This window comes from Streptomyces sp. D2-8 (assembly GCF_023184515.1).
Classification (GTDB): domain Bacteria; phylum Actinomycetota; class Actinomycetes; order Streptomycetales; family Streptomycetaceae; genus Streptomyces.
Genome location: NZ_JAAHBP010000032.1, coordinates 1 through 93642 on the forward strand (window position 1 = coordinate 1; position 93642 = coordinate 93642).

General features: G+C 69.5%; 79 protein-coding genes and 19 pseudogenes. 53 read left to right on the forward strand and 45 right to left on the reverse strand.

Translation table 11 applies throughout. From position 1 onward, the window contains the following. Positions 1–268: 268 nt before the first annotated feature. The gene (locus G3I77_RS37590) at positions 269–1306 is read left to right on the forward strand and encodes an IPT/TIG domain-containing protein (RefSeq protein ID WP_248511284.1); all 1038 of its coding nucleotides are present in this window, start codon (positions 269–271) and stop codon (positions 1304–1306) included. Positions 1307–1405: 99 nt separating this feature from the next. After that, on the forward strand, positions 1406–2605 hold the full coding sequence (locus G3I77_RS37595) for a peptidoglycan-binding protein LysM (RefSeq protein WP_248511286.1): 1200 nt from the start codon (positions 1406–1408) through the stop codon (positions 2603–2605). Between the two features lie 631 nt (positions 2606–3236). Here G3I77_RS37595 and G3I77_RS37600 read toward each other — a convergent pair. From G3I77_RS37600 to G3I77_RS37625, 6 genes and pseudogenes are all read right to left on the reverse strand, one after another. Beyond that, positions 3237–4115 carry an ABC transporter permease gene (locus tag G3I77_RS37600; protein ID WP_248511288.1) on the reverse strand — a complete coding sequence of 293 codons (879 nt, stop codon included), beginning with the start codon at positions 4113–4115 and terminating at the stop codon, positions 3237–3239. Beyond that, positions 4112–4717, reverse strand: a complete 606-nt coding sequence (locus G3I77_RS37605; protein ID WP_248511290.1) for an ABC transporter ATP-binding protein — start codon at positions 4715–4717, stop codon at positions 4112–4114. Before G3I77_RS37605 ends, G3I77_RS37600 begins: the two co-directional genes overlap by 4 nt. A 370-nt stretch (positions 4718–5087) precedes the next feature. Continuing rightward, the gene (locus tag G3I77_RS37610) at positions 5088–5615 is read right to left on the reverse strand and encodes a nitroreductase/quinone reductase family protein (protein WP_248511292.1); all 528 of its coding nucleotides are present in this window, start codon (positions 5613–5615) and stop codon (positions 5088–5090) included. 17 nt (positions 5616–5632) lie between these two features. After that, the gene (locus G3I77_RS37615) at positions 5633–6697 is read right to left on the reverse strand and encodes an SDR family NAD(P)-dependent oxidoreductase (RefSeq protein ID WP_308311445.1); all 1065 of its coding nucleotides are present in this window, start codon (positions 6695–6697) and stop codon (positions 5633–5635) included. Positions 6698–6832: 135 nt separating this feature from the next. After that, positions 6833–7099 carry a hypothetical protein gene (locus tag G3I77_RS37620; protein WP_248511294.1) on the reverse strand — a complete coding sequence of 89 codons (267 nt, stop codon included), beginning with the start codon at positions 7097–7099 and terminating at the stop codon, positions 6833–6835. A gap of 46 nt (positions 7100–7145) precedes the next feature. After that, positions 7146–7384: pseudogene (locus tag G3I77_RS37625) on the reverse strand (IS5/IS1182 family transposase); the annotation flags it as partial. 3 nt (positions 7385–7387) lie between these two features. Between G3I77_RS37625 and G3I77_RS37630 the strand changes: the two are divergent. Further along, positions 7388–7965 (forward strand): annotated as a pseudogene (locus G3I77_RS37630) (transposase family protein); the annotation flags it as partial. 605 nt (positions 7966–8570) lie between these two features. After that, a pseudogene (locus G3I77_RS37635) lies at positions 8571–8727 on the forward strand (IS5/IS1182 family transposase); the annotation flags it as partial. A gap of 199 nt (positions 8728–8926) precedes the next feature. On the opposite strand, the pseudogene G3I77_RS37645 reads toward G3I77_RS37635, so the two are convergent. Next, a pseudogene (locus tag G3I77_RS37645) lies at positions 8927–9899 on the reverse strand (aldo/keto reductase). Between the two features lie 603 nt (positions 9900–10502). Here G3I77_RS37645 and G3I77_RS40995 point away from each other — a divergent pair. Continuing rightward, positions 10503–11300, forward strand: a complete 798-nt coding sequence (locus tag G3I77_RS40995; RefSeq protein ID WP_308311446.1) for a DUF427 domain-containing protein — start codon at positions 10503–10505, stop codon at positions 11298–11300. 663 nt (positions 11301–11963) lie between these two features. Here the strand turns inward: G3I77_RS40995 and G3I77_RS37660 are convergent. The 4 genes from G3I77_RS37660 to G3I77_RS37675 all read right to left on the reverse strand — a co-directional run bounded on the left by G3I77_RS37660 (position 11964) and on the right by G3I77_RS37675 (position 15709). Continuing rightward, positions 11964–12458: a hypothetical protein gene (locus G3I77_RS37660; protein ID WP_248511296.1), complete on the reverse strand. Its 495-nt coding sequence runs from the start codon at positions 12456–12458 to the stop codon at positions 11964–11966. A gap of 239 nt (positions 12459–12697) precedes the next feature. Next, positions 12698–12982: a hypothetical protein gene (locus G3I77_RS37665; protein WP_248511298.1), complete on the reverse strand. Its 285-nt coding sequence runs from the start codon at positions 12980–12982 to the stop codon at positions 12698–12700. Between the two features lie 545 nt (positions 12983–13527). Next, the gene (locus G3I77_RS37670) at positions 13528–14646 is read right to left on the reverse strand and encodes an acyl-CoA desaturase (protein WP_248511300.1); all 1119 of its coding nucleotides are present in this window, start codon (positions 14644–14646) and stop codon (positions 13528–13530) included. Positions 14647–14653: 7 nt separating this feature from the next. Then, positions 14654–15709, reverse strand: coding sequence for a ferredoxin reductase (locus G3I77_RS37675; protein ID WP_248511302.1), 1056 nt, complete (start codon positions 15707–15709; stop codon positions 14654–14656). A gap of 87 nt (positions 15710–15796) precedes the next feature. On the opposite strand from G3I77_RS37675, the gene G3I77_RS37680 reads away from it, so the two are divergent. Together G3I77_RS37680 and G3I77_RS37685 are read left to right on the forward strand one after the other, a co-directional pair. Beyond that, a complete protein-coding gene (locus G3I77_RS37680; RefSeq protein WP_248511304.1) occupies positions 15797–16936 on the forward strand; it encodes a CdaR family transcriptional regulator in 1140 nt (379 codons plus the stop codon). Positions 16937–17116: 180 nt separating this feature from the next. Continuing rightward, a complete protein-coding gene (locus G3I77_RS37685; protein ID WP_248511306.1) occupies positions 17117–17455 on the forward strand; it encodes a co-chaperone YbbN in 339 nt (112 codons plus the stop codon). A 270-nt stretch (positions 17456–17725) separates the two neighbouring features. Here G3I77_RS37685 and G3I77_RS37690 read toward each other — a convergent pair whose 3' ends face one another. After that, the gene (locus tag G3I77_RS37690) at positions 17726–17938 is read right to left on the reverse strand and encodes a hypothetical protein (RefSeq protein WP_248511443.1); all 213 of its coding nucleotides are present in this window, start codon (positions 17936–17938) and stop codon (positions 17726–17728) included. Between the two features lie 79 nt (positions 17939–18017). Here G3I77_RS37690 and G3I77_RS40765 point away from each other — a divergent pair, with 79 nt between their 5' ends. From G3I77_RS40765 to G3I77_RS37705, 3 genes are all read left to right on the forward strand, one after another. Continuing rightward, complete coding sequence (locus G3I77_RS40765) at positions 18018–18224, forward strand: hypothetical protein (RefSeq protein ID WP_282574420.1); 207 nt, start codon at positions 18018–18020, stop codon at positions 18222–18224. A gap of 113 nt (positions 18225–18337) precedes the next feature. Continuing rightward, the gene (locus G3I77_RS37700; protein ID WP_248511308.1) at positions 18338–19027 is read left to right on the forward strand and encodes a response regulator transcription factor; all 690 of its coding nucleotides are present in this window, start codon (positions 18338–18340) and stop codon (positions 19025–19027) included. Then, positions 19024–20352 (forward strand): HAMP domain-containing sensor histidine kinase, encoded by a 1329-nt coding sequence (locus tag G3I77_RS37705; RefSeq protein WP_248511310.1) that lies wholly within the window; start codon positions 19024–19026, stop codon positions 20350–20352. Before G3I77_RS37700 ends, G3I77_RS37705 begins: the two co-directional genes overlap by 4 nt. Before the next feature lie 6 nt (positions 20353–20358). Here G3I77_RS37705 and G3I77_RS41340 read toward each other — a convergent pair whose 3' ends face one another. Next, positions 20359–20724 carry a CAP domain-containing protein gene (locus G3I77_RS41340; RefSeq protein ID WP_374388349.1) on the reverse strand — a complete coding sequence of 122 codons (366 nt, stop codon included), beginning with the start codon at positions 20722–20724 and terminating at the stop codon, positions 20359–20361. A gap of 55 nt (positions 20725–20779) precedes the next feature. Between G3I77_RS41340 and G3I77_RS41345 the strand changes: the two genes are divergently transcribed. Both G3I77_RS41345 and G3I77_RS37715 read left to right on the forward strand, forming a co-directional pair. Beyond that, on the forward strand, positions 20780–21175 hold the full coding sequence (locus tag G3I77_RS41345) for a hypothetical protein (protein WP_374388352.1): 396 nt from the start codon (positions 20780–20782) through the stop codon (positions 21173–21175). A gap of 244 nt (positions 21176–21419) precedes the next feature. Continuing rightward, positions 21420–21662 carry a DUF6233 domain-containing protein gene (locus tag G3I77_RS37715; RefSeq protein ID WP_248511314.1) on the forward strand — a complete coding sequence of 81 codons (243 nt, stop codon included), beginning with the start codon at positions 21420–21422 and terminating at the stop codon, positions 21660–21662. A 174-nt stretch (positions 21663–21836) separates the two neighbouring features. On the opposite strand, the gene G3I77_RS37720 is transcribed toward G3I77_RS37715, so the two are convergent. From G3I77_RS37720 to G3I77_RS37735, 4 genes are all read right to left on the reverse strand, one after another. After that, positions 21837–22838: a terpene cyclase gene (locus G3I77_RS37720; protein WP_248511315.1), complete on the reverse strand. Its 1002-nt coding sequence runs from the start codon at positions 22836–22838 to the stop codon at positions 21837–21839. A gap of 470 nt (positions 22839–23308) precedes the next feature. Next, positions 23309–23704, reverse strand: a complete 396-nt coding sequence (locus G3I77_RS37725) for a hypothetical protein (RefSeq protein ID WP_248511316.1) — start codon at positions 23702–23704, stop codon at positions 23309–23311. A gap of 429 nt (positions 23705–24133) precedes the next feature. Next, positions 24134–24796, reverse strand: a complete 663-nt coding sequence (locus tag G3I77_RS37730) for a response regulator transcription factor (protein WP_248511317.1) — start codon at positions 24794–24796, stop codon at positions 24134–24136. Further along, complete coding sequence (locus G3I77_RS37735) at positions 24793–25920, reverse strand: sensor histidine kinase (protein WP_248511321.1); 1128 nt, start codon at positions 25918–25920, stop codon at positions 24793–24795. The genes G3I77_RS37730 and G3I77_RS37735 overlap by 4 nt, the downstream gene beginning before the upstream one ends. 228 nt (positions 25921–26148) lie before the next feature. Between G3I77_RS37735 and G3I77_RS37740 the strand changes: the two genes are divergently transcribed. Next, positions 26149–26523: a DUF6223 family protein gene (locus G3I77_RS37740; RefSeq protein ID WP_248511329.1), complete on the forward strand. Its 375-nt coding sequence runs from the start codon at positions 26149–26151 to the stop codon at positions 26521–26523. 293 nt (positions 26524–26816) lie between these two features. Here the strand turns inward: G3I77_RS37740 and G3I77_RS37745 are convergent, their stop codons facing one another. From G3I77_RS37745 to G3I77_RS37755, 3 genes and pseudogenes are all read right to left on the reverse strand, one after another. Continuing rightward, entirely contained in the window at positions 26817–27503 is a 687-nt protein-coding gene (locus tag G3I77_RS37745; RefSeq protein ID WP_248511331.1) for a hypothetical protein, read from the reverse strand. Positions 27504–27907: 404 nt separating this feature from the next. Further along, positions 27908–28302, reverse strand: a pseudogene (locus G3I77_RS37750) (NAD(+) kinase); the annotation flags it as partial. Between the two features lie 13 nt (positions 28303–28315). Beyond that, complete coding sequence (locus G3I77_RS37755; RefSeq protein WP_248511333.1) at positions 28316–29296, reverse strand: GNAT family N-acetyltransferase; 981 nt, start codon at positions 29294–29296, stop codon at positions 28316–28318. A 526-nt stretch (positions 29297–29822) separates the two neighbouring features. On the opposite strand from G3I77_RS37755, the gene G3I77_RS37760 reads away from it, so the two are divergent. The 3 genes and pseudogenes from G3I77_RS37760 to G3I77_RS37770 all read left to right on the forward strand — a co-directional run. Further along, the gene (locus G3I77_RS37760; RefSeq protein WP_248511335.1) at positions 29823–30077 is read left to right on the forward strand and encodes a hypothetical protein; all 255 of its coding nucleotides are present in this window, start codon (positions 29823–29825) and stop codon (positions 30075–30077) included. A gap of 21 nt (positions 30078–30098) precedes the next feature. Further along, a pseudogene (locus G3I77_RS37765) lies at positions 30099–30515 on the forward strand (YbhB/YbcL family Raf kinase inhibitor-like protein); the annotation flags it as partial. An 8-nt stretch (positions 30516–30523) separates the two neighbouring features. Next, positions 30524–31128 (forward strand): annotated as a pseudogene (locus G3I77_RS37770) (metal-dependent transcriptional regulator); the annotation flags it as partial. Between the two features lie 12 nt (positions 31129–31140). On the opposite strand, the gene G3I77_RS37775 reads toward G3I77_RS37770, so the two are convergent. Continuing rightward, on the reverse strand, positions 31141–31632 hold the full coding sequence (locus G3I77_RS37775) for a MarR family transcriptional regulator (RefSeq protein ID WP_248511341.1): 492 nt from the start codon (positions 31630–31632) through the stop codon (positions 31141–31143). Here G3I77_RS37775 and G3I77_RS41000 point away from each other — a divergent pair. The 5 genes and pseudogenes from G3I77_RS41000 to G3I77_RS37800 form a co-directional block, all read left to right on the forward strand. Then, the gene (locus G3I77_RS41000; protein WP_248511444.1) at positions 31627–31944 is read left to right on the forward strand and encodes a nuclear transport factor 2 family protein; all 318 of its coding nucleotides are present in this window, start codon (positions 31627–31629) and stop codon (positions 31942–31944) included. The genes G3I77_RS37775 and G3I77_RS41000 overlap by 6 nt on opposite strands. A gap of 87 nt (positions 31945–32031) precedes the next feature. Then, a complete protein-coding gene (locus G3I77_RS37785; RefSeq protein ID WP_248511342.1) occupies positions 32032–34203 on the forward strand; it encodes a hypothetical protein in 2172 nt (723 codons plus the stop codon). 444 nt (positions 34204–34647) lie between these two features. Beyond that, positions 34648–35316: a hypothetical protein gene (locus G3I77_RS37790; RefSeq protein ID WP_248511343.1), complete on the forward strand. Its 669-nt coding sequence runs from the start codon at positions 34648–34650 to the stop codon at positions 35314–35316. 453 nt (positions 35317–35769) lie between these two features. After that, positions 35770–36945 (forward strand): hypothetical protein, encoded by a 1176-nt coding sequence (locus G3I77_RS37795; RefSeq protein ID WP_248511344.1) that lies wholly within the window; start codon positions 35770–35772, stop codon positions 36943–36945. Positions 36946–37255: 310 nt separating this feature from the next. Beyond that, positions 37256–37476: pseudogene (locus tag G3I77_RS37800) on the forward strand (family 1 glycosylhydrolase); the annotation flags it as partial. Positions 37477–37529: 53 nt separating this feature from the next. Here G3I77_RS37800 and G3I77_RS37805 read toward each other — a convergent pair. The 3 genes from G3I77_RS37805 to G3I77_RS37815 form a co-directional block, all read right to left on the reverse strand. After that, positions 37530–38507, reverse strand: coding sequence for a CoA ester lyase (locus tag G3I77_RS37805; RefSeq protein WP_248511346.1), 978 nt, complete (start codon positions 38505–38507; stop codon positions 37530–37532). Then, positions 38497–39714, reverse strand: coding sequence for a CoA transferase (locus G3I77_RS37810; protein WP_248511348.1), 1218 nt, complete (start codon positions 39712–39714; stop codon positions 38497–38499). Before G3I77_RS37810 ends, G3I77_RS37805 begins: the two co-directional genes overlap by 11 nt. Before the next feature lie 175 nt (positions 39715–39889). Then, positions 39890–40816: a LysR family transcriptional regulator gene (locus G3I77_RS37815; protein ID WP_248511350.1), complete on the reverse strand. Its 927-nt coding sequence runs from the start codon at positions 40814–40816 to the stop codon at positions 39890–39892. 179 nt (positions 40817–40995) lie between these two features. On the opposite strand from G3I77_RS37815, the pseudogene G3I77_RS37820 reads away from it, so the two are divergent. The 4 genes and pseudogenes from G3I77_RS37820 to G3I77_RS40775 form a co-directional block, all read left to right on the forward strand. Continuing rightward, positions 40996–42457: pseudogene (locus G3I77_RS37820) on the forward strand (CitMHS family transporter). An 82-nt stretch (positions 42458–42539) separates the two neighbouring features. Next, complete coding sequence (locus tag G3I77_RS37825; RefSeq protein ID WP_248511352.1) at positions 42540–43934, forward strand: prolyl oligopeptidase family serine peptidase; 1395 nt, start codon at positions 42540–42542, stop codon at positions 43932–43934. Positions 43935–44068: 134 nt separating this feature from the next. After that, on the forward strand, positions 44069–45343 hold the full coding sequence (locus tag G3I77_RS41005) for a discoidin domain-containing protein (RefSeq protein WP_308311447.1): 1275 nt from the start codon (positions 44069–44071) through the stop codon (positions 45341–45343). After that, positions 45285–45719 (forward strand): annotated as a pseudogene (locus tag G3I77_RS40775) (ATP-binding cassette domain-containing protein); the annotation flags it as partial. The gene G3I77_RS41005 and the pseudogene G3I77_RS40775, both read left to right, overlap by 59 nt. A gap of 213 nt (positions 45720–45932) precedes the next feature. On the opposite strand, the gene G3I77_RS37840 reads toward G3I77_RS40775, so the two are convergent. The 3 genes and pseudogenes from G3I77_RS37840 to G3I77_RS37850 form a co-directional block, all read right to left on the reverse strand. Further along, positions 45933–46928 (reverse strand): oxidoreductase, encoded by a 996-nt coding sequence (locus tag G3I77_RS37840; RefSeq protein WP_248511354.1) that lies wholly within the window; start codon positions 46926–46928, stop codon positions 45933–45935. Positions 46929–47083: 155 nt separating this feature from the next. Next, positions 47084–47260: a hypothetical protein gene (locus G3I77_RS37845; RefSeq protein ID WP_248511356.1), complete on the reverse strand. Its 177-nt coding sequence runs from the start codon at positions 47258–47260 to the stop codon at positions 47084–47086. 277 nt (positions 47261–47537) lie between these two features. After that, positions 47538–47854: pseudogene (locus G3I77_RS37850) on the reverse strand (NAD(P)-dependent oxidoreductase); the annotation flags it as partial. A gap of 250 nt (positions 47855–48104) precedes the next feature. Between G3I77_RS37850 and G3I77_RS37855 the strand changes: the two are divergent. The 4 genes and pseudogenes from G3I77_RS37855 (at position 48105) to G3I77_RS37870 (ending at position 50250) form a co-directional block, all read left to right on the forward strand. Beyond that, positions 48105–48485, forward strand: coding sequence for a VOC family protein (locus tag G3I77_RS37855; protein ID WP_248511357.1), 381 nt, complete (start codon positions 48105–48107; stop codon positions 48483–48485). A 55-nt stretch (positions 48486–48540) separates the two neighbouring features. Then, positions 48541–49321, forward strand: a pseudogene (locus G3I77_RS37860) (MBL fold metallo-hydrolase). A 37-nt stretch (positions 49322–49358) separates the two neighbouring features. Next, the gene (locus tag G3I77_RS37865; RefSeq protein WP_248511359.1) at positions 49359–49751 is read left to right on the forward strand and encodes a nuclear transport factor 2 family protein; all 393 of its coding nucleotides are present in this window, start codon (positions 49359–49361) and stop codon (positions 49749–49751) included. A 73-nt stretch (positions 49752–49824) separates the two neighbouring features. Then, the gene (locus G3I77_RS37870) at positions 49825–50250 is read left to right on the forward strand and encodes a PPOX class F420-dependent oxidoreductase (RefSeq protein ID WP_248511361.1); all 426 of its coding nucleotides are present in this window, start codon (positions 49825–49827) and stop codon (positions 50248–50250) included. An 87-nt stretch (positions 50251–50337) separates the two neighbouring features. Here the strand turns inward: G3I77_RS37870 and G3I77_RS37875 are convergent, their stop codons facing one another. Beyond that, positions 50338–50847, reverse strand: coding sequence for a MarR family winged helix-turn-helix transcriptional regulator (locus G3I77_RS37875; RefSeq protein ID WP_248511369.1), 510 nt, complete (start codon positions 50845–50847; stop codon positions 50338–50340). Between the two features lie 997 nt (positions 50848–51844). On the opposite strand from G3I77_RS37875, the gene G3I77_RS37880 reads away from it, so the two are divergent. Together G3I77_RS37880 and G3I77_RS37885 are read left to right on the forward strand one after the other, a co-directional pair. Next, positions 51845–52483: a hypothetical protein gene (locus tag G3I77_RS37880; protein ID WP_248511370.1), complete on the forward strand. Its 639-nt coding sequence runs from the start codon at positions 51845–51847 to the stop codon at positions 52481–52483. A gap of 688 nt (positions 52484–53171) precedes the next feature. Beyond that, positions 53172–53909, forward strand: coding sequence for a VOC family protein (locus tag G3I77_RS37885; RefSeq protein ID WP_248511371.1), 738 nt, complete (start codon positions 53172–53174; stop codon positions 53907–53909). Positions 53910–54007: 98 nt separating this feature from the next. Here G3I77_RS37885 and G3I77_RS37890 read toward each other — a convergent pair whose 3' ends face one another. Both G3I77_RS37890 and G3I77_RS41350 read right to left on the reverse strand, forming a co-directional pair. After that, a complete protein-coding gene (locus G3I77_RS37890) occupies positions 54008–55021 on the reverse strand; it encodes an RNA polymerase subunit sigma-70 (RefSeq protein ID WP_248511372.1) in 1014 nt (337 codons plus the stop codon). 763 nt (positions 55022–55784) lie between these two features. Next, positions 55785–56176: pseudogene (locus tag G3I77_RS41350) on the reverse strand (ABC transporter ATP-binding protein); the annotation flags it as partial. Between the two features lie 466 nt (positions 56177–56642). Between G3I77_RS41350 and G3I77_RS37895 the strand changes: the two are divergent. Continuing rightward, positions 56643–58007 (forward strand): C40 family peptidase, encoded by a 1365-nt coding sequence (locus tag G3I77_RS37895; protein WP_248511373.1) that lies wholly within the window; start codon positions 56643–56645, stop codon positions 58005–58007. Between the two features lie 507 nt (positions 58008–58514). On the opposite strand, the gene G3I77_RS37900 is transcribed toward G3I77_RS37895, so the two are convergent. From G3I77_RS37900 to G3I77_RS37920, 3 genes are all read right to left on the reverse strand, one after another. After that, positions 58515–58934 carry a hypothetical protein gene (locus G3I77_RS37900; RefSeq protein WP_248511374.1) on the reverse strand — a complete coding sequence of 140 codons (420 nt, stop codon included), beginning with the start codon at positions 58932–58934 and terminating at the stop codon, positions 58515–58517. Between the two features lie 300 nt (positions 58935–59234). Continuing rightward, positions 59235–60434 carry a S8 family peptidase gene (locus G3I77_RS37905; protein ID WP_248511375.1) on the reverse strand — a complete coding sequence of 400 codons (1200 nt, stop codon included), beginning with the start codon at positions 60432–60434 and terminating at the stop codon, positions 59235–59237. A gap of 2248 nt (positions 60435–62682) precedes the next feature. Continuing rightward, complete coding sequence (locus tag G3I77_RS37920; RefSeq protein WP_248511445.1) at positions 62683–63627, reverse strand: MerR family transcriptional regulator; 945 nt, start codon at positions 63625–63627, stop codon at positions 62683–62685. Positions 63628–63748: 121 nt separating this feature from the next. On the opposite strand from G3I77_RS37920, the gene G3I77_RS37925 reads away from it, so the two are divergent. Then, entirely contained in the window at positions 63749–65272 is a 1524-nt protein-coding gene (locus G3I77_RS37925) for an alpha/beta hydrolase (RefSeq protein WP_248511377.1), read from the forward strand. A 405-nt stretch (positions 65273–65677) separates the two neighbouring features. Next, on the forward strand, positions 65678–66736 hold the full coding sequence (locus G3I77_RS37930; RefSeq protein ID WP_248511378.1) for an acyl-CoA desaturase: 1059 nt from the start codon (positions 65678–65680) through the stop codon (positions 66734–66736). A 305-nt stretch (positions 66737–67041) separates the two neighbouring features. Here the strand turns inward: G3I77_RS37930 and G3I77_RS37935 are convergent, their stop codons facing one another. The 5 genes and pseudogenes from G3I77_RS37935 to G3I77_RS37955 form a co-directional block, all read right to left on the reverse strand. After that, a complete protein-coding gene (locus tag G3I77_RS37935) occupies positions 67042–67368 on the reverse strand; it encodes a DUF1048 domain-containing protein (RefSeq protein WP_248511379.1) in 327 nt (108 codons plus the stop codon). A gap of 1 nt (position 67369) precedes the next feature. Continuing rightward, the gene (locus G3I77_RS37940) at positions 67370–67726 is read right to left on the reverse strand and encodes a DUF1048 domain-containing protein (protein WP_248511385.1); all 357 of its coding nucleotides are present in this window, start codon (positions 67724–67726) and stop codon (positions 67370–67372) included. Further along, positions 67723–68049 carry a PadR family transcriptional regulator gene (locus G3I77_RS37945; RefSeq protein ID WP_248511387.1) on the reverse strand — a complete coding sequence of 109 codons (327 nt, stop codon included), beginning with the start codon at positions 68047–68049 and terminating at the stop codon, positions 67723–67725. The genes G3I77_RS37940 and G3I77_RS37945 overlap by 4 nt, the downstream gene beginning before the upstream one ends. Positions 68050–68483: 434 nt before the next feature. Continuing rightward, positions 68484–69315, reverse strand: a pseudogene (locus G3I77_RS37950) (IS5 family transposase). 67 nt (positions 69316–69382) lie between these two features. After that, positions 69383–69715, reverse strand: a complete 333-nt coding sequence (locus G3I77_RS37955) for a hypothetical protein (RefSeq protein ID WP_248511388.1) — start codon at positions 69713–69715, stop codon at positions 69383–69385. Positions 69716–70000: 285 nt separating this feature from the next. Between G3I77_RS37955 and G3I77_RS40780 the strand changes: the two are divergent. Then, positions 70001–70102: pseudogene (locus tag G3I77_RS40780) on the forward strand (IS5/IS1182 family transposase); the annotation flags it as partial. Between the two features lie 15 nt (positions 70103–70117). Here the strand turns inward: G3I77_RS40780 and G3I77_RS37960 are convergent. From G3I77_RS37960 to G3I77_RS37975, 4 genes are all read right to left on the reverse strand, one after another. Further along, positions 70118–70639 (reverse strand): hypothetical protein, encoded by a 522-nt coding sequence (locus G3I77_RS37960; RefSeq protein WP_248511389.1) that lies wholly within the window; start codon positions 70637–70639, stop codon positions 70118–70120. Positions 70640–70954: 315 nt separating this feature from the next. Continuing rightward, a complete protein-coding gene (locus G3I77_RS37965; protein ID WP_248511390.1) occupies positions 70955–71254 on the reverse strand; it encodes a hypothetical protein in 300 nt (99 codons plus the stop codon). Between the two features lie 2 nt (positions 71255–71256). Beyond that, positions 71257–71460, reverse strand: a complete 204-nt coding sequence (locus G3I77_RS37970; RefSeq protein ID WP_248511391.1) for a hypothetical protein — start codon at positions 71458–71460, stop codon at positions 71257–71259. 189 nt (positions 71461–71649) lie between these two features. Next, positions 71650–72207, reverse strand: coding sequence for a TetR/AcrR family transcriptional regulator (locus G3I77_RS37975; protein WP_248511394.1), 558 nt, complete (start codon positions 72205–72207; stop codon positions 71650–71652). Between the two features lie 70 nt (positions 72208–72277). Here G3I77_RS37975 and G3I77_RS37980 point away from each other — a divergent pair, with 70 nt between their 5' ends. The 4 genes and pseudogenes from G3I77_RS37980 to G3I77_RS37995 all read left to right on the forward strand — a co-directional run bounded on the left by G3I77_RS37980 (position 72278) and on the right by G3I77_RS37995 (position 77826). Next, a complete protein-coding gene (locus G3I77_RS37980; protein ID WP_248511402.1) occupies positions 72278–73435 on the forward strand; it encodes an FAD-dependent monooxygenase in 1158 nt (385 codons plus the stop codon). Positions 73436–73456: 21 nt separating this feature from the next. Continuing rightward, a pseudogene (locus tag G3I77_RS41010) lies at positions 73457–73879 on the forward strand (amidohydrolase family protein); the annotation flags it as partial. Between the two features lie 688 nt (positions 73880–74567). Beyond that, the gene (locus tag G3I77_RS37990; protein ID WP_248511404.1) at positions 74568–76010 is read left to right on the forward strand and encodes a hypothetical protein; all 1443 of its coding nucleotides are present in this window, start codon (positions 74568–74570) and stop codon (positions 76008–76010) included. A gap of 547 nt (positions 76011–76557) precedes the next feature. Further along, on the forward strand, positions 76558–77826 hold the full coding sequence (locus tag G3I77_RS37995; RefSeq protein WP_248511406.1) for an MFS transporter: 1269 nt from the start codon (positions 76558–76560) through the stop codon (positions 77824–77826). Between the two features lie 45 nt (positions 77827–77871). Here G3I77_RS37995 and G3I77_RS38000 read toward each other — a convergent pair whose 3' ends face one another. After that, positions 77872–78819, reverse strand: a complete 948-nt coding sequence (locus tag G3I77_RS38000; RefSeq protein WP_248511407.1) for a LysR family transcriptional regulator — start codon at positions 78817–78819, stop codon at positions 77872–77874. A gap of 121 nt (positions 78820–78940) precedes the next feature. Between G3I77_RS38000 and G3I77_RS38005 the strand changes: the two genes are divergently transcribed. From G3I77_RS38005 to G3I77_RS38030, 6 genes are all read left to right on the forward strand, one after another. After that, entirely contained in the window at positions 78941–79921 is a 981-nt protein-coding gene (locus G3I77_RS38005; protein ID WP_248511409.1) for a fumarylacetoacetate hydrolase family protein, read from the forward strand. Beyond that, positions 79918–80889 (forward strand): cyclase family protein, encoded by a 972-nt coding sequence (locus tag G3I77_RS38010; protein WP_248511411.1) that lies wholly within the window; start codon positions 79918–79920, stop codon positions 80887–80889. The genes G3I77_RS38005 and G3I77_RS38010 overlap by 4 nt, the downstream gene beginning before the upstream one ends. 147 nt (positions 80890–81036) lie before the next feature. Then, positions 81037–82200: an FAD-dependent oxidoreductase gene (locus G3I77_RS38015; protein WP_248511413.1), complete on the forward strand. Its 1164-nt coding sequence runs from the start codon at positions 81037–81039 to the stop codon at positions 82198–82200. Beyond that, entirely contained in the window at positions 82197–83222 is a 1026-nt protein-coding gene (locus G3I77_RS38020; RefSeq protein ID WP_248511415.1) for an amidohydrolase family protein, read from the forward strand. Before G3I77_RS38015 ends, G3I77_RS38020 begins: the two co-directional genes overlap by 4 nt. A gap of 13 nt (positions 83223–83235) precedes the next feature. Beyond that, positions 83236–84174, forward strand: coding sequence for a VOC family protein (locus G3I77_RS38025; protein ID WP_248511417.1), 939 nt, complete (start codon positions 83236–83238; stop codon positions 84172–84174). 116 nt (positions 84175–84290) lie between these two features. After that, on the forward strand, positions 84291–85262 hold the full coding sequence (locus tag G3I77_RS38030) for a fumarylacetoacetate hydrolase family protein (protein ID WP_248511419.1): 972 nt from the start codon (positions 84291–84293) through the stop codon (positions 85260–85262). A gap of 396 nt (positions 85263–85658) precedes the next feature. Here the strand turns inward: G3I77_RS38030 and G3I77_RS38035 are convergent, their stop codons facing one another. Beyond that, complete coding sequence (locus G3I77_RS38035; RefSeq protein WP_248511420.1) at positions 85659–85901, reverse strand: DUF5302 domain-containing protein; 243 nt, start codon at positions 85899–85901, stop codon at positions 85659–85661. 143 nt (positions 85902–86044) lie between these two features. Between G3I77_RS38035 and G3I77_RS38040 the strand changes: the two are divergent. From G3I77_RS38040 to G3I77_RS41355, 7 genes and pseudogenes are all read left to right on the forward strand, one after another. Beyond that, a pseudogene (locus G3I77_RS38040) lies at positions 86045–86152 on the forward strand (thioredoxin-disulfide reductase); the annotation flags it as partial. Between the two features lie 271 nt (positions 86153–86423). Beyond that, the gene (locus tag G3I77_RS38045; RefSeq protein WP_248511422.1) at positions 86424–86744 is read left to right on the forward strand and encodes a helix-turn-helix transcriptional regulator; all 321 of its coding nucleotides are present in this window, start codon (positions 86424–86426) and stop codon (positions 86742–86744) included. Positions 86745–87466: 722 nt separating this feature from the next. Beyond that, on the forward strand, positions 87467–87886 hold the full coding sequence (locus G3I77_RS38050; RefSeq protein WP_248511426.1) for a hypothetical protein: 420 nt from the start codon (positions 87467–87469) through the stop codon (positions 87884–87886). Positions 87887–88396: 510 nt separating this feature from the next. Then, positions 88397–88916: pseudogene (locus G3I77_RS38055) on the forward strand (DUF1203 domain-containing protein). A gap of 75 nt (positions 88917–88991) precedes the next feature. Further along, positions 88992–89578: pseudogene (locus G3I77_RS38060) on the forward strand (transposase). Between the two features lie 57 nt (positions 89579–89635). Beyond that, positions 89636–90837, forward strand: a protein-coding gene (locus G3I77_RS38065; protein WP_374388387.1) for an IS3 family transposase whose coding sequence is annotated in 2 segments (ribosomal slippage) — positions 89636–89927 and positions 89927–90837 — 1203 coding nt in all. Because the reading frame shifts where the segments join, the coding sequence is not laid out codon by codon here. Then, a protein-coding gene (locus G3I77_RS41355; RefSeq protein ID WP_374388392.1) for an IS5 family transposase occupies positions 90834–91678 on the forward strand; the annotation gives its coding sequence in 2 pieces (ribosomal slippage) (positions 90834–91197 and positions 91197–91678; 846 coding nt in all). The genes G3I77_RS38065 and G3I77_RS41355 overlap by 4 nt, the downstream gene beginning before the upstream one ends. A 21-nt stretch (positions 91679–91699) precedes the next feature. Here G3I77_RS41355 and G3I77_RS38080 read toward each other — a convergent pair. Further along, positions 91700–92665 (reverse strand): NAD(P)-dependent alcohol dehydrogenase, encoded by a 966-nt coding sequence (locus G3I77_RS38080; protein ID WP_248511432.1) that lies wholly within the window; start codon positions 92663–92665, stop codon positions 91700–91702. A gap of 108 nt (positions 92666–92773) precedes the next feature. Between G3I77_RS38080 and G3I77_RS38085 the strand changes: the two genes are divergently transcribed. After that, positions 92774–93454 (forward strand): TetR/AcrR family transcriptional regulator, encoded by a 681-nt coding sequence (locus tag G3I77_RS38085; protein WP_248511434.1) that lies wholly within the window; start codon positions 92774–92776, stop codon positions 93452–93454. Positions 93455–93642: the final 188 nt, after the last annotated feature.

The window sequence follows — 93642 nt, forward strand, 5'->3', positions numbered from 1 at the left end:
TGTCGGCGGTCACCCCGCCCGGCACCGCCGGAGCGGTCGACGTGGTCGTGACCAACCCCGCCGGATCCGACACCGCCGTCGGCGCCTTCACCTACGTCGCCGGCCCCGGCATCTGACCCACCCACCAGCCTTCCCCGCAGGGAGGCGATGAGCTCCCGTCCGGGCGAACGTCCCCCCTCGCCCGGACGGGTCTCACCTCCGGCCGCGCGACGACCCTGCCCGCACGTGTGATCAATCCGCGAGTTGCCTTGTCTGAAGGAGTACAGCCATGGCTGCCCCTGTGGTCTCTTCGGTCAGTCCCAACCAGGGGCCCGTCTCCGGCGGCACGACCGTCACCGTGACCGGTACCGGATTCACCGGCGCAACAGCCGTCCGTTTCGGAACCAAGACCGCGACATCGTTCACCGTCAACAGCAGCACACAGATCACCGCAGTCAGCCCCTCCGGCATCGGCACCGGCACGGTGAACGTGACCGTCACCACGAGCCAGGGCACCAGCACACAGCAAGTCTCCTTCACCTACGCAACGACGTCCGCTCCGTCCTTGTCCGGCCTCTCCCCCGGTCAAGGGCCGGTGGCTGGCGGCACCACCGTGACGCTGACGGGCACGAACCTCACCGGCGCAACAGCGGTGCGGTTCAACGGGACAGCGGCCTCGTCGTTCACCGTCAACAGCAGCACCCAGATCACCGCAGTGACCCCCGCCCACGCGGCCGGCGCCGCCGCAGTCACCGTGACCACCCCAGGCGGCACCAGCAACCCCGACAATCCCAGCGCGTACTTCTACTACGCCGCGGTGCCCTCGCTGACCACCATCGCCCCTGTCTCCGGAACGACAGCGGGCGGCACCACGGTCACTCTGACCGGCAACGACCTGCTCGGCGCGACAGCGGTGCGCTTCGACGGACTCGCGGCGGCGTCGTTCACCATCGACTCCGCCACGCGGATCACCGCGGTGACCCCCGCCCACGCGGCCGGCGCCGCCGCAGTCACCGTGACCACCCCAGGCGGCACCAGCAACCCCCTCAGCTACATCTACCTCTCAGCGCCCACGCTGACCTCCCTGGCTCCTGCCCAGGGGCCGACGCACGCCGGGACCACCATCACGCTGACCGGCAGCAACCTCACGACGACCACCGGCGTGCATTTCGGTTCCGCCCCCGCGTCGTTCACGGTGGCCTCCCCCACCCAGATCACCGCCGTGGCCCCCGCAGGCCCCGCCGGACCGGTCACCGTCACCGCCACCACCTCCGCCGGCACCAGCAACGGCCTGCCCTACACGCGGACCGACGCCCCGGCCATCTGACCCCGGCAAGCGCGGTGCACCTGCAATGGGCTCCTGCCGTCCGCGCCTGGGCCCTGCCGCCAGAGGCCACGACGACCAGCCATCACGCCAGGAGATCCGATGCCCCTGTTTCACGCCGCTGTCATCCACCCCGACCGGCCCGTCACCTACCACGGCACCGTCGACGAGTACCACCTGAAGGACGTCCGCGCGGTTGCCGCGCTGCCCTCCACCCCGCGCCACGTCATCGAGCATCCGCGTCACCCGGGCTCGGTGTTCGTCCTGCGCGAGGACGGAGACCTGGACTGGTACCAGCCCGTCCGCACAGCCCCAGCCCCGTCCGGAGCCCAGCACCGCGGAAAGCCTGCAGGCCGCGTGGAGCCCGGAAGAACGGCGGCAGCAACGGCCACCGCGGCCACCCAGGACCAGGGCACCCTGTGGATCGGTCAGGCGATCAGATGCGGCGACGGAGTGATCGGCGGCCCGATGGACACTCCGGGTAATCCACCCCGCGTGGTCCACCACACCACCGAGTCACCGGCCGGCGGAAAGTACCTGGAGGCGGTCACCTCCTATCTGATCAAGGTGTCCGCCGAACCACATCTGATCTACTGCCCGGTCACCGACCGCGTCGGGCAGTTCGGCCCCCTGCACCACTCAGCCCGCGCCCTGCGCAACGACGGCTCCCGCCGCACCAACCGGGAGGGCCGGGTCTGCATACAGATCGAGGTCCTCGGCCGCGCCGCCACACCGTGGACCGCAGGATGGAACCCCCGGGACAAAGCCGGCTGGCAGCAGATCCTCACCGCCATCCGCTCCTGGGACGTACCCGACCTGTGGCCAGCCGGCCCTGCCGTGACCTACCCGGACGGCTCCACAACCCGCTCACGCTCCGTATGGCAATCCCAAGGCGGTCACTTCGGCCACTGCCACGTCCCGGGCAACGACCACGGTGATCCCGGAGCGATCGACACCGTCAAGGTAATGTCCGCCAGGGCCCAGCCCCGCCCCGGTGGCCGGTCCCGGCAGGTCAGTCTCGCCCACGTCGTTGCAGCCGCCAGGAAAGACCCTCCCGGGCCCGACGGCCACCGCACCCACCCAGCCGACGTCCAGACAGTGGAGAACGCTCTCGTCACCGAAGGCCTCCTCGAGCCCCGCTACGCCGACGGCTCGTTCGGAACCAAGAGCATCGAAGCCTACGCCGCCTGGCAGCGCAGCGAAGCCGGCGGCTCCTACCGGGGCAGAGACGCCGACGGAACACCGGGCCACGACTCCCTGACCCGACTCGGCAAGCGACACGGTTTCACCGTCATCCCGTGAGGGTCTGTACGGTGAGCCGTGTAACTCCCGTGAGACTGTGCGAGGGTCCGTGCCGGACGCAGTCGGCACGGCCCTCTGCGCCTCACGCGGCCCGGAGTTGCTCAGGCATCGGCCCGTCGGGCGCGTGTGATCAGCACGTCGCGCAGGATGCTGTTGGACGTACGCGCATGCGCAGCAGTTCACCGATCACCTCAGCCCTGTCCGACCTTCAGGGACTGGCCTCGGGTAGAAGCGACTGTCAGCGGGACGGTGCATCCGTCCTCGGGGCGGGTCGGCGGCGGCAACACGGGCGGATAGAAGTGCACTGTGTGTTCGGGGGCGCGAGGTGCAGGGCGGCAGCTTACGGCGACCGAAGATGACACTGGCGAACGCCAGCCCGCTCGCCGTGCCCTTGGCCGGCAGCGTGCCCAGTGGCTCCCCCTCGCAGGCGAGGCTGGGATAGAGCGTCATATTGCTGTTGGTGTTGTTCGTCACCGTGCCGTTGGCCGTGGTCTGGGTGCACGCTCCGTCAGCCGGGTTGGTCAACGTGACGGCCAGCTTCGAGTAGGCGTGCGTGTACAGGAACGTGCGGTCGCGGCCTCGGCGCTCGTCAGCACCGCGACGGTCAGCAGCGCGGCCGCGCCGGCAGCGGCTACGACCGCCGGGATAGTCGTTTCAAGTTGTCCTCCTGTTGAGGAGGAGGGGAAGGATGACCTTCCGCAAGACAGGGTGCGCCGCGTGCCGGGGCAGGCTCAGGGGCCCGTGCGTGCACGGGCAGGGTGCTGCGGGTGCTGCGGCCAAAGCCCACCAGGGCGATCAGGGCCGCTCCCGCGAACCAGAGCAGCTGGATGGCCAGATGGCGCGGCACCGGGTTGGTGGAGAATCCCGCTGCTGTGCTGGCCTGCACGGCCCCGTAGGAGGGCAGGTAGCGCACGAGCGGGCTGTCGGCCCCGGAACTCGTGATCGGGTTCTGCAGCACGAGATCGATGACGCTGGTCATCGCGATGGCGAACATGCCCTCGACCTCCCGGCGCAGCACCGAGCCGAAGCCGACACCGAGGGCGCCGTAGGTGAGACCGGCACTGAACAGCGCGGCGGCCAGCAGCAGAGGCTGCCTGGGGGTCCAGGCCAGGCAGGTGATGGCGGCGGCGTAGGCGGCGACCACCGCCGAAATGAGCGCCAGTGCGGTGACCTTGGCCAGGACCAGGTGGGCGCGGGGGTAGCCGGCCATCGCCAGCCGGCGGTCGAAGCGGCTACCGGTAAAGCTGGCGGAGAACATCATGAATCCGGTGATCAGGGTGACCGCGTTGAGGGCGCCGCTGATCCCGGTCAGTTGGTTGCCGGGGGGAGTCAGCGTTTCCCCGGTGGCGCGCAGCTGCATGTGTGCCGGGGTGTCGGACATCGTCAGGAAGACCAGGGTCGTCCACAGGGGGACGAACAGGACCACGAGGACCATGGCGAACCGGTTGCGGCCGTGCTCGGTCAGCGCGAATCCGGTGGCCAGAGCGAACCGGGACAGGTGAAACCTCACGCGGCCACCGCCTGGTCCGGGCACAGTACCCCGCCCTCCAGACGCCACAACTCATCCAGGCGCTCGGTGTCGTACGCCAGGTGGGAGACGACCAGGATCGAGCGTCCCGCATCGCGCAACCGCGCGGCCAGATCCCAGAACCGCTGGTAGGTGTCCCAGTCGAACCCCTGGTACGGCTCGTCCAGCAGCAGCACCTGCGGATCGTGCATCAGCGCCAGCGTCACGTTCAGCTTCTGCCGCGTCCCACCGCTGAGCACCCCGGCCCGCTCGTCGACGTAGCCGGCGAACCCCAGCACGTCCATGAGCTCCTCGGCGTAGCGCAGATCTGCCAGACGGTAGGCCTTCTGGAAGAACCTCAAATGCTGTCGGACCGTCAGCGCGTCGTTGAGGACCACGTGCTGCGGGCAGTAACCGAACCGGCCACCATGGCGGACCACGCCCCGGATGGGCCGCAACTCACCGGAAAGGATCTTCAACAGGGTTGATTTGCCGGCGCCGTTCTCCCCGACGATCCCGCACAGCGTCCCTGACCGAAGCCGCAGTTCGACGCCACGCAGGACCGCACGCCGACGGTAGGCATGGTGCACATCCTCAACCTCCACATCCCGCCCTCCCTCCACGTACCGCGAGCGGGTCTTGTGCCGACTTCACAACGATCACGAAGCCGGAACGACACGGACTCCCGGGACTGCGGTGTAGCCGAAGCGAGCCCCCTGACCGTTCAGTGCCGACGTCGTCACCGACCGCCCCTCGCCGCCTGGCCCCAGGTGGGCGACCGGTCCACGCCCTCGCCTGGACGAGTCCTACCCGCCCGCCGTCCCTCGTGAGAGCCCAGAGACTCGGCTCGGCGCATTGGACGCGCTGCGGGAACTGAGCGTGGAGTCGGTAGGCGCCGGTTTGCCGACGTCAGCCGTCGTGCCGTGTGTTTCCGAGCGGCTCGTCCGCCACACATCGCCAGGACGCTCAAGTCTCCTAGGTGGTCCAGGGAGAGCTGGTTGGCTTGGAGGCGTCTGCGGTACGAGGGAGTGGAGTGAGGGTGAAGACGCGGACGTCGCGCTGGCTGCGGTGGGCGTAGTCGTCGAAGCAGGGCATCCAGGTGAGGATGTGGGGCCGGGCTGCTTGTTGTTCTTGAGGAGAGAGCCGGTGTGCCTGCACCGGCAGGGTCCTGCCGTGCCAGTCGATCGCGGCGTACGGGTTGTGGAGCAGGTGGTAGGACCAGGCGGGGTGCCGGGTCCGGCCGAAGTTGGTTGCCATGACGATGTAGTCGCCTGTTGCGGTGCGGCCGGTCAGCAGGGGCGTGCGGCATGGAGTTCCGTCGCGGCGGATGGTGTGGAGGATCAGGACGGGAGCCAGCAGGCGGCTGGGCATCCATCTGCCGTTGGTCCAGTGGTGCACCTGACGGTCCAGGCGGGGCAGCAGGCGCGGCCCCCAGTGGCGCAGGACCCAACTGTTGCCCACTCTTCGCAGGAGTAGCTGCCGAAGGCTGGCGATGTGGATCATGATTGCACGAGGTGCCGTCATCGCTCTCCCTGAGGTGAGGATCGCCCCGGGGGCGGGAAAGGGTGGCCGGTCAGTTGCTGGGACAGCCGCCACAGCTGCTTGGCGGCGCCGGGGTCACGCGCGCGTCGCGCAGCGCGAACCCGCACCGGGACCCCGGACCATTCCCACCGCCCGCCTGGGCCGAAGAATTCCCCGCTGGCGGCGCGCGGGTCGGTTGCGGCACGTACCAGCGGCCAGGCCGCTTGGGCCGGGGAGTGCCATCGCGCCTGAATCTTCTCCAGCAGTCGCGCCTCGACGTTGCGGCCGTCGGCGCGCAGCGCGCTGGAGCCCAGGGTGGTGTTGACCAGGCCGGGGTGGGCAGCGATCGCCCGTAAGGGTAGCCGGCGGGTGTGTGCCCATGTGGCGAGTCCCTGAGTGAACAGCAGGTTTGCCAGCTTGGAGTCGAAATAGGCCGACCATCGGTGATACCGGTGGGACGGGTGAAGGCGGTCGGGACGGCATCGGCCCAGCCGGTGCAGGACGGAGGAGACGTTCACCACCCGCGGTTGGAACGCGTTCAGCAGGGCGGGCAGCAGGTGGCCGGTCAGTGCGAAATGACCGAGGTGGTTCACGGCGAAGTGCATCTCGTGGCCAGACGAGGATCGGGTGAGTGCAAGTGCGGCAACTCCGGCGTTGTTGATCAGTACATCCAGCCGTCCTGCGACGAGGCCAACGACGTGCTCGGCGGCCTCACGGACCTGCTCCAGGTCGGCCAAGTCGCAGGCGATGCTGTCCACTCGCGCCGACAGGACACGGCGGCGCACCGTTTCAGCTGCCGCACGTCCTTGCGCAGCGGAGGGACAGAGGAGGATCACGCGTGCGCCGTGGCGAGCCAGGTGCTCGGCCGCCGCGGCGCCGATGCCGCGGGACGCACCCGTGACCACCGCTGTGCGCCCGCAGAGGTCGACGATCTCCCCCGGCGTCCATCGGTCTTCTTCCGCCCGCCAGCGCCGCCACGGCCCAGGAAGATCAACACCGCCACACTCCGCCACCGTAGATACACCTCCGTCGCAGTCATCCAGCCCGCTCGGTACAACGACCACCCACCAGGGAGGGAACGACCGGCTCGGCCTGCAGGATGCTGGTCATGGCTGTCAGTTCCCCTCCCGGAAGCGGTGGTCAGCGCGAGACCGTCGGCCGGGCGGGAGGACAGGAGGTCTTATGTGCGCGGCAGACGGTCAGGCCGGGGCGATGAGGACGCCGGGAAGGTCACCGGCCTCCACGGCGTCCTGGCCGATGGCCACGCCCGTGTTGGCGTCCACGGCGGTGAGCACCAGCTCTGGCAGGCGCTCGCCATACTCCTTGAGGTACGCGAAGACTTCTGCCTCACTGGCCTCAGGCATCGACGGGAACACCACGCCCGCGGCGCTGAGGGCGGCAACAAGGGCCGAGCCCTGCCCGGTTTCGGTGCCGAAGTCAGCCCGGTACGCGTGGGCATCGGGCATGGATGACCACGGCCGGAGGGCTGAAGCGGTTGGCGGTCAGGCAGAGGTAGAGGGTCGCCGTCCTCTCGTAGCGGGTGGCGATACCCCGCCAATGCTTCATGCGGTTGATGCACCACTCGACGGCATTTCGCTGGTTGCGGGTCTCGCGGTCGAAGGCTGGCGGGCCTGCCGCCCCCGGCTGCCCCGCCGCAGCCGGGGGCCGCGCTGATCTGCCGGGACCGGGATCACCGCCCGGATGCCACGCCGGCGCAGGTGCTCGCGAATCGCGCGGGATGAGTAGGCCTGTAGATCGCTGCCGGGTTCGGGATCAGCGATCCCACGCCTACACCAGCGCGGTCATCCACCTGCTCGCCGAACGCGCGCCGGGTCTGCTGAAGGTCCTGCGCAAAGCCGACCCTGAGTACGTCCTGCTGGACGGCATGCTCACCGAGTGCGACCGGTTCGGCGACGGACGGGCCGACTACTCGGCCAAGCACCGCCGACACGGGGTGAACGTGCAGGTGGTCACCGATCCGGGCGGCCGACTGCTATGGATCTCACCCGCACTGCCGGGCCGAGCGCACGACCTGACCGCTGCCCGCACCCACCGGATCATCCGCATCTGCGAGCGCCAGGGCGGCCCCACCCCGGCCGACCTCGCCTACCAGGGCGGCGGTCCCTGGGTGGCCACGGGCACCAAAAGCAAGCCCCTCCAGGAACTCACCCTCACCGAGAAGACCCTCAACCGGGCCCTGGCCGTGGCACGGGCACCGGTCGAGCGCGGCGTCGCACGCTTGAAGTCCTGGCGAATCTTCCGCAGATCCCGATGCAGCCCGAATCGCATGACGTCGATCGCCAAAGCCATCCTCACCCTGGGGCAACGCCGAAGAAGCTCACTGTCTCCCCCTCATCAGCAACTGGATGAGCGCCCAGGGTGCGTTCCCTAGCGATGCTGCCCAGCGTCACGGCGGGCGGTCGGCGGGGCCTCCGTGGCACCCCGAGAACAGCGCCCCACCTCGCCGACCAGACCCGCCGCGCCCCGAGGCACCGGCCGATCGCCGCCGACCCCTGGTGCACGTTCGCGGCTGCACTTGCCCTCATAGCCTGGTGGTGCTCGGGGTAGCAGCGGAGGTTCGTCATGCCCCGAACCGTGAGGTCGACCAGGGCGAGATCGGCAAGGCTACCCAGCTGACCAAGGAGCAGGTCATCCCGATCAGCGAGAACGAGCTGCACGACCTGCCGCTACCGCGGCCAAGGCGACCGAGATCGAAGCGTTCGTCCCGCTTCAGTCCGTGGATCCGATCCGCATCGGCGAGGGCTGCTACCTCCGGCCGTCCGGGCAGGTCGCGGCCACGCCGTATAAGCTCCTGCGCATGGCTCTGGCCCGGGTCGGCGAAGGTGGCCGTGGCGAAGTACGCCTGGTCCGCTCCTTCGATGGGCTTGACGGCCTTGGCCGGTCAAGATGGCGACGGTTCGGCCGTGACGTTCAGGCTTCGACCACGAGGCCTGCAAGCACCGGAACTCCGTCGAGCGGTGCATCAACCGGCTCGATCAGTGGCGCGGCCCGGCCACACGAGCTGACAAATCTCGCCATCGCCTACCAGGCCGCAATCCACCTCGCTGGCAGACTCATCTGGACCCGGCACTGACCAAGGAGACAGAACCTGATCGCGTCGACGCTCGCCATCCCGGCGGTCGCCGCGACCGTCGCCATCCCCGCCCTCCAGGCGTTCAACAAGACTTACCACCGGGAACTGGGCGCCTCGCCGCGTGCGGTCCGGCGCTCAGGAGGTCGATGACCACCCCGCATTCCCTACGGAGCCCCCGTGTGGGGTGAGCGCCCTCTCCCTACCGGTTGACGGACCGCATGCCTGCCTCGTCGTACCGCTCACCGGCCGCCTCGGGCAGCTCCGCGTCGATGCGGGCCAAGTCGTCCGTCGTCAGGTCGATGTCGACGGCGGCGGCGTTCTGGTCCAGGTAGGTGCGGCGCTTGGTGCCCGGGATCGGCACCAGGTCCTCGCCCTGAGCCAGCAACCACGCGATGGCCAGCTGAGCCGGCGTCACGTCCTTCTCAGCGGCGATCTCCTTCACCTTCGCCGCCAGCCGCAGGTTCGCCTCCAGATTGGCGTCCCTGAAGCGCGGGTTCTGGCGGCGCCAGTCGTGGGCGTCCAGGTCGTCCGGCGAGGTGAACCGCCCGGCGAGGAAGCCGCGGCCGAGGGGCGAGTGCGGTACGAAGCCGATGCCCAGCTCCCTGCAGGCCGGCAGCACCTCGGCCTCCACGTCCCGCGACCACAGCGAGTACTCACTCTGCACGGCCGTGACCGGGTGCACGGCGTGCGCACGCCGGATGGTCTGGGCGTTCGCCTCGCTCAGCCCGATGGAGCGCACCTTGCCCTGGGCGACCAGTTCGCCCAGGGCGCCGACCGTCTCCTCGATGGGCACGTTCGGGTCGACCCGGTGCTGGTAGTACAGGTCGATGCGGTCGGTTCCCAGACGCTTCAGGGAGCCGTGGACGGAGCTGCGGACGTGTTCGGCCGAGCCGTCCTGTGGGCCGACCGTGCTGATGTCGCCCGGTACAGCGTCGTCCATCCGGTAGTTGAACTTCGTCGCGGCGCCCCCGGATCGCCTCGCCGACGAGGGACTCGTTGGTGAGCGGGCCGTACATCTGCGCGGTGTCGAGGAAGTTCACCCCGAGGTCGAGGGCGTGCCGGATCGTCGCGACGCCCTCCTTCTCGTCGGCGGTTCCGTAGAAGGCGGACATGCCCATGCACCCCAGGCCGATGGCCGATACATGCAATTCCCACAGACTACGTTTCTGCATGTCGTGTCCCAGCCTTCCCTGCACGCTTGATCGTCCTTCGGGCGACACGAAGCCTCCGTCCATCCAGGCGCAGATGCCGTCACCCGGCATCCCAGGAGGAGCGGGCGCTGAGAGGCCCTCGTGCGCCGTTGCGCCGTCGGCGCTACGACTTCGAGCGCACTCCATGGCAAGGGAGATGTCAGGATGGTCTGGCTCCTGGTCGGGCACCACACCCGTGGCCGCTCCAGGGCCTGGAGGAGACGAGCCTGGAACCGTTCGTCCTCGCGACCGCCGGCCACGTCTGGGTCCGGTGTCCGGCTGTCCGGTCTTCCGGTGCGCCCGGCCCTCCCATACGGGTGGGCACGCAGCCGGGGTCGAATGCCTGGCTGCTGGTTTCCTCCCAGACGATGTTGACCGTGGTCGCTTCCGCGTGGCGCATGCTTCCGGCGTGGGGGGGCCGCTGGGGACGGATTGCCCGGTTGCCTGCATCTCCGGTGCGGTCTCGGGGCGAAACAGTGGGGAGGACAAGGACCGCAGAGGAGAGAGCGTGACCGACATGGGCGTGGGCCGGGGCACAGTGCTGCCGAGAAGCGTGAGGTCGACTGCACAGGCCGGTGAGCACCGATGACGAGATGGACGCCCCGGCCCGATGGCGGACGGCCCGCGGGGAAACCCTGCTCCCACACCTGGACGGCGGACCCACCCCCGCTGAGTGAGACGTGCGCGTCCTGTGCCGCGCGCGGACGCGCACCGGCCGACCTGCTGCTGTGCCTGGCCTGCGGCCACGTGGGCTGCAACGACAACTCTCGTGGCGCTCACGCCACGGCCCACTTCGACTCCAGCGCACACCCGGTGGCACGTACCCTGGCACGCGACCGGGAATGGGCCTGGTGCTACGAGGACGAGGTGTATCTGGACCCGCTGGAAGAGCCCGTGCCGCGTCCCGCCCCGCGGACGCCCGAGTCGGTCTGGGACTACCCGCGGCCGCCCGTCATGCGGGAGGACGACCGGGACGTGCGGGTGGAGTGCGCCGGACATGTGGTGGCCGAGACCTGCACGGCCGTCCGGGTACTGGAGACCAGCCATCCCCCCGTGTTCTACATCCGTCCGCAGGACGTCCGTACGGAACTTCTGTTCCCGGCGGTCGCGGGCCGGACGTGGTGCGAATGGAAGGGGTCGGCCCGGTACTGGGACGTCATCGTGGGAGACGACGTACGCGCTCGCGCCGCTTGGAGCTATCCCCGTCCCGAGCCCGGCTACGCACCCCTCGCCGACTTCTTCGCCTTCTACCCGAGCCGCATGGACCGCTGCACGGTCGACGGAGAGGAGGTCACGGCGCAGGAGGGGGACTTCTACGGCGGCTGGATCACCGCGGAGGTGCGTGGGCCGTTCAAGGGCGCCCCGGGCACCCAACTCTGGTGAGGTGGCGACCGTGAGAGTTGTTGATGTCCCGGGCGCCCACAGCGCACCACCGACCGGCCCGCCGGCGAGCAAGCCGACTGTCCGCGCAGGTACACGCTCCCACTCGCGCGCACCAGGGTCGTGAGCGACGGCTGCCCGCCCACAAGCGAGAGCTGCTGTGGGCTGAGCTGGGGCTTTGGCAGGACTCAAACCGCCGTTCCCACTGAGAGGTTTTCAACCTGAAATTGCAGGTCGCGGGGCTGGCGTGGGTCGTGGATGGGGTGCTCGTGCCGGTCAAAGACGTGATCGTCGGTAGGTGATCGTCCGTCAGCAGCTGACTTCCGCGGTCGTCAGCACGAGCTGGCGGGAGGTGACCTGGCAGAAGTAAAACCAGCAGGGCGGCGGCCGGGCGTGGATCTGCTTCGAGGAAGAAGCGGGCGGGACCGGCCGGTCGCCCAAGGGCCGCACATGGGGTCGGCGCGCCAGCACCCCGAGAGTCAAGGTTCCGGCCGCAGCCGTTGAGGGCTCTCGGCGGCCTGCTGCTGTGCTGCTGGTCCGGCCTGCCGGCCGCCTGATCCCGTGCCGGCTGGTACGTCGGGGGCATGCGGTATCCGGACGCGGACGAAGCTGATCACGGCGTCGGTGGCTGATGCTGAGGGGCGGTTCTGACGACGCCGTGACCTCTCATCCCTGGACCTGGCAGTAGTCCTGGGTCGTCTTGTCGCCGGGGATCGGGATTTTCGTACCGCAGCCGGTCATGGCCCACTTCAGGTCGAGGATGTACTGACCGGAGTCCGCGGGTCCCTTGTCGGAGACGTAGTTGATCGACGCCCGGGGCACATGGCCGCCTTCCTTGCCGAACTTCATGACGAAGAGCAGCTCGGTGTAGCCGTTCGCCTGGTCTGCCGCGTCCTCGCAGGACTGGGTGATCAGGTGACCGTTGATCTTGCTCGTGAAGGTCCCGACCGCTTGTCCATCGAGGTCATCGAACTTGGGCGGGCGGCCGAGGGCACTGACGAAACCGCTGGTCTCGGCCGTTCGCGAGCCGTCGTCGCCGAAGGCGATCTGGCTCTTTCGGACGGTCCGCAGATACGTCCGTACCTCAAGCGGCTCGACGTCAGCCTCGTACTCGATGTCTCGCAGGGAAATCCTGTTCCCCGGGTACCGGGCACACAGCACGAACGAGCCGAAACTCCCATACCACGGGACCGTCTTGGGGGCTTGAATGCTGACACCTCCCGTGCCGGAGCTGGCGGACAGCGGACCGCCCTTCCCTGAGTCGTCGTGATGGACGCGCCCCAGGGAGTCCGCGTCGGAACATCCGGCCAATGGCAGCACGCATGCCAGGAGAGCAGCAGCCAGGGCCGGCGCCCGCCGCACTGTCGTGCGGCGGGCTCCGCTAGCGGCGACGGAAGCCGTCACCTCTTCTTCTCCTGGACCTTGCCGGCCGTGGCAGGCGTGCTGTTGTTGCCGCACATCTTCTTCGCGCTTCCCGACACGTTGTAGATCAGCTTGTGCGTGGAAACGTATGCCCGCTGGCTGCTCAGGTCGATGCCGATCACATCCTTGATCTTCACGCCTCCCTCAAGGTAATAGTCCTTGCCGTCGGTACGGGTCCGGTACCAGTCTCCGGACGCGACGTTCGCGCACTGGGTCCAGTTCGGGGCAGTGGCTGTGTAGGTGTCGGTGCTGGTCGAGTACAAGCCCCGCGTGCTCGAGCACCCGCCGCTCGGCGCCCCCGCGTGACGTCGCCCCGTCCGGCGGGCTGGACGGCCGCCAAGCCGACGCCGGCAAGTGCGGAGCAAACCCATAGAGGGCGAACGGCCAACGTCAGGACGCCCGGTCCAGGGCTAGTGGTCAGGCCGGAGGGGATCGGCCTCAGGTCCACGAGCCGTCCGTCGCCTGATGGCTGCCGTCAGTTGCGAGCATCACCCCCTGCAGCGGACTCCATGAGCACCGCAGGCAACGACTTCGCCTGACCCTCACCGATCAACAGGGCCCTGCGACCTGCAGTCGCTGGGCCCTCACAACGGGCGTTCGCCAGCGGCGCACCAGCCCGTCAGCCACGTCGGCGACGTCTTCAGAGCGGGCGAAGACGCGCCGCAGCGGTGCGACGGGCGCTCAGAGGAGGACGTCGTGGGTGTCGGTGCCGAGGTTGCCGCAGGACCAGTCGGTGTCGCCGTCCCAGGCGAGCTTCACACCGCCGCGGCCGCCGGTACGGCCGGGAGATCTGAACCCATACCGGGAATCAGGCGGCGACGAGCTCCTGCTCGCGGTTCGGCGTTTTGACCTTGGGCTTCTTGTTCGGCAGCGAGAGCCGGAAGACCTTGTGCCACGCGGAGAACACCTGCTTGGGCAGCGGGCCGGTGACGTACTCCAGTTCGTACTTCTCGAACAGCGCGCGCACCTTCACCGCGACCTCGGCGTACCGGTTGCTCGGCAGGTCCGGGAACAGGTGGTGCTCGATCTGGTGCGACAGGTTGCCGGTCATGAAGTGCATGGCCTTGCTGCCGCTGATGTTCGCCGAGCCCATCATCTGGCGCAGGTACCACTGGCCGCGCGTCTCGCCCTTGATCGAGCGGCGCTCGAAGACCTGTACGCCCTCGGGGAAGTGCCCGCACATGATCACCGAGTGGGTCCAGATGTTGCGGACCAGGTTCGCGGTGAACGTGGCGGCGAGCGTGGGGAGGAACGACGGGCCCGACAGCAGCGGGTGGATCACGTAGTCCTTGAGCACCTGCTTGCGGATCTTGCGGCCCACGGCCCTGGCCCGGGCGCGGAACTCCGGGTTCTTGCGGCGGCGCTTGTGCAGGTTCTTGCCGAGCTCCAGGTCGTACGCTGCGATGCCGTACTCGAAGAAGCAGGCGTTGAGGAAGTTCCACAGCGGCTGGCCGAGGTGGAACGGGTGCCACTTCTGGTCCTCGTCGACGCGCATGATGCCGTAGCCGAGGTCGTTGTCCTTGCCGATCACGTTGGTGTACGTGTGGTGCAGCTCGTTGTGCGAGTGCTTCCACTGGTCGGCCGGCGAGACGTGATCCCATTCCCAGGTGGTGGAGTGGATCTTCGGGTCCCGCATCCAGTCCCACTGGCCGTGCAGGATGTTGTGGCCGATCTCCATGTTGTCCATGATCTTCGCCACGGACAGCCCGGCGGTGCCGAGCAGCCACGCGGGCGGGAAGATCGAGAACAGCAGCACGCCCCTGCTGACCAGCTCGAGCTTGCGCTGCGCCGAGATGACCTTACGGATGTAGGCGGCGTCTTTCTCGCCGCGGCCGGCGATCACCTCGTCGCGGATCGCGTCGAGCTCGCGGCCGAGCTCCTCGATCTGCTCCGCGGTCAGGTGGGCGGTGGGGTCGATGGCGGTCAAATTGTTCCTACCGTTCGATGTCGCAGGGGCCCGCGGCGGCGGACACGCAGGTCTGGATGAGGACGCCCGGCTCGGCCTCGGTGATCTCGCCGGTGCGCAGGTCGCGGACGGCGCCCGCCTTGAGCGGCGTGACACAGCCGAAGCAGATGCCCATGCGGCACCCGGAGGGCATGAGCACCCCGGCCTCCTCGCCGACGTCCAGCAACGGCGTGGCGCCGTCCGCGTCGACACTCTTGCCGGTGGCGCTGAACGTGACCTCGCCGCCGTCGCCCACGGCGACGATGCTGGGGCGGAAGCGTTCGGTGTGCAGGCGCTCGTGGACGCCGTGCTCGCTCCAGTGCTCTTCGGCGGCGTCGAGCAGGCCCGCGGGCCCGCACGCCCAGGTCTCGCGCTCGGCCCAGTCGGGCACGAGTTCGTCGAGACGGGCGATGTCGAGCATGCCGTCGGTGTCGGTGTGCACCTCGGTGAGCCGCAGCTTTCTGTCCGCGACCAGATCGTGCAGTTCGTTGCGGAAGATCACGTCGTGCGGCTGTGGCGCGCAGTGGACCATGACGACGTCGTCGAACTCGGTGTCGCGCAGCATGCCCATCACGGGCGTGATGCCGCTGCCGGCCGTCAGGTAGAGCACCTTGGCGGGCTTGTCCTGCGGCAGCACGAAGTCACCGGTCGCCTGGTCGAGGTGGATCAGCGTGCCCGGTTTCGCCCTGCGGACCAGATGGTTGCTGACCTTGCCGTCCTCGATCGCCTTCACGGTGATCGTGACGCGGCCGTCTGGGCGGTTTGCCGGCGAGGTGAGGGAGTAGGCACGCCACAGGCGCACCCCGTCGACGTCGACCCCGATCCGCACGTACTGACCGGCGGTGTGGCCGCGCCAGCCCCGTCCCGGCCTGATCACGATGGTCGCGGCGTCCCCCGTCTCGGGGTGCACGGCCTCGATGCGCCCACGCAGGTCAGCGCCCGCACGCAGCGGGCTGACCAGGTCGAGGTAGTCCGACGGCAGCAGCGGCGTCGTGACCATCTCCAGCAGTTTCCACGCCCTGCTGCGGAGGGCTGCACTCGTCATGACTCCACCTTGCTGCGCCTCAAGGCGTAAAGTCCTGACCGCAGGACGTAAATCTGGTCGGCTGAATTGTTCGCAGGGAACAAAATCATGAGCCATGCAATCCAGAGGGCCAGCGAACTGGCCCTGGACGAGACAACGGTCACCGCACTGCGGGCCGCGCTGAAGACCACCGCCGACGAGGTCGTCCAGGCGATCATCGACGAGGTCCCTCCCTACGCAGGCGCCCTTTCGGGCCACATGGGCGCCACCATCCGCCGAGCCGTCCGCACCGCCCTGGGGCACTACCTGGACCTCGCGAGCGGGAACGCCACAGGCGGCGACGCCGGTGACGCAGCCTACGAACTGGGCCGCGGCGAGGTGCGCGACGGCCGTTCGATGGACGCCCTGCTCAGCGCCTACCGCGTCGGCGCCCGCGTGGCCTGGCGATGCCTGGCAGCAGGCGCCGTACCCGCAGGTCTGCCCGCCGCCGAAGTCGCCAAGTTCGCCGAGCTGACCTTCGCCTACATCGACGAGCTCTCCGCCGCGAGCGCCGCGGGCCACGCCGACGAACTGGCCGCCCGGGGCAGGGACCACGAGCGCCACCTGGAACACCTGGCCCGCGACCTCCTCGCCGGCGCGAGCCCGGACGTGCTGCTGGCCTCCGCCCAACGGGCCGGGTGGCAGCCTCCGGTATCGCTGACCGCGGTCCTGCTGCCCGCCGCCCAGGCCCGGCCCGCCTACCGCGCGCTCGACCCGAGCACCCTCGTCCTCGACGATCTCCCGGACGCCACCGGTGTGCTGCTCGTCCCCGATGCCGACCGATCCCATCTCCTGCGGCAGCTGACCGACCGCACCGCCGTGGCCGGCCCGGCCCGGCCATGGACCCGTGCGTCCGCCTCGTACGCACGAGCCCAACGCGCGCGCTCCCTCTCCTCCGACATCCGCGACACCGAGGACCACCTGCCCGAGCTGGTCCTGAGCGCCGACGTGGACGCGTTCACAGACCTGCGGGCCCGAGCCCTCGCACCGCTGCGGACCCTGCCTGCCGCGACCGCACAGCGACTGGAGGAGACGCTGCGGGCGTGGCTACTGCACCAGGGCAGGCGGGACGAGGTGGCAGCGGCGTTGTTCATCCATCCCCAGACAGTCCGGTACCGGATGTCGCAGCTGCGCGAGCTGTTTCCGGACCTCGCATCACCACACCGAGTCCTTGAACTGACACTGGCGCTCGGACTCCGGACCAGCTGACACGTACTTCGACCCTCCACGACCGCGTCCGCGAGCGGTCCAGGAATCGCGCCTCGTCCTCAGTACCATCAGCCGGCCCACGCCGCCCGGCGAACAGCGGACGACCAACCCGGCCGGCCTGGCACACAGCGCGAGGGATGATGGGGATGCAATTGACGGAACGTGAGGTCAGGAGCCTTTATGGCGAAGCGGGTTCACCGACCCCGCGAGGACGCGGAGTTCGATTTCATCCTCGGGATGAGCGGAGTTCCGGTCCTCGCATACTTCACCGGGACATGGCCCAAGGCAATCGAGCCCTGCCGGGTGATGGACCTCGTCATGGAGGGCATCGCCGACGACTACACCGGCCGCCTGACAACCGTCCGCACCGACATCACGCGTTGTCCGGCCGCAACCGGGCGATACGGGATCACCGGAGCCCCGTCCTACGTCCTGCTGAAGGAGGGAGAAGCGGTGGCGCACGGCACGGGGCCTATGACCATCGCCGAGGTACGGGAGTTCCTGGACGGCCACCTCTGAGCGGCCGCTGCGACACGAGGCCGCGACGCCTGTCACGTCGCGTCTATGGGAGCTGCGCCGCCTGAGACACCTTGGGGCTGAGACACCCCACAGATCACAAAACCCCGTCGAGCGCGGTCGTGTCCGGCCGCTGCGCGGTCCCGAAGCGCACCTCGGGAAAGGCGGGCAAGAGGTCCTCCCCTGGCGAACGCGCAGCACCAGGCGCCCGGCGGCCACCTAGAGCAGGGCCCGCCAGTCATCCCACCTGACGAGCGTTCGTGTAAGGGGGCGTCACCACGACACCTCGCGGACGTCGGCCCGGCTCTGCGGCTGGATCGTGGCGGTGATCTCCGACCGGTGGCGGCTCGCCGAGAACGTCACCGTGAGCGTCTGCGCCTCGGTCCGGCTCGTACTCACCGTGAACCCCTGGTTCGGCACCGCCGAGATCAGGCACACCGCGTCGTCGCCGAACCGCACGGTGGCCTTGCCGCCCTCGGACGGCACCGTATAGACGCCGGCGCCGCCTTCCTGGCACCCCGAGCCGTCCGCGCTGGTCGGCGCCCCCGGGGTGCTGGTGCGGCCGGTGGGTGTCGGCGTGGGCGTGGGCGTCGGGCTGGGATCGGTCGCCGGCTCGCTGCTCCGGGGCGGCGGGCTGGGACTGCGGTTGCTCGCCGACGGACTCGGGGAGGGTTTCGCGGTGGTGGGGCTGGGCCGCGGGGACTTCGGGGGCTCACTCGGCGCGGACTGCGCGACCGGCGCGGTCGGCCGGGTCGACCCCACCACGAAGTGAATCGTGAGGATGACAGCGGTGACACTGGCTGCCGTGCAGGCCAGCCATATGATCAGGTAGCGCAGGAGGCGGGACACTGCACCATAGTGACGGACCGGCTAACGTGCCTGCTCATGGCCTCCGTACTTGTCGTCGAGGACGACCCCGTCATCCGGGCCGCGCTGATCGAGGTCCTGACCGGGCACGGCTACGCGGTCAGGACCACCCACCAGGGTTTCGAGGCGCTGCGCGAGATCACCCAGAGCCCGCCGGACATCGTGGTGCTGGACCTGGGGCTGCCCGATCTCGACGGCCTCGACGTGCTGCGCATGATCCGGGGCATTTCCCGCGTGCCGGTCCTGGTCGCCACCGCCCGTGACGACGAGAGCGAGATCATCCGGCTGCTCAACGCGGGGGCCGACGACTACCTGGTCAAGCCGTTCTCCGGCGGCCAGCTCGCCGCCCGGCTCGCCGCCGTGCTGCGCCGGTCCGTGCCCGCCGACGTAACTGCGGCCCGGCGGCCAGTTCTGCAGGTGGCAGACCTGCGCATCGACCCGACCGCGCGCACCGCGCACCTGGCTGGCCGGGAACTGCCTCTGACCCGCCGCGAGTTCGATCTGCTCGCCTACCTCGCCGCCCACGCCGACCAGGTCGTCACTCGGCAGCGCATACTCACCGAGGTGTGGCAGCAGCCGTACGTCGAGGACCAGACGGTCGACGTCCACCTCTCCGCGCTCCGCCGCAAAATGGGCGAGAAGGCGCGAAAGCCCGGCTATCTGCGCACGGTTCGCGGCCTGGGCATCAAGTTGGTCAGCTCGCCATGAGACGTGCCCTCGCTTGGATCGCCCTGGCCGTCACCTCAATGGTGGCCCTGTCCTTCCTCATCCCCCTCGCCCTCCTCGTGCGCGAACAGGCACGGGACCGGGCCACCACGGCTGCCGAGCAGCGGGCGTCCGCCCTGTCTCCCGTGCTCGCCCTCACCACCCGGCGCGCAGACGTGCAGCAGGCCGTCGCCGAGCTCGGCTCCTCCGACCAGCTCGTCGTACGTCTGCCCGACGGCGGCTTCGTCGGCACCCCGCACGCGCCCCGGGACGCGCTCGACCGGGCCGTGCGCAGGCGCGAGACGCTGGCCGTGGACACCGCCGGCGGCTGGGTCTACCTCCAGCCCGTCGTCCTGCAGGGCGACCGGGTCGCGGTCGTGGAAGCCTTCGTGCCCGCCGCAGACCTCACCCGGGGCGTGGCCGCGTCCTGGGGCGTCATGGCGCTGCTCGCGCTGGGTCTGGTCGGCGGTTCGGTACTCGTCGCAGACCGGCTCGGCGCCCGCGTCGTCCGGTCATCGCGCAGTCTCAAGCGCGCCTCACTGGCTCTCGGCTCCGGCGATCTGGACGTGCGTGTCGAACCCGACGGCCCGCCCGAACTGCAGGAGGCCGGTGCGGCGTTCAACACCATGGCCGACCGCGTCCTCGACCTGCTCGCCGTGGAACGCGAGCTGGTCGCCGACCTCTCGCACCGGCTGCGCACCCCGTTGACCGCTCTCTACCTGGAGGCCGACCGGATGGGGTCGACGCCCAGCGCCCGGCGGGTCGCGGAGGCGGCCGGCCAGCTGGAGAGCGAACTGGACTCGATCATCGCCGCGGCCCGTACACCGCTGGCGTCGGCGCAGCCGGCCCGTGCGGCGGCCGGCGCTGCGAAGGCGTGCGACGTCGCCGAGGTGGTCGCCATGCGCCTGGACTTCTGGTCGGTCCTCGCCAGCAAGCAAGGACGACCCTGCGAGCGCTCTCTCACGCCGCGATTGGTGCCCGTAGCCTTCCCCGAGGACGACCTTGCGGCCGTCGTCGATGCCCTGATCGGCAATGTCTTCCGGCACACCCCGGAGGGCACCGCCTTCGCCGTGCGCGTGGAGCGGGCGGATCGGCACGTGTTCCTCACGGTCGACGACGCGGGACCGGGAGTGGCGGACCCCGACGCAGCGCTCACGCGCGGTGTGAGCGTCGGAGGTTCGACGGGGCTGGGCCTGGACATCGTGGCCCGGGCGTCCCGCGCGGCGGACGGCGAACTGACGATCACCCGGGCGCCATTGGGCGGCGCCCGGGTGCGGGTGTCGTTCGTACTGGCTGACGCGGGCGGGGCCGGCGGCGGGGGGCGGTGACCGGGGTCAGCGACCGGCGCCGAAGTTCTGCGTCCACCAGGGCCCGCCGTCGCCGAAGTGGACGCCCACGCCCAGCTCCTTGAAGGAGCAGTTGAGTATGTTCGCGCGGTGCCCGGGGCTGTTCATCCAGGACTTCATCACCGAGGCGGCGTCCGCCTGGCCCCGGGCTATGTTCTCGCCCAGGGTCGACCACTGGTACCCCGCGGCCTCGACCCGGGTCGTCATCGTCGAGCCGCCGGGGCCGGTGTGGGACATCACGCCGCTGCTCGCCATGACGTCGCTGTAGTCGTCGGCGGCCCGGGTGAGCCGGTCGTTCGCCGTGACCGGCGAGCAGCCCGCCGCGGCCCGCTCCTTGTTGACCAGCGCGAGCACCTGGGTCTCGGGCCCGCCACCGGACTCGGAATCCGACCCGGAGTCCGATCCGGTGTTGCCCGGGCGTATGCCGCCGGAACCGCTCGCCGACCCGCCGCCGCTGCTCTTCGCCGTCGTCCCCGCGGGTGCCTTCGACGCGGGGGCGGTCGTCTTCCGTGCACGAGGGGTTGGGCTCGCCGATTGCTTCCGCTTCTCCTTCGGCTTCGCGCTCGGCGAGCTGCTCGCCGTGGTGCTCGGGCTCGCCGAAGCAGAGGCGAGCGGCGCCGCACCGTCGGCGGCGTCCCCGGCGCCCGGCGTCCTGTCCGTGCTGTTCGCAACCACCCGGTCCGACGCGTCGCCGTCCTCGCCGCTGACGACGGCCACGGTGATCCCGACGCCCGCGATCGCAGCGACGGCTCCCATGGCCAGCGCGGGACCGCGCGATTTCGGCCCACTGCGGGGGCGGGCGTGAAAGCGGGACGGGCGAGCGGCTCGGCGGGAACCCATGCAGGACACCTCGGTCTGTCGGTCGGCTGACTCGGCCCCGTGTCCGGTGGCCGCGATCGCGGCCACCGGACCTGTGGGGGGTGTTCGAGAGCCTAGGACCCGGCCGGGGCGGAGACCTCCGTTCGAAGGTCATCTTCAAGAAGCCTTAAGAGAGCCGCCAAAGTCCGCTGAGGAACGGTGGGGAGCTCACCCTGAGGGTGTGGCACACCATGTGGCTGGCACGCATCGACAACAAGACCGCTGAGCTCCAGCGGCGGGAAGCCGAACGGGAACACGGCCGGCACGTCCGGCACGCCAGTCCGGAATGGATCGTCCAGCTCGGTATCGGCACCGGACGCCCGCCCGTCCAGGTCCATGCCGGCGACTGCTACGCCGCGGGCAACCGCCGCGGGAGTGCCTTGACCCGGGCAACGTGCGCCCACCACTGTTTCTTGCCCTCGATGATGTCTTGATTCAGGACGTCGCGGAGCATGTTCAGCAGCAGGTGTCCCCACTCGGCCCGGGGCCGGTACCGGCATCCGGTCGAAGTCGGGCAGCTGAGGTAGCCGTCCACTCTGGAGTGGTACTTCGTGGCCGCCGTTTCCGGGCCGCTCCAAGCAGGGGTTCGCGTCACGGTGGCGGTGTCGCTATGACGGCAGCACCTCGTCGAAGTAGCCGGGCCCGTGGCTGGGGATCACCCGCGGCGCGCTGGTGTAGCGCATAGTCTCCGTCTGCCAGGCGTGATAGCCACTGATCCACGAGCCCATCACCGCGACATAGATGTCCACCGCGGCCCGGTCCTCAGCGTCCAGCCCGAGCTGCGCGCACATGGCCGACACCTGGACGGCAAGCTCCTCGAACCGCGCGCAGCGTTCCTCGACTTCCCGGCGCGCCGCAGCGAGGGCGTCATCCCGGGTGCAGCGCTGGGCGTGCGCGATGACGAGCACAAGGTTGTCCATGTCACCGCGCGCTTCTTCCTTCTCCAAGGAGTACACGTCGTTGCACATCAGAGTGACGTCGATGGCGGCCTGGCGCATGATGCGCAGCTGCGGACTGTGGAATGCGGATGCGGGGACGCTGATGCCGGCGGCGCATTCCCCCAGGGACAGCGGCAGGTCGGTGCCGGCGATGCCCCGGCGGACCTGCAGGTAGCTCTCCATGTCGCTGGGTGCGCCGCGCAGCCGGTTGATAGCTTCGTGGGCCTGGGTGGCGAAGTAGTACTCCCACTCATGGGCCGTGCGAGTCACCCAGGCTGGATGCGCGCCGTCGGCGCTGCGGGCCCAGATGTCCTTGAACGCCACCGAACACGCGTCCCTGCCCGGCGCGGATCCGTGCACGATGTCGATCAGTTGCTGGCACACCACCGCCGCCCGGGCGGGTGTCTGCCCGAGCGGGCCGTCGAACTGGTCGTCGAAGACGAAGAAGAACGCCATCGCATCCGTGCAGACGTCCAGCATCGGCCCCTGCGCGTGCGGGAATCCGTAGGCGGCGAGCCGCGGCATGTCCCAAGAGGCGTACCAGTCCAGCGACCTGCCCTCCTGCACCAGGCCCGTACGCAGCACCCAGTTGCGGTTACGTAACCGCGCACCCTCAAGATCCGGGCTCAGGGCAAGAGGAAACGGAAGAGCGAACTGGACGTCCTGCGGCACGAGCCCCCCTCCCTGGATGGCCGTCAACGGTGTGCTCACCGCACGGAGTGATCCCGACATCCGGTCACCGGACGGCGAACCGTCCATCACTGTTGCACCTGCTGCGGTGGCCCGGTATTTGCCCAATAGGCACGTCCATGAATCTACGAACCGGCGCACTTTCCCGTGATTGGCGGCGTCGAACCCCTCCGGAGCCTGGCCCCAGCCCTCCCCGTCCAGAAGCCTCAGCGGCGCGGCCCGCCGGTGAGCAGCCAGGACGCGTCACCGGTCCCCGCCGCCGGACGGGCAGCGCGAGTGGTGGGAGCAGCTCGGCATCGTGTCTCCCGCCCCGGACTTGGACGCGCACGTAGAGCCGTCCACGGCGCCCGTGAGCGCCTTCGAGCGGGGCGTTGCGGCCCTTGGGCTCGCGAGGGTTCTGTGACCGTCCCCACGTGGTGCGCGACCGCTGAAACATGCGAGAAGCCACGCCGTCATGACCTGCCGAAGATCTTGCGCTCTAGCTTGTTGAGGCGCTTCAGTGCCGTCTCCACGCGCTCGATCCCCTCCCGGGCAACATCCACTTGGCGGGCTCGGGCCGCGGCGTATCTTTGTCGGCGGCGCTGTTCCTGAGGCGTCTCAGGCGTGTCTGCGTAGGCCATCATGACCCGGCTCGGCGGCGCGCTACCGGACGCGTCGGCCCAGGCCTGGGCGACACTGGCCATCGTCTGCCGCAGTTCCGGGTCGTCTCGACGTTGTGAGAGATCCTTAAGCCGCTGACCTGTGTCTCTCCGTTCCTCCGCCAGGAACCAGGACGCGTCGAACCCTCGCTCGTCAATGAGCTCTCCGAACAGACTGCGAACCGTGGTCAGCGCCTCGCGTACTGCCATGCCGTCCGGACCGAGGGCGAACGTGTCGTCGGGTCCACGCCTTGTAGAGCAACGTGCCGAGAGTCGCCATGAAGGCAAGCCAGCCAGGCAGAAACTTGGGCCAGTCGCCCCACCAGGAGGGAGCTGCGAGCGTCATGATCCAAGTCTGTCGGCTGAGCTCGAAAAGAGCCGGGACGGCTCACGGGTGCGCGCTGGGGCATGTGGGCGCCGCCCGGTGTGCTGCCCCGCGACGGCCCGGAAGGCCGCCGACACTCCTATCTCTCCAGGCGGCCACGACGTAACGCCGGGGCCGCGCCGTCGTTGGACAACGCGACTCCCTGTACCGGGCCCCGGGGATGGCCGACCTCCCCGGGGCCGTGGCGTGTCCGGCTCACGGTCAGATCCCTCGGGCCGCCGTGGCCGTGAGCCAGCCGACGGCTGCGGCGCCGGTCAGGAACCGCGCGGGGCCACCAGGCCGGATTCGTAGGCAAGGACCACGAGCTGGGCACGATCACGGGCGTGGAGCTTGGCCATGGCCCGGTTGATGTGGGTCTTGGCCGTCAACGGGCTGATGACCAGTCGGACGGCGATCTCGTCGTTGGACAGGCCCCGTGCGGCCAGGACGACCGCCTGGCGTTCGCGGCCGGTCAGCTCCTCCAGCCCGCTGCCGGCGCGGGTTGGGGGCGGCTGGGTGACGTACCGGTCGATGAGCTTGCGGGTGATCACGGGCGCGAGCAGGGCGTCGCCGCGGGCGGCGACACGTACGGCGTGCAGGAAGTCTTCCGGCACGATGTCCTTGACGAGGAAGCCTGCGGCGCCGGCGCGCAGCGCGTCGAAGACGTACTCGTCCATGCCGTAGTTGGTCAGCATGACGACGTGCACCCCGGCCAGGGCCGGGTCCGCGGCGATGCGCCGGGTCGCTTCGATACCGTCCATGACGGGCATCTGGATGTCGATGAGCGCGACATCGGGCAGATGCTCCTGAACGAGCGCCAAGCCCTCCTGGCCGTCGGCGGCCTCGTCCACCACCTCGATATCGTCTTCGAGGGCGAGTAGCGCGCGGAAACCGCTGCGGATAAGCGGCTGGTCGTCGACCAGCAGGACACGGATCACGATGCTTCATTCGTGGGGAGTTCAGCCCGGACTGTGAAGCCGCCTGAGCTGCGCGGCTCGGTGCGCAGTCGGCCGCCCAGGGCCGTGACGCGTTCGCGCATACCCAGCAGCCCGAGCCCGGCCGTCGGCGCGGGGTGCCGGGTGGCCTTCCCGTCGTCGTCGACGCGGATGGCGAGGATGTCCGGCCGGTAGCCGATGTGCACGGAGGCAGTGGTTGCGGCGGCGTGCCGGGCAACGTTGGTGAGCGACTCCTGAACGATCCGGTAAGCGGTACGGCCCACTGCGGTCGGCACGTCGTGCGGATGTCCTTCGATCGTCAGCGTCGTCTCCAGGCCGGCCGCCTGGAACCCTTTCACCAGGTTTGAAATGTGGTCGAGCCCGTGCGGCGGGACGGTGTCCTCCTCGCGCAGCGCCTCAAGGGTCGCGCGCAGCTCGCGGCTCGCCTCCCGGCCGGCTTCCTGGATCGCCAGCAGGGCCTCCGGTACCTGCTCGCCCCGCCGCCGGGCCACGTGGACGGCGACCTCGGACTGCACCGTGATGACCGAGATCTGGTGAGTGAGCGAGTCGTGTAGCTCCCGCGCGATGCGCAGCCGCTCCTCGTCGGCACGTCGCCTGGCGGTCTCCTCGCGGGTGCGCTCAGCTTCGTCCGCCCGCCGTTCGGCCTGCCGCACCGCCTCCCCGGCGGCGAACGCGGCGATCAGCCAGGCGATCTCAAGAGTGTTCCGGGCTTGCGCCGCGACCTCGCGCGTGGACCCGTCGTGAAAGACCAGGGCGGTGAGGTGGAGCACGGCCACCAGGCCCCCGGACGCGGCCAGTGCGACGACGCGGTGCCCAGCACGTACCGCGCCGTAGACCGCGACGAGGTAGGAGACGGCGAGCACCTCGAACCCGGCCGCCAGAGAGCCCACCGCGCCCAGTCCGGTGACAGCCAGGACCACAAGCGGTGCCCGGCGGCGCGCGGCCAGCGCCAGCCCGCCGACCGCCAGCAGCACGCAGCCGAGCAGCTCGCGGCCCCCGACCGGGTGCGGTCCGGACAGCCCCGTGCCCAACAGCAGCACCGCCACGCCCACGGCGATCACCCAGTCGGTGACCGCTGCCGGGACAGCGAACCGTCCTTTGTCCATGGGTGCACCGTAACCGGATGCGGTCGTGTGCGAGTCCGGCTCACGGACGAGCGGTCGGCTACCGCGTGTGCGGTACCCGCGCGCTGCCTGCCGCGTCCGCGGTATCCGGATGCCGCGGCGGCGGCAGTGGAAAGTGCCTGCGTCTGCTGGACGATCGGCAGGGGCCGGGCGCGCATGCTCAAAGCGCATCGAGCATCGCAGTCAGCGACGGATGGAGAGGAGAGCGGCATGAGTGCTTCAGCAGCCCTGATGGCGGCCGCCCAGGGCGGGATCATCGGCGACGGGCGGACCGGGGCCAACCTGGCCCTGGGGGTAGGGCTGCTCGGCGTGGCCGTCGGCTGGCTGGCCCTGGCCCGCGCCGGCGGCCGGATCAGCATCGGCAACGCGCGCACCGGCGGGATGGCGGCCATCGCGGTGGGGCTGGCCGGCACGGCCCTCGCGGTCCTGCACCTGACCACCTCCAACGGCGGTCCCGGCACCGGCAACGGGCTCGTCGGCGCCCTCGTCGCCGTCCCGCTGGGGCTGGGCGCCGTACTCCTCGGCCGCCGGGCGCTGACCCGCTCCCGGGGCGGCGACCGGCCGATCGATCGGACGACCGTCTGACCATCACTCCGTCACGGCGTGCGTGGGGCCGCCGCGCGCCGGACCCCGTAGACGGCAAGCACCCACATCCGGCGCTCCAGCCCCGGAGCACCGAGGACAGCGGCAGAGCGAAGGCCAGGAGCAGACAGCCGACCAGGACCGACCACGTTTCCACGCCACCCCGCACGTCTGGCCGCGTCCATCAACCCCGCCGCCAGAACCCCTGACGTGCTCCTGGCGTGGTGCCCAACCGAACCAGACGATATCCAGGGCTATAGGTGTGCCCTGAGGTCAGAGTGGCCGTACTTCGCGGGTCAGGACCCGTCGCATTGGGGTGCGTCCTGCGCCGACATGTTCCATGCCTCCGAGCTCACCAGGTTGGGCCGCCCTGACGGCGCCCATGCATCCATGCGCGCCAAGGCCCCGCCGCTGTTACGGATCCAGGCCTCGCTCATCGGGTCCATGAACTCCAGCCGAAGCTGGGCCAGCTCCCCTTCCGTCAGACTCACCGACGGCTGCTCCAGGGCCATGGAGTCGAGCAGCGCCTTGTTCGGGACGGCGATCTGCTTGCAGGGTTGGAGGAGGTCCAAGTCCCATCTCACCTTGTTCGCCGGGAGCGTGAGCCGCATCGCCATGACGCGGGCGCTTCCGTTCACCACGATCACCTCCGAGCCCATACGGTAGAAGTCGACGAGGTTCGCGTACGCCTTCTCCCGGTCCTCCTTTGACCGGCGTTCCTCCGCGGCCGCCCGCTGCTCCGCCTTCTCGGCGCGCTGGTCCTCCCTGCCGGCGTACAGCTCGGCCCGAATACCGAGGATCAGCCCGGCCAGTGCCGCTACCACCGTGACGGCGCCGACCGTGAACCGTCCGAGATCCAGCACGGTGACGCGGTACGGGCCGCTACCGGACTCCTCGGAGGCGTCCGTGTCGACGGCTGGTTCGGACTCCTCCTGCGGGGGCGAGGTCTGTGCCGCGACGGGGCGCGTCCCGGGGGAAGACACGTTCTCCGGTGCGCTGCTGCCGTCACCGGCCCCGGACGCCTGCGCGGGGGCAGCGGGCGGACCAGCGGAGGCCCTCGCTCCTCCCTCGGACTCTGACGGGCTTGCTGCACCTTCGTTTGGGGCCATGCGGCAAGAATGCCCAGGCTCCCCTGCCTCGGGGGCCCGTTGCGGCATATGGTCCGGCCCCGGCACTGTTCCACCGCCTCGGTTCCGGCCGGCCAGGACGTCCGGCAGGCCGGGCGGGCACCCACCTCGGCGCAGCCCTGTCGGGGCGGGCAAGCCGTCCGGGACGGCTTGCCCAGCTTTCCCCTTGGGCTCGCCCGGCCACCTCCGGCTCAGGAGGCTGGCGAGCACGTCGGTCGGGATCTTCCTGTGCAGGACTGACACGGCTCGTCTTGCTGCTTCGGCTGCGCTGGTCTTGCTGCTTGCCGACGACCCGTGGGCGAGACGACGGGTGCGCCGGCGGCGAAGCTGTAGGCGGTCGAGCCGGTCGGCGTGGCCACGAGCAGGGCGTCGGCGGAGGACGAAGCCAGGAGGCGGCCGGAGACGTAGACGCCGACCGAGATCTGGCGGTCCCTGGCCAGCTTCTCCAGAACGATGTCGTTGAGCGCGGTGACGTCCAGCGGGATGCCCCACTCGTCGTCGGTTCGCAGTCGGGGCGCACCTGGGGCTGCGGCAGGAGTGGCCCACGGCCGTACCGCACCCATGACTCCATGCCCTCTGGCACCTCCAGTCGGAGAGAGGCCCGCAGGGCGAGCAACATGCGGCTGTCGCTCCTGAGCCGGTCCTCGCGGGCCGAGCGTGGCGAGGTCTCAGCGCCAGTCGTCGATCACGTAGGCGTCGGGGTGGCTGTAGCCGGGGTCGTTGGGCCTGTGCATGGTCACGCCCTGCAACCAGGTGCGGAAACCGCGGTCGACCATTCGACGGTAGGCATCCGGGCGGCCCAGGTTCATCCCGGCGTCCAGTTGACCCAGTCCGTGTTCGGCGGCCAGCTGCTCGCACGCGTCAAGGAGTCGTTCGAACCGGCTGGCGGCCTCCGGGCCGGGGCGAACGGCTCCGAACTTGACGAAGCACACGTCCTCGCCGGCCTCCGACCCGGCTCCGCAGTGACAGACGGCCAGGCCGTCGAGCTCGGAGCCGGCGCCCTGGAGCAGGATGGTGTCACCGAGCCCCTGCGCGTGCGTGGCCACGATCTCGCGTTCCAGGCTCAGGCCCTCGTACACGGCCCCGGTCAGCGCGCGGCACAGGCTCAGGGCGTCGGGCTGCTCGGCGGCGGGCAGCCGGCCGTACAGCAATCGGCCGGGGACTGCGGCACTGCCTGCCACCTGCTTCTTCATCATCGCTGTGAGGAATCGGGGCCAGAAACCGTACCGGCGGTAGAGCTCAAGGTGCTTGGGACTGTGCGAGAAGGTGAACAGGCCCAGGTGGCGGTTCTCCCAGGTGTCGAAGCAGTCCATGACCGGCTCCATGAGGCGCCTGCCGACGCCCTGGTCCCACAGGTCCGGACGCACGGTCAACGGGCCGAAGTACCCGACGCTGCCCCAGTTGGCGGCGAAGTTCGATCCGGCGACTTCGCCCTCCACCGTCGCTGCGAAGGCCGCCTGGGGATCGGTCGCCCAACGGGTGCGGACGTAGTCGGCGGTCCCGAAGAACGTCTTCGGCTCGGGAGCCCCGAGGAACGTCCCGAAGGCGACCCTGAAGATCTCGTCGGCCCGATCCAGGTCCGCCTCACCCAGCGGGCGGACCGACAACGGGCCCGTGCCACTCTTGCGCTCCCCTGCCGGTGGGGTCATCGCTCTCTCCTTCCCGACCCCCCTGTTTCATCGCACCACGGGCGTGCGCCGCAGGCGAGGCGAAAGGTTCACCGATACCCGGGACCGAGGACCCGGCCGGTCTGCCTTGCCTGTCCGCCGGGAACAGCGGCAGTCGCCGGGCCGAATACCGGCCGGTCGAACAACGGCTACTACGGGGACCGGCCCGGGAAGGCCACCCCCTGCCCGGGGCGGGGAGTCAGTCGACTTGGTGCTGTCCGTCCTCGTGGACATCGACCTCGACCCCGGCGGGCGCGTTCCAGAGTGCTGAACAAGCGCCGTCGTGATCCGTGAACAAACCAGGCCGGAGCTGATGCCGGTAGAGATACCGGACGATGGCACGGCCCCGCCGCTACCGCTCCTCGAAAACAGTCGCAAGCAGTCCACCAGGTCATAGGAGCACTCCAGCCGCTCTGCTGCATTCGGGTGGACCCTCATGCGGGCCGCAACCGGCTTCCCCTCACGCGAAGTCCCCCTTCACAACCCAAGCGTTGAAAGGAGCCTGTCCATGGCCCACACCACCACGCCTGGCCGGCCGTCCTGGGCACACGACGACTTCCTGCTGCCACCGCCCAACCCCACCCAGCGCCTCAACCTCACCCTCGCCCCGCGGGATGTGCACCGCCTGGAACTCAACGCGGCACTGACCACCGCCGGCGTCGCTCCCATGCCCGGCGACCGCGAGGCCATCGACCACCTCAGCACCTTGCCCGACCACGTCCACAACGCACTGCACCGCTGGCTCACCCATACCACCCAGTAGGCAGCCCCCACCCGGGACGCCGGCGGGGAGGACGTCTCCCCGCAGCTGTCCTGGAGCGGCGCTCCGGAGGGCACCAAGAGCTACGCCGTCACCGTCTACGACCCCGACGCCCCCACCGGGTCCCGGTTCTGGCACTGGGCGGTCGCCGACATCCCCGCCACCGTCACCGAGCTGCCCGAGCGCGCGGGCGACGACACCGGCTCGGGCCTGCCCGAGGGCGCCTTCCACCTGCCCAACGACGCCCGCACGGCCCGCTTCATCGGCGTCGCCCCGCCGGCCGGGCACGGCCCGCACCGCTACTTCGTCGTGGTGCGGGCCCTCGACGTCGAGTCCATCGGTGTGACGGCCGACGCCACCCCGGCCGTCCTCGGCTTCACCATGGCCGGCCACATCCTCGGCCGCGCGGTCCTGACCGCCACCGCCGAAACCCCCGCCTGACGAACAGCATGTCCCCACTCTTCGACACCACCGAGATGTATCTCCGCACCATCCTGGAACTCGAGGAGGAAGGCGTGGTCCCCATGCGCGCCCGCATCGCCGAGCGTCTGGACCAGAGCGGCCCCACCGTCAGCCAGACCGTCGCCCGCATGGAGCGCAACGCGCTGCACGTCGCCGGCGACCGGCGCCTGGAGCTGACGGAGGAGGGCCGGCGGATCGCCACGCGCGTGATGCGCAGGCACCGTCTCGCGGAGTGCCTGCTCGTCGACGTGATCGGGCTGGAGTGGGAGCAGGCCACGCCGAAGCCTGCCGCTGGGAGCACGTGCTGAGCGAGGCCGTCGAACGCCGCGTCCTTGAGCTGTTGCGACACCCGACCAAGTCGCCCTACGGCAACCCGATCCCGGGCCTGGAGGAACTCGGCGGGAAGAGCGCCCTGGATGCGTTCCCCCGACGAGAGCATGGTCAGCCTCAGCGACCTCAAGCCCGGGCCGAACGGCGCGAGCACGGTCGTACGGCACATCAGGGAGCTGATCCAGACCGCCCCCCACTGATGTCCACACTGCGGCACGCCGGGGTGCAGCCCGGCGCGGTCGGGAGCGTGACGTCCTCGCCCGCGGCGTGATGGTCAGCGCGGCGGCCTGACGTCGCGACGGTGAACTGCCGCTGTGCCGCCCAGTTCATCCAGGAGATCGACAAGTACCGCCCGCGCCACATCGAATGCCGCCGGATCAAAGCGCTCCCGCGCGCGTCGGGCGACAGTGACGGCTTCCCTGCCCCTGCGGGTCAGGGCGACATGGCGAATGCGGGCATCACGGGGGCTCGGCAGGCGTTCGCCATAGCCGAGCCGTTCGAGATCCGCGACTACCTCGGAAGCTCCCTGTTGGGTCATGTCGAGCTTCGCCGACAGGTCACTCACAGTCGGCTGCGCGTCGATCAGGTGCTGGAACACGTACCCGTGGGACATCCGCAGGTCGCCGAAGCCCATCGAGGCGAGGTCGGCCTGGATCGCACTGCTGACCGCGAACCCGACGAACACCCCCACGTCCGCATCGCTCTCCGTCACCACGAGGCAGTAGCCCGGCTGGCGGCGCCGGAGGAGCTCAAGGAGTTCCTGCACCCGGACATGACCCACTCACAGTTGCCGAACGCGCTGTTTCCCGCGGGCGTCGACCGCGATCTCGCGGAGACTCTCGCCGCCTCTGCGCAGGCCCGCACGTTGCTCACCGCTCAGCACTACGAAGTGATCAACGCGGTGGCCTCCGGCGACCAGGTCGCGTTGGAGCTCGAATGGTCCGGCACTCTGGCTTCCGGCTTCGGCCGCCTGCCCGCGGGCCACGTCATGCGCGCACACATCGCAGCCTTCCTCGCATTCCGGGACGGCAAGATCGTCGCTCAGCGCAACTACGACTGCTACGAGCCCTTCGTCTGACGCCCGGCCGGCGGACGCTTGAGAGGAAGCAGTGGCGACCAGGAAACTCCCGTGCGTCGATTCGCACAGATCTGCGATCATCCCCGAATGGCGCACGGTCTGGAATCACTGGTCATCCGACACACCCACCGCATCCCCTCCCCCAAGGGCTCTGCCGGAGAAGGCGCCACCGCCGCGCGGCAGTTGGACGCGACGCTGGCATCCGTGGGCTTCAAGCTCTCGGCGGAGCTGCTTGAACGGCTGTCCGGGCTGTCCGAGGCCGCCGTCGTCCACACCGCCAAGCGGACGCTGCGCACCGTGAGCGAGATGGTCGGCGATCACGTCCGGCACAACTCGTACTTCATCGACTTCCCCGTGAACGTGCCGGACACCGAAGAGTTCTGGATGCGGTGTGTGGCCAAGGCGCTCGTCGACGACGCGTCGCGCGGGAACGTACTGACGCAGTTGGCGCACGGAGTGCTGGACCTGCTCAGCCTGCCCACGTACGGCCGCTACCAGCACACCTACGAGGAGATGCTCGCGGCGCAGGACGAGCTGATCGCCTCGGCGGGCGACCGGGTGACCGTCCTGCACCTCGGACGGGACCTGGACGGCGAACTCACGGACCTGTACCTCGCCCTGGCGGGCAGTACGACGCCACTGGGCGATGACCACCTGGGCGACCTCAAGATCCTCGCCGAGCGGTGCGCGCTCGGACCCCAGCCGGAGTCGATCCCGGTCAGGGAGAACCGCGCGGTCGTCAACGCGGCACGTCTCGCCGCCGGCGCGGACCTCCTGTTCGACACCGTCGTCGATGTGCTGCGGCTGGCCTGCGCGCTCTCGGGCGGCGACGTGACGCTGCAGGAGCCGACCCGGTTCCGGGGCTTCCCCCGGCCGGTGCGCCGGAAGCTGCTCGCCGGCCTGGATGCCGTGGTCGCGGCGAACCCCGCCAGGCTGGCCGACGTGCACGCCTACCGCGAGCCCTTCAAGCGACTCGGAGAGCGTCTTCACCCGCACGAGTATCCGCAGTGGCCGTACGCGGCCGATGTGTTCGCCGTGGCTCGGGGCGAGAAGGAGGCACGGTCCTTCGACAGCCGCGTCGAGCAGCTGCTCGACGCGTCCGACGTCCTCGGTGCCGTGCGGCTGCTGAAATCCGCTCCCGGCAAGTTGTTCCGTGCCCTCGACCTTCTGCTGCGCATCGCCGCCGACCAGGAAGAACGCGACGCGGTGGTGGCCACCGCGGTGGAAGTGGCTCCCGAGGTCTCCGGCCGCGTCGTGCTGTCCGTCCGCGAACACTTCCAGAACCGGGAGCGGGTGAGCGACCAACCCCGGATCTTCGTCAACCGCCGAGGCCACGGCTGGGTCACCCCCGACGCCCGGCCGCCGGTACCCGCCGCCGACCGCGATCGCCTGATCACCGCCCTCGACGCCGAGATGCGCCGCAGGCTCCCGGCACCGCGCCGACTGCTGCTCGACCCCGATGTCCTCGACGTGGCGCTCCCGCTCAGCGGCAGAGCGTCCGCGGCCGGGCTCGGCGTATTGCCGCGCGGTTCCATCTCGGCGGTCGACGGCGAGCATCTGCGCTTCTTCGTGTACTGGAAGCAGGCCGAGAAGCGGACCGACTACGATCTCTCGGCCCTGCTTCTCCACGCCGACTACAGCACCGACTGCTGGCTCTCGTACACATCCCTCAAGGCTGTCGGGGGCAAGCACTCGGGCGATGTCACCGAGGCGCCCGACGGGGCCTCGGAATTCATCAACCTGTCCCTGGACCGGGTGCGCAGCACCTCCATCGTTCCGCAGGTCAACATCTACGCCGGCGAGGGCTTCGAGGAGACCGAGGAGTCGTTCTTCGGTTTCATGGTGCGCGACGGCGAGCAGAAGGGCCGGCCGTTCGAGCCGCGCACGGTACGGATGAAATCGGAGCTGCGCGGGGTGGGCCGAGTGGCGCTGCCGCTGGTGTTCCGGCGCGAGGACGACGGCCGGTGGGGCGCCAAGTGGCTGCACCTGTATCTGAGAGGCATCTCGTCGGCCAACCGGGTGGAGGAGAACCAGATGTCGGTGTCCAAGGTGGTGCGTGCCCTCGTGGAGCGCGAGTACCTGACGGTGCGCTACCTGGTCGGCCTGATGTCCGACGGCGCCACGGCCGTGGAACTGTGGGACGACGAGACCGTCTTGGACGAGCCGGTCACATACATCGGGCTCGAACGTCCCGAGGGGCTGCCCGCGGGCTCCCAGGTCGTCACCCTCGAAAACCTGCGCGACCTGATCCCGGGCTGAGTGCTAGCGTTGCCGTCGGCGAGGCCATGAAGGGACTTCCTTCTCACTCCTTTCCTGAAACAAGTTCCTTCGCTTTCCTCGCCCTCGATGTCGCTCCGGGCGGCGCCCCCGCTCACCGCGCGTGCGTCGCCCGAGCCGTTTTCGGGCCTCTCCTGCGCGAGAGGCCCATGCCACACCCGGCAGACAGGGCACGGGCGCGCGGTACGTCCAACGATGACGAACGGTGTGCCGTCGACGACGGGCACGAGTCCCATGAAGCACCCGCCGCTACGGCGGCCCGGAGGGATTTCGCCGCAGGCCCGAGCGCCGTCCGATACGCCGGGCCCGCCGCGCGGCCGCGGGCACTCGCTGCGCCCAGGACGCTGATGCGCAGTTCGATCTGACTGCCTGAAACGTGCCAGCCCGCGGCAGAGCCAACAGCCGCCGGTACGGCAAGGAGCGGGGATGTCAGGAATACGCAGCAGCGGGATCACTCCACTGAGCAGGATGGGAGGGCTGGCCGTCAACCCGTGGAGGTCGGCGCGGCGAACGACCGGGCTGGTGGCGTTCGGATGGGCGTCCGCAGCAGCCACCACCTACGTCGCGTACCTGACCTTGGGCTTTGAGGCCGTCCCCATCAGTGTCGGGGTGCTCCTGTGCCTCACCTTTGCCGTGATGATGGCCCTGCTCCACCGAGCCTGGTGGCTGACCGTGCTGTCCGCGGTGCCTGCGCTGTTCATCCTTGTCGGGTCGGTCCAGTACGCGCCCGAGGCCGCCTTGGAGCAGCGCGGTGTGCGCGAGAGCGTCGTGATCGTGGCGGATACCGTGGCCGGCACATCGAGTAACAACCATCGCTTCACCCTCCGGGGCACGGACGGAGAGAAGCTGGAGGAGAAACTGCAGTTCAACGGTGACGTCTGGGCGCCGAAGGTAGGTGACCGGCTCGACATCATCCGTGACCCCGAGGGCGCGGTCCCGATGGAGCAAGCGGACGACGTCGATGCCGCGGGTCGGCTGAGTGGCCTGATCGGTGGCACGGTGACGTGGACTTTGATGGCGGTGCTGGCCGGCTGGCGTGGCCACGTCCGCCGCCGCCGGGGCGTCGATTCCCAGTTGGACCAGTTCCTGTGGTGATCCGGAGAAGCGTCGTTTCCGAATAGCGTCCTCGTGCGAGGAGCGCGTCGCCCATGAGGCAGAGTTCCGACAGAGCTGCCCTGTTCACCACCAGGTTGAGGGCTCTGGTCGCTGTCACGGCGACCAGAGCCCTCTTCTGGCTGTGCCCATCCGCATGAGGCGGGCCGTCTCAGGGAATGATGATGTGGTTCAGCAGCCAGGTGAGCGTGGCCCGAGCGGCGCCGGAGCAAGTGCCGGCGATGGCCGCAGCGAGCATCGCGGAGCGGCTGCGGCGTGATTTTGCTCGAGGGGCCTGGGGGCGGCGGGTCGTGGACATAGGCTTTCACTCCCGTGACGGACAGTGCCCAGTCGGGCCGTGTCGGTGAGGTCTTGTACCAAGGCTGGCGCGGGACGGGGGAGTTGCGGCAAGCGTCACGCGTTGCCATTTGGCGGCGACACTGAACAGGGGTGGGCATGACCGGACTGGACCCGCTGGGGGACGACATCCGACCCGAGGTCAGGGAGCTGGCCGAGACGCTACGGATGCTGTTCGCCTCGCTGAGGATCTCACTGCGTCGCTACGCCGTGCGCACTCACAGCGATCCGGGGACCGTCTCGCGTTACCTCAACGGCAAGCGGGTGCCGCCCTGGTCGTTTGTGACGGGTCTGCTCACTCAGGTGGCCGACCACCGCGGTGAGCCGGTTACCGCCGAGGTGATCAGCAGACTGCGCATGCTGCACGGCAAAGCCGTATCGGTCGGCACGCGCAACCACCGAGTCCAGGAACTTCAGCAACTGCTCGAAGAACAGGACCAGCAAGTCCGCGAAAGCCAGGACAGAGAACAAGAGCTCAAAGAGGAGTTGCACGAGCGGCAACGCCGTTTCCACATGGTGGAGACGGAGCTGCGTACTCTTGAAGCTGCCCGGGCGGCCGACCGCGACCAGCACCGCTGCGCAATGGATCAGGCCCGGGCAGAGCAGGCGCGGCTGCGCGCCGAACGCGACAGCCTGCGCCAAGAGATCACCAGCCTGCGCACGCAACTGGCCGATGCTCAGCAGGCCACCGCCCTCGCCGAAGAGCACTGCGCCCGCCTGGAGCGGCTACTGGACGCAGCCGAACACGGCTCGCCCCAACCGCCTCAACCAGCGAGGGCACCCCACCACCCCGTCCAGGACCTGTCGCAGAAGTCCGGGAACTCCGCACTGCCCCTGCCCTCGCCGGGCCCCGACGTCAACGCATCTCTCATCGGATCGCTGGTCAAGGCCGGCATCGGAATTCCGCTGACGTCCGCTGTCCCGGCCGTGGCCGGAGTGGGAGGGGTCTCACTCACCCAACTTCTGCCGGTCTCGAACCCTGCCAGCCTGATGCTGGCCTTCTGCGGTGTGCTGGTGAGCACCGCCGTCTTCTGTTGCCTACTGGCAGTGCCTGGTCTCAGCATCCTGATGAGCCTGGTGCGCGCCGACCGGGGAAACCGCATCCCCCGACTGCTCACCGGCCTGCTGCTGGGCGCATGTGTTCTTGCCTTCGTTCTCGGCTCGATCGACCCGGCGTGGCTGGGGCCGATCGGGGACTGGGCCAGAACTCTGAACACCGCCAAGGCGTCTTCCGACTCGTCCTGCGTGCTCGGCCCCTACATGTACTCGTGCTGACCTGGCCACCCCGGCGATACGCCCTCGTACGGGGTACACCGGCTGCCCGCCATCCCTGCGAAGCCGGGGGGACGCCACTCTGGTACGCCTCCTCCGCGACGACGATCCCATCTCGAAGCCGCCTGGCGCCGCATCACCGAGATGATCTCGTACCGAAAGGGCCGCACCTACCCAGCACTTGCGGCATTTCTGTGGAGTGTCGGGTCAGCTCCTGCGGAGGTTCTGACTCGTTGACGCGGGTGCCGCTGCAGACCGGGCCGGGGGTGTGCAGGGCGCGCATGCTGCGGCGAAGGGCCCGCTCGTCTTCGTCAACGCCGCCCTCATGGCCGAACTCGCTCTGGGCGCCTACCGCTTATCCCTCGCCTGGCCCCGGGTCCAGCCCACTGGCCGTGGGCCCGCCGAGCAGCAAGGCCTGGACTTCTTCCGACGCCTCGCCGACGAGCTGCCAGGGCATCCAGCCTGTAGGCCACCTGCTACCACTGGGACCTGCCGCAAGAGCTGTGGGATGCCGACGGCCGGCCCGAGCGTGCCGCACCACGAGTCCGCCCCCGTCCGCCGCGCGAGCGGAGGCCGGGGGCGGCCTTTCATGGACCTCCTGTTTGGTCAGACACGCGAACGTGCGCCCGATGTCGTTCGAGAACGACACGTGCCGTGCGGGCCATGGCCTCGTCGACCATCTCACCCTGGAATGACACAGCGCCCGTTCCGCTCTTCTGCGCGGACTCGATCGCCGTGATCAGCGCCGCGCAGCGGGTGAGTTCGGCGGCGCCGGGAGAGAACACCTCGTTGATCACGGGGACATGGGAAGGATGAATCGCCATCATTCCCTCGTAGCCGAGGGAGCGGCTCTGTTCGGCGAAGGCACGCAGCCCCGACAGGTCGCCGACCCGCGTCCACAATCCGCTGACCGGGCACGGTACTCCGGCTGCTCTCGCGTCCAGCAGAACACGGGAGCGCAGTGCCACCGTTTCGGTTCCCTCCGGGCTCCAGCGGTAGCCGACGGCACGTTCCACGTCACCGCCGGGAGCGGTGAGAGCGCCCAGGTAGGCGATGCGCGGGGCGGCTCGGGCGATGTCGTAGGCCTCGCGCAGACCGCGCGCCGTCTCCAGCAGGGGAATCAGGGCCACCTGTCCTGGCGGGAGGCCCTGTTCCCGCTCGCACCAGCCCAGCAGCCGGTCGGCGAGCTCCACGTCCCGGGCTGAGCGCACCTTGGGGAGCACGATGCCGGCGAGCCCGGGCCGTACGACCGCGCGCAGTTCCTCGGCCCCCGCCCAGCCGTCCATCGGGTTGACACGGACGAACAGCGCCATCCGCCCCGTCCGATCCGCCGGCGCGGCGGCCCGTGTGATGACGTCGGCCACCTGCGCCCGGGCGGCTGGCTTGCCCGAGGCGGGCACCGCGTCCTCCAGGTCGAGGATCGCCGCGTCGGCGCCCGCCGCCCGGGCCTTGGACAGCCAGCCGGTACGGGTGCCGGGGACGAAGAGCAGGGAGCGCAGCGGGGGCCGGTCGACCGCTCCCGCGTGCACTTCGGTAGGCGTTTCCGAGGACGCCTCAGATGACATCGCTCTTCTCCAGGTCGGTCAGCTCTTCCGCGCTGAGTCCGAGCCACTGCCCGTAGACGAGGTGGTTGTCCTGTCCGAGGGCCGGCCCGGTGCGCCAGACCCGGCCGGGTCGCTGCCGGAAGTGCGGAATGACGGCCTGCATACGCACCGGACCGAGGTCGGGGTCGTCGACGGTGATGATGTCCTCGCGCTCGGCGTACACGGGATCCACTGCGATGTCCGCGGCGTCGAACACGCGTGAGGCCACGACTTCGGCGCGGGCGAACTCCTCAAGGCACTCACCGGTGCCGCGCCCGGCCACCCAGTTCCGCAGGCCCTCGTCCAGCTGCCCTCGCCGCTCGTACTGTTGCCGCGCGGTGGCGAACTCCTGCTCGGGGAGTCCCAGCAGGGAGGCGATGTTGCGGACCGAGCGCAGCGTCGCGGAGGTCACCGTGATCCAGTCGCCGTCGCGGGAACGGTAGGTGTTGATCACGGCCGCGGGGGCGACCGCCAGCTGGTTGCCGGAGCGGTCGGGCACGCGTCCCAGCTGGTCGTGGACGATGACCTGCCATTCGACGAGACGGAACAGGGGCTCGAAGAGGGCGAGGTCGATCCACTCACCGTCGAAACCGGGGTCGTGGTCACGCCGGTGGAGGGCCGCGAGGACGGCATAGGCGCCCATCAGGCCGGTCACGGCGTCACCGTGCGAAAAGCCGGTGTGGACGGGCGGGCCGTCGGGAAACCCGGTCAGATGGACGACTCCGCTGCGCGCCTCCCCCATCTTGCCGAAGCCGGGAGCGTCCGCCTGCGACGAGGTGGCGCCGAAGCCGGAGATCTGCAGCAGGACGGCCCGGGGGTTGATCCGGTGCACGGAGTCCCAGTCGAGTCCCCAGCTGCGCAGGCGTCCGGCGCGCAGGGTGACGATCACGACGTCCGCCCAGGCGACCAGCCGGCGAGCGACACGCCGGCCGGCCGCGTGGTGCAGATCGAGGGTGACCGAGCGCTTGTTGCGGCCGGCGACCTTGAACCACAGGGGTACACCGTCACGTCGGGGCCCCATGGCGCGGGCCGCGTCGCCGGCCCCGGGGGGTTCGACGTGAATGACGTCGGCCCCCTGGTCGGCGAGCATCGAGCCCGCCAGCGGCCCGGCCACCACATGGGCGAACTCGACCACTTTCAACCCCTGCAGCTGCCCACGTCCGGTGGTGTTCCGCTCGTCGTCCGGCACCGATCGCTCCCTCGCCCCTGCTGTTTCGCGTTGCTCCCGGCTGGGTCGACCGCGTCGGGGCGCACGGTCGTCACCGTTCGGGGTTCTCAGAGTGCAGGAGCCAAGAAATGCCTGTCGAGCATCAGAAGGCGATGAATCAATGCGAAGGACGCATCAATACGCCCATCGCGCGGCCTCATGCCCACGAAACCCCGGGCGGAAGAGCGCGGCCCCGGAGGCGGTGCTCCTCGAGCGTCTCCAGGAACCGCTCCGTCGCCGTCGGGAGCGTTCGCCGGACGCGCACCACGACGTCCAGGCGCCGGTCCACCACGGGGTCCGCCAGGGGACGGCAGACGACGGGCCCGGCGGCCATGAGGGGCAGCACGAGGGCAGGCATCGCCGTCACCCCGAGGCCGGCGGTCACCAGTCCGCCCACGGTCGCGATACTGCCCGCCTCGGCCGCCGGTACGGCGTGCGCGTCGATCTGCGCGAACGCCGCATCGGTGAGCCGGCGCACGCTCGAGTCGCGCCCGACGGCAAGGAACGGCTGACGAGCCAGGTCGTCCCAGGCGATCTCGTCGCGGTCGGCCAGCGGGTGACCTTCCGGCAGCACGGCGACGAAGCGGTCCCTGACCAGGGGGCGGTGCTTCAGCTGCTCGGGCGGATGGCCGATGGTGGTGATCGCGAAGTCGGCGTCACCGGACAGGACCCGGTCCACCACCAGCCGTTCCAGGCCGTCGAGGAGACGTACCGTCACCTGCGGACGCCGTTCGCGAAAGTCGGAGATCACCTGCGGCAGGAGCACCGCGGCGACCGAGGGAAGGGTGGCCACGGCGACCGTTCCGGACTCGCCGAGCAGGAATCGCCTGAGTTCCTTCATGCCTGCCCGGTGGGCGGTGACGATCTGCTCGGCGACACGCAGGGCCTCGACGCCCGCCGCGGTCAACTGCACGTTGCGGGTGTGCCGTTCGAGGAGCCGGACGCCGAGCTGTCGCTCCAGATCCGCCACCGCGCGGCTGAGTGAGGACTGGGACACGTGCAGGTCCGCGGCGGCCGCGGTGAAGCTCGCAGCCCGGGCTACGGCTGTGTACGCCGCCAGTTGACGCAAGGTGGTGGCCTCCATGGCCGACGAGCATAGGGCGCGCCCTCGGGAATTGATGCGCCTATCGCATGGACAGATCTCAGTTTGATGCTGGACACCGATCCGCTGGTGCTCCGAAACTCTCGCGTAACGCCTCGGTCGTCCCCCGCCCAGCCCCGCCCACCGTCGCCGAGGGCCGTCCCCGAGAAAGCGAGCGCCTCATGCTGGCAGCCCTGGGCTTCGCCACGATCGCCGTCCTCCTGCTGCTCACCATGACCAGACGCGCCTCGGTGCTGGTCGCTCTCGTCCTGCTACCGGTGCTGGCGGCACTCGTCGGAGGCTTCGCCGGCGATCTGGGCGAACTGATCCTCGGTGGGCTGTCCAAGGTGGCCCCCACCGGCATCATGATCGCCTTCGCGGTCCTGTACTTCAGCCTGATGGTGGACGCCGGGCTCTTCGACCCTCTGATCCGCGCCCTGTTGCGCGCGGCGCGGGGGGATCCGTTGCGGGTCACCGTCGCGACGGCCGTCCTCACACTGTGCGTCGCCCTGGACGGCGACGGTGCCTCCACGTTCGTCATCGCCGTCTCCGCGCTCCTGCCGGTCTACCGGCGGCTCGGCATGAACCCCCTGGTGCTGTCGGGAGTGGTCTGCCTGGGCGCGGGCGTGATGAACATGATTCCCTGGGGCGGCCCGACCGTGCGAGCCATGGCGGCGCTGAAACTGGACAGTTCCGAGGTCTTCACCCCCGTGCTGCCCGCGATGGGCTTCGGTGTCGTCTGGGTACTGGTGGCCTCCTACCTGCTCGGCCGTCGGGAGCGCAACCGTCTCGGCGCGCTGTCCCCACGGGGCCCGGGCACGGACGTGCGTACGGACACGCACCAGGGCGAGGATGCGGGGGACGAGCGCGAACCCGCCGCTTCGACGCCTGCCCCGGTCGGCGCGGCTGCCGAGTCGAACCGGCAGGTCACTCCCACGACGGCCGACGGGCCGGAGAGCCGGGCCGCCCCTGTCAGGTCACCCGGAGACGGGCCCGGCGCCGTCCGGGTCCCGTCGGGGCAGCGCCCCTGGCTGAACATCTTCAATCTCCTGCTCACCATCGCCCTCCTGTTCTGCCTGATCCAGGAAGTGCTGCCGCTCCCGGGTCCTGTTCGTCCTCGGCTTCGCGATCGCGCTGCTGGTCAACCACCCCACCTGGGAACAGCAACAGGCCCTGCTCGACAAGCACGCCAAGAGCGTTGTCCTGGTCACGACGATGATCTTCGCGGCCGGCGTCCTCACCGGAATCCTCAGCGGCACCAGGATGATCGACGAGATGGCCGAGGCGTTCGTCTCCGTAGTCCCCGCCTCCGTCGGGTCGCACCTGCCCGTCGCGGTGGCCGTCACCAGCATGCCGCTGAGCCTCGTCTTCACCCCGGACGCCTACTACTTCGGGGTGCTGCCCGTACTCGCCGAGACCGCGAACGGGTTCGGCACGGACCCGGCCGAGGTCGCCCGGGCCGCCATTCTCGGCCAGATGACGACGGGTTTCCCACTCAGCCCCCTCACCGCGTCCACGTTCATCCTGATCGGCATGAGCGGTGTGTCGCTCGGCGAACACCAGCGCTTCATCTTCCGCTGGGCCTTCGCCACCACCCTCGTCATGACCGCCGGCGCGCTACTGACCGGCGCCTTCTCCCTGTAACCGCCGGGAGCCCCGAGGCGGGCGACCGGATCCCCACACCCGGGCGCCCGCTCCGGGTGGAAACCGACCGAGACGAGGACCCATGAGACCGATCGCCAGACGTACGGTGCTCGCCGCCACCGCAGGCGCGGTCACGGCGCCGGCCGTGAGCACCTCAACCGCCGCGGCCGCCGACGCCACGACAGTCGCATCCGAAGGACGGCAAGCGGCCTCCGGACCCCACCCGGTCCTGCGCACCGACCTCGTCACTCGTGTGACGCCGAGGAACAACTGGCTGGTGACAGCCGTCGCCGTCCAGTACGCGCGTCGCATCGACCTGCGCGGCGTGGTGGTCCCGCCCTCCGCCTTCGAGGTGCAGGCCACCGTGGGCGGGCGGACAGCGGCTCGGACGGTGACCCGGGTGTACTCCAACACCGCCGCCGAAGTGGACGACCGGTCGCGCCCCGGACGGCCGGGGAATCACCTGATCATCGAGCTCGACCCGAACGACACCAACGCGCGGGCCGCCGGCACCGATCCCCTTCCGCTCGACCGCGCCTACTCGGTCAGACAGGTGGCGGACGTGCGCACCCCGGACGGTGAACGGGTACTCCAGGCCGGCCCGTTCGCGATCCAGAACGACGACGTCATCACCCCCGTCGTCGACGACTTCACCGCCGGGTCCTTCACCGACTCCGCGGGGTTCGAACTGGACTTCCGGCTGTACCGGCCCGAAGGGCTCGTACGGAACCCGGGCACGCGCACGCGCTACCCGCTCGTCGTCACCCTGCACGGCGGTGGCGAAGTCGCGGACAACAACATGACCCAGCTGACGTCCAACCGGATCGCGGTCACGTTCGCCAAACCGGAACGACAGCGCCGCAACCCCGCGTTCGTCCTCTCTCCGCAGATCCCCCTGCCCCGTCCCATGGACGGACCCGACGGCACGGACTGGACCGACCCCACGGTCCAGGGCGCGCTGACCGAACTCATCGACACCTTCGTGAGCGAGCACTCCAGGAACGTGGACCCTGCCCGGTTGTATCTCGTCGGCCTGTCCTCGGGCGGGCGCGGCATCTACAGCCTGCTGGCGAAGCGACCCGACGCGTTCGCGGCTGCCCTGCCCACGGCCGGCTGGGGTGACCCGGCCGCCATGGACAGGATCACGCACATCCCGATCTGGGCCGACCACTCCGTCGACGACCCGGTGGTTCCCTACCGGGAGGGCCGGTTCGGCAATCCCGGCACCTGGACCCTGATGAACGCACTGGAGGACGCCGGTGCACGCGTCAGCCGTGGGGAGTGGGCCAACGATCTGCCGAAGGCACAGTTCGAGGCCCGCTCCCGCGCGCTCCTGCGGCAGGCCCGCGCCACGCGCAGTCACGTCCTGTTCACGAGCTACACGGCCGGGACGACACCGGTCAACCCACACCTCTCATGGGCCCAGACCTACGAGAACGACGTGGTCATCGACTGGCTCTTCGCACAGTCCCGGTAGCCGCCCGCACTCCGGCGCCGTTGCCTCTCCTCGCTGTCCGGTTACCGCTCTCACCGCTCTTTGGAGGTAAAGCAATGCGTCCATCCCGTCGTTCGGCCGACCCTGCCGCGCCGTTACGGACCCGGCCCCGCGCTATGACGGCACTGATCGCACTGGCGACCGTCATCGGCCTGACACTGACTCTGCTGACGGCCGTCGCCCGGCCGGCGGCCGCCGCCGCCGACTTGCTGTCCCAGGGCAAACCCGCGACCTCCTCGTCCACCGAGAGGGCGTCCACCCCCGCGTCGGCGGCGGTGGACGGCGACGGCGGGACGCGCTGGTCGAGCACGTTCAGCGATCCGCAGTGGCTGACAGTCGATCTGGGGGCCACCGCCACCCTCGGCCAGGTGGTCCTGCACTGGGAGGCCGCGTACGCCCGCGCGTTCCGGATCCAGACCTCCGACAACGGCATCACCTGGACCACCATCCACTCGACCACGACGAGCACCGGCGGCATGCAGACCCTCGCCGTGAACGGCGAGGGCCGGTACGTCCGCGTCCACGGCACCCAGCGTGGCACCCCCCACGGCTACTCGCTGTGGGAGTTCGAGGTGTACGGCACCATGAACGGCACCCCTCCGGGCAGCGGTGTTCCGGCCCCGACGACCGCGTCCCTGGAGGCCACCGACGGCCCGCTGACCACCGCCACCTACACCGTTCCCAGCCCGAGCGGGTACGGCTCCGGCACGGTCACGTATCCAACGGCCAGTGGCACGTACCCGGGTGTCGTACTGATGCCGGGCTATCAGGGCACCCAGCAGAACCTGCGGTGGCTCGCACCGCGCCTCGCCTCCTGGGGCTTCGTCGTCATCAACGTCGGAACCAACACCCTGACCGACGATCCGACGTCGCGTGGCCGCCAGATCACGGCCGCCGGCACCCAGCTACTCGCGCTCGGCCGTGCCCCCGGCAACCCGATATCGGGAAAGGTCAACGGCACCTTGGGCGCGGTCGGCCACTCGATGGGCGGTGGTGGCGTCATGGTGGCCCTCCGGGACGACCCGCGCTTCCGGGCGGGCGTGCCCACGGCCCCGTACCTCCCGAACGCGAACTTCTCCGGGGTCACCGACCCCACGTTCTTCCTGACCTGTCAAAGCGACCCGGTCGCCCACGGCAACACCTACGCCGTGCCCTGGTACAACTCCATGTCCCAGGCCGAGAAGCTCTACATCGAGGTTCCGGGCGACCATCTCTGCCCGATGACGGGCTACGGCGACAAGGCCAAGCAGGGCAAGTGGATCGTGTCCTTCTTCAGCCACTGGCTGCGAGCCGACACCCGCTTCAGCCCGTTCCTGTGCGGTCCGCCACGTGATGCCGACAAGAACAACACCTCCCTGGTCACACACTGGATGGACACCTGCCCGTTCTAACCGGCGAACGCGCTTGTGCGTCGCGGTTTCTGTACCGCCCGGCCCGAACTCGGCAGCCTCGCCCTCCACGGCGCTTGACGCACGCCACCCAGGAGCACGGGTGACCGTCCTCTCGGAGTACGCTGCGACCCTCCACGGTTACCGGGACGACCCGGACGCCGGCCTGCCCGGGCCGGACAGGCGCGCGAGCCACGATGGAGGAGCCGAGTTGTTACGTTGCGAGGCGGTCGGCAGGCGTTACGGCGGAGGTCGGTGGGTCCTCAGCAACGTGGACATGCAGGTCTCGACCGGCGACGCCCTCGCGGTGGTGGGCGACAACGGTTCGGGGAAGTCGACCTTGCTGAGGATCCTCGCCGGACTGTCGCAGCCCACCTCCGGGAGCGTGTCGGGCCGGCCGCCGCACCTTGGTTGCGTACCGGACCGCTTCACCCCGCATGACCGTATCTCGGCCAGCTCATACCTCACCCGCATGGGGCGTATCCGCAGCATGGTGGGGAACGCGAGCTCGCCTGGGGAAAATCGCGGATCCCCCTTCAGCATCCGGTCTCCGGTGTCTGTCTCCTGTGCTCCTGTATGTCCGTGTGCCGGTCTACTGGTGGCCGGCCGCCCGGGCCAGGCTCTCGCCGAGGCCTTCGCGGCGGATGCGCTGGTCGATGTAGAGCAGAGTGCTGACCAGCTGTGTGAAGGCGGTGGCGAGCAGCTGGACCACCAGCGTGACGACGACGGTGACGACCAGATAGGTCCACAGGCCGGGCAGCGCGTCGCCGTACACCTCAGTGAAGAACTCGCCGATGTCGGCGGGCGGTTCGTCGTACGGGCCGTAGGCGTCGTACGAGGGCTGCGGACTGGCGAACAGCAGCGGGATCTGCACGATCCACCCTCCGACGGCCACCATGCCCCAGGTGAGCAAGAGGATGCCGAACGTGCGCCACCAGGCACGGCGGACCAGCCGGAACGAGCGCTTCAAGGCGGTGATCGGGCCGGCCGACTCGAGGACCGCGGCGGCGGGCGCGAACGAGAAGGACACCAGCAGCCACGTCACCAAGGGCAGGATCAGCAGCCCGAGCAAGAACACGAGCCCCGGCGCCATCGGGGGGCTCTCGCCCGCCACGAGCAGGACGATCAGGCTGATCCAGAGCAGGACGAAGAGGGCGACCGGGATCGCGATCAGCAGATAGACGAGGAACGTGACGCCGAGCACCGACGGTGTACGGGCCCAGGCGCGGCGCCATACCGCACCGAAGGTGGTGCGCCGGCCCAGCACGGCGTGTTCCAGGACCACCGGGCTGACGGCGGAGAGGAACGAGTTCACCAGCAAGGTGAGCAGCATGAGCACCATGTACGCCAGCACGATGGAGATCACGATCGGGCTGACCATGGCCCAGGTCGGATCGTCGGCGTGGATCAGTACCTGCCAGTCGTCCTCGACGCTGTGGTATGCCAGCGCGAACGCGCCGGCCGTCGCCGCGAAGAGCAGGGCGAGGCCCGCGCCCATCGCGCCGAACAGCTGCCGCGCGTACCGCCCCATCGTCGAGAACGCACCGTTGTAGACAGCCCCCAGCCCGAGCGGTGCCAGCGGGATCACACCCGGTCTGGGCGGTGGCGGCTGCCAGCCCCCACCGCCGTAGGGACCATATGGCCCCTGCGGACCGTACGGTCCTTGCGGCCCGTTCGGCCCCTGTGGTCCCCACCCTTGGTGCGCCATGCCGTGTTCCGTTCTTTTGTTCGGGACGGCACACGTTAGCCCAGTTCGGGCGGGAGCCAGCGGGGGGTGCAGGCGGCTTCGGCCAGGGCGGTCGCGAGGCCCGCGCGGCGGATGCGCTGGTCCGTGTAGAGCAGGGCAACCGTCAGGTGGGACCGCAGCGTCGACAGCAGGATGCCGGCCCAGGTGGGGTGCAGTTGCGGACCGCCGAGCACGAACTCGACCGCGTCTGCGTACCCCGGCAGCGCCGCACCGAGTGCGTCGAGACGAGCGGGTGGTGGAAGTCGGCGTCGCTACGATTTCGATCTTCGCACGAGGGCTGGGTTCAACGCGTACGGCCTCGCCGTTGGTGTACGAGGCCGTAAGGTCCGTATCCGGCTCGTGAGTTCCTTCGGTGCGCCGGCGGAGTGGGCGCTCCCGGCACGCGCGATCTGGACCGGTGTGGTGTCATTCGGGCTGGTCACCGTGCTCGCCGGCCTCTAAGAGTGACCGTCACAAAGATCCGGCGTCCCGGGCCGTCCAGACGCTCGGATAGATCGGCCGGAAGCCGAGCTCGCGGCGGATGCGCTGGTTGGACATGATCCCGAACCACGGGTCGGGTCCGTGAGGTCGTGGAGCCCGGCGGGCACCTCGACTCCGTTGAGCTGGTACAGCTCGACCGTCGTGACGGGGGCGTCATCGGCGATGTTGTAGATCCGGCCGGCAATGCCTGGCGCGTACAGCAGACGCATCAGACCCTGGGCGACGTCCGCGTGGTGGGCCATCTGCAGGCGCCGGTGCGGTGCCCAACCGGCGGCCCAGTGCAGGGAGTACTCCGGGTTCCTGTGCTGTCCAAGGGCCGGCCGGCTGAAGACCACCGAACCCACACCATGGAACAATAATCCATGGAAGTTGCTTCCATGGAATGTAAATGGTTTGCTGGACGCCGGGCCGGTTCAGGGCCCCTCATCCCTGCCGGTTCCTGCAGGGCGCCCCACCGCGCGGCGGTGGTCACCGTATGGATTCAGCCCGCCTCAGAGAGTCACGTGGCTCCCCTATGGGGCGTAAGGAGTGACTGTCATGGCCGTTCCCGCCTTCAACTCGGTCGCCTGGTTCGAGTTCGGCACCGACCAGCCGGAGAAGGTCAAGGAGTTCTACGGCGAGCTCTTCGACTGGAAGTACGTCCTCAACACCGACACCTCCGGCGTGACCTACCACTCGGTGATGACGCCGGGCGCCCAGCAGCCGACCGGCGGCGTGTGGGAGTCGGAGGGCGCCTTCCCCGACTACGCGGTCTTCTACGTCCGGGTCCAGGACGTCGTCGCGACCGTCAAGCGCGGCCAGGAGCTCGGCGCCGAGGCCCTCATGCAGCCGGCCTCCGACGCTGCGGGCTCCTCCTTCGCCCGGCTGCAGGACACCGCCGGCCACCACTTCGGCGTCTTCTCCGTGCCCGCCGCCTGACCGGTTCCGCAGGGCCGCGTCTCCATTGTTCACTTCACCGCCTGGAGGTTCACCGATGTCCGGCGCCAGCGCCACCGGCGAAAAGATCCCCGTCCACGTCTACGGCGGCCCGACCACCGTGATCGAGTACGGCGGGCAGGTTCGTCACCGACCCCACGTTCGACCCGCCCGGCAAGTACCCCATGCCCCTCCCCGGCGACCACAAGCTCGTCAAGACCGACCCGTCACCTGTCACCGCCGCCGACCTGGGCGGCATCGACGCCGTCCTGCTCTCCCACGACACGCACGACGACAACCTGGACAATGCCGGCCGTGCCTTCCTGCCCGAGGTTCCGGTCGTGTTCACCACGGTCAGCGGTGCCGGTCGTCTGGGCGGCAACGCACAGGGGCTGGCCTTCTGGGAGACCGCCGAGCTCAAGCGGCCCGACGGCGGCACCGTGACCGTCACGAGCGTCCCCGCCCGGCATGGCCCCGTCGGCTGTGAACCGATCTCCGGCGACGTCGTCGGCTTCATGCTCACCTCCGACGACCTGCCCTCGGTCTACGGCAGCGGCGACAACGCCGCCCTGGAGCACGTCAAGGAGATCGCCGAGAGGTTCGCTCCCATCGACACCGCGATTCTCTTCCTGGGCGGCGCCCGCCTGGCCTTCGCCTTCGACAACGCCCTGCTCACCCTCGACAGCACCCAAGGCGCCCAGGCCGCGCAGATGCTCGGCGCCCGCCGGGTCGCCCCCGCCCACTTCGACAGCTGGGCGCACTTCAAGGAAGGCCGAGACGAGATCGAGACCGCGTTCACCGACGCCGGCCTCGCCGACCGCCTCGACTTCGCCCGATAGCCACCACCCCCGCACAAGAGCCCAAGGAGCACGCGACATGACCAGAGCGAACCTCGACATCGCCCGCACCTACTTCCAGGCCGTACAGACCGGAGACATGGCTGCTCTCGGTGAACTCCTCGACGCCGGCATCGTCTGGCACCAGCCCGGCGCCAACCAGTTCTCCGGCGAGCACAAGGGCCAGGGCGCCGTCTTCCAGATGCTCGGCAGCATGATGGAGACCAGCCAGGGCACCTTCGCCATCGACACGATCCACACCCTCATGGGAAACGGCGACCTGGTCGCCGCCGCCATCCACTTCACCGGCCGCCGCGACGGCGCGTCGATGAGCATGGACGGCGTCGACGTCCTGCGCATCGAGAACGGCAAGATCGCCGAGATGTGGCTCTTCTCCGGCGACCCGGCCGCCGAAGACGCCTTCTGGGGCTGAACCTTTGCGTGTCCGAGGCCGACCGCCCTCGGACACCCACGAGTCGATCCGTACGAACGCGAAAGGCACCCTCATGCGGAAGATGACCGACGAGCAGTGGCGGGCGTTCGTCACACACGGCACCCGCACCGGCAAGCTGTCGACCGTCCGCGCCGACGGCAGCCCCCACGTGACACCGGTCTGGTTCCTCCTCGACGGCGACGACATCGTGCTCACCACCGAAACGGACGGGGTCAAGGGCCGCAACCTCGCGCGCGACGGACGGTTCGCCCTCTGCGTGGACGAGGACCGGCCCCCGTACGCGTTCGTCCTGCTCCAAGGACGCGCCGAGATCTCCGAGGACCCCGACGACATGCTGCGCTGGGGCGGACGCCTCGGCGCCCGCTACATGGGCGCCGACCGCACCGAGGAGTACGCCGCACGCAACGGCGGCCCTGGCAACCTCCTCGTCCGGGGCCACATCGACAAAGTCATCGCCTTCGACGGCATCGCCGACTGACCTGTGGGCTGATGGGGCGGGGCCGGGCGAACGCACTCGCCCGGCCCCGCCCCATCAGCCCACGGGCACTGCGCAGGCCGTCGCGGCTCACGACGCCGGCCGCCCGGACTGCTTCGGCGCCCGCATACCCGGCCCCGGCGTCTGCCCGGCGGCCTTCCGCTCCGCGTCCAGGGCCCGTCCGGCCGCCCGAAGCGTGCTGAGGACCGCAGTCACCTCGCGCACCGACTTCTCGGGAATCACCGACCCGATCCGCAGCTCCAGCTCGTCCTCGAACGCCTTCAACGCCCCGTCCACCCGCTTCCGCCCCTCGGACGTCAACTCGACGACCGAGGAACGGCGGTCGTTCGGATTGGCCCGCCGCTCACACAAGCCCGCCGACTCCAGACGATCGACCACCTTGCTCGTGCCGCCCACGGTGATCGAGAACTCCTCCGCGATGTCCTGGATCCGCCGCCCGGGCCGACGCAGCAGCAGATGCAGCACCTCGAACCAGGTCAGCGGCAGGTCATACTCCGCCCGCAACCGCCCCTCGATGCCATTCCACAGCTCGATCTCCAGCGAGACCAGCTCCCGGTACAGCTGCTTCAGGTCAGCCATCACTCATCTTCCGAAGAATTATCTTCCATGGATGATTAATGGTAGGTCATCGGCGTCGGATCCTCGGCGAACGCCAGGGTCCTGCACTGGCGACAGAGATCTTGATACGTCCCGCGCGGGGCCTGCGTCGGCAACGTGCGGACGAGGGCAGGGCCGTCGGCGAGTTGCCGGCTCACCGAGACCGCCCGGCACCCGAAGGCGCTCGCCGTACGACTACCCGACCACCTGAACGCGCTGTCAGCGGCTGACCACGCCGCTCGCCGCCGTCATCGCACCGCGCTTGGTTTCCCTGCCCCGGCGGGCGTTCCCGAAGGCCGGCGCCTCCGAAGACGAACGCCTCCTGTGCGAATAGTCGGGGGACGCAAAGCCGGGAGATGGTGCGCGGCCGCAAGACCTCTCCCGGATAGCGGGCGCCGGTGCCGTGGTAGCGCAGGGGCACCCTTCATGGGCGCTGACCACGCCGACTGGCTGGAGTTGCCGGACTCTCGTGCGCTGCCCCGCAGTTGCAGCTGGTCGATGCCGCAGTCCTGGTCAGGCGCCTGGACGCCCGGTCCGCTGCCGTGCCGCTCATCTGGCCCTGCACCCCGCACTGTTGACCCTGCCGGCCGCAGCGCCCGCCCTGCGGCTGACCAGCACTGGCCGCCCACTCCCCTGCCGACATCCCTACAGCAGACCGGGGAACCACTCCTCCACGTGGTGACAACAGGCGCTCAAGGCATGGCATGACAACCGGGAGCCGGACGAGGTCCTCTGGCTGCTCCCTCGACGCAGGCACCAACACGTGCCTGCACACTGCCTCGTCGCCACCCGACATCGCACTCCTGAGGCCGGCGCAGAGCAAAAGATGTCACATGGCGGGAACAACCGGCTCCACCGGTCCGTACCATCTCTCACCAAGGCGTCTTGCAGCACTCGCGACGTCCCACCGGGCCCCCGAACCCCCCCAGACAGGCATCACCCGCAGCACGCCTCCAACGCAAAGGAAGGGGCAGTCCCCATGCCCGAGACAACAACTCCCTCCACCGAACTGGCGTCGCAGTACATCGCCCAGGTGACAGGCGACCTCGAGGCAAACCTCAAGGAGCAGGAACGCATCGGTGCGGAGATCGCCTCCCTGCAAGGGCAGCTTGCCGCTCTGCAGCACGATCACAGCGTGCTGGTCAGCATGCAGCAGGCACTCGGCATCGCACAGGCGCCGACCGAGTCTGCGGCCGAGTCCAAGAGTGGCATGGTGCCTTCCCCACGACGGAAGAAGGCCGGCTCGCCGGGTGGCGGAAAGCAGAAGGCACGCAAGTCCACTGCCGCGCCGGTGAAGAAGGCAGCCAGGAAGCCCGCGGCCAGCAGGACGGACAGCGTCAAGGCAGCAGCCGCGCCCACACTGGTCGAGCTCATTCGCCAACACCTCACCGAGCAGAAGGAACCGCGCTCCGCTGCGGAGATCTCCACAGCGCTCGGCGAGGCCCACCCCGACCGCGAGATCGCACCCAAGGTCGTGCGCGTCACGCTCGAGGGACTCGTCGCCAAGAGCCAGGCAGAGCGCTCCAAGCAGGGCAGGTCCGTCTTCTACACCGCGCCGGCCGCAGAGCCGACGGCTGCCCCCGAGGCCGAGGCACCTCGCAATCCCACTGACGGCTGACAGTCCAGGCGGCGCTGCCCGGCTCTGCGAGCAGAGCCGCCAGTGCACCGCGAGGGAGGTGTGTGAGCGTCGGTGCGGATTGTGTGCGTCCGGTCTCGATCAGTCATTGGTAAGTGACTGTGTGGTGGATCACCGTTGTCACAGTCCAAAGCGGCAGCGTCGAAGCCACCGGCCCGGGCGGAGTCATAGCAGTGCGCCCACGGCCGGTCGGTGCCAGCGGCTCTGCGGCTCTGCCTGAGGGTCGTCGAGACTGGGCCTGAGGTAAGTCTGTGTGGGTGTGAACGGCGGTCGCCTACGCTGCGGAAAGCACCGCTCAACACAGCTGCCAAGCCAGCATTCTCGTCGGCTCCTGAGCAAGCCCCGTACTGCCGGGAAGGCTTGCCGGGACAACTACCGGAAGCGCCGTCCGAGCCGGCCGCCGGTCTTCGATGCGGGCGGCGCCTCCCGCTCCTCCTCCTGACACTCGCGCACGTCCTGTTCGGCCTGGCACGCCGCCTCGATGTCCCGCGTACCGTACGCGCCGCACGCACACGCCCGTCGAAGGCGCTGACCTGCCGTGGTCGGGGCTGGGCGGTTCGGAAACACATCCATCCTCGCCCGGCCGCCAACTCGCAATCGCCTGAGCCACACCAGCAGGAGAGCCTGAATTCACACGCCTGACCGATGGACGATCACTAAGGTACGCGGCATGACGCTGCAACTTGTACAGGTGAATTTCAAGGCCCGGGACGACTCGGCGCTCGGCCGGTTCTGGGCGGAGGCGCTCGGCTGGGGTGTTTCCAGCGAAGGGCCCGGCGTCACCAACCTGGAGCCCGTGGGCTTCGACTGGCCGGACCCGTCCGCCGTCTGCGTCGATCTCGTCCGCGTCCCGGACCCGGAGACGGTGAAGTACCGCGTGCACATCGAGCTCGCCACCGCATCCGACGCCCATCATGCGGAGCTGGTCGCCCGTCTGAAGGAGCTCGGGGCGACACCCGCCGACGTGGGCCAGGGCGACACGCCGTGGACGGTGATGGCCGACCCGGAAGGCAACGTGTTCAGCGTCCTGAAGCCCCGGGAGCTCTACCGCGACACCGGGCCGATAGCCGCCGTCGTCGTCGACTGCGCCGACCCACGGGCCATGGTCCGGTTCTGGGGCGAGGCGATCGACTGGACCGTCCACGAGCTGACCGACGGCCGCGCCCTGCTGCGCTCCGTCAAGGGCGTCGGGCCGTACCTGGAGTTCCGCCGCACGCCCGACGACGAGGTCGTATGGAACCGTGTCCATCTCGACGTGATGTCCGACCCCGTCGAGGATCAGGCGAGGGAGGTCGCCCGGCTCGAAGGCCTCGGCGCGATCCGGGCCGACGTGGGTCAGGGTGACGTCTCCTGGGTCGTCCTGGCAGACCCGGAGGGCAACGAGTTCTGCGTCCTCGGCCGAGGCTGACGCGGAACTCCGTCCGCCCCTCACGGCGGGTGCGGCGGTGCGCGGCACCGGGCCACCCCGCCCTCCCCGGCCGCCAACTCACGACAGCCTGACCCACGTTACTCCATGCCGTCCGCCGGCAGGCGCTCGGGCAGCCCGAGCCGTGGGAACCGGTCGTCGTGGAACGTGACGATCTCGGTGATCGCCCCGCCGGTGACGCGCAGGACGTCGATCGTCAGCGGCAGGTACGCACCCTCCCGCTTCCGCCAGAGGTAGAAGGCGACGGCGGGCTGCCGGTTCACGGAGGTGAGGACGGCGCGCAGGCCCTTCATGCCCTCGAAGCCGCTCTCGACCCAGTCGTTCACCACCGCGTCGCGGCCGACGTACAGACCCGGCGTGGGCGGCATCGAGCAGCGGACGTCGTCCCGCAGCAGTGCGGCGAGCCCGTCGACGTCCGTGGCCACGCTGGCGTCGGTATAGCGGCGCACCAGCTCACGCGTCCCGACGTCCTGTTCACCGCCGGTCCAGTCCTGACGCTCGGCGGGCAGGTGCTCCCGCATGCCGGCGCGGGCTCGCTGCAGCGCGCTGTTCACGGAATGCACGGAGTCTCCGAGGAGCTCGGCGACGTCCTTCGCCGCGCAGCCGAGCACGTCCCTCAGGATCAGCACGGCCCGAGGGCGCGGCGCGAGATGCTGGACGGCGACCAGATACGCCAGCTCGATCGTCTCCCGCGCGACGGCGACGGTCTCCGGCTCGTCCACGTCGCCCGCCGGCAACTCGTCGAGCAGCCGGTCCGGGTAGGGCTGCAGCCACAGCACCTCACCGCCGGTCGCAGGCTCCGGGCGGCGCTTGGCCAGCAGGTCCAGGCAGACGTTGGTGGCGATCCGGTACAGCCAGGCCCGGAACGTCGACCGCCCCTCGAAGGTCTCCCGCCGCCGCCAGGCACGGAGGAACGTTTCCTGCACGGCGTCCTCGGCGTCATCGAACGACCCGAGCATCCGGTAGCAGTGCACGTGCAGCTCCCGCCTGTGCCGCTCCACCAGTCCCGAGAACGCCTGCTCGTCGACCTCGCCCAGCCCGCTCTGGTCCAGACCGCTCACGCCCAGCTCCTTCAGCCGCGTGTCCGCACTCATCACGTCATCCTTCCGCCTCGTCGCATCCCGTCGTAGGTGTGACGGGCTCCGGCGCGAAAACTCATCACCAGGGCCAGTCGGCATGGCCGAGTGCTTCTCATCAACGAGGCTCCAGGCAGGGCATCCGGGTCGGGGGCCGTGTCACCTGGATCGGCGTCGCCATGGACGACGGCTGCACGGAGGAACTGGTGCGTTGGGCGGCGGGCCGGGCATCGCTGAGCCGCCGGCCACCCTTGCCCTGCGGTTCATCCGCCTCGGCATGCGCGGCACGCATCGACCGAGTGCCAACTCATCCCCGCAGCTCGCACAAGCCTCGCCGTCGCAAGAGCGGCGATGGCCACAGGAGGAGAGACGGGGAAGCCGTCCCCGGGACGGACACGCCGCCCATCGGCCGTAAAGAACATGACATTCATTGTCGTATAATGCTCTCCCGCCCAGCGACGGCGTCTCCACGTCTTACCCCCCGCCTTGACCGAGAGGACCTCCCCCATGGCCGTGCCCAAACACACCATGTCCCGCAGCCACAACCGCCGTGCGCGATGGGGGGCGAGCACGTCGACCCTGGTATCAGTCACCGGCGACGGCGCGACCTACCGGGTACAGCAGCACCCGGACGGCGTTCCGGGCCGTGGTGCGGTGGGCGGTGGTGCGGTGGGCGGTGGTGGTGCGGGGGGCGGCGAGGCGTGTGGAGGCTTGGCGGCCGCGTCGACACGGGAGGCGGCGGCCCGCAGCGCCACGGCCTTGGCGTTCGCGGGTGCAGCCCCGCGCCTGCGATACGCAGCGCGGGCATGCCCTTGATGGCTTCCAGATGGTCGGCGCCCAGTCCCTCGTACGTGTTGCAGTGATCGTTGCCGCAGGCGGCGAGGAGCCGGGCCCAGGCGCGCGGCTCGAAGGGGCGAGGGGCAGGGCGGGGGCGAGGCCGAGGAAGGACCGCGGTTCGACCATGGCCAGGGGGCGGCGAGCGTGACCAGGAGCTCGGGCAGGTAACGGGAGACGTAGACGTCGACGCCCTCCACCCCACCGATGAGGGTGGTGCGGACGGGGCCGGCCCGCGCGGTGGTCAGGCACGCGGGTCCCAACCGGCCCAGGTGGGATAGGAGTTCACTTCGCAACGGCACCCGGGACCGGTCCGGCACGTGTGGCGGTGCGCCGCTGCCACAGGGTGAGTTGAGTCGGGCACGGGCGGCCGCGCGGCGGGTGCCGAGGGCAGGTGCGTGGACGACCCAGCCCCGGCCCGGGGCAGCACCGAGTGCGGCGCCGAGGTCGGCCTGCCGCCAGGAGCCGACGGGTCGGGAGTGATCCTCAGGTACTGAGCATTACTCACTGGGCATTGCCCTCGGAGGTGCGAACGAAGGGTGAAGATCACAGAAGAGCTATCGGGCATATCGGTCTTGGATCTTCACGGAAGGCTCACAAGTTGGTTAAGTTGACCACTGCGTGCACGACTTCCACCGATAGGCAGACGGTTTCGTGCACTCGCGGACGGAAGGAGCGCGCTTTCCCATGGCGTCGAAACCAACCTCGAGCCCCGAAGTGACCGGCTTCGCGGACAAGGCCAACTCCCCTGCCCCGGAAGCCTTCACTGTCGAGGCCCGGCTCTCGCTGTCTGCTGGTTCCCGCGTTGGCGACTGAGAGCGAGGGCCCGAGCCCTGACGAGGTCCGCCGGTGGGTCGACAAGCTCTACGACCGGGCCGAGAGCGACACGGGCACCTTCAACGCGACCCGCGCCGCTGCGATCCCGCGCCAGCGGGGCGCTGCCGCCCGCGTCGGGCCCAAGGAGGACTCGGAGCCGGCGGTCGGAACCCTTGCACGGCAGTGGTTCGACGCCGCCCGTGCCAAGTTGGGTCCGACCGTGCCGGTGTGGCAGTCGGACAGAAGACCGCCGGTCCGGCCCGACCGCGCGCCCAAGGCAGCAGGCCCCGCGCGCCCGGCGGAACGTGCCGCGGAACCCCTCGCCCTCGAAGCACCCAAGGCGCCGGCGGCGCCCACCGGTGTCGCGTGGGAGCTGACCGGCGGATCGGCTCAGGCGCCGATCACCGGTCCCCTCCCTCTGCTCCCCGACCAGCGTGTCGCGCCGGCTGCGGAAGGCGAGTCCCGGCGGGACGAGGACGCCTGGCGCGCCGTTGCACAGCCGGTCCCGGGCGGCGACGCGGCGGCGTGGCCGCTGCACGAGCCCGCACCAGCCCCCGCCCCGGAGTCCGACTGGCTGCCCGCTCTACAGGCCGCCGTGGCGTTGCCCATTGACCCGCACCTCACCGCGGGCACTCACCAGGCGGATCTTCCAGCAAGCGCGGCGGAGACGTACGGTGCCGGTCCGGTGACCGGCGCGACCGCACCGTATGCCACGGCTCCGTCAGCCGATCCCACCGCGTACTACACCTCCGGCCCACCGACCGACCTGCCCACCGCGACCTATGGCGCCGGTCTGCCGGACATCCCTGCATCTGCCCTGGCGGCTCCTGCTCCGGCAGTGCCCTCGGAGCCGGCCACCGTACCCGCCCCCGCTGCACCGGCAGGAGTTGCCGCACCCACTGCACCGGTTGCCTTCACGGCACGCGAAACTCCCTCCACCACCTTCACACCCGACGCCTCCGGTGGACTCCGGCTGTCGCCGGAGTCCGGCCACAGCACCCAGACCGAGCGGGTGATCGCCTTCGCCCGAGCGCAGATCGGTCGGCCCTGCGTATGGGGCGCAGTCGGACCGGGGTCGTACGACGCCCCCGGTCTCACCCAGGCCGCGTGGAAGGCTGCCGACGTCACGCTCCCCCGGACCACTCAGGCCCAGTGGGGAGCGGGAGTGCAGGTCTCGCTCGCTGATCTCCGGGTCGGAGACCTCGTCTTCTTCCACGACGACCTCGGTCACGTCGGTATCTGGAGCGGCGACGGCATGGTGATCCACGCACCGGGTCCGGGAGCGCTCATCCGTGAGGAGTCGCTGTTCTTCGCCGGCCAGTCGGCGATCAAGGGCGCTGTCCGCCCGGCCTGACGCCCCCTGGTCGAGTGGGGTTGGGACCGGCTCATCGGCAAGGCGGGGAGGGCGGGTGAACGGGCGCGGGCTCGCCGTCGAGGGGACGCGGCCGAGTGACGCCGGGCCGGCGCCACACATGACACCGATGGGACTCGGCATCCGCACGCATGCGTGTTGGTTTTGTACGTGGGAGCGAGCAACGATCGTCGACGGTTTCGGGTAGCACTGCGCGATCAATCGGTCCGGAAATATCGATGAGAACTGGCAACGGTCCCGGGGTGCCGGCCGAGCTGGACGCGTCGCCCCTCGTCACCTGTGCCGGGATGAAACATCAGGAGGAAGCGACCTCTGAGAGTGGGCTTGCCCCCCGCCACCCCTGTGTGAGCATCGCTCAAATGAAGTCGGGGGCGTGATCGTGCGCCCATTGACGGAAGGTGCGAGCGGGAGTTCCCGTTATCTGCTCGAGTGTGAGGTAGGCATCGTCGTCCGGGGCGCTCGTGTCATGTCACCGACTCATGGGTGACGCTACGAGTGGCGATCGAGCAGGCCGGCCCCGCCACAGACTCGGCGCTCGAGGTGATCCAACGGATCATCACCGCGATGGTGCACGCCGGTGATCGGATGAGCTTCTTGTTCACCACCACCGAAGGCACGCCTTCTGAGGCTGACGCCGATATCGCACGAGAGGTCGACGAACTGATCCTCGCCGAGATCGAACGAGGCCAGCGTGAAGGGGCACTCGACTCGGCAGTTCCCGCGAGGTGGATAGAGTTGATGATCTGGAGCACCGTCTACACGGGCCTGCGAGCCGCCGCCGATGGACTCGTACCACGGCACGGCGTGGACGAACTGATACGCCGAACTCTTCGCCGAGCAGTAGGCGAGCAGCCCAAGTAGCGGCCCGGACCACCCCAGCGTGACAGCGGTTTTGGCGATGTCGGCCATCGGCTCTCATGGGGCTGGGCAGCCACGCCCCGCAGCGCGGCCGGGACCCGGCCGGCGTCACGACTGGAAGAACGGTCCGCTGCCGCGAGGGGAGGCTGTTGGTGCAGTGGCAGGGGTTCAGCGCACCAGGCATCTTCGAGATCCGGCTGTGGTGTCTGACGGGTCGCGTTCCAGCCCGGCATCAGGCCTCGGCGACCTCGATCCTCAGGACAACCGCGCACCTGGACACCTGTCGCGCACATCGGCCGGCGCTCGCCGTGCCTCGCCATGGGCGGCACGGCGAGCGCCGGTCAGGGACGGCTACTCGACGATCTTCAGGAGCTTGTTCGCGGTGCCCTGCGAGGGGTTGGAGATCTTGTCGGGGGTGGCGCCTTCGGTGAGGGCCTTGGCAACCTGTTCAGGCGTGGCGTCCTTGTGGCCCGCCAGGTAGACGGCGGCGGCGCCTACGACGTGCGGGGTGGCCATGGACGTGCCCGATATGGTCTTGGTTCCTTCGTCGCTGTCGTTCCAGGCGGAGGTAACGTCGGAGCCGGGGGCATACACGTCCACGACCGAGCCGTAGTTGGAGAATTCCGACTGTTTGTCATCCTTGGTCGAGGACGCGACGGTGACGGCTTCCTTGACGCGGGCCGGGGAGCCTTGCCCGGCGTCCGAGGAGTCATTGCCGGCGGCGACGGCGAAGGTGACGCCGGCCGCGATGGCCTTTTGCACGGCTTCGTCGAGGGCCGGGTCCGCGCCACCACCCAGGCTCATGTTCGCGACGGACGGGCCCTGATGATTCTTGGTGACCCAGTCGATGCCGGCAACGACCTGCTCCGTGGTTCCGGAGCCGTTGTCGTCGAGAACCCGGACGGCGACGATCTTGGCCTTCTTGGCGACGCCGTGGGCCGCGCCCGCGATCGTGCCGGCGACATGGGTGCCGTGCCCGTTGCCGTCACTGGCGTCGTTGTCGTTGTCCACGGCGTCGAAGCCGGAAGCGGCCCGCCCTTCGAAGTCCTTGTGCGAAATCCTCACGCCGGTGTCGATGACGTACGCGGTCACGCCCTCGCCCGCGCTGTCGGGATAGGTGTACTTGCTGTCGCCGGCGGTGTCCGCCTGGTCCAGGCGGTCGAGGCCCCAGGAAGGCGGGTTGTCCTGAGTGGCGTTGATGCTGAACTTCTTGACCTGGACAACCTTGGAGACCGACGGGTCTGCCGCGAGACGCTTGGCTTCGGCCGACGAGAGACCGCTGGCGGAGAAGCCGTCGAGGGCAGCCGTGTACGTACGCTGGAGCTTGCCGCCGTACTTCTTGGCGAGCGCAGGCTTGTTCGCCTTGTCGTCCAGCGTGACGATGAAGCTGCCCGGGACGGCGCCCTCGGCGCCGAGGCCGTACACGGTGCCCTCGGCCGGGGCGGGTTCGGGAGTTGTCTGCGCGTGTGCCGTCCCGAAGGTCGTCAGGGTTGTGACGACAGCCGTGGCGGTGAGGACCTGCATTCTGCGTGTGAATGCGCGAGCTGACATGTGAGGGTTCTCCTCGTCACTTTTCGTGGGGGGTGTGGGGGTTCGGACCGGAACTGCGTTTGGTCCGCCTCGAACCTGACTCATTGATGTGCGCAGATCAAGAGCTTCACGCCAACCCGCGCCGAAGCGGCAGGTCAGCTGCGCACGAATCGGCCACCCTCCGCGGCTCGTTCGTTCATCACACGCCTGACGCTCATGCGGACGTTGTGTTGAGGATGTGTGCCCATACACCCGGGGGCGGAGGTGGTTGCGAACAATCTGGGTAGACGGTGCCAGTTCCGCAGCAAGCGATTGCGGACCAGCGCCCACCGAAACCGAAATCTGCGGCAGCCTCTGCTCCGCAGCAAGAACCAGGCCGATTCGTTACCCCGGGCCTGATGCTTCCAAGAGATGAGCCCGATTACATCTGTTGCACGTCTCAATAGTTGAAGCGGAACACCGGATCCTGTGACGAATACTCCTCAACCTTCCGGCGTTCCTGGACATCGACCTTCGCCGATACAGCCTCAACGCGGTGTTGAGTGATGTGGGCCCGCCCATGCTTTCGCCGCGACGCTGTTGAGGAGGGCGCCGCTCTCAGAGCTGACCCGAAATGCTCGTGGGATGCAGGTGCCCTGCCAGCGTTGCCCGTTGCCCCAGACGCCGAACAGCTCGGCGAGCTGCCGCAGTGTCAGGTTGGTCCGCCGCCGCAACGCGGTGACCAGACGCACCCGGCGTTCCAGAGGCGACAACACAGGCGCCCCGGCCGCGTCCTGTCGGCCCCTCACGGGACATCGTCGCGCTCTGCGAGGCCACGATGGACGGGCCGACGAACGGCCGGACCATGGATATCCTCGGAGGAAGTCGAAATCGGGCGGTAGCAGCTGGAGTAGGTCTCGCGCGGGAGATGGCGCACTGCGGAGGCAGCCCAGCGGCAGCCGTGCACTACTTGGCCAAGGCAATCACCTCCGCGCCCGAAAACCCCGAGCCCTACATCCTTATCGCCGGGTTGTGGAACGAAAGGACGTCGGAACTCGCAGAGGTCGTTCAGGATGCCGACTCCCTGAGGACCGTACTGGCGCAGTCGTACATCAGGTTCCTCCAGGACGACATGGACGGCGCAGCGCTGGCGATCGGGTCAGCCACGGGTGCGCGGCCCGACATGGCATGGGCCAAAGCCGACTGGTTCAGCGATGAACACTTCCTCAGTGTGGTGAGTGCCGACGCGCAGGGCCTGCTGCGCGCTCACCGCACCCGGCAATCCATTACGTTTCCCTCTCCCCGACACGCTGCCGCGGCGGCAGGGGCGCTGCGAAGGGACTTGTCCCAGCGGCCAAGTGGGGCCCGGCTATGGGTATGCCGAGGTTTGCTCAATTCATTTCCATGGTCACAGGCGCCTTTGTGGGAGCGACTCTCACTGGAGGCTGGCAAAAGGCATCCCAGCTCAAGGAAATGAATTACCGAGAAATCAGAAGAGCAGAGGGTGGTCGCCGGCGACAAGGAGCTGGCGACTCCCGGCCCGCTCTTTCCGTCCAGGCCGGGACTTGCTCGCACCATGGTCGGCTACGCCCGGGCTCGTTACCTTGGGACGGTCAGAACAGCCGTCCCTGGCAGCCTCGTTGAACAGAGCGCGGAGCGGGCCGGCCTGTTCTTGCCGGAGCCGGTTCGTCGCCGAAGAGAGGAGCCGTACCGCACGCGTCCAGCTCGGCCGGGATCCGTTCGTCCACCTCCGGGCGCGGCGGCGCGTCACGGTCGAAGTCGTCCGGAGTCATGCACACCCAGTCGCGGCCACCTTGCTCACTCACTCGTCATCGCCCCCCTCTCCCCCGGGCCCGCTCCCGGACGGCTTACCGGCATCAAGCGCTGCCCACCCGTGATCAGTTCCACCATCGGGGCATCTCTGAACACCCGGAGTCCGGGCGGCATACGAGTGACGCCCTCTCAGGTCCACCAAGGCGCGCCCGGACGCCCGCGCCGACCCTCCTCCCCCCTTGCGGCCGGTGCTCCGCGGGCCGACGGTACCGCCCCGCGGTCATCCATCCGCCGGCCAGCACGGGCAACACGACGACGGTCGGGCGAAAGGACCGGCACCCCCAGCCTCGCAACACTTTCCTGGTCGACTCGCTCAAGGAACGGGGCTGCTCCGGTGCCCTCCCGGAGCGTTGAGCGGCCCTGCCCCGACGAGCCGGGGCCGGTTGTCCAGCCCTCGCATGCCACCTCGACCGCAGCGGTAGGAAAGGCATCCGCAGAGCGCCTCATGGGACGTGACCTACGCTGCTTCGGCGTTGTCCAGCTGCAGTGCCGCGCGCAGCCAGTCGTCCGCGGAGCCCGGGGTCGGCTGCGGGCGGCTGCCCGGCGGAGTCAGGACGATGGCGGCGAGCTCCCAGTACTGGTTCAGGCGCGGCTCGGCCGAGAGACGGTCGGCCAGCAGGCGACGGAAATCCTGGGTGTCGCGGCTGCGATAAGCGCTCGCGTATGCCGCAACGTAGGCGTCCAGGGCCTCGCCCGGACGCGGGTCGTGTGCCCGGCGCAGGTGTGAGGCCGCGAGGTCGAATGCTTCGGCGAGGCCCGCGTACAGCAGGGCGGCGCCGCCGGCCCCTGCTACTCGGTGCACCTCCGGTTGGGGCTGCCGACCGTCCGGGCAGGACGCCGTCGTCATCGCGTGGAGCCCGGCGAAGGCGAGTACCTGGGACGGATGCGGTTCGTCGGGCGGCTGTGGGACGGCCGCCTCCAGGAATGCCGCGGTTGCCTGGGGCGGCATCCGTGGGGGCAGCCAGGTGCGCCAGAATCTGGCCAGTGGTGCGGTGCTCGGCGGGGTGCCCAGCGCGCTGAGCACCCTCAGCCGACCGGCGCGCTGAGCCGGCGGGCAGTCCCGCACCAGTTGGAGTGCCGCTTCCCGCCAGCGCAGGGCCTTCAGCTCACTGCCGAGCTCGCGCAGGCGGCTGTCGACGGCGTTCTCCAGTGCACGGTCGGCTGCGTCCTCGTCCTCGAGGATGCGGCGGATCCCGGGCAGGGGCAGGTCGAAGGAGCGCAGGGAGCGGATCAACTGCAGTCGCTCCAGTGACTGGTGGCCGTAGCGGCGGTGTCCGCCAGTGCTGCGGGCGGCTTCGGGGAGCAGGCCTTGATCGGAGTAGAAGCGGACGGTTTTCACGGTGACACCGGCGCGCTCGGCGAGCTCCCCGATGCTCCACAACAGCTCATGCGGAGTGGACAGTTGAACCTCCCTTAAGGGGAGTTCCTACGGTACCGGTGCGCGGCACGGCAGACGCCGTGGCCTGCGGACGATGGCGTACGCGACCGGCGTTGCGTCATGTGACGAGTCCGGGGAGGGCTTTGTGCAGGTGTTCATCATGGTGGCGGGTGTGTTCACCGGGGTCCATGTCTGGCAGGAGACGGCCGCGCGGTTGGTCGCGGCGGGCAGCGCGGTGCACGCGGTCCCGCTGACGGGCCTCGACCCGTCCCGGCCCGCCGCGCCGGAGCGCGTCGGTCTGGAGACGCACATCGAGGACGTGATCGCGGCGATCGACGCAGTGGACGTGACGTCCGGGCGGGAGATTGTGCTCGTCGGTCACGACTACGGGATCCACCCGGTGCTCGGCGCCGCTGATCGACGGGCGGAGCGCATCGCACGCGTCGTGTACCTGGACTGCGGGATGCCGCAGAACGGTGTTCCGGCGCTGGCCGCCGTACCGGACCAGGCTCTGCGCGCGCAGCTGGCCGAACGCGCCGAGGCGGGCGAGCGCGAGGGCGTGCTGGCGCCACCGGCCCGTGACGAGTGGGAGGCCTGGGGCAGCACCGCCGATGTCGGCGAGGAGGCCCTGGAGCGGCTGACCGCCCTGGCAGCGCCTCAGCCGCTGGGTACCTTGCTTCAGCCGCTGCGGCTGACCGGAGCGGTGGCCGCGGTTCCCGTCACCGGCGTGCTGTGCGCCCGGAACGGCGCCAGTATTGACCTGGTGCAGAGGCTCGTCGACTTCGGCGACCCTGCGCTGGCCGTCCTGACCGAACCTCAGGCTACTTTCTTCGAACTCCCCTCCGGTCACTGGCCGATGCTGTCCTGCCCCGCCGCACTGGCGGACGTCCTGCTGCGGGCCGCGGCCGGTGAGGGGCACCGCCTGCGGCCGGCCGGCGACGATGCGCCGACGCCTGCCCACCTGCGCCCGTTCCCCATGGACGTCCCCGAGCTGCCGCGCGACCGCCAGGGTCATGTCGATCTGTACGTCCCCGACGGCGAGGGCCCGCGACCGGCCGTGGTCTTCGTGCACGGCGGACCGGTACCCGCCGGAGCGCGGCCGCGCCCGCGTGAGTGGCCGACCCTGGTGGGCTATGCCCGCCTGGCCGCCGCCGAGGGCCTGGTCGGCGCGACTCTCGACCACCGCCTCCACGACATCGCGGACTACGAACGCGCCGCCGCGGACATCGCCGCCGGGGTGGAACTGGTGCGGGCCGACCCTCGGGTGGACGCCGACCGGATCGCCTTGTGGTTCTTCTCCGGCGGCGGCCTGCTCACCGCGGACTGGCTGACACAGCCCCCCGCCTGGCTGCGCTGCCTGGCTGCCTCCTACCCCGTCCTGGCCCCCCTTCCCGCCTGGGGGATGGCCGGCAGCCGCTTCCACCCCGTCATGGCGGTCGATCAGGCCGGGGCCCTGCCCATCGTCCTCCTCCGGGCCGGGCGTGAGTCACCCGGGATCGCCGCCACCGTCGATGCGTTCGTGACCGCGGCCGAAGACTGCGCAGCGCGACTCGAAGTGGTCGATGTGCCCAACGGCCACCATGGGTTCGAAACCCTCGACGCACCGGAGGAGACGCTCCCGGCACTGCACCATGCGATGAGCTCGGTGGTCACCCACCTGACCAGGTGACTCCCCCCGACCACAGCAAGGCGCCCGCTCACCGTCCGCCTCCGGTGAAGGTCTTCGTTCCGGGGATGGTGCCGCCCCTGGTGCAGCGAACCGTGGGATGGCCGAGTGTCGGGGGGATCCTGCCCGGCCGCCTTCCGATCCGCGAAAGGGCAACGCGATCAGCAGCAGGGTGTCGACGAAAGGGCTGCGTAGGCGGCCATCCGGCGACAGTCGGCTTCCCCGCCACTCCCGACGGCGGACTCGGGAGCCACGGAGCGATGGCTCAGGGGTGCCGGCAGGGCGGCGCGAAGGGGGGCGGCGGCTCTGGCTGCGGTGTTCCCCCGCAACCATGGTGGCGCTAACTCCACCTCTTTCAGGGGGTGGACGCCATTATGCCGCCGGAGACGGATCTGGATACTGGGCCCCATGACTGAATCAACGGTGCTTCCGGTGGACCCGCCGATGCAAGGAGAAGGACAGAAACAGAGGGGAAGCGATTTCTCTGAATTGTCTCGGCGCATAGCCGAGGCCGGGCTTCTCCGGCGCCGTCCGTTGTATTACACGGTTCGTTTCGGACTGGTCGCCCTCGCTCTCGCGGGGTGCGTCGGCGCGTTTCTCGCGCTGGGGGACAGCTGGGGCCAGATGTTCGTGGCCGTCGCCCTGGCCGTGGTCTTCGGCCAGCTCGGACTGGCCGCCCACGACCTCGCCCACCAACAGGTGTTTTCCCGCCGACGGGCCAGCGAGGCAGGCGGACTGCTGGTCGCCGATCTGTTGCTGGGCATGAGCTACGGGTGGTGGATGAACAAGCACACCCGGCATCACGCGAATCCCAATCACGAGGGAAAGGACCCGGACGTCTCGCCGGACATTCTCGTGTGGTCGCACCGACAGGCGCACAAGGCCAGGGGCTTGCCACGTTTCGTCGGAAGGCACCAGGCCGCGCTCTTCTTCCCGCTGCTCACCCTCGAGGGTTTGAATCTGAGCTTCAGCAGCCTCCGGGCTCTGAAGGGTCCATCGGTGAAAAGGCCCGCACTTGAGGGCACGCTACTTGTAGCGCATTTTGTCATCTATTTTGGCGGCCTGTTCACGCTGCTCTCTCCCGCCAAGGCGCTTCTTTTCCTCGCTGTCCACCAAGGCCTGTTCGGCGTCTACCTCGGTTCGGTGTTCGCCCCCAACCACAAGGGGATGCCGATGATCGAAGAGGGGACCCGGCTGGACTTCCTGCGCCGGCAGGTCCTCACCTCGCGCAACGTCCGGGGCGGCGCACTGGTCGACGTCTTCATGGGCGGGCTCAACCACCAGATCGAGCACCACCTCTTCCCCAGCATGCCGACACCTGCACTCGCCAGGGCGCAGGTCATCACTGAGCGGTACTGCGCGGAGCTGGGCATCCCGTACCACCGGACCGGGCTGATCGCCTCGCACCGGGAGGCGCTGCGCCACCTCAGGAGTGTCGGCGAGCCGCTGCGCACCCCGGCGGGCTGACCCGGCGGACGACCCGACCACGACCAGACGGCCTCAGGACGAGGGGTGGCGGTGTGGAGTCAGTGGTGCACGAAGACGAGGCCGCCCGGTGGCCGGCGTCAGCGGCGGGGACCTGGACCTGGTCGGGACCTGGTTGCCCAGCCTGCGGCAGCCGGCTCGACCTTGGCCTTGACGTCGGCGAGCTGTTTGGACAGGATCTGCGGCGGCTTCCGGTGACCGGTCGGCGGCCCGCGCCTGTTCGCCTGCGCCGAGGTGAACGAACCGCTCGGGCGGGCTGCTACGCCCACTGGCATGGGGTGACAGTGCTACTTGTCGGCCGTACCGGGTTCCCTGCTGATGGACTCCTGGTAGGCGTCCGCATAGGTGCGTGAGTCCTTGACCAGGTCGTCGCAGAACGCGGCGATGTCGCTGCCGATGAGTTCTGACACCCCCTTGCCCGCGGTGACGCCTTCCTCGAAGAAGTCAACGATCCCGGGGAGCAGGGGTCCGTCAGGAAGGTCGATCGGTCCGACCTTGAACAGGTACTTCTGCATCTCCTTGTAGACGATCTGGTAGTCCGGCGGGAGCGCCTTGACCCGAGCCATGTGCGCCCGCCACTGCTTTTTGCCCTCGATGATGTCCTGGATGCCCACGTCAGCCTCCCAGCCGGCTCAATTTCCTTGCGACGTTCCTGTTCAACTGCTCGCGCCATCGGTCGCGATGAGTCCGGGCCCCTGCTCCGCCGGCCAGCGCCGTGCAGAAGCCCTGGATGTCGTCGCCGAGCACCTCGTGGACGCTCTGCCCGTCCGCTGCCGACACTTCGAGCAGCCCCATGGCGGAGTCGAGGATCGGTGTCAGGTTGCGGCCGGTGAAGTCCCCGTAGGGGAAGAGGTGGGCGACGATCTGGTCCCACGCCTCCCGGTAGTCGTCCGGCAGAGCCTCGGCCCGGGCTTCGAACGCCTTCCAATCCCTGGTGATATCGCTGCCTGTGACGGTCTCCCAGAAGTTCATCTCCCGCCCTCCTTGAGCCTGTCGATGCGTGATGAGACGTACTGCCATTTGGCCCAGAACTTCGCGAGTTCCTCGCGTCCGGCGTCGTTGAGCGCGTAGAACTTGCGCGGCGGACCGACCCCGGACGGGCGTTTCGTCACCTGGACGAGTTTGTTCCTCTCCAGCCGCAGCAGGATGGTGTACACCGTCCCCTCGACGACGTCGGCGAAGCCGAGCTCGTTCAGCTGGCGGGTGATGGCATACCCGTAGGTTTCCTCGCTGCCGATGATTTCGAGCACGCACCCTTCGAGCGTGCCCTTCAGCATCTCCGTCAGGTCGTCCATCGCGAGCCCTCCGCACCCTCAACGGTACTGCGTAGTACCGAGTACCGCTATACGGTATCACCGAGTAGTGGAGGATGTCGGCGCGACGGTCTTGCCTTCTGCGGACTCGGGGCTTCCCCTACCGCGCTTCCACGACGAACGGACCAACGTACCGACCACTTCGCGGATGAGACCTAGAGCATGTCTCCTTGGCCGTAGGGACGTTGATCTTGTGAGTTCGGCCCCTGTGAGTAGGAGCGCCCCATGATTCGTCCCATCCACTGCGCTATCGCGCTGGCTGGCTCAGCTGTCCTGATCGTTGGAGGTGCCGCGGTGGCAACTGCGGCTGACACGCCTGGATCCTTCGGTCCGGCGGGTGCTGCCGGGTACGGGGGTGCTTTCGGTCCGGCGGGAGCCGCCGCGTACTGACCTTCCTCACGGCAGGCGTAGAGCGCCTACTTTCGTCGACTCCAGATCAGGATGGCGGCGAGGTGGAGTGCGGCCTGGTAGGCGATGGCGAGCTTGTCAGTTCGCATGGCCAGGCCGCGCCACTGCTTGAACCGGTTGATGCATCGCTCGACCGCGTTGCGTTGCTTGTATACCTCGGCGTCGAAGGCGGGCGGGCGCCCGCCCGTGCGGCCTCGCCGCAACCGGTGAGCAACCTGGTCTGACGGCTGAGGAATGACAGCGCGGATCCCACGGCGGCGCAGATGCTTCCGGATGGCGCGGGATGAATACGCGCGGTCCGCCAGGACGGCCTCCGGACGAGTCCTCGGTCTCCCGGAACCGCTACGCGGAACCCGGATGGCTGCCATGACGACTGGAAAGCCGGCGCGTCACCCGCCTGGCCTGCTGTGACGCGGAGGGCCAGAGGCCGTGCAAGGCTGTCGCTGGCGAGATGGACCTTTGCGCTGAGGCCGCCGCGGGATCGTCCCAGCGCATGGTCGTCAGGTTCGGCCCGGTCCGGCGCCCCCTTTTCCTGGCGCCAGCCGCGTGCTGGTGGGCGCGGCAGACGGTGGAGTCCACCGACACGGTCCAGCCGATGTCCTCGGCATCGTCGGCTGCGGCCAGGAGCGCAGCCAAGATGCGTTCCCAGGTGCCGTCCACGGCCCACCTGATCAGTCGCTTGTGAGCGGTCTGAAACGGACCCAGTTCGTCCGGTAGGTCCCGCCAGGGCGAGCAGGTGCGGTACTTCCACGCGATGGCCTCAAGGGTGCGGCGATGGTCGGCCCACCGCCGACCGCGGACCGGATCGGCTGGCATCAGCGGCTCGATCCGGTCCCACATCGCATCAGTGATCACTAAACGGACAGACACATCCGGTCAACCGACCAACCGATCAAAGGGACACGCTCTAGTACCGGAAGCTGTAGTACGCGGTCCAGTTGTAGGTGGCGGCCCCGGGGCCGATCAGAGCCCTGGAGCCGGAGCATCCGAACTCGGTGTACACGGTGAGCCATTCCCCTGTGTTGTTGTGGGGCTTGAAAGCGACTGTGTTACCACCGAAGTTGCTGCACGTGCCACTCGGCGGGTTTCTCCAGGTCCACTGAGTGCCCTGGTCTCCCTGCCAGGTCAGAGTGCCGGTGGCGGCTTGGGCGTTGGTGGACAAGCCGACAACCAGCATGGCCGAGGCCGCCACGGGCGCGGTGACCGAGCAGGCCTTTTTGACCCACTTCTTGAAAGTCATAAGAATCCTCAGTTCGCACGGTTCCCCAACCGGGGATCGGCGGCAAGAAGATCACAGAGCTCCAGTTCGTAGGGGTCACTTCGCCGAGACGACCACCCAATCGGCTCAATAGGCGCCGGCATTGGCTACGACTCCGACCCCAGTTGGCGGCGCCGGCCTGGCACCGGGGCCCGTCGCGCTGGAACCCGTGCAGGGTGTTCACCCACACGCGATCACGGCCAACGGCTGGCCCCGCCCGCCGCAAGCCAGGTGGTCTTGCTGGTCAGCCCGCTGCTGGAGCAGCCGATCAAGCAGTGGCGCGGCCTGGCCACACGGACGGACAAACTCGGCATCGCCCACCAGGCCGCACTCCACCTCGCGGGCATCCTCATCTGGACCCGACGTTGACCAAAGAGACAGAACCTAGACCGCATCGTGGATGACAAGCTTGAACTCGGCGAGGGTCAACAGACGCGGGACGGCGTCGTTGTGCGTGACACGGAGCGCAACCGGGGTGCCCGGGACAACGAAGATGCCATGGTTCTTGACGTAGTACTGGCCGCCGGGCGTCGGCGTGCGGTGCTCGGTCGCCGTGGTGTCGTTGGGGTTGGGCGTCAGGCCCAGCGGGTCACGGACGTACTGGTCGCGCAGCTCGGTGTAGCCGCCCGCGCCGCTGGCGGACTCCCACTGGATCATCGCGTGCAGATGGCCCCAGCCGGCTTTGGACGGCCAGATCAGGCCGCTACGGTCGTCTGTCGCCCAGTCACTCACCACGTAGCCGTCCGGCTGGACGGCCTGGTGCATCTCGAATCGATCCGTCGATTCCGCCGCTCCGAAGGGGAACCGGACCACCTTGTACGCGGTACCCGGCGATATCAGCTGAGGTGTATCGACCTTGAGAGAGCAGACCTGTAATCCGGCCGCAACGCCACCATCCGTAGCCATAGTTCAGCATTGCCCACGATCGGCCGACGACATGCCCGCGCCGATGCAGCCCGACCTGCGCCGCGCCCATTCCCGATGCGCCTGTGTGGGGTTCTCGGCGGCTGTGTGCGCCACGATTCCCTCCGGTCCCTCGACTGGCCTGGTGCGGGGGCTGAGCGGGAGGGCTGGGCCGACCGCGCCGGACGGTGTCGGCACCCTTGCGCATCGCGTGGTGAACACCGGGCGGCCCGTTCCGAGGTCGGGCAGACCTCGGAACCGGCCACGCGACAGGGGAGAGCCGCCCGGGTGGCGGCACGGCCGACTCCGAAGGCTTGATCAGCCCGCCTCGCGCCACCACGCGGGAGACACGCTGAGGCTCCAGACCTCACCCGCCTGCCCCTGGGCCTCTTCGTCCGCGCGGACGAAGACCCTCACGCCGGACTCGGGCACCCGGTAGCGGTGAATGTCCCCGGCCGTGCCGTCCTCGTCCGGTTCGGGCTCGACCGAGCAGCCGAGCCCGGCGATCGCGGCGGCCAGGTCCTCGAAGCGCGGCGAGGGCGCGAAGTCGCCGTACGCGCCGCGCAGGGCCGCCGGAACGGACGACTCGGTGTCCCACCGCAGACGGTGCACCCGCACGCTTACCCCGAAGCATGCCAGGCGCCGCCCTCCTCCTGGAACGACAGCTCCACGAGCCCGTAGTCCCGGCGCAGCAGGCTCCCGTCCTCGGTGTCGAGGCAGTCGGCGCCGAGCGTGGTCTCCCACTCGGCCGGCTGCGCGCCGATGCCCACGCCCAACACGTCGCCACGGGCGGCGACGTGGGCGTAGAAGTCCAGGTCCGACATCTACATCTTCTCCATCGCCTCGATCAGGGCCCGCAGTTCGGCTGTGCGGTCGTTGCTGAAGCGCCACTGCGGGTTGCGACTGGAGGCCGACCGAATGGGGGCACTGATCGTTTCAGATTGAGGACGGCATGGGCGGCGGAGACGGATGAGGCTGGAGGCCAGTTCGAGCAGACCGTGGACGTCCGGGGCCTAACGCAGGGCGGCGGCAACGAGGCCTTCGAGGGCCTCGCGCGGTACCTCGCCGCCACTCACCAGGCGGTCGAAGACCAGTCCATCGATGCAGGTCAGCATGGTGTGAGTGCGATTCTCTACGTCCGTCACGCCGTGCGTGGCGAGAAACAGGCGGACGGCCTCGCGGCCGGCGTTCTCCCGGGGTACGAGGATCTCGCGCAGCTCACGGTCACGCACGCTCTCGACGGTGCAGGCGTAGCGGGCGAGCGAGCGGCGGCGACCCTCACCGGTGAGGCGCTGTCGGGTGAGCAGCACCATGCCGTCCACCAGTTCCTCGACGGTGCGCAGGGGTGGAAGTTCCTCGGCCATCGTTTGCAGTTCCACCTGGTCGAGTTGGACCAGGCGTGTGACGAGTCCGGTGAGCAACGCGGCTCGGGTGCGGAAGTAGGCCGACGTGGTGCCAGGCGGCATGGTCGCTTTGCGGTCGACTGCACGGTGGGTCAGGCCTCGGACCCCTTCGTCGGCGAGTACGTCGAGAGCCGCGTCCGCGAGGAGGGTGCGCCGATCCGAAGCCATGAATCCTTTCTACACCTGTAGAGCCTCGGATAAGGTCACCTTCTACAGATGTAGAAGGTGGGGCTTTGTCATGGTCAACACGGCAGTAGTGGTCGGAGGGGGCATCGGCGGGCTGGCCGCCGCGATCGGACTGCGCCGCATCGGATGGGAAGTAACGGTTGTCGAGCGCGCATCCATGCTCGAGGACGCGGGGGCGGGCATCTCACTGGCCGCCAACGGTCTGCGGGCACTCGACGAACTCGGCGTCGGCGAGGCGGTACGGGATGCCTCGCGGGGCCAGTACAGCGGCGGTACTCGTACGCCACAGGGTGCTTGGCTGGCCCGGATGGACGGCTCGGCGCTGGAGAAGGCGGTGGGCACGCCGATCATGGGCATTCCCCGCTCCACCTTGCACGTGCTGCTTCGCGACTCCCTGCCCGCCGAGGCCCTGCTGATCGGCTCGGAGGCGGACTCGGTCGAGCAACCCAGCCCCGGGGCGATTCGAGTCGACTGCGGCGACACGGTCCTGGACGCCGATCTGGTGGTGGCGGCGGACGGCATCGGGAGCAAAGTGCGCAGCCATCTCTTCCCGGCCCACCCCGGCCCGGTCTACAGCGGCTCGACGGTGCTGCGCGCCATCACCGAGCAGGCGGTCGACCTGCGCACCGACTTCGAGCTGACCTGGGGGCAGGGGGCCGAGTTCGGGCACATCGCCTTCCACGACGGACGGGCCGAGTGGCATGCCGTCCTCAACGTCCCCGCCGGGACGCGGGTCGCCGACCCACTGGACGAACTGCGCAGACGGTTCCGCACCTGGCACGGCCCGATCCCCGCCCTGCTCGACGCGACCCGACCCGCGGCCGTACTGCACCACGACGTCAACGAACTCCGCTCACCACTCCCCTCGTACACGGTCGGCCGGATCGCGCTGCTCGGCGACGCGGCACATGCGATGACCCCCAACCTCGGGCAGGGGGCCTGCCAGGCGCTGGAGGACGCGGTCACCCTGGCCGCCGTGCTCGCCACCGAGTCCACCGTTGAGGCCGCGCTCGCCCGCTACGACGCCGAGCGCCGACCGCGGACCCAGGCCGTCGCGCGGGCCGCCCGGCAGACCGGGCGGATGGGCCAGCAGCTCTCCCACCCACTGGCCGTCGCCCTGCGGAACACAGCGATGCGGCTGACGCCCTCCCGCGCCACAACGCGCATGATCCTTCGGCACCACACCTGGGTGCCACCACAGCTGAATTGACTCGCCGCCCGCAACGACCGGCCGGTCAGCAGACCCGATCCACTCCAGGGCACACCTGGGACAGTCAACCGCGCGACACCGGACGGCGACACGCCGATGCTCCTGCCGGCCGAAAGATTCGGACTCGCCGAGGCGATCTGCGCCTACACGGTGGGGCCGGCCCCGGTGAACCATCTCGACGACACCGGCCGGGTCCGGGAGGGAGCACTGGCGGATCCGGTGGTCCTGGACCGCGATCCGTTCGACGGGCCGGCATTCGACGCACAGGAGATCGCGGGGACGCAGGTACGTACGTGGGGACGCAGGTACGTACGCGGGGACGCAGGTACGTACGCGGGGACGCAGGTACGTACGCGGGGACGCAGGTACGTACGTGGGGACGCAGGTACGTACGTGGGGACGCAGGTACGTACGTGGGGGCGCGCGAGTATACGCAGCTCATGAGGCTTGAGCAGTAACCCAGATCACGGCTGGGCCACGGTGTAGATCATTTAGGCTCTGGGCAGCCTCGTAGCGCTTCTCAGTTCAACTTTCGGTCTGCGAAGTCCAGTTCGAGTGTGAGGGCGGTCTCGACGGCTGCCTGTTTGCAGGGCCGGGGGACTCTGCGGTCCGTCTCCCGAAAGGAAGTGCATGGCTCAGGACGTCACGTTCGACCTCCCCTTCGGCGCCCCCGTCAGCAGACGTCTGGAGTAGACCCAGGAGCGCCGTCCGTCGAAGGGCAGTGGGCGACCACCGCTGTTCGGCGAGGCCGTCGCGGAAGTACAGAAGATTCCCGGACACGACCGGCCAACAACCGCGGCTGATCGAATCCGTTGCCAGGACCACAGCTTGAAGGGAAGCCGGTGTGAAATCTCGAGTCATAGGTGCTGGTCCGAAGGCGTCCGCCGACAGCGTGCTCCCGGCGCAGCCTGGCGCCCAGCTTCAGCCCGGCGAGGCGGGGAACGCCCTGGCCCGTCTCTTGGGGAAACGCGTCAATGGGTGCACGGAGCAGTACCGAAGTTCCCAGAACGCAGCTCGGCAGCGGCTCGACGCACTCGGATCCCCCCACTCCAGCACCACGCTGCATGTGGAGGGAGCCTTCCCTCTGGCGCAGCGCGCGTTCCTCCCGCCCGATGAGGAGGGCCATGCCAGGTTGAGGCAGCTCGACACCAGCCTGCGCATGATCGAAACAGCCTTCCCGCAAGTCAGCACCGATATCGAGGTCTGCCGGCTGACCAGCAGGATGCTGGAAGAAGCCTGGAGGAGCCGGGCACTCACCCCGCCGCGCGAGGAGGAACAAGCCACCGACTGCGCCTGCCGGCTGTGCCGTCGGTTGCCCACGCCCCCCGCACGCACGCTGGATGACTACCGTTGGCGGCAGAGCGCCGGTCGTCCCCTCACGGTGAAGACCTGGCCGTACCGCCGGGAACTCGACAGCGTTCTGACCGGTGGATGGTCCTGGACCCGGCAGATGAACGACCTTGAACGCGACCTCGGCCACCGCCACCGCTTCGAAGACGACATCCTCGTCTTCCACGAATACAAACGCGTGATCGACACCATAGACACCACGCGCCTCACCCAACTCGTCGAAGGCCGCTTGGCCGAGAGCTTCAGCACCAACAGCGCACGGGCCCTGGTCTGCGGACTCTTCGCTGCCCATAAGCGATCCGTTGACGAGTACTGGCTCCAACAGCACGACGCGGGCAGCGTCGTACTCCCCCAGACCAACCCACTCGGCCAGAGCACCTACGCACTCCTGCAGATGCTGGACTGCCTGTTCTGGCACGTCTCACCCGACACCGAGCTCTGGCAGGAAGAGCACCTCGCCTCCCTGCTGCTGTGCCGCGTCATCGACGACATGGCCGACGTACGAGTCGATGCCCTCACCGGCGAGATCAGCAACTTCTGGCTCGCCGACATGCCCACCCACACCAAGGCCCTCTACGCTGCCTGCGCCATCGCCCTCGTGAAGTACGGCTGCATGCCAGAGGCACATGCCCCGATGTGGAACACCTGGCTGATGAACACCACCATCGTCTGGATGGGGCTCACGGGGCGCCACGCCCTGTGGTTCGACGGCATCACCCAGGGCCTCCCCCCGGCCCAGGAGTGCCCGCTCTGCGACCTGCAGCCCAACGCATGCACCGGCCTCCTCACCCACGGCACCACCCTCACCCTCGCCCCGCGGCCCACCGCGCCAGCGCTGAGCACCCGGTCTGCCGAGCTGTCCGCACGCTGCCGAGCCCAATACCCCCAGGCCTGGTCCCTCTTCGACGCCGAGCTCCATGCCTTCGAAGCACTGCACGGCCCCTGGTACGGCAACATCGACAGCACATGGGAGATCCTGCGCCGCACCTACATCGCCGCCGTGGAGGCGTCCAGCGCAGCACCATCCCAGGCCCGCGCTCGTCATGTCCAACAAGACGCCGGCGCAGTCGGATCTGAAAAGTTTCACACCCTGCACGACCCTCAAACCGGGAGGGAAGACACCGCACTGCTCGCCTATATGTTCGGCTGCGCCCACCCGCACTTCCTCTGGAACGCCACGGGATACCGTCCCACGGACCTCGCAGGCGACTGGCTCGACGGCTGACACCTCTCCCGTGCCAGAAGCCCAGTAGATGGTGGTGGGGCCGTCCTCACCATCGACCTCGGACCGGCCCTCCGAGATGCCGCCGGCCACGCCGGCGCGGATGGCGAAGCCGCGCCGGCGCATCGAGCACGACTGTCCTGTGCAACGCCGGCTGAGGCGGGCGGATTCGTGGTCGCGTCGCCCGAGGCACCGGGCCCACCGCACAGGCCGCCCTGCCAACCACCGGCCACGGCAGGAAGTTGCCCCCGCCCAGGCCTCCGTCTCTGCCCCGGCACTCGAAAGCGGGACCCCGGCGGCCGGAACGCGGCGGCATGCCTCAGGGAAGGGGCATTCACCCTATGGATGCCCCGCTATCTGGGATTCGGATCGTTCGAAGGATGGCGAAGCGGACTCCGGACCACCCATAGTCGTCCCACCCCGCACGCGCCGCTGTCCGGACCAGCCGCCGACGTGCGGCTGTCCGCAGCATGCCGTGCCCACCAGCGCCCGCACCGCGGTCGCCCGTTGAAGGCATGCCCTCTCCCGTACACCGTCCCCTGGAGTCGACATGCCCGGTTCCGTTCCGCCGCCGTATCCTGCCACGGCCGACTCCGCCCCCGCGCCCATGGCCGTCTCGGGTCCGGCCCATCTGCTGCGTGTGACCCTGCTGATGGCAGGCAGCTGTCTGCCGATCCTGGGCGCGGTGCTGATCGCCCCGGTACTGCCCAAGATGCAGGACCACTTCGAGTCGGTGCCGGGGGCCAAGGCGCTGGTGCCTCTCGCACTCACCGTGCCGGCGCTGGCGCTGGCGCTGCTGGCCCCGTTCGCCGGCGTGATCGTGGACCGGCTGGGCCGCAAACGGCTGCTGATCGCGGCGACCCTGCTGTACGCCGTGTTCGGCACCGCCCCGCTGTGGCTTGATTCCCTGGGCGCCATCATCGCCAGCCGTGCCCTCGTCGGTGTCACCGAGGCCGCGATCATGACCTGCTGCACCACGCTGATCGGGGACTACTACTCCGGTCGGCAGCGGGTCAAGTACCTCGCCCTGCAGACCATGTGCGCCTCCGCATCGGCCACCGTCTTCTTCGTGGTCGGCGGTGCGGCCGGATCCGCGGGGTGGCGGATGCCGTTCTGGGTGTACGCCGTGAGCCTGGCACTCGCCCCGCTGATGGCCATGGCATTGCCCAGCCCGGCAGGCCGCGCGACCACCGGCAAGGCCCCGGTCGCGGGGACGGCGGGCCGCAGGCCTTTCCCCTGGCGGCAGTTGAGGGGCATCTGCGCCCTCACCTTCTTCGGAGCGATGGTCTTCTACACCGTCCCGGTCGAGATGTCGTACCTCCTCGACGACCTCGGGGTGCAGAACTCCGGCGTCATCGGTCTGGCCACGGCGATCGCCAGCGCCGCCACCGTGGGCGGCGCGATCGTCTTCGCTCGGCTGAAGCGCTCCCCCGAGCCTGCGCTGCCCGCCGTTCTCGCGGTCTGCGCGGTCGGCTTCGGGGTGATGTTCCTCGCGGGCAGCGCGCCGCTGCTGGTCATCGGGGCGGTGATCAACTGTGTCGGCACGGGCATGCTGCTGCCCGCCCTGCTGACGAGCGCCATGTCCCGCCTGGCCTTCGAGGACCGCGGTCGCGGTACAGGGCTGTGGACGGCGGCCTTCTTCGGCGGTGAGTTCGTGTGCCCGCTGGTACTGCTCGCCGGGGAGTCGGCGATGGGGAGCCTCGCGGGTGCGGTGGGCGTGCTGGGGGTCGTCACGGCTCTGGTCGCGGGCGGGCTGCCGGCGGTCCGGCGGCGGGCAGGGGCCGTCGACAAGCGGCCGCTGCCAGAGCCGTCGGCTTGACGGCTGCTGAAGGGCCGCGTCCCTTCAGGGCGTTGCCGGACCGGTTCACACAGCCGGTCCGGCATCGCCGTTCTCCTTGCCGTTTCCGTTCGCCGTCAGCGTCGCGCCCACCTCCGCCGCCTTCTGGCGCAGCCAGATGTGGGCCGCGTCCTGGGCGTGGACCGGGTGCCACCACAGCGCCTCCCGGACCGGCACCGCCTCGAAGGGGCAGGGCAGGACGCGCACCGCGGCCGAGCGGACCGCTCTGCGGGCCAGGCGCTCCTGGATCATGGAGACCCGGCGGGTGCCCTCGACCATGTGGGGCAGGAGCTGGAAGGTCTGCACGGAGACCTCCACCCTCGGGCTGATGCCGATCATGCTGAGCTGGCGGGCCACCGGGGCGTCGTAGGGGCGCTGGTAGACCGCCCAGGGCAGGTGCGACAGATGCTCGAGGGTGATTTCGTCGCCGACGTCAGGGTTGTCGTCGGCGACCACGCACAGCCAGCGGTCCCGGTGGAGGTCGACGGCCGGGAAGCCGTCGATGATGCCGTGCGGCATCATCAGCCCGTCCACGGTGCTGAGCACGGTGGCCGCGTTCTCCGCAACCGAGGGCGCGGGGTGCTGGAAGGTGAGCCGGATGCCGGGCGCCTCCTGGTGCAGGGTGCGGGCGAGCGCGGCGCCGAAGACGGCCGCGCCGTAGTCGGAGGCGAGCAGGGTGAACTCGCGGCTCTCGGCGGCCGGATCGAAGTCCGCCTGGCTGGAGAAGACCCGTTCCAGCAGGTCGCACGCGGTCGCGCTGCGGTCCCTCAGGGCGACTCCGAGCGGCGTCAGCTCATAGGCGTTGCCGGTGCGGGCGAGCAATTCGTCGTCGAAATGGCGGCGCAGCCGGGACAGCGCCGCGCTCATCGCGGGCTGGCTCAGTCCGACGCGCTCGCCGGCCCGGGTGACGTTGCGTTCCTCCAGCAGCGCGCGCAGGGCGAGGACCAGATTGAGGTCGAGTCGGGACAGGTTCACCGGGCACCACCTGGAGAAGTCAGAGCCATCTGTGACGTAGATACGGCACATTCACAGGATTGATTTCCCTGATCTGCCGTTCGAGGCCACAGTAGACCGCAACCCCGCAGGAGGACATCTGATGGCAACGCTCACGCAACCTGCCGGCACGTTCGCGCTCGGCACGTTCTCCGCTCCGGAGGAGGAGCCCTTCCCCGGCCTTCTGGCCGAGGGACGGGTACTCGACCTGAGCAGAGCCCTGGACTGGACGCCGTCCGGCGTGCGTGCCGTGGTGGAGCGTTGGGAGGGGACGCTTCCCGTGCTGCGCTCCCTGGCGGACGACGACAGCCTCGGCTGGCAGCCGCTGGAGGGCCTGCGGGTGCACGCCCCGCTGGAGCCCCGCCAGATCTTCCAGTCCGGCGCCAACTACCGGCAGCACGTGATCGACCTCGAGGTCGCCCACCGCTCCGCCGACGACCCGCGCACCGTCGAGGAGGCCCGCGCGGAGATCGCCGCGATCATGGACCGGCGGGCCGCCGAGGACCTGCCGTACGTGTTCATCGGCCTGCCCAGCACCATCGCGGGTCCGTACGACGACGTCGTCCTGCCCGCCTGGGCCGAGAAGCCCGACTGGGAACTGGAGCTGGCGGCGGTCATCGCCAAGCCCGCGTACCGGGTCTGCGCCGAGGAGGCGCTGGAGTACGTCGCCGGGTACACCATCGCCAACGACCTCACCGACCGCGCCACCGTCTTCCGCCGGGACATGCCCGCCATCGGCACCGACTGGCTGCGCTGCAAGAACGCGCCCGGCTTCACCCCGCTCGGCCCCTGGCTCGTGCCGGCCGAGTCGATCACCGACCCCGGTGACCTGCGGGTCACGCTGAAGCTGAACGGCGAGACCATGCAGGACGAGTCCACCGAGGACATGCTCTTCGGCATCGCACGGCTGGTGTCGTACATCTCCCAGACCTCCCGGCTCCTGCCGGGCGACCTGGTGCTGACCGGCAGCCCGGCCGGCAACGGCATCCACTGGGGCCGACTGCTGCGCGACGGCGACGTCATGGAGGGCTCCATCACCGGCCTGGGCGTACAGCGCACGCGTTGCGTGGAGCAGGCGTCATGAGCCTGGACCGGACCGACCCGGAGGGCGCCATCGCCGAGGCCGCCAAGGCCTGCTCCAACTGGGGGCGTTGGGGCGAGGACGACGTACTCGGCACCCTCAACTTCCTCGACGAGGCCAAACGCCGCGAGGGCGCCGCGCTGGTCCGCCGTGGGGTCAGCTTCTCCCTGTCGCAGCGGTTCGACATGAACGGCCCGCAGAAGGGCTGGCGTCGGCGGACGAACCCCGTGCACACCATGCTGGACACGGGGACGGACGCGGCGCTGGGCAACCAGGGCTTCCCGCACGGCATCGGCGGCGCCGACGACGTGGTCGCGATGCCACTGCAGTGCTCCACCCAGTGGGACGGGCTCGGGCACATCTTCGACCACGGCATCGCCTGGAACGGCAGGGCGGCCGAGAGGGTCGTCACCTCCGACGGCGACCTGGTCACCGGAATCGAGCACATGGCCCCGTACGTGGCCGGGCGCGGGGTGCTGCTGGACGTAGCCCGGATCTTCGGTGCCGACGACGGTGCACCGGAGCTGCCGGACGGTTTCGCGATCACCGCGGAGCATCTGACCGCGACCGCCGGGGCCCACGGTGTGAGCGTGGGACGCGGCGACATCGTCCTCGTCCGCACCGGACACCTCGCCCGCGCCCGGCGCGACGGCTGGGGCGACTACGCGGGCGGCCCCGCGCCCGGGCTGTCCTTCACCACCGCCGGCTGGCTGCACGGCACCGAGATCGCCGCGATCGCCACCGACACCTGGGGCTTCGAGGTACGGCCCAACGAGTTCGACGACGCCTTCCAGCCGCTGCACCAAGTCGTCATCCCCAACATGGGCCTGCTGATCGGCGAGATGTGGGACCTCGACGCGCTCGCCGAGGACTGCGCGGCCGAGGGCGTCTACGAGTTCTGGCTCACCGCCGCGCCGCTGCCGATCACGGGAGCCGTCGGCTCACCGGTGAACCCGATCGCGGTCAAGTAGCCGCCCGGCCCCCGGATGCGCCCTTCCCGGACAGCAACGACGCATCCGGCCCGCACCCCGTCCCCACCCCTGGCCCGCACTCCCAGCGGGCGAGCCGCACACCCGCCGCCCGAAGCCGCGCGGCCCGACCGGGAGGTATCCCCGACCATGAGCGACCCCCGCACCCTCCCCCAGCCTCCGGCCGGGGCCGGCCGCACCGTCCTCGTCATCGGCGGGGGCGCCTCCGGCAACGCCGTCACCATCCTGCTGCGCCGTGCCGGTGTCGCCGTGGACCTGATCGAGGCCAAGCCCGACTGGAACGCCACCACCGGCTCCGGCATCACCCTCCAGGGCAACGCCCTCAGAGTGCTGCGCGAGCTGGGCGTGTGGGATCGGGTGAGCGCTTCCGGCTTCGCCTTCGGCCAGCTGGGCGTGACCGCCCCGGACGGCACGGTCCTCTTCGTCGCCGACGACATCCAGACCGGCGGCCCCGACCTGCCCGCCACGCTCGGCATGCAGCGCCCCCAACTGCAGCAGATCCTCATCGACGCGGTCCGCGCCTCCGGCGCCACCGTGCGCCTCGGCACCACCGCCGAGACCCTGGAGCAGGACGCCGACGGCGTCTCGGTGCGCTTCAGCGACGGCACGGAAGGCCGCTACGACCTGGTGATCGCCGCCGACGGCCTCAACTCGGCGACCCGCGCCGCGATCGGCATCGCCGACAAGCCGGAACCCACCGGAATGGCCATCTGGCGCATCGCCGCTCCCCGCCCCGAGGGGCTGGAACGCACGGACCTGGCGACCGGCGGCCCGGCGTACATCGCGGGCTACTGTCCCACCAGCGAGGACACCATCTACGCCTACGTCGTCGAGGCCAACCGTGAGCGCGCCTCGATCCCGCCGGAGTCCTACGCCGACGAGATGCGCAAACTCGCCCAGGGCTACGGCGGCCACTGGCCCGAGATCGTGCAGCACATCGAGGACCCGGCCCAGGTCAACTACACCTGGTTCCACCGTCTCCTGGTGGAGGGCCCCTGGCACCGCGGCCGGGTCGTGCTCGTCGGGGACGCCGCCCACTGCTGCCCGCCCACCTTCGCACAGGGCGCTGCGATGTCCCTGGAGGACGCCCTGGTCCTCGCCGAGCTGCTCACCGCCCGGGACGACTGGGACGACGGGCTCTTCACCGAGTACCACGACCGCCGCCTCCCCCGCGTCGGCATGGTCGTCGAAGCCTCCTGCCGGCTGGGCCAGTGGCATCTCGACGGGGTGCGCGACGCGGACGTGCCCGGACTGACCCACCGCACCCTGAACGCGCTCAAGGAACTCCCGTGACCGAGCCCGAGTCGATACCGACGATCGACGTCCACGCCCACCTGCTGCTGCCTGAGGTCGAGGAGGTTGTGGCCGGCCGGACCGGCCTCGCACAGGCCCGTGACCTCGACGCCCGTCGCAACGGCCCGGCGGCCCTGGCCGTGAGCGGCCCCATGGTCGGCGCGCGGGTGCCGAAACTGACGGACGTCGCGGTCCGGCTGGCGGCGATGGACGCGCAGGGCGTGGACATCCAGCTGGTCAGTCCGTCCCCGTCCCACTACCACTACTGGGCCGATCCGCAACTGGCGGAGAAAGTCCGCCGCTTGGCCAACGAGGGCACCGCGGCGCACTGCGCGAAGGCACCCGACCGGCTGCTCGGTCTCGGGCTGGTCCCCCTCCAGCATCCGGATCTCGCCGTCGAGTCGCTCGACCACGCGCTGGCCCAGGGACTGCGGGGCGTGGAGCTCTCCTCGCACGCCCCGAGCCCGGGCGGGACCCGGGAGGTGGAGCTCTCCGACCCGCGTCTGGCACCGTTCTGGGCTCGCGCGCAGGAGACCGGCGCACTGGTCTTCCTGCATCCGTTCGGCTGCACGCTGGACGATCGCCTGGACCAGTGGTACCTGTCCAACACCGTCGGCCAGCCCACCGAGAACGCCGTCGCACTCTCCCACCTGATCTTCTCCGGCGTCCTGGACCGTCATCCGGGCCTGCGGCTGATCGCGGCGCACGGCGGTGGCTATCTGCCCACCCACATCGGCCGGTCCGACCACGCCTGGCGGGTCCGCCCGGACGCTCAGGGCTGCGCACGGGAGCCGAGCAGCTATCTGCGGCAGCTGTACTTCGACTCCCTCGTCCACGACCCCCAGGTCCTGCGGGAGCTGCTTCGGGCGGCCGGCCCGGGGCGGGTCCTGCTCGGCTCCGACTTCCCCTTCGACATGGGCACCGAGGACCCGCTGGGCGCATTGCGCGCGGCGGACCTGCCCGACGCCGACTTCCACTCCGTCCGCGGCGCGAGCGCCGCGGCCCTGCTCGACCTCTTCTGAGGAGGAACCCCCCATGAGCAACCGCCTGCTCACGCATCTGCGGCACGTCGACCTCGCCGTTCCCGACTACGACAAGCAGCTCGAGTTCTACGCCGGCGTCTGGGGCCTGACCAAGGTCGAAGAGGACTCCGGCATCTCCTTCCTGGCCGCCGAGGGCTCCCCCGAGCGGTATGTGATCCGGCTTCGCCAGGCCGAGGAGAAGCGCCTCGACCTGGTGTCCTACGGGGCCGCGAGCGCGGCGGACGTGGACACGCTGGCCGAGGAACTCCTCGCCGGCGACGTTCAGTTGATCTCCCAGCCGGGCACGGTGGACACCCCCGGAGGGGGATACGGCTTCCGCTTCTTCGACGTCGACGGGCGCACCATCGAGGTCTCGGCCGACGTGGAGGTACGGCAGCACCGCAGGATCGAGGAGAACGAGGCGATCCCGGTCAAGCTGTCGCACGTCGTGCTCAACTCCCCGGATCTGAACAGGACGCGGGAGTGGTACCAGCGCCACCTGGGCTTCCGTCTCTCCGACACGCTGCACTCGCCGCACATGGGCGAGGTCATGCACTTCATGCGGATCTCCAACCAGCACCACTCGATGGCCATCGCGCAGGGCCCGCACACCGCCCTGCACCACGTCTCCTTCGAGATGCGCGGCCTGGACGAGTACATGCGCGGCTCCGGCCGCGTGATGCGGGCCGGCGTCCGCAAGATCTGGGGTCCGGGCCGTCACATGGCCGGCGACAACACGTTCACGTACTTCCTCGACCCGCACGGCAACACCGTCGAGTACACGACCGAGCTGGAACTCCTCGACGAGGACACCTGGCACCCCCACGTCTACGACTTCTCGCAGCCCGAGGTCACCGACCAGTGGGGCACCGCGAACCCGATGAACGAACTGATCGCCAAGGAGTCGTTCAACGACGTCGACCACGGCGTCTTCGTCGCCCCGCCGGTCTGACCGGCAGCCGTCCCCAGTCGCCGGGGGCGCGGCAGCCCTGTCACGCCCTGACTCCCCGCCGCGCCCCCGGTCCAGCTCCGCCCACCCTTCTGCCTCCCCTGCGACTGGACCCAGCCATGCGTTTCGCCACGTACGAGTACCGCAACCGACGCCAGGTGGCCGTCGTCGCAGGGGACGGCACGCTCTTCCCCCTTCCCGGTGTCACCTCACTGACCGGCCTGCTCGCCGAGGGCGGCGCGTTGCCCGAACTGCTCGACGCGGGCTCCGCGATGCTCGAGGTCGCGGCCGGCCCGCATGTCTCCCAGGTGCGGCTGCTGCCGCCGCTTCAGCCGCCCACCGTGCGGGACTTCGTCACCTTCGAGGAGCACGTCGAGGGCGTACGGCGGTCCGTGGACGGGGCGGCGGGGGTGCCGGAGCAGTGGTACGCGGCCCCGACGTTCTACTTCACCAACCCGTACGCGGTGTACGGCCCGTACGACGAGATCCCGGTGCCGCCGGGGTCGCGTGTCCTCGACTTCGAGCTCGAGGTGGCCGCCGTGATCGGCAAGGAGGGCCGGGACCTCACCCGCGAGCAGGCCCGCGAGCACATCGCCGGCTACACCGTCTTCAACGACTGGTCCGCCCGTGACCTGCAGTCGGCGGAGATGAAGGTGGGCCTGGGCCCCTGCAAGGGCAAGGACACCGCCACCACGCTGGGCCCGTACCTGGTCACCGCCGACGAGCTGGAGAAGTACCGGGACGAGGACGGCTTCCTGCGCCTCGCGCTGACCGCCGAGATCAACGGCGCCGTGGTCGGCAGGGATCTGCTGTCCAACATGAGCTGGACCTTCGAGGAGATGGTCGCCTACGCCTCGCGCGGCACCTGGGTGCGCCCCGGCGACGTCCTCGGCTCCGGAACCTGCGGCAACGGCGGCTGCCTCGCCGAGCTGTGGGGCGTACGGGGCAAGCAGGACCCGCCGCCGCTGAAGCCGGGCGACACGGTGAGTCTCTCCGTCGAGGGCATCGGCAGTGTCTCCAACACCGTGGTGGCCGGCTCCGCCCCGCTGCCCATCCCCTCGGGCCGGCGCCGCTCCCGGGAGCGGCCGTGACCGACCTGCCTCCCAAGGGTCCTCGGCGGGGTCGTCGTGGTCAGGGGCGCGGCCGCCGGCCAGGGCGGCTCCGCGGAGACCGAGGTGCTGCCCCGTGAGGGTGCCCGGGTGAGCGCCACGGCCGTGACCGAGGCACCAGGCTGCCGCCGCCCCGCCAGTCAGATCAAGCAGCGGCGACCAGCGGGGCGATCGCCGCTCCGGCGCCGCTCAAGGCCCCGCCGGTAGTTCGCTGCCGCCCCTTGCTCGCAACGGCTGAGGCGGCACCCGCGCGTGTCCAGCCGCTGAGGCACCGCCTGAACGGACCTTTCCCCGTGACTCGGGCAGGACCCGGCCCGACTCATCGGCATGACTGCCGGGCCGTGTCCTGCTGAGTCTCATCCAAGGGCCGTCTTGGACTCAGCCGCCGCTCTTGCGCCGGAACGACCGCTGATGGGCGGCCGGGCCATGCGTGCCGCGGACCTTTGACGTATCGGTGTTCGCAGCGAGGTCGGCGGCGTCCGCCTGCATACCGCGCTTGCGCGCCAGGGCTTCCCGAAACTTGCGCTTCAGGTCGTAGTTGCCGTCCTCGTCGGGCGAGAGGGCAGGGCTCTCGGCGTCAGCCGACTCCGAACCTTCTTGTGAGGGAGACTCTGCGGCCATGGTGACCTCCTGGGCTCGGGTGCTGGAGAGCACAGCTTGTCATGCCGAACACCGCATGAGGCGCCGTCACCATCACGCAGGCCGCAATCAAACAGAGGGCAAGCGACACACCCGGGCGGCCTTCAATGGCCAACTCGACCTGCGAGGGCTACATCGCCGTCGCTTCCCCGGCCACGGGCACCGGCCTGCCCGCCGGGTTCGCCACCGGCGACGTCGTCGACCACACCTGCCACCAGGCCATCACCGGCGCAGTCGCAGCCCCTGGACATCGCTTCTCATAGGGCGCTTGGATCTTCAGGCCTTCGCTCGCGAGAGGTAGAGGCCTTGCCCCGGGTCAGAGGGTCATGAAGGGCGAGTGCTCGATGAGCAGGAGCTTGCGCAGTGACGTGCAGATGCGCGACAGGACTCAGCGACGCGGCGATGCGGGTACAGACATGACTCCCCCAGCAGCGGTAAGGTACGCCTAGTTGCGTACCTCCAGGAAGGTACGCAACTAGGCGTACCTTGTCGAGGGGTGGAGTGATGACGGCAAGCGAGTTGGCGCACCCTCGCGCCGAGGAGTTGCAGGTGGGGCCCATCCTTTTGGCGCTCGCTGACGAGAACCGGCGTCGGGTCGTGGCCGAACTGGCCGAACGGCCAGATGAAGAGCGGCTGTGTGCTTCCTTCGACCTACCGATGGGCAAGTCCAGCCGCACCCGTCACTGGCGAGTACTGCGCGAGGCGGGCTTGGTGTATCAGCGCGACGCCGGGAACGGTCTCTACATGCGCCTCCGCAAGGAGGACTTGGACCACCGCTTCCCGGGCCTGATCCAGGCCGTAATCGCCGCAGGCCAAGCGCGCTGAACTGCGTCAACGCGCTACAAGACGGCGATAGCCGATGAGGGCTGCGGCGAGAGCGGATGGGTGCCTGAGCCTGTTACGAGGGCGGATCCGTGCCCTCCTCCTCGCATGGCTACTTCTTGTCAGACGTTACCGTCAGAAGCCGAAGCGGCATCCCATCCAAGCACGCGGTGGATGTGAGCAGTCTTCGGGTAGGAGGCGTCGGTCCCGGAGCGAGGGCCGATCTCAAAGAGGTCGATCATCAAGAAGAGCGGGTAGCCGGGAGACTGAGGAACCCTTTTCATCATCATGCCCTCGCAGCCGATGCGCGTGCCAGACGGTCCCCAGACAGCTGTCCAGGTGTGGGGCTTCGACGACCTATACACAGCGCGAGTTGTGACGCCGGAGACGTATGCGTGAAAGAGAATTGCAGGATTGCCCCTCGGCCGACCCGGGCGACCGCCGCTGTCTCGTGGAGAGGTCCTGCACATACGCACGCTCTCCCGTCTGGGGATAGACGTCCGGTCGGCATCGACCCGTCGATCCCGATCACGGCCACCGCACCCTGTCAGGTCCAGGCGTCACCCCCAACCGCGGCGCGGGCGCGACGCGCGGTGTGGTCTCGTCGGTGTTGTGGCCGGCGGCGCCTGCGCCGGGCCGCCCGCCGACGGTCCTTTGCCCCTCGCTAGGGTCTGCAACTGAGTACATGGGAAGCGCAGTCAGCGAGGGCGGAAGGGTGAGGGCGCATGGACCGGAGTGAGGATGACATCCTGGCCGATGAGCTCGCTGCTCTCGCTGCTCGTACTGGGGGTGGCGGTGGCTTGACCCGGTTCGTGGCCAAGCTGATGAAGAAGAACGTTCACGAGATCGACTTGGTCGTCGCCTTGCCATTCGAAGATGCCGTCAAGCGCGTCGCCAAAGTGCTCGAACAAGCAGGGCGAACAGTCGGCCCCGTGCCTGAACCTGGTGAGGATCGGCGGACGATCCGTGTCGTTGCCAGCGGTGGGTATGGCGGCCTGAACCCTGTCGTGGTTACTGCACTGGTGACGAGGGGCGACGCGTCCAGCTCGGATGTCAGGCTTCGTGCGGCCGCCAAGGAGGGCTTGATCAAGCAGCGAGCGGGCGAGCGGACCGCCACAAGTCTTGCTGCGTTGCTGGCCACGTAGCCCACTACGCATGACGGGAAGGTGCCGGTCCCTTGGTTCTGCGAGGCCGCCCGCCTGGTCAGGATGAGAGCCGCCCTGTCCTGTCTGGCCTCAATCACGAGTACTGACGTCAGTTGTTCACGGTTTGGGAGTCACTCCGAACCACGGACGGGTGATGTTCAGGAGTTCGACGTCGGCGGGGTACATGGCCAGGCCAGCATCGAGAGTGCTCCTGATGAAAGACCCTGTCCTGCCGCAGATGTCGACGGTCGAACCGTACACCGCGATCCGGCGCGACCCCGCGACGGCATGAGGATAAGGGGGAATCGCGCGCAAGTGCGAAGACCGCCCTCGGGCGGACCACGGTCATCACGGGCGGCGGCTAGATGATTGATTCCAAGGGGTCGGCGAGCGTAGGCGGCCTGCGTTCAGCGGGGGTGACGTTTCCGGCTGGCCTTCTGCGTGGGTGCGCCCCAACATGACGTCCGTTTCCTGCCAGCAACCGCCCGTGTGTCGATCCAGCATGGGCACATGACCAGATACACCGTGCCCCCCGTTGACACAGCCGTCCTGAAGGAATTGCGGGTTGTCGACGACGCGGGCCGTGCCTGCGCCTCGTACATCGCGACCGGCGACGACGTTGGCTCGCCGCTGCGCTGCTGCCTGCGCCCCATCACGCTCGGCGAGCGGATTGCCCTGGTTCCGTACGCCTCGTCGCGTCGCTGGGCCGCCGCGACGGGGCGCAGATCCGGGCGCGTACGACGACCAGGGTCCCGTCTTCATCCATGCCGACGACTGCGGCGGGTTCACCCCCCGCGAGAACTACCCATTCGCTCGGCCGGGCGCACTACGTAGCGTGCGCCGCTATGACGCCCGGGGCCATATCGCAGGTGGTCGCCTTCTGGAGATTCCGGCCGACGCCACGACTGGCTTCGATGCAGCCTTCGACGATGCGTTCAACGATCCGGACGTGGTGCTCCTACACGTCAGGGCACTGGAATACGGATGCTTGCACTTCGAGGTGCGACGGCCCTCCGCCAAGGAGCAGTAGCAGCCGTACCCACGTGAATGATCGACCTCAAGGGATCGGCTGCGCGCATGGGACGAGGGCGTCCAACGTCAGTTTATGAAGAGAGAGTTGGACACCCTCGCAACCGCACTCTATGTGAAGACCGACGACCTGCTGAAGGCGTCTCCGCATCTCGCGCCATGGCGTCCGGCCGTGGGGATCGCCCCGAAGCTTGCTGACGCCGAGCTGGTCACACTGGCGGTGATGCAGGCCATGCGACCTGGCCGGATGGGCCGAGTACGGGTACTGCGCCAGTCACATCCGCTTCTTCTGGGGCCTGCGGCTGCACCTGGTGTGCACCCCCAGGGCCTGCCCGTCGCCTTCGCGCTGACCGGAGCAGAAGCCGACGAGCGCGAGACTCTGCTGGACCTCCTCGCTGCCGAACCCGGCCTGGTTGCCGACCGGCCCGGACAGACGCTGATCGGCGCCAGGAACTACTTCGGAAGGGGCTTCGAGCAGGAGCTGCCGAGCAGAGCATCCGGCTGCTGCGGCCAGCCCGTCGCAACGCAGTCGAGCGGTGCGTGAACAAGTGGAAGCAGTTCCGCGCGGTGGCCACCCGGTTCGACAAGCGCGACTACATCTTCAACGGCACCCTGACCATCACCGCAATGATCATCTGGCTCCGCGACACCGTCGGGCCTTGACCCTTGATCCTGGACACACGAGACACTGGATCCTGAGGATCTGAGAACGGACATCTCGTGGTCATGAAGAACTATCCGCCGCAGTTCAAGGCGGACGCGGTCGCGCTGTATGAGTCGCGGCCCGAGGCGACGATCAGGCAGGTCGCCGCCGATTTGGGGATCAACCCCGAGACCCTGCGGAACTGGGTCCGAGCGGCCGGTGCGAGCCGGCCCCGGGGGCGCCGGACGGAGGTGCCTGCCGAGCCGCCGACGCCGTTGGAGGCGGAGAACGCCGCTCTGCGGAAGAAGGTCCGTGAGCTGGAGGAAGAGCGCGAGATCCTGCGGAAGGCGGCGAAGTATTTCGCCGGGGAGACGCGCTGGTGAACCGCTTCCAGTTCGTCGCCGACCATCAGCGCCGTTACGGCGTGAAGCGGCTGTGCACCATCGTGGGCATCGCCCGCTCCAGCTTCTATTACTGGCGTCGGACGGCCGCGGATCGGGCCGTCCGGCAGGCGGCCGACGCCCGCCTCGCCGCCCGGATACGGGCCGTGCACCGCGAGTCGGACGGCACCTACGGCGTTCCCAGGATCACGGCCGAGCTCCGCGAGGCGGGCGAGCGCGTCAACCACAAGCGGATCGCGCGGTTGATGCGGGCCGCCGGTCTGGCGGGCGTGCGCCTACGCCGCAGGCACCGCACCACGGTCGCGGACCCGGCCGCGGCGAAGGCCCCGGATCTCATCGGCCGCGACTTCACCGCGCGTGAGCCGAATACGAAGTACGTCGGCGACATCACCTATCTCCCGCTGGACGGCGGGAAGTTCCTGTATTTGGCCACCGTCATCGACCTCGCCTCACGCCGCCTGGCCGGCTGGGCGATCGCGGACCACATGCGCACCGGCCTCGTCATCGACGCCCTGTCCGCCGCCGAACGGACTCGCGGCAGCCTCTCCGGGGCGGTCATACACACCGATCACGGAGCCCAGTACACCAGCCGGGCCTTCGCCGACGCCTGCCGACAGACCGGCGTCCGCCAGTCCATGAGCGCGATCGGCAGCTCGGCGGACAACGCGCTCGCCGAGTCCTTCAACGCGACGTTCAAACGCGAGACTCTTCAGGGCCGAAAGCACTGGTCCAGCGAACGCGAAGCCCGTCTCGACGCGTTCCGCTGGCTGCACCGCTACAACACCCGACGCCGTCATTCCCACCTCGGACAACGGAGTCCCATCGCCTACGAGGCAGCACTCGACACAACATCAACTACCCTGGCCCAAGCCGCATAGCCCGTGTCCAAGATTCCGGGTCAAGGCCCATCAAGCCGGGCCGTCCGCCGGTGTGGACGCGACGGCAGCTGATAGACGGCATTCGGTGGCGGACCCGTACCGGTGCTCCCTGGCGTGATGTGCCGGAACGCAACGGGCCCTGGGAGCGGGTCTACGACCTGTTCCGGCGCTGGCAGCGCGATGGCACCTGGGCCAGGTTCGTCACTCAGCTCCAAGCTCAGGCGGACGCGAAGGGCCTGATCACCTGGGACGTGAATATCGACTCCACCGTCTGCCGGGCCCACCAGCACGCCGCCGGGGCCTCGAAAAGGGGGATCTGCAAAAGGAACCGCCCTGCGGCATTGCCGTTGAGCCGGCCGACCATGGTCTCGGACGTTCCCGAGGCGGCCTGACCACCAAGATCCACCTTGCCGTCGAGCAGGGGCAGAAGCCGCTGAGCGTCGTGATCACAGCCGGCCAGCGGGGTGACTCGCCGCAATTCGAGCCGGTCCTGGAAGCCATCGGGGTACCTCGCCTTGGTCCGGGCAGGCCCCGCAGGCGGCCGGACCGGGTGCGGGCCGACAAAGCGTACGACTCCCGCCGCAACCGGGCCTACCTGCGCAGACGCGGGATCAAGGCGACCATCCCGGTCCCCGCCGACCGCGTCCGCAACCGCCAGAAGCTCGGTGCCCGAGGCGGTCGGCCGCCGAAGTTCGACAAAACCGACTACCGCGAGCGGCATGCCGTCGAGTGCGGGATCAACCGCCTCAAGCGCCACCGGGCCGTGGCCACGAGATACGACAAGCTCGCCGTCCGCTACGAGGCGACCGTGTTGGTTGCAGTCCTCAACGAGTGGCTGTGACCAGCACCTTCCCAACAAACCCTAGTCGACCCTGACCACGTACTTGCCCCGCACACCGCCCGCCTCCAGCGCCCGGTGTGCGGCCGCTGTCTCTTTCAGCGGGAAGACCGTGTCCACCGCCGGCCGCAGCTTCCCCTCTGTCACCTGGCGGGCGAGGTCGTCGAAGAGCGCACGTTCGGGGTTGCCGCTGAAGAAGCGCACCCGGCCGCGTCCGTGGACGGCGCTGGCCGCGATGTAGCCCAGCGAGGCGGCGGGCCGCGTCAGGTCGAAGGCGATGGTGACCATGCGTCCGCCCGGCTTCAGCATCCGCCGTACGGTACGCAGGTCGGTGCCCACCGTGTCGAGGACCACGTCGAACAGTCCCAGTTCCGCAGGGGACACGGTCCGGTGGTCGACGGCGTGGTGGGCACCGAGCGTACGGACGAAGTCGAGGTTGGCAGCGCGGGCCAGGGCCGTGACCTCGGCACCGTACGCCTGTCCCAGCTGGACGGCGGCGTTGCCGACGCCGCCCGCCGCGCCCCGTACAAGCAGCCGTTCGCCGGGGCGCAGTGCGGCCTTGTCGCGGAGGGCCGTGACGGCCGTGGTGGCCACCGGCAGCGCGGCAGCGGCCACGAGGTCCAGTCCGTCCGGGACCCGGCCGAGCCGCTCGGGCCGTACCGTCACGTACTCGGCGGCGCTGCCGAATCCGGAGCTGCGGCCCAGGACGCCCCACACCTGGTCGCCGACCGCTACGCCGGTCGCGCCGGTGCCGAGTGCGGCGATCTCGCCAGTGAAGTCCAGCCCGATGCGCTGCGGGAACTTCCGGCCGGTGACGAGGCGGGCCCGACCGGAACGGGCCGCCAGTTCGCCGCCGTTCACGCTGAACGCGCGCACGCGCACGAGGACCTCGCCGGGTGCCGGTCCGGGACGTGGCACCCGGCCCACATACAGCACCTCGGGGCCGCCGAAGCGGTCGAACAGTACGGCTTTCATCGTGCGGTCGTCCATCGTTGCGTTCTCACCTTCGCCACCAGTGGCCGTGCGGGGGATCGTGGCGCCGAGCGTAGGCTGGCAAGCGGACGAGATCGTCCATTTGACCGGAGGTGAGAGACAGCGGTGGGGGAATCCTCTCGGATCGCGGGGCAGGACAGTCTGCGGGCGGACGCCCGGCGCAACCGGCGGCGCATCCTTTCGGCTGCCCGCGTGGTCTTCGCCGAGCACGGCATCGACGCGCCCATGGCGACCGTGGCCCGGCGGGCGGGGGTCGGCGTGGCGACGCTGTACCGGCGTTTCCCGACGCGGGACGCCCTGGTGCGGGCCGCGTTCGCGCACCAGATGGACACCTGTGCTCGGACGCTCACCGAGGCGCTGGCCGACCCCGATCCGTGGCAGGGCTTCCAGCGACTGGTCGAGACGGTCTGCGAACTACAACGGGAGGAACGGGGCTTCCCGGCCGCATTCGTCGCGGCCTTTCCGGACAGCACGCGAGAATACGCGCGGGTACGGGAACAGGCCGAGCAGGACTTCATGACCCTGGTCCGCAGGGCTCAGGCGGCGGGCGTGCTGCGGGCCGACTTCCACCCCTCCGACATTGCCGTGGCCTTGTTGTCCCACTGCGGTCTGGTCACCGCATTGCCGGGTGACCGTGCGGCGTCCCGGCGTCTGGTGGCGTACTTGCTCCAGTCGTTCCGCGCCGAGGCGGCCCACGGAGCGCTGCCAGCGCCGAGCGCACTGTCGCTGCGCAGTCTTCCGCTCGCAGCCCACGGCTCCCAGGGACAGCGGTCCTCCGGAACCTGATACGAAGCGGCGCCTGCCGTGTGGCCGCCCTTCGGGCGACCGCGCCACTTTCGCAACAGGCCCTAGCTTGATCTTTAACGTCCGACGTCGAATGGTGCGTCGAACTTGATCACCCGGTCCGGTAATCGCCGTACACGGAAGCGGCCTTCGGCTGAACATGTGCTCCGACCAAGGAACACACACGTCCA

Excerpts from the sequence above, each read along its gene's own strand:
- G3I77_RS38030 (WP_248511419.1), top strand. The coding sequence starts at position 84,291 with ATGCGTTTCGCCACGTACGAGTACCGCAACCGACGCCAGGTGGCCGTC.
- G3I77_RS38025 (WP_248511417.1), top strand. The coding sequence starts at position 83,236 with ATGAGCAACCGCCTGCTCACGCATCTGCGGCACGTCGACCTCGCCGTT.
- G3I77_RS37700 (WP_248511308.1), top strand. The coding sequence starts at position 18,338 with ATGGCCTCCGTACTTGTCGTCGAGGACGACCCCGTCATCCGGGCCGCG.
- G3I77_RS37875 (WP_248511369.1), bottom strand. The coding sequence starts at position 50,847 with ATGGCTGACCTGAAGCAGCTGTACCGGGAGCTGGTCTCGCTGGAGATC.
- G3I77_RS37685 (WP_248511306.1), top strand. The coding sequence starts at position 17,117 with ATGGCGAAGCGGGTTCACCGACCCCGCGAGGACGCGGAGTTCGATTTC.
- G3I77_RS37870 (WP_248511361.1), top strand. The coding sequence starts at position 49,825 with ATGCGGAAGATGACCGACGAGCAGTGGCGGGCGTTCGTCACACACGGC.
- G3I77_RS37790 (WP_248511343.1), top strand. The coding sequence starts at position 34,648 with ATGTCAGGAATACGCAGCAGCGGGATCACTCCACTGAGCAGGATGGGA.
- G3I77_RS37970 (WP_248511391.1), bottom strand. The coding sequence starts at position 71,460 with ATGTCGGACCTGGACTTCTACGCCCACGTCGCCGCCCGTGGCGACGTG.
- G3I77_RS37960 (WP_248511389.1), bottom strand. The coding sequence starts at position 70,639 with ATGGCTACGGATGGTGGCGTTGCGGCCGGATTACAGGTCTGCTCTCTC.
- G3I77_RS37620 (WP_248511294.1), bottom strand. The coding sequence starts at position 7,099 with ATGCCCGATGCCCACGCGTACCGGGCTGACTTCGGCACCGAAACCGGG.
- G3I77_RS37880 (WP_248511370.1), top strand. The coding sequence starts at position 51,845 with ATGCCCGAGACAACAACTCCCTCCACCGAACTGGCGTCGCAGTACATC.
- G3I77_RS37900 (WP_248511374.1), bottom strand. The coding sequence starts at position 58,934 with ATGGCCGACATCGCCAAAACCGCTGTCACGCTGGGGTGGTCCGGGCCG.
- G3I77_RS37590 (WP_248511284.1), top strand. The coding sequence starts at position 269 with ATGGCTGCCCCTGTGGTCTCTTCGGTCAGTCCCAACCAGGGGCCCGTC.
- G3I77_RS38080 (WP_248511432.1), bottom strand. The coding sequence starts at position 92,665 with ATGGACGACCGCACGATGAAAGCCGTACTGTTCGACCGCTTCGGCGGC.
- G3I77_RS37740 (WP_248511329.1), top strand. The coding sequence starts at position 26,149 with ATGAGTGCTTCAGCAGCCCTGATGGCGGCCGCCCAGGGCGGGATCATC.
- G3I77_RS41005 (WP_308311447.1), top strand. The coding sequence starts at position 44,069 with ATGACGGCACTGATCGCACTGGCGACCGTCATCGGCCTGACACTGACT.
- G3I77_RS38015 (WP_248511413.1), top strand. The coding sequence starts at position 81,037 with ATGAGCGACCCCCGCACCCTCCCCCAGCCTCCGGCCGGGGCCGGCCGC.
- G3I77_RS37595 (WP_248511286.1), top strand. The coding sequence starts at position 1,406 with ATGCCCCTGTTTCACGCCGCTGTCATCCACCCCGACCGGCCCGTCACC.
- G3I77_RS37610 (WP_248511292.1), bottom strand. The coding sequence starts at position 5,615 with ATGATCCACATCGCCAGCCTTCGGCAGCTACTCCTGCGAAGAGTGGGC.
- G3I77_RS38010 (WP_248511411.1), top strand. The coding sequence starts at position 79,918 with ATGAGCCTGGACCGGACCGACCCGGAGGGCGCCATCGCCGAGGCCGCC.
- G3I77_RS37675 (WP_248511302.1), bottom strand. The coding sequence starts at position 15,709 with ATGACGAGTGCAGCCCTCCGCAGCAGGGCGTGGAAACTGCTGGAGATG.
- G3I77_RS37930 (WP_248511378.1), top strand. The coding sequence starts at position 65,678 with ATGACTGAATCAACGGTGCTTCCGGTGGACCCGCCGATGCAAGGAGAA.
- G3I77_RS37680 (WP_248511304.1), top strand. The coding sequence starts at position 15,797 with ATGAGCCATGCAATCCAGAGGGCCAGCGAACTGGCCCTGGACGAGACA.
- G3I77_RS37755 (WP_248511333.1), bottom strand. The coding sequence starts at position 29,296 with ATGACCCCACCGGCAGGGGAGCGCAAGAGTGGCACGGGCCCGTTGTCG.
- G3I77_RS37945 (WP_248511387.1), bottom strand. The coding sequence starts at position 68,049 with ATGGACGACCTGACGGAGATGCTGAAGGGCACGCTCGAAGGGTGCGTG.
- G3I77_RS40995 (WP_308311446.1), top strand. The coding sequence starts at position 10,503 with ATGACGAGATGGACGCCCCGGCCCGATGGCGGACGGCCCGCGGGGAAA.
- G3I77_RS38005 (WP_248511409.1), top strand. The coding sequence starts at position 78,941 with ATGGCAACGCTCACGCAACCTGCCGGCACGTTCGCGCTCGGCACGTTC.
- G3I77_RS37705 (WP_248511310.1), top strand. The coding sequence starts at position 19,024 with ATGAGACGTGCCCTCGCTTGGATCGCCCTGGCCGTCACCTCAATGGTG.
- G3I77_RS37715 (WP_248511314.1), top strand. The coding sequence starts at position 21,420 with ATGTGGCTGGCACGCATCGACAACAAGACCGCTGAGCTCCAGCGGCGG.
- G3I77_RS37760 (WP_248511335.1), top strand. The coding sequence starts at position 29,823 with ATGGCCCACACCACCACGCCTGGCCGGCCGTCCTGGGCACACGACGAC.
- G3I77_RS37980 (WP_248511402.1), top strand. The coding sequence starts at position 72,278 with ATGGTCAACACGGCAGTAGTGGTCGGAGGGGGCATCGGCGGGCTGGCC.
- G3I77_RS37815 (WP_248511350.1), bottom strand. The coding sequence starts at position 40,816 with ATGGAGGCCACCACCTTGCGTCAACTGGCGGCGTACACAGCCGTAGCC.
- G3I77_RS37725 (WP_248511316.1), bottom strand. The coding sequence starts at position 23,704 with ATGGCAGTACGCGAGGCGCTGACCACGGTTCGCAGTCTGTTCGGAGAG.
- G3I77_RS37855 (WP_248511357.1), top strand. The coding sequence starts at position 48,105 with ATGGCCGTTCCCGCCTTCAACTCGGTCGCCTGGTTCGAGTTCGGCACC.
- G3I77_RS37890 (WP_248511372.1), bottom strand. The coding sequence starts at position 55,021 with ATGAGTGCGGACACGCGGCTGAAGGAGCTGGGCGTGAGCGGTCTGGAC.
- G3I77_RS37785 (WP_248511342.1), top strand. The coding sequence starts at position 32,032 with ATGGCGCACGGTCTGGAATCACTGGTCATCCGACACACCCACCGCATC.
- G3I77_RS37805 (WP_248511346.1), bottom strand. The coding sequence starts at position 38,507 with ATGTCATCTGAGGCGTCCTCGGAAACGCCTACCGAAGTGCACGCGGGA.
- G3I77_RS37940 (WP_248511385.1), bottom strand. The coding sequence starts at position 67,726 with ATGAACTTCTGGGAGACCGTCACAGGCAGCGATATCACCAGGGATTGG.
- G3I77_RS37865 (WP_248511359.1), top strand. The coding sequence starts at position 49,359 with ATGACCAGAGCGAACCTCGACATCGCCCGCACCTACTTCCAGGCCGTA.
- G3I77_RS38045 (WP_248511422.1), top strand. The coding sequence starts at position 86,424 with ATGACGGCAAGCGAGTTGGCGCACCCTCGCGCCGAGGAGTTGCAGGTG.
- G3I77_RS37995 (WP_248511406.1), top strand. The coding sequence starts at position 76,558 with ATGCCCGGTTCCGTTCCGCCGCCGTATCCTGCCACGGCCGACTCCGCC.
- G3I77_RS37735 (WP_248511321.1), bottom strand. The coding sequence starts at position 25,920 with ATGGACAAAGGACGGTTCGCTGTCCCGGCAGCGGTCACCGACTGGGTG.
- G3I77_RS37905 (WP_248511375.1), bottom strand. The coding sequence starts at position 60,434 with ATGTCAGCTCGCGCATTCACACGCAGAATGCAGGTCCTCACCGCCACG.
- G3I77_RS37885 (WP_248511371.1), top strand. The coding sequence starts at position 53,172 with ATGACGCTGCAACTTGTACAGGTGAATTTCAAGGCCCGGGACGACTCG.
- G3I77_RS37975 (WP_248511394.1), bottom strand. The coding sequence starts at position 72,207 with ATGGCTTCGGATCGGCGCACCCTCCTCGCGGACGCGGCTCTCGACGTA.
- G3I77_RS37825 (WP_248511352.1), top strand. The coding sequence starts at position 42,540 with ATGAGACCGATCGCCAGACGTACGGTGCTCGCCGCCACCGCAGGCGCG.
- G3I77_RS38035 (WP_248511420.1), bottom strand. The coding sequence starts at position 85,901 with ATGGCCGCAGAGTCTCCCTCACAAGAAGGTTCGGAGTCGGCTGACGCC.
- G3I77_RS38050 (WP_248511426.1), top strand. The coding sequence starts at position 87,467 with ATGGACCGGAGTGAGGATGACATCCTGGCCGATGAGCTCGCTGCTCTC.
- G3I77_RS37955 (WP_248511388.1), bottom strand. The coding sequence starts at position 69,715 with ATGACTTTCAAGAAGTGGGTCAAAAAGGCCTGCTCGGTCACCGCGCCC.
- G3I77_RS37795 (WP_248511344.1), top strand. The coding sequence starts at position 35,770 with ATGACCGGACTGGACCCGCTGGGGGACGACATCCGACCCGAGGTCAGG.